At 42.7% G+C, this 115,343-nt stretch carries 90 protein-coding genes and 1 tRNA gene (2 of these 91 running past the window's edge); 35 read left to right on the top strand and 56 right to left on the bottom strand.

Annotation, left to right across the window (positions count from 1 at the left end; genetic code table 11):
• The 6 genes from J1N51_RS13205 to J1N51_RS13180 form a co-directional block, all read right to left on the bottom strand.
• Positions 1-500, bottom strand: the start of a protein-coding gene (locus tag J1N51_RS13205) for a glycoside hydrolase family 31 protein (RefSeq protein ID WP_232842815.1). The gene continues 1,987 nt to the left of window position 1, outside the view; only the first 500 of its 2,487 coding nucleotides appear in the window; it begins with the start codon at positions 498-500; its stop codon lies off the left edge, out of view.
• Positions 501-681: 181 nt separating this feature from the next.
• Entirely contained in the window at positions 682-1,392 is a 711-nt protein-coding gene (locus tag J1N51_RS13200; RefSeq protein WP_208831716.1) for a VC0807 family protein, read from the bottom strand.
• 175 nt (positions 1,393-1,567) lie between these two features.
• Positions 1,568-5,797, bottom strand: a complete 4,230-nt coding sequence (locus J1N51_RS13195) for an alpha-1,6-glucosidase domain-containing protein (protein WP_208831715.1) — start codon at positions 5,795-5,797, stop codon at positions 1,568-1,570.
• A 193-nt stretch (positions 5,798-5,990) separates the two neighbouring features.
• Positions 5,991-7,880 (bottom strand): tetratricopeptide repeat protein, encoded by a 1,890-nt coding sequence (locus tag J1N51_RS13190; RefSeq protein ID WP_208831714.1) that lies wholly within the window; start codon positions 7,878-7,880, stop codon positions 5,991-5,993.
• Between the two features lie 38 nt (positions 7,881-7,918).
• Complete coding sequence (locus J1N51_RS13185) at positions 7,919-9,778, bottom strand: SGNH/GDSL hydrolase family protein (RefSeq protein WP_208831713.1); 1,860 nt, start codon at positions 9,776-9,778, stop codon at positions 7,919-7,921.
• Positions 9,779-9,854: 76 nt separating this feature from the next.
• Entirely contained in the window at positions 9,855-10,538 is a 684-nt protein-coding gene (locus J1N51_RS13180) for a cupin domain-containing protein (protein WP_208831712.1), read from the bottom strand.
• Between the two features lie 122 nt (positions 10,539-10,660).
• Between J1N51_RS13180 and J1N51_RS13175 the strand changes: the two genes are divergently transcribed.
• From J1N51_RS13175 to J1N51_RS14745, 3 genes are read left to right on the top strand one after another with little or no spacing between them, the layout of a single operon-like run.
• On the top strand, positions 10,661-12,565 hold the full coding sequence (locus J1N51_RS13175; RefSeq protein ID WP_208831711.1) for a carbamoyltransferase family protein: 1,905 nt from the start codon (positions 10,661-10,663) through the stop codon (positions 12,563-12,565).
• Positions 12,566-12,576: 11 nt separating this feature from the next.
• On the top strand, positions 12,577-12,978 hold the full coding sequence (locus tag J1N51_RS13170) for an SxtJ family membrane protein (RefSeq protein ID WP_208831710.1): 402 nt from the start codon (positions 12,577-12,579) through the stop codon (positions 12,976-12,978).
• Positions 12,978-13,130 (top strand): DUF5989 family protein, encoded by a 153-nt coding sequence (locus tag J1N51_RS14745; RefSeq protein ID WP_332874931.1) that lies wholly within the window; start codon positions 12,978-12,980, stop codon positions 13,128-13,130. The genes J1N51_RS13170 and J1N51_RS14745 overlap by 1 nt, the downstream gene beginning before the upstream one ends.
• A 29-nt stretch (positions 13,131-13,159) precedes the next feature.
• Here the strand turns inward: J1N51_RS14745 and J1N51_RS13165 are convergent, their stop codons facing one another.
• Together J1N51_RS13165 and J1N51_RS13160 are read right to left on the bottom strand one after the other, a co-directional pair.
• A complete protein-coding gene (locus J1N51_RS13165; protein WP_208831709.1) occupies positions 13,160-13,540 on the bottom strand; it encodes a hypothetical protein in 381 nt (126 codons plus the stop codon).
• A gap of 164 nt (positions 13,541-13,704) precedes the next feature.
• On the bottom strand, positions 13,705-16,626 hold the full coding sequence (locus J1N51_RS13160; RefSeq protein WP_208831708.1) for a hypothetical protein: 2,922 nt from the start codon (positions 16,624-16,626) through the stop codon (positions 13,705-13,707).
• Between the two features lie 438 nt (positions 16,627-17,064).
• Here J1N51_RS13160 and J1N51_RS13155 point away from each other — a divergent pair, with 438 nt between their 5' ends.
• The 3 genes from J1N51_RS13155 (at position 17,065) to J1N51_RS13145 (ending at position 22,641) form a co-directional block, all read left to right on the top strand.
• Entirely contained in the window at positions 17,065-20,106 is a 3,042-nt protein-coding gene (locus J1N51_RS13155; protein ID WP_208831707.1) for a TonB-dependent receptor, read from the top strand.
• Positions 20,107-20,249: 143 nt separating this feature from the next.
• Positions 20,250-21,776, top strand: coding sequence for a tryptophan halogenase family protein (locus J1N51_RS13150; protein WP_208831706.1), 1,527 nt, complete (start codon positions 20,250-20,252; stop codon positions 21,774-21,776).
• A 127-nt stretch (positions 21,777-21,903) separates the two neighbouring features.
• Complete coding sequence (locus J1N51_RS13145; protein ID WP_208831705.1) at positions 21,904-22,641, top strand: substrate-binding periplasmic protein; 738 nt, start codon at positions 21,904-21,906, stop codon at positions 22,639-22,641.
• A 26-nt stretch (positions 22,642-22,667) separates the two neighbouring features.
• Here J1N51_RS13145 and J1N51_RS13140 read toward each other — a convergent pair whose 3' ends face one another.
• The 9 genes from J1N51_RS13140 to hisS form a co-directional block, all read right to left on the bottom strand.
• A complete protein-coding gene (locus J1N51_RS13140) occupies positions 22,668-23,342 on the bottom strand; it encodes a 2OG-Fe(II) oxygenase (RefSeq protein WP_232842814.1) in 675 nt (224 codons plus the stop codon).
• A gap of 79 nt (positions 23,343-23,421) precedes the next feature.
• Complete coding sequence (locus tag J1N51_RS13135; RefSeq protein WP_232842813.1) at positions 23,422-23,856, bottom strand: hypothetical protein; 435 nt, start codon at positions 23,854-23,856, stop codon at positions 23,422-23,424.
• A 25-nt stretch (positions 23,857-23,881) separates the two neighbouring features.
• The gene (locus J1N51_RS13130) at positions 23,882-25,102 is read right to left on the bottom strand and encodes a GGDEF domain-containing protein (RefSeq protein WP_232842812.1); all 1,221 of its coding nucleotides are present in this window, start codon (positions 25,100-25,102) and stop codon (positions 23,882-23,884) included.
• A gap of 48 nt (positions 25,103-25,150) precedes the next feature.
• The gene (locus J1N51_RS13125; protein ID WP_208831704.1) at positions 25,151-26,344 is read right to left on the bottom strand and encodes an anhydro-N-acetylmuramic acid kinase; all 1,194 of its coding nucleotides are present in this window, start codon (positions 26,342-26,344) and stop codon (positions 25,151-25,153) included.
• 26 nt (positions 26,345-26,370) lie between these two features.
• Positions 26,371-27,669 (bottom strand): peptidoglycan DD-metalloendopeptidase family protein, encoded by a 1,299-nt coding sequence (locus J1N51_RS13120; RefSeq protein WP_208831703.1) that lies wholly within the window; start codon positions 27,667-27,669, stop codon positions 26,371-26,373.
• Positions 27,670-27,836: 167 nt separating this feature from the next.
• Positions 27,837-29,378 carry a ribosome biogenesis GTPase Der gene (gene der, locus J1N51_RS13115; protein ID WP_208831702.1) on the bottom strand — a complete coding sequence of 514 codons (1,542 nt, stop codon included), beginning with the start codon at positions 29,376-29,378 and terminating at the stop codon, positions 27,837-27,839.
• 120 nt (positions 29,379-29,498) lie between these two features.
• Positions 29,499-30,779 carry an outer membrane protein assembly factor BamB gene (bamB, locus tag J1N51_RS13110; RefSeq protein ID WP_208831701.1) on the bottom strand — a complete coding sequence of 427 codons (1,281 nt, stop codon included), beginning with the start codon at positions 30,777-30,779 and terminating at the stop codon, positions 29,499-29,501.
• Between the two features lie 10 nt (positions 30,780-30,789).
• On the bottom strand, positions 30,790-31,437 hold the full coding sequence (locus J1N51_RS13105) for a YfgM family protein (RefSeq protein WP_208831700.1): 648 nt from the start codon (positions 31,435-31,437) through the stop codon (positions 30,790-30,792).
• Between the two features lie 52 nt (positions 31,438-31,489).
• Complete coding sequence (gene hisS, locus J1N51_RS13100; RefSeq protein ID WP_208831699.1) at positions 31,490-32,767, bottom strand: histidine--tRNA ligase; 1,278 nt, start codon at positions 32,765-32,767, stop codon at positions 31,490-31,492.
• Between the two features lie 170 nt (positions 32,768-32,937).
• Here hisS and J1N51_RS13095 point away from each other — a divergent pair, with 170 nt between their 5' ends.
• Positions 32,938-34,134 (top strand): HD-GYP domain-containing protein, encoded by a 1,197-nt coding sequence (locus tag J1N51_RS13095; RefSeq protein WP_232842811.1) that lies wholly within the window; start codon positions 32,938-32,940, stop codon positions 34,132-34,134.
• Positions 34,135-34,173: 39 nt separating this feature from the next.
• Positions 34,174-35,343, top strand: coding sequence for an HD-GYP domain-containing protein (locus tag J1N51_RS13090; protein WP_208831698.1), 1,170 nt, complete (start codon positions 34,174-34,176; stop codon positions 35,341-35,343).
• A gap of 6 nt (positions 35,344-35,349) precedes the next feature.
• Here J1N51_RS13090 and J1N51_RS13085 read toward each other — a convergent pair whose 3' ends face one another.
• Both J1N51_RS13085 and J1N51_RS13080 read right to left on the bottom strand, forming a co-directional pair.
• Positions 35,350-36,318 (bottom strand): general secretion pathway protein GspB, encoded by a 969-nt coding sequence (locus tag J1N51_RS13085; RefSeq protein ID WP_208831697.1) that lies wholly within the window; start codon positions 36,316-36,318, stop codon positions 35,350-35,352.
• A 14-nt stretch (positions 36,319-36,332) separates the two neighbouring features.
• Positions 36,333-37,181 (bottom strand): ExeA family protein, encoded by an 849-nt coding sequence (locus tag J1N51_RS13080; RefSeq protein ID WP_208831696.1) that lies wholly within the window; start codon positions 37,179-37,181, stop codon positions 36,333-36,335.
• A 167-nt stretch (positions 37,182-37,348) separates the two neighbouring features.
• Between J1N51_RS13080 and J1N51_RS13075 the strand changes: the two genes are divergently transcribed.
• On the top strand, positions 37,349-38,575 hold the full coding sequence (locus J1N51_RS13075) for a multifunctional CCA addition/repair protein (RefSeq protein ID WP_208831695.1): 1,227 nt from the start codon (positions 37,349-37,351) through the stop codon (positions 38,573-38,575).
• Between the two features lie 29 nt (positions 38,576-38,604).
• Here the strand turns inward: J1N51_RS13075 and J1N51_RS13070 are convergent, their stop codons facing one another.
• The 3 genes from J1N51_RS13070 to folB form a co-directional block, all read right to left on the bottom strand.
• On the bottom strand, positions 38,605-39,303 hold the full coding sequence (locus J1N51_RS13070; protein ID WP_208831694.1) for an outer membrane beta-barrel protein: 699 nt from the start codon (positions 39,301-39,303) through the stop codon (positions 38,605-38,607).
• 191 nt (positions 39,304-39,494) lie between these two features.
• The gene (locus J1N51_RS13065; RefSeq protein ID WP_208831693.1) at positions 39,495-40,289 is read right to left on the bottom strand and encodes an undecaprenyl-diphosphate phosphatase; all 795 of its coding nucleotides are present in this window, start codon (positions 40,287-40,289) and stop codon (positions 39,495-39,497) included.
• Positions 40,290-40,323: 34 nt separating this feature from the next.
• A complete protein-coding gene (folB, locus tag J1N51_RS13060; RefSeq protein WP_208831692.1) occupies positions 40,324-40,692 on the bottom strand; it encodes a dihydroneopterin aldolase in 369 nt (122 codons plus the stop codon).
• Positions 40,693-40,822: 130 nt separating this feature from the next.
• Between folB and plsY the strand changes: the two genes are divergently transcribed.
• Positions 40,823-41,416 carry a glycerol-3-phosphate 1-O-acyltransferase PlsY gene (plsY, locus tag J1N51_RS13055; protein WP_208831691.1) on the top strand — a complete coding sequence of 198 codons (594 nt, stop codon included), beginning with the start codon at positions 40,823-40,825 and terminating at the stop codon, positions 41,414-41,416.
• 39 nt (positions 41,417-41,455) lie between these two features.
• Here plsY and tsaD read toward each other — a convergent pair whose 3' ends face one another.
• Positions 41,456-42,511: a tRNA (adenosine(37)-N6)-threonylcarbamoyltransferase complex transferase subunit TsaD gene (tsaD, locus tag J1N51_RS13050; protein ID WP_208831690.1), complete on the bottom strand. Its 1,056-nt coding sequence runs from the start codon at positions 42,509-42,511 to the stop codon at positions 41,456-41,458.
• Between the two features lie 205 nt (positions 42,512-42,716).
• Here tsaD and rpsU point away from each other — a divergent pair, with 205 nt between their 5' ends.
• The 4 genes from rpsU to rpoD all read left to right on the top strand — a co-directional run bounded on the left by rpsU (position 42,717) and on the right by rpoD (position 47,424).
• Positions 42,717-42,932, top strand: coding sequence for a 30S ribosomal protein S21 (gene rpsU, locus J1N51_RS13045; protein ID WP_105053374.1), 216 nt, complete (start codon positions 42,717-42,719; stop codon positions 42,930-42,932).
• 30 nt (positions 42,933-42,962) lie between these two features.
• Entirely contained in the window at positions 42,963-43,409 is a 447-nt protein-coding gene (locus J1N51_RS13040; protein WP_208831689.1) for a GatB/YqeY domain-containing protein, read from the top strand.
• Positions 43,410-43,590: 181 nt separating this feature from the next.
• On the top strand, positions 43,591-45,345 hold the full coding sequence (dnaG, locus tag J1N51_RS13035; RefSeq protein ID WP_208831688.1) for a DNA primase: 1,755 nt from the start codon (positions 43,591-43,593) through the stop codon (positions 45,343-45,345).
• A 240-nt stretch (positions 45,346-45,585) separates the two neighbouring features.
• A complete protein-coding gene (gene rpoD, locus J1N51_RS13030) occupies positions 45,586-47,424 on the top strand; it encodes an RNA polymerase sigma factor RpoD (RefSeq protein WP_208831687.1) in 1,839 nt (612 codons plus the stop codon).
• A 108-nt stretch (positions 47,425-47,532) separates the two neighbouring features.
• Here the strand turns inward: rpoD and J1N51_RS13025 are convergent, their stop codons facing one another.
• Together J1N51_RS13025 and J1N51_RS13020 are read right to left on the bottom strand one after the other, a co-directional pair.
• Positions 47,533-47,727 carry a helix-turn-helix transcriptional regulator gene (locus J1N51_RS13025; protein WP_208831686.1) on the bottom strand — a complete coding sequence of 65 codons (195 nt, stop codon included), beginning with the start codon at positions 47,725-47,727 and terminating at the stop codon, positions 47,533-47,535.
• Entirely contained in the window at positions 47,724-48,143 is a 420-nt protein-coding gene (locus J1N51_RS13020) for a hypothetical protein (protein ID WP_208831685.1), read from the bottom strand. The genes J1N51_RS13025 and J1N51_RS13020 overlap by 4 nt, the downstream gene beginning before the upstream one ends.
• 315 nt (positions 48,144-48,458) lie before the next feature.
• On the opposite strand from J1N51_RS13020, the gene J1N51_RS13015 reads away from it, so the two are divergent.
• From J1N51_RS13015 to J1N51_RS12995, 5 genes are all read left to right on the top strand, one after another.
• Positions 48,459-48,758 (top strand): hypothetical protein, encoded by a 300-nt coding sequence (locus J1N51_RS13015; protein WP_232842810.1) that lies wholly within the window; start codon positions 48,459-48,461, stop codon positions 48,756-48,758.
• 72 nt (positions 48,759-48,830) lie between these two features.
• Positions 48,831-49,427: a hypothetical protein gene (locus J1N51_RS13010; RefSeq protein ID WP_208831683.1), complete on the top strand. Its 597-nt coding sequence runs from the start codon at positions 48,831-48,833 to the stop codon at positions 49,425-49,427.
• Positions 49,424-50,548, top strand: a complete 1,125-nt coding sequence (locus J1N51_RS13005; RefSeq protein ID WP_208831682.1) for an efflux RND transporter periplasmic adaptor subunit — start codon at positions 49,424-49,426, stop codon at positions 50,546-50,548. Before J1N51_RS13010 ends, J1N51_RS13005 begins: the two co-directional genes overlap by 4 nt.
• Before the next feature lie 9 nt (positions 50,549-50,557).
• Complete coding sequence (locus J1N51_RS13000; protein ID WP_208831681.1) at positions 50,558-53,665, top strand: efflux RND transporter permease subunit; 3,108 nt, start codon at positions 50,558-50,560, stop codon at positions 53,663-53,665.
• A gap of 81 nt (positions 53,666-53,746) precedes the next feature.
• The gene (locus tag J1N51_RS12995) at positions 53,747-54,121 is read left to right on the top strand and encodes a hypothetical protein (RefSeq protein ID WP_208831680.1); all 375 of its coding nucleotides are present in this window, start codon (positions 53,747-53,749) and stop codon (positions 54,119-54,121) included.
• A 119-nt stretch (positions 54,122-54,240) separates the two neighbouring features.
• On the opposite strand, the gene dnaJ is transcribed toward J1N51_RS12995, so the two are convergent.
• On the bottom strand, positions 54,241-55,377 hold the full coding sequence (gene dnaJ, locus J1N51_RS12990) for a molecular chaperone DnaJ (protein ID WP_208831679.1): 1,137 nt from the start codon (positions 55,375-55,377) through the stop codon (positions 54,241-54,243).
• 87 nt (positions 55,378-55,464) lie between these two features.
• Positions 55,465-57,390: a molecular chaperone DnaK gene (dnaK, locus tag J1N51_RS12985; protein WP_208831678.1), complete on the bottom strand. Its 1,926-nt coding sequence runs from the start codon at positions 57,388-57,390 to the stop codon at positions 55,465-55,467.
• Between the two features lie 289 nt (positions 57,391-57,679).
• Between dnaK and luxS the strand changes: the two genes are divergently transcribed.
• Positions 57,680-58,189 carry an S-ribosylhomocysteine lyase gene (gene luxS / locus J1N51_RS12980; protein ID WP_208831677.1) on the top strand — a complete coding sequence of 170 codons (510 nt, stop codon included), beginning with the start codon at positions 57,680-57,682 and terminating at the stop codon, positions 58,187-58,189.
• Between the two features lie 65 nt (positions 58,190-58,254).
• Here the strand turns inward: luxS and J1N51_RS12975 are convergent, their stop codons facing one another.
• The gene (locus J1N51_RS12975; protein WP_208831676.1) at positions 58,255-59,385 is read right to left on the bottom strand and encodes an esterase-like activity of phytase family protein; all 1,131 of its coding nucleotides are present in this window, start codon (positions 59,383-59,385) and stop codon (positions 58,255-58,257) included.
• A gap of 67 nt (positions 59,386-59,452) precedes the next feature.
• Positions 59,453-59,713 carry a hypothetical protein gene (locus J1N51_RS12970; protein WP_208831675.1) on the bottom strand — a complete coding sequence of 87 codons (261 nt, stop codon included), beginning with the start codon at positions 59,711-59,713 and terminating at the stop codon, positions 59,453-59,455.
• Positions 59,714-59,927: 214 nt separating this feature from the next.
• Between J1N51_RS12970 and J1N51_RS12965 the strand changes: the two genes are divergently transcribed.
• Positions 59,928-61,580, top strand: a complete 1,653-nt coding sequence (locus J1N51_RS12965; RefSeq protein WP_208831674.1) for a M10 family metallopeptidase C-terminal domain-containing protein — start codon at positions 59,928-59,930, stop codon at positions 61,578-61,580.
• 78 nt (positions 61,581-61,658) lie between these two features.
• On the opposite strand, the gene J1N51_RS12960 is transcribed toward J1N51_RS12965, so the two are convergent.
• The 6 genes from J1N51_RS12960 to J1N51_RS12935 all read right to left on the bottom strand — a co-directional run bounded on the left by J1N51_RS12960 (position 61,659) and on the right by J1N51_RS12935 (position 71,517).
• Complete coding sequence (locus J1N51_RS12960; RefSeq protein ID WP_208831673.1) at positions 61,659-63,524, bottom strand: hypothetical protein; 1,866 nt, start codon at positions 63,522-63,524, stop codon at positions 61,659-61,661.
• A gap of 219 nt (positions 63,525-63,743) precedes the next feature.
• On the bottom strand, positions 63,744-64,700 hold the full coding sequence (locus J1N51_RS12955; RefSeq protein WP_208831672.1) for a hypothetical protein: 957 nt from the start codon (positions 64,698-64,700) through the stop codon (positions 63,744-63,746).
• A gap of 121 nt (positions 64,701-64,821) precedes the next feature.
• On the bottom strand, positions 64,822-65,304 hold the full coding sequence (locus J1N51_RS12950; protein ID WP_208831671.1) for a YajQ family cyclic di-GMP-binding protein: 483 nt from the start codon (positions 65,302-65,304) through the stop codon (positions 64,822-64,824).
• Between the two features lie 114 nt (positions 65,305-65,418).
• On the bottom strand, positions 65,419-68,331 hold the full coding sequence (glnE, locus tag J1N51_RS12945) for a bifunctional [glutamate--ammonia ligase]-adenylyl-L-tyrosine phosphorylase/[glutamate--ammonia-ligase] adenylyltransferase (RefSeq protein ID WP_208831670.1): 2,913 nt from the start codon (positions 68,329-68,331) through the stop codon (positions 65,419-65,421).
• Position 68,332: 1 nt separating this feature from the next.
• Complete coding sequence (locus J1N51_RS12940) at positions 68,333-69,877, bottom strand: CYTH domain-containing protein (protein WP_208831669.1); 1,545 nt, start codon at positions 69,875-69,877, stop codon at positions 68,333-68,335.
• 1,031 nt (positions 69,878-70,908) lie between these two features.
• Positions 70,909-71,517: a DUF2726 domain-containing protein gene (locus J1N51_RS12935; protein WP_208831668.1), complete on the bottom strand. Its 609-nt coding sequence runs from the start codon at positions 71,515-71,517 to the stop codon at positions 70,909-70,911.
• Between the two features lie 336 nt (positions 71,518-71,853).
• Between J1N51_RS12935 and mtnN the strand changes: the two genes are divergently transcribed.
• Genes mtnN through J1N51_RS12920 form a run of 3 tightly spaced genes read left to right on the top strand, consistent with a single transcriptional unit; the run spans position 71,854 to position 73,988 of the window.
• Complete coding sequence (gene mtnN, locus J1N51_RS12930) at positions 71,854-72,552, top strand: 5'-methylthioadenosine/S-adenosylhomocysteine nucleosidase (RefSeq protein WP_208831667.1); 699 nt, start codon at positions 71,854-71,856, stop codon at positions 72,550-72,552.
• Positions 72,553-72,555: 3 nt separating this feature from the next.
• Positions 72,556-73,509: a cobalamin biosynthesis protein gene (locus J1N51_RS12925; protein ID WP_208831666.1), complete on the top strand. Its 954-nt coding sequence runs from the start codon at positions 72,556-72,558 to the stop codon at positions 73,507-73,509.
• Between the two features lie 32 nt (positions 73,510-73,541).
• Positions 73,542-73,988, top strand: a complete 447-nt coding sequence (locus tag J1N51_RS12920) for a rhodanese-like domain-containing protein (RefSeq protein WP_208831665.1) — start codon at positions 73,542-73,544, stop codon at positions 73,986-73,988.
• A gap of 17 nt (positions 73,989-74,005) precedes the next feature.
• Here the strand turns inward: J1N51_RS12920 and J1N51_RS12915 are convergent, their stop codons facing one another.
• Positions 74,006-75,262: a L,D-transpeptidase family protein gene (locus tag J1N51_RS12915; protein ID WP_208831664.1), complete on the bottom strand. Its 1,257-nt coding sequence runs from the start codon at positions 75,260-75,262 to the stop codon at positions 74,006-74,008.
• A 111-nt stretch (positions 75,263-75,373) separates the two neighbouring features.
• Positions 75,374-75,745 (bottom strand): rhodanese-like domain-containing protein, encoded by a 372-nt coding sequence (locus tag J1N51_RS12910; RefSeq protein WP_208831663.1) that lies wholly within the window; start codon positions 75,743-75,745, stop codon positions 75,374-75,376.
• Between J1N51_RS12910 and J1N51_RS12905 the strand changes: the two genes are divergently transcribed.
• Positions 75,744-76,304, top strand: coding sequence for a thioredoxin family protein (locus tag J1N51_RS12905; RefSeq protein WP_208831662.1), 561 nt, complete (start codon positions 75,744-75,746; stop codon positions 76,302-76,304). The genes J1N51_RS12910 and J1N51_RS12905 overlap by 2 nt on opposite strands.
• Before the next feature lies 1 nt (position 76,305).
• On the opposite strand, the gene J1N51_RS12900 is transcribed toward J1N51_RS12905, so the two are convergent.
• The 6 genes from J1N51_RS12900 to J1N51_RS12875 all read right to left on the bottom strand — a co-directional run bounded on the left by J1N51_RS12900 (position 76,306) and on the right by J1N51_RS12875 (position 84,161).
• Complete coding sequence (locus J1N51_RS12900; RefSeq protein ID WP_208831661.1) at positions 76,306-76,908, bottom strand: SOUL family heme-binding protein; 603 nt, start codon at positions 76,906-76,908, stop codon at positions 76,306-76,308.
• A gap of 169 nt (positions 76,909-77,077) precedes the next feature.
• Positions 77,078-78,655 (bottom strand): lysine--tRNA ligase, encoded by a 1,578-nt coding sequence (gene lysS, locus J1N51_RS12895; RefSeq protein WP_208831660.1) that lies wholly within the window; start codon positions 78,653-78,655, stop codon positions 77,078-77,080.
• A gap of 97 nt (positions 78,656-78,752) precedes the next feature.
• Positions 78,753-79,851, bottom strand: a protein-coding gene (gene prfB / locus J1N51_RS12890) for a peptide chain release factor 2 (RefSeq protein WP_208831659.1) whose coding sequence is annotated in 2 segments (ribosomal slippage) — positions 78,753-79,775 and positions 79,777-79,851 — 1,098 coding nt in all. Because the reading frame shifts where the segments join, the coding sequence is not laid out codon by codon here.
• Between the two features lie 95 nt (positions 79,852-79,946).
• Entirely contained in the window at positions 79,947-80,339 is a 393-nt protein-coding gene (gene mutT, locus J1N51_RS12885) for an 8-oxo-dGTP diphosphatase MutT (RefSeq protein WP_208831658.1), read from the bottom strand.
• Between the two features lie 91 nt (positions 80,340-80,430).
• Positions 80,431-83,133 carry a preprotein translocase subunit SecA gene (secA, locus tag J1N51_RS12880; protein WP_208831657.1) on the bottom strand — a complete coding sequence of 901 codons (2,703 nt, stop codon included), beginning with the start codon at positions 83,131-83,133 and terminating at the stop codon, positions 80,431-80,433.
• 104 nt (positions 83,134-83,237) lie between these two features.
• Entirely contained in the window at positions 83,238-84,161 is a 924-nt protein-coding gene (locus J1N51_RS12875; RefSeq protein WP_208831656.1) for a M23 family metallopeptidase, read from the bottom strand.
• A gap of 33 nt (positions 84,162-84,194) precedes the next feature.
• Here J1N51_RS12875 and J1N51_RS12870 point away from each other — a divergent pair, with 33 nt between their 5' ends.
• Complete coding sequence (locus J1N51_RS12870; protein WP_208831655.1) at positions 84,195-84,698, top strand: DciA family protein; 504 nt, start codon at positions 84,195-84,197, stop codon at positions 84,696-84,698.
• Here the strand turns inward: J1N51_RS12870 and barA are convergent.
• Positions 84,691-87,474 (bottom strand): two-component sensor histidine kinase BarA, encoded by a 2,784-nt coding sequence (gene barA / locus J1N51_RS12865; RefSeq protein ID WP_208831654.1) that lies wholly within the window; start codon positions 87,472-87,474, stop codon positions 84,691-84,693. The genes J1N51_RS12870 and barA overlap by 8 nt on opposite strands.
• Positions 87,475-87,580: 106 nt before the next feature.
• Here barA and rlmD point away from each other — a divergent pair, with 106 nt between their 5' ends.
• The 3 genes from rlmD to mazG are packed head-to-tail and all read left to right on the top strand — an operon-like array spanning position 87,581 to position 92,215.
• Positions 87,581-89,047 carry a 23S rRNA (uracil(1939)-C(5))-methyltransferase RlmD gene (gene rlmD / locus J1N51_RS12860; RefSeq protein ID WP_208831653.1) on the top strand — a complete coding sequence of 489 codons (1,467 nt, stop codon included), beginning with the start codon at positions 87,581-87,583 and terminating at the stop codon, positions 89,045-89,047.
• 52 nt (positions 89,048-89,099) lie between these two features.
• Positions 89,100-91,328: a GTP diphosphokinase gene (relA, locus tag J1N51_RS12855; protein WP_208831652.1), complete on the top strand. Its 2,229-nt coding sequence runs from the start codon at positions 89,100-89,102 to the stop codon at positions 91,326-91,328.
• Positions 91,329-91,336: 8 nt separating this feature from the next.
• Positions 91,337-92,215, top strand: coding sequence for a nucleoside triphosphate pyrophosphohydrolase (gene mazG / locus J1N51_RS12850; RefSeq protein WP_208831651.1), 879 nt, complete (start codon positions 91,337-91,339; stop codon positions 92,213-92,215).
• A 51-nt stretch (positions 92,216-92,266) separates the two neighbouring features.
• Here mazG and J1N51_RS12845 read toward each other — a convergent pair whose 3' ends face one another.
• The 6 genes from J1N51_RS12845 to pepA all read right to left on the bottom strand — a co-directional run bounded on the left by J1N51_RS12845 (position 92,267) and on the right by pepA (position 100,137).
• On the bottom strand, positions 92,267-93,619 hold the full coding sequence (locus tag J1N51_RS12845) for a serine hydrolase domain-containing protein (protein WP_208831650.1): 1,353 nt from the start codon (positions 93,617-93,619) through the stop codon (positions 92,267-92,269).
• Between the two features lie 180 nt (positions 93,620-93,799).
• A complete protein-coding gene (locus J1N51_RS12840) occupies positions 93,800-94,036 on the bottom strand; it encodes a hypothetical protein (protein WP_208831649.1) in 237 nt (78 codons plus the stop codon).
• A gap of 100 nt (positions 94,037-94,136) precedes the next feature.
• The gene (locus J1N51_RS12835; RefSeq protein WP_208831648.1) at positions 94,137-95,012 is read right to left on the bottom strand and encodes an SPFH domain-containing protein; all 876 of its coding nucleotides are present in this window, start codon (positions 95,010-95,012) and stop codon (positions 94,137-94,139) included.
• 188 nt (positions 95,013-95,200) lie between these two features.
• Positions 95,201-98,071: a valine--tRNA ligase gene (locus J1N51_RS12830; RefSeq protein ID WP_208831647.1), complete on the bottom strand. Its 2,871-nt coding sequence runs from the start codon at positions 98,069-98,071 to the stop codon at positions 95,201-95,203.
• Between the two features lie 33 nt (positions 98,072-98,104).
• Positions 98,105-98,578: a DNA polymerase III subunit chi gene (locus J1N51_RS12825; protein WP_208831646.1), complete on the bottom strand. Its 474-nt coding sequence runs from the start codon at positions 98,576-98,578 to the stop codon at positions 98,105-98,107.
• Positions 98,579-98,634: 56 nt separating this feature from the next.
• Positions 98,635-100,137 carry a leucyl aminopeptidase gene (gene pepA, locus J1N51_RS12820; RefSeq protein ID WP_208831645.1) on the bottom strand — a complete coding sequence of 501 codons (1,503 nt, stop codon included), beginning with the start codon at positions 100,135-100,137 and terminating at the stop codon, positions 98,635-98,637.
• A gap of 260 nt (positions 100,138-100,397) precedes the next feature.
• Between pepA and lptF the strand changes: the two genes are divergently transcribed.
• Both lptF and lptG read left to right on the top strand, forming a co-directional pair.
• Positions 100,398-101,504, top strand: a complete 1,107-nt coding sequence (gene lptF / locus J1N51_RS12815) for an LPS export ABC transporter permease LptF (RefSeq protein WP_208831644.1) — start codon at positions 100,398-100,400, stop codon at positions 101,502-101,504.
• A 2-nt stretch (positions 101,505-101,506) separates the two neighbouring features.
• The gene (lptG, locus tag J1N51_RS12810; RefSeq protein WP_232842809.1) at positions 101,507-102,598 is read left to right on the top strand and encodes an LPS export ABC transporter permease LptG; all 1,092 of its coding nucleotides are present in this window, start codon (positions 101,507-101,509) and stop codon (positions 102,596-102,598) included.
• Positions 102,599-102,679: 81 nt separating this feature from the next.
• On the opposite strand, the gene J1N51_RS12805 is transcribed toward lptG, so the two are convergent.
• Positions 102,680-103,228: an RDD family protein gene (locus J1N51_RS12805; RefSeq protein WP_208831643.1), complete on the bottom strand. Its 549-nt coding sequence runs from the start codon at positions 103,226-103,228 to the stop codon at positions 102,680-102,682.
• Between the two features lie 177 nt (positions 103,229-103,405).
• Between J1N51_RS12805 and J1N51_RS12800 the strand changes: the two genes are divergently transcribed.
• Positions 103,406-103,490, top strand: a tRNA-Leu gene (locus J1N51_RS12800).
• A 265-nt stretch (positions 103,491-103,755) separates the two neighbouring features.
• On the opposite strand, the gene J1N51_RS12795 is transcribed toward J1N51_RS12800, so the two are convergent.
• A complete protein-coding gene (locus tag J1N51_RS12795; protein ID WP_208831642.1) occupies positions 103,756-104,238 on the bottom strand; it encodes an MgtC/SapB family protein in 483 nt (160 codons plus the stop codon).
• Between the two features lie 273 nt (positions 104,239-104,511).
• Here J1N51_RS12795 and speA point away from each other — a divergent pair, with 273 nt between their 5' ends.
• From speA to J1N51_RS12780, 3 genes are all read left to right on the top strand, one after another.
• A complete protein-coding gene (gene speA, locus J1N51_RS12790) occupies positions 104,512-106,422 on the top strand; it encodes a biosynthetic arginine decarboxylase (RefSeq protein ID WP_208831641.1) in 1,911 nt (636 codons plus the stop codon).
• Entirely contained in the window at positions 106,422-107,357 is a 936-nt protein-coding gene (speB, locus tag J1N51_RS12785) for an agmatinase (protein WP_208831640.1), read from the top strand. The genes speA and speB overlap by 1 nt, the downstream gene beginning before the upstream one ends.
• 371 nt (positions 107,358-107,728) lie before the next feature.
• Complete coding sequence (locus tag J1N51_RS12780) at positions 107,729-108,427, top strand: OmpW/AlkL family protein (protein ID WP_208831639.1); 699 nt, start codon at positions 107,729-107,731, stop codon at positions 108,425-108,427.
• A gap of 123 nt (positions 108,428-108,550) precedes the next feature.
• Here J1N51_RS12780 and J1N51_RS12775 read toward each other — a convergent pair whose 3' ends face one another.
• The 4 genes from J1N51_RS12775 to J1N51_RS12760 all read right to left on the bottom strand — a co-directional run.
• Positions 108,551-111,526 carry a ligand-binding sensor domain-containing diguanylate cyclase gene (locus J1N51_RS12775; RefSeq protein WP_208831638.1) on the bottom strand — a complete coding sequence of 992 codons (2,976 nt, stop codon included), beginning with the start codon at positions 111,524-111,526 and terminating at the stop codon, positions 108,551-108,553.
• 140 nt (positions 111,527-111,666) lie between these two features.
• A complete protein-coding gene (locus tag J1N51_RS12770; protein WP_332874930.1) occupies positions 111,667-111,867 on the bottom strand; it encodes a DUF2986 domain-containing protein in 201 nt (66 codons plus the stop codon).
• A 44-nt stretch (positions 111,868-111,911) separates the two neighbouring features.
• Positions 111,912-114,023, bottom strand: coding sequence for a TonB-dependent receptor (locus J1N51_RS12765; protein ID WP_208831637.1), 2,112 nt, complete (start codon positions 114,021-114,023; stop codon positions 111,912-111,914).
• 85 nt (positions 114,024-114,108) lie between these two features.
• On the bottom strand, positions 114,109-115,343 hold the 3' portion of the coding sequence (locus J1N51_RS12760) for a putative bifunctional diguanylate cyclase/phosphodiesterase (protein WP_208831636.1). The gene runs 658 nt beyond the window's last position; 1,235 of the gene's 1,893 nt are visible here — the last part of the coding sequence; the start codon falls outside the window, past its right edge; it ends in the stop codon at positions 114,109-114,111.

The raw sequence follows: 115,343 nt of genomic DNA, 5'->3' as shown, positions 1-115,343 counted from the left end.
GGTAAGCGATGACCACGTCTGTCCATACCCAGAACTCTCTGGCCTGTACCCAACAAGCGTTCTTCCGGGCTCAACACAAAGCGAAACCCTTGTAGCGTTGCTTGCTCGAAATAACCAGCTTCTTCTCGGGTTAATGGCTCGCCGTCTTTATGATAGGAAATTTGCGTCGAAGATTTATCAAATGAAACAGATAGGCGTTTTGTTGAGAGCGTTAATGTTTGTTCCGATTCAATAAATTTAAAAGGCACATCGCGATTAAGGTCTGGCGTCAATGCAAAACTTGGAAAGTTGCGGCTGTACTGACCGTCTACCATGACTTCAACTGCCATTTCGTGAATTGGCTTTATCGTCATTTGGCCGATATCGAGTTGGATTGTGATACCAGCTTCTGTCACTTGATGAGATTGGTAACTTTTTGCGAGTGCGGTTTGGTGAAAAAACACCACCAAAATCACACAAAAATGAATAGCAAAACAGCCTGCTTGTTTGAACAGTTTCACGTGCCTAACGCTCCTTTTAACCGAGGCATTCCAGCTGAATTAAATCCAGCTACAGCGAGAGATAATAGAGTATCGAGCAATCCCTATTTGAAACAAGGAATTAGTGAAACTACATACGTATTCAAAATTAACTGATTGTCAAATTTAGACCACTGACAATGGCTTTTACTTGGCGACTTACTCACTCTTGATTTAAAACCTGCTCAAAGTTCAAACCAGTCAATTGAGTGATAGTTTTAACTACATAAACCATAATCGCAATCAGCATGATCAGTGACGGTATGGCTATTACTGGATAGCTCAACAGGGTCATTTCTCCTAACTGCTCATTAAATTCAACCGTGCCAGCTTGGCTCGTTACGATCATTTTTGCCAAGATGTAATTAGCTGCAGAAGAAAATACAAAGGTAGAGGCCAAAAGATGATTGGCGCGGTTTATTTTGCGCCTGAATAAATCTGTGTTGCCATGTGTAGCTAACGTATCGTAGATAAGATTCAAGTTAAATAATGCCGGGTTTAGCATCAACTTTGCTAGTAATGGTTTATTCATAAAACCTGACGCTAGTACTACCAACCCTATCACTGCGGGTATTGCCGCTTCCTTAATAGCAAGCCAGTTAGCATCTAGCTCAAATAAGCCAATGACACCGGTTAAAAGCGTGCTCAAGAAGCCCAATAAGGAAATAAAGTTAAACGTGCGCTGTGTTGCAAAATCATAAATGCCATAGCCAATGGGAAACGCAAGTGCAATGATCAGAGCATTAACCGTACCTAAATAAGCGTCATCCGATAGTTTCATTAAGATTAGGGAAGGTACAATGATATTAAAGATAAGCTCTAAAAACGTATTGTTTTTGGCTGGCACACTAGCTTGATTATTTTCTGATGACATAAAACACAAAAGTCTCTGATAAGTAAAACGCGGTTATCTTAACTCAATGTACGTGAGACTGCGAGTTAAGCGATCTTTTGACAAGCACTTTTAATAAGCCATTTTAATGCGTCTTTTAAGAACAAAAAAAGGCCGCTTGCGCGACCTTTTATCTTATTTAGCTGTTAAGCCAAGATTAATTACACTGTTGGATGATCAATGAACCAACAGCATCACCTTGATTTGGATTAGCTTCATTTAGAGTTAGCAAGAAGCTATATGTCCCAGCGGCCAGGGTAGTTGAGTTGTTATCCGTACCGGCATTTTTGTATGCCACAGTATACTCGGTACCTATAGCGAGAGGTGTCTGAACAATATTACCACTTGAGTCCGCGGCCCACAGTTGGGTTTGCCAGTTGGCATCACTTGAGGCCAACTTAAACTGCATTGCACCGTCAAACTGAGCAACAGCTTGGTATTGGTTGTCGCCTTTGTACGTCATCTTGTAGTCAGCTTCTGCATTCCAACCAGAGTGATCGCCTTTAACATAAAGGTAACCGTCACCCGCTACATTAAATGGTTGCGGCTCTGTCGAGTCTTGCATTTCACAGCTCACTAAAGAGTTACCAAAAACAATGGACAACTCTGGTGTTGCTGACTCTACGTTTAGGTTTACTTTATACGACGCCGCTTGGCTTACCGTTATTGCAAACGAATTGGTACTGCCCTCTGTAATCACAATTGATTCTGAACCAATTGTTACATCAGCAAAGCCAAGATCAACTTCTGTCAGTGTCGAATCACCAAGATTAAACTCATAAGTCCCTGCTTCTAACACAACAGAGCCGGTGTAATTACCCCGATTGTCATATTCGAACTTATCAAATTGACCTACTGTTAAACCCTCAAGTCCAATAACAGTGTCTCCGTATGGTGAAATCACACGGTCAACATCTGGGCCCAAGCCATTACCTTGATCACCAGCTTGCTGTTGAACAAACACAGCAATAGTATGCGCAGGTACTGTAAATGTGCCTTCAGTTGCAGACTCAGCAAAACTTGCATTTTGCACTACGGTATCGGCAGACATTGCTTGAATTGGGTGTAAGGTAAAGCCACTAGCCGTTTTGACACTGTGGCTCTTAGCCTCATTAGTGCCGTTAATGACAACAACAATAGCATCAAAGGCACTATCAATATCATTGACTGCAATACCATCATCAATACTCATGACAATCAAACCAGGTGTTTGATCCGGTCCAGTATTATGAAAACCTACGCGAGCTTTGACGTCAGCTTCTGTTTTTAAGCTAAACAGTGGTGAACTACTGCGGATCTTCAAAAACTCTTTGAATACAGCACTCGACAGTTGAATGTCTGTCATTGCCACTTGTGCGTTAACTTCGTCTGACAGTGCAGTTGTGTAACGTCCATCGCGCTCGATTGGATAGCCGACATTCCAGTTGTTGGTCTGGTTAGTGTAATCCACATGGTTAAACCAATCACCCGCGTCATAAGTGTTGCGGTCCATTGATTTAGAACGCATTTTATCAACGCCTAACTGGAAGAAAGGTAGACCTTGGCTCAACAGCGGAATCGCTGACGATAGGTTATGGATACGCGCTCGAGTCTCAGCGGTTACTGACGATGCAAAATTGTATTGTAAAAAGTCATACAAGGTTTCGTTGTCGTGCTTAGATACATAGTTGATAATATCGGCAGGATCTAGAGCGTATGAGCTTTGGGAAAACTTGCTTCCCTCTTTTTCGATGCCGTCTTTATCCATCAATACATAGTTTTGCAATGTACCAGCAAGACCAAGGCGAATATGATCAGCTCCCGTCAAATCTGGTGTAGATAAGCTCAAAGCCTGATTGCGAATGGTGTCGCGAGGTCTGTCGTTAAAAGTACCAACTTCTGAGCCCGCTAAATTATATTGCGTCGCTTGCTCAAACAAACGGTTGTCAACAACTTCACCCCAGTTCCATCCTTCGCCATAGAAGTAAGTATCAGGATCAATCTTGGCGACTTCTGTACGACCGTCCAAAATAACGTCTTTTGGCATGTGACCCATAACGTCAAAACGGAAGCCATCTAAGCCGTAATGTTTAGCCCAGAACACCAGTGAGTCGACCACAAATTTACCCATCATACGGTTTTCTGTTGCAGTATTTTCACAACACGTCGAACGTTCCATTTCACCCGTGACTTCACTGTATCTGTGATAATAGCCAGGGACTAGCTTGTCGAACACAGAGTTGTCATACAAACCTGAAGAGCTGGTGTGGTTATAAACCACGTCTAAAATCACCCGCATGCCTTTTTCGTGCAACGCCTGGACCATTTCACGAAACTCTAAAATACGAGCCGTGCCCTCTGGGTTTGACGCATAACTACCTTCAACCACATTAAAATGGTGTGGGTCATATCCCCAGTTAAAGCCATCAAGACCCTTGAAGCTATTAACTAAATCACGGGCTTGATTGCTAGCTGGGTCGTATTTTTCAAGAACTGACAATAAAGTTGCGCTATCGTCTTCAACGCCACACACTGGCGCTTGGCTGTTAACGGCACATAACTCTCCGACCGTGTTATCAATATCTATACGCGTTGCTTCATCTTCATTATTGGTAGCGATGTCATTCGCTGGCAACATGTGAAAATGAGTAACCCCCGCTTCTGCCATTTCAGATAAGTATTGAGCGGCGTTGCTGCTTGTCTCTGTAAAGGCCTTGTATTTACCGCGATTGGCTTCAAGTGTTGTCTCATCACGAATACTAAAATCACGAATATGGGCTTCTAAAAAGACACCTTGCTCAATATAGTCAACGGTCGGTACTGTATGCCCTACCCAACCAGCAGGATACAAATCTTCGTCCGTCATATTAACAAACTGCGAATAACGACCATTGGTTGAGGTGTTCACTGAGTATGGGTCTGTTGCTTCTGGAAACTCAATTCTCTCAGAAACTGGGTGATAAACTTTTGGTCTGTATCGATAGTACAAACGGTCGTAATCTTGTCCTTCCGTCGTGGTATAGGACCATACACCTGTTGTTTGGTCTTCAACCATAGGGTGATTAGCAATAAGTGCCTTGTTTGCGTCATAAATCAACAAACTGACCGACTGTGCCGTTGGCGCCCAAACTTTGGTAGTAATATTGCCTTGGCTGTCATAACTAATACCTAAATCTGTGACTTCATCAGCGTCGTTGGCTCCGCTTGTGAAGATATCGTCTAAGGCTTTTTGAGTTTGTACATAAGTCGCAGCGACAGGCTCATCCGATTCATCTAGCTCAACTAATACCAGCTGACTTTTAACTAGATTGCGCTGTAACTCTGCATTCGTCTCAAATTGAAATACTTTCCAATTGGCCAAATGCGGGACTTTTTCAGCAAGTTTCGAATCAAGCGTACCTGCAGATAGCTCGATACGATTTGTCAAAGTTAAAGACTCGGCTAGGTCGCCATCTAACGACCAAATTAAGGCAATATTGGTGGCATCGCCATTCCACAATAACGTGTTTTTGCCAACCCAGTGAGCCGAAGCCCCCTCTATACTAATAGGCTGTTCTGCAAAAACCTCTTCTGGCTCAGAAAATACGCCTTTACCCGAAACAACAAAAGACCAGCGATTGTTTTCTAAGGCAACCTTTTGGTCACTATCCGGATCTTTTTGATCACCTTTGTGAACGATAAAGTTGGCGCATGTCGCGTTAGCCTTAGTATCAAAGTGCCAAAACGCCCCATAGTTAGGGTCGATTCCTGTTGGTTCTAATCCTGCAGTCCACTCAGTTCCGGCACCGCTGGCAAAGTCTGCGTACGCGTCACACTCTTCATTATTCCAGGCGTGTAGAACGTAGCCGTCGTAAACTCCATCTTCTCGCAGATAATAAACAACACCCTCGTCATCTTCAGGAATGACTGCCGGAGCAGGAATATAAAGTTCGGCTTCATTGACTTCTACAGAAAGTGTAATAGAGTCAGACTTACTCGGTGTCCCGTCGTCCGTCACCGTCAAAGTCATATCTGAGCTGCCTAGAGCAACTGCAACTTTAGATGTGTCTTTAATAGTAATCACACCACTTGCAGCGTCGATTTCAAATCGGCCTGCTGGATCTGATAAGCTCCATGTTAGACTATCATTCTCAGGGTCTGACGCTTGTGCAAAGTATACTTGCGTGCCATTGGCCTTACCTTCTTCAACGTCAAATGATGAGGCCGAGCTAATCTCTGGCGCTTGGTTTTCTTGTTGAACGGGAGGCGTAACACAGGCTGTTCCTGCGTCATTAGGTACCTGAGGAGCTGTACAATTCAATCCTTGAGTCGGTGGAGTGTCATCACCGCCGCCACCGCCACACGCTGTCAATGCAAGTGCAACAGAAGACGCAAGCAATGACTTTGATAGCCATGATTTGTCTAACATAGTTTGTCCTATTGATGATTATTTTTATAAATGTGAACCTGACTTAAGCGAGACTAAGAGCTCTCAACTAAGCGTTACAACCCGTTCACACTTTGGCTTTATTATGTTCAAAGTTCACTATAAAAAGATCGCGCCCAACCGTCCCTTGAATACGTATGTAGTTTTATGTTTTTGCGGTGAGCATCTCTTTTTGTTACAGCTTCTGCTCTGCTTGAGCTTGTATGGCTTTTTGAAGAGGAATCAGATTCTGTTTAACGACCTTATTATTTGGCTGTAATTTTTGAACTTCTAATAAATACTGTTCGGCTCTTTTTAATTGCTCTGTAAGAGCGCTTGCATGAGCAAGTGCCAACTTTGCATTTATGTCAGACGGATTCTGACGCAACACCCTTTCTAAATAACGAAACGCCTGCTTAGGTAGCCCCTCTTTTATTAACAATTGCCCCGCCTGAAACGCCAAATCTTCATCAAATGGCATCGCATCCGATAACAATTTTGCAGACTTTAAGGTTAGTTTTTTATCTTTGCTTTTTAAGCCAAATTGATGCATCTGTTGAGCGACGTCTAACCAGGTTGCTTTTTTGCGATAAAAGTTAAGGCCGAGTTTATCCTGCCAATTCATTGCTGGCGGTAATGATGCAACTTGGGGACTGTCAGTAAATGGGTAATCAGCCATCAAGTTGGCAATGACCGCTCGCCCTTTGTATTCTTCCGCTTGAAATAATGGGATATCTCTTATCGCATCGGCTTTGGTAATTGGATTTTCAAATGGCCCAAATTCGTTAGATTGCTTGAGCGTGTCATAAAAAGCATTCGAAAGCTCAAAGTAGCCACGAACAGTTGGGTGTAGGTGCTCTATCATCATTTTTCGGCCAATAATTCCACCTTTACTCGCCTTACTCAATGCCGCTTCTGCATCCACTAATTGCACACCATCCATGTTTGCGAGGCGACGGATAATTTGGTTCATTTCGATAGGCGCTCTAAAGCGCAATAAGTCATGTTGCCTAGCTAGTTCAAAGTTGGCCTTAGCTTGTTCATAGGCGGCTTGTGACCAATACGCTTTACCGACATGATAAAAGGCATCAGCACTTAAGGTTTCGTGTGCGTGTCGCTCTAAGCTCACCAATTCTGTTGTTGTAAGCTTTGTCGCTGGCTTGGCCAACAATGAAGCAAAGTCATCACTGACAGGAACCGATTCAAAAGGCGCTTGATCCACAAGGTTGCTGGCGATGGTACTGATATAAACAGGAATACCGGCTCGGCGATACTTGTTTAATAACAACGTCATATTACCTTCGAACTGCTCAAGGCCAGCATTGAACAGTGGGTGGTTAACATCCACATTTTTGTGCTTGGCGACTTTGGCCATCACAGTGCGAGACTGTCTTGCTCCGTCTTTTGCCAATGCGTCAGCTCCAGCCCACGCTTGAATTGCATCGTACCCTCGCTGAAACAATTGAAATAAGCGAAGGTTTTTGAGTTTTAAAAACAGTAAATTAGCAGGGCGTGAGCTGAAGCTAGAATAGGTAGACGCTACCCCCATCACTCCCAAAAACTCATTGTGTCCGGCATAAATCAGAACTGCATCTGGTTTTTGGTCGATAATTTCATCGGCAAAATCCAGCAAGGTATAACTATTAACTGCCGATAGTGCAGTATTGACGACTTCTACCTCTTTAGACGGAATCGACTGCTTGAGGCGATAATCCAACATTCCAGCCAATGAAGCGCCAAGCCCAAAGGGAAAACCAGCGGCGGTTGAGCCACCTTGAACAACAATCCGAACGCTGTTGTCAGGCTTTTCGGATAAGAAAAAATTGGGTTCTATGGTCACATTGGGACTGCGACTTGGATCAGAAAAATAGCGGTTAACCACGTCTGGTTTGGGTAATCGATAACTCGGAGCTTGGGGATTATCGATAAACAGAGGGACAGACTGACCAAACCCCACAACCCGTAATGTCAACTCAGCGGCCAATAACAATCCAAATGGTAACAGTATCGCTATGATATAAAACGCCATTTTGCGCCCAGAACCGCTATTACCTGTAGAGTCTAAGTTATTCGTTACGTCGGTCATTACTGCGTTCACCATAAATATTAATTAATATGCCAGCACTAAGGTTGGCTATCTCGAGCTTGTTTTACTTTGTTAATGAAAAACGTCACTCTTTGTTTGTCTTTCGCCAGGGGCAAGGTGTTTTCTAAAACCGTCAAACTTTGTTCAAACTGCTGATTTAAAAACAAGTCAAATGCATAGTTCAGGCGGTATTTTTCGTTGTTTGGGTCGATTGCCAGGCTCCGCAGCTGATGATATCTAGCCATATTGGTTTGATTAACTTGGCGTAACAAGTTAGCTGCGGTGTTTTGAATTTCCGCGTTCATCGGGCTAGCATCAGCCATTACACTGGCAACGATTGCTGCCGATTTAGGTTGTTGGTTTACCAAGTAGGTTTTTAATAGTTGCTGTTGTATCTTCCACCAATCAGCCCCTCTCACTCGATCTGACAAAAACTCCTTCAAATAATCAGGTAGATTAAGGCGAGTCGGGTCAGTTGTGTATAAACGAGTGTCTAGCAGTGGATCATCTAATATAGACTGAAGGCCCGTTATGGGCTCATCTTCAGCTTCTTGGGTGAATGGAAAACCCGACAATAGACCGGCAATTTTTAACGTGGCGTAGGCCTCGTCCAGTTCTGTAATCGGAACCCACGCATAGGCCTCTTCAGCATCTACTGGACTAGATATTGTTTCAAAAGCCTGGTCCAGCTTTGTTTTGAGCGACAAGAAAAACGTGTCAGCTAATACAAAATAACCACGTTTGGTTGGATGAACATGCTCTAAAAACAACTCAGCACCTAATACACCGTTATTTTTATTACTTAGTTCTCGGCTCGATGCTCTAAACGCACTCTCCACATCAACTAATGTAATGCGGTCCTGTGTGTCTTTTTCTAATGACAGAGAATCAGTTAAATGACGGAGTATGTCGTTAAATACGCTTGGTGCTCTAAATCGAAATTGATCCAAATCTTTTGCTTGTTTAAACCATTGAATCCCTTGTTCGATGTCACCCGATGCTAAGCTTTTTTGTGCTTCCAAATAGTGCTGATAAGCCGAGTCTTGCTTATTTTCTAAAGCAGAAAACGGGGCCAAACCATTTTCAATACTGACTAGGTTTCCAATTAAAACCGGAACTTGATGACGTTGATATCCTTTCAACAACAAACTGATATTACTCTCAAACTGCGTTACTCCTTGCTGATAGAGCTCAGAGTGTAATGGCACCTTTTGCCCTTTTGCGGCCTTCGCCATAGTCGAACGCTCAGATTGTTTATTTTGTTGTGATAATTTTGGTAAAACAAACTGCTCGGCATACCAATGCTCTATTGCATTAAACAAATTAAATTGCTTTAACTTAGTATAAAGAAGTGTTGAAGCATAACTGCCACCACCAAAGACTGAACCGCTTCCCAATACACCAACATACTCGTTGTGACCGGTATAAATCAGAACGTAATCTGGCTCTAAGGCTAAAATATCATCCTGAATGTCGAGTAACGTAAACGTATTTACCGCCGCCATTGCGGTATTGATGAGTTCGAATTTGTGATCAGGATACGTATTCTTTAATCGCTGCTCCAACATCCCTTGTAAAGAGCCAAAGCGACCAAAAGGAAACCCTGCGGCAGTGGACCCACCTTGAATCACTATGCGTATCGTATCTGGGTCTCTTTGTTTTTTAAAATATACGGTATCGGGGCTGACATTAGGCGCAAGAGCTGGATGAGAAAAATAGCGCTCGATGAGTTTAGGGTTTGGCATCAGGTAATCATCTGACACCGGAGAAGCCACAAACACAGGTGGGCGGTCACCAATATTAGTGAGGCGCAACGTCCACTCAAACAACGCTAAAATGACAAATGGCAGGAGAACTGCGATCAGATAAAAAACCGGTTTATTGTTATTATTTTCCACTAGTAAATGGGCCAGATTTCTTTTTCTCGATAATACCAGTTGCGGTTAATTAATCAATTTTGAAAACGGGTTTATCTCACCGATAAAGCTGATGTGGGTCAAACGGTAAATGACCGGTTTTAACCCAAATGATAGTAGGTTCATCGACAAAAGGATGATGCTGACTCATATGTGGACTTCGCATCCAAGAACCAACAGGATATCGACCGTATTCATCACAAAATTCGCCATCCAAAACCAAAATTTCTTCTCCGCCAAAATGGCGATGTGGCTTAAAAACCTCTCCTTTCGGCCATTTTACCAGTGCGACGTTTTCCCCCTCGTGTTGGTGTAACGGCATCACTTCAAGACCGCCTTGTCCCGGTAACCACTCAGCTTGCTTTGTATTAATCCTTACTTGCGCAGTATCTGATGATTGAAACTGGTGTAATTTTACAAACAGTACACAACCTTCTTTTGAAAACGGCGCATGAACAAAACCTTTGGGGTTTCGAATGTAGGTTCCGGCAGGGTAATCTCCGGTGTGATCAGAAAACACGCCTTCGAGCACAAATATCTCCTCGCCCAATGGATGGTTGTGCTCTGAAAACGAGGCGCCGGGTTCGTATTTTACGATACTTGTTGCATGCCCTTGCTCCGCCTCTTCTCGAGCTAATGGCTTGCGCCATACTCCTGCTTTAGGACTAGCAAGCCAAGGTGCTGAAGCAGTGTCGATGACAACTCGCTGTTCGAAATCCATGTTAAAATTTGCAATCGTCATTTCTAGTCTCAACCTGTCATTTTTTTTCAGTATTTTAGCACAAGGTCATGACTCCAAGCCCAATGCTAGATAGAATAAAATTTACATGTAGTGACAGGAACAACCTTGAAGTGACTCGTTTAATGGACAATAAAAATAAAAAGATTCTCGGCATTTCGGCTTATTATCACGACAGTGCTGCTGCCATTATTGATAACAACCAAATTATCGCCGCTGCCCAGGAAGAGCGTTTCACGCGTAAAAAACACGACCCTAGCTTCCCTCGTCACGCCATTGAGTATTGTTTATCGACTGCTAACGTCAAATTAGAAGACTTAGATGCGATTATTTTTTACGACAAGCCGTTGCTCAAGTTTGAACGCTTGCTCGAAACCTACATGGCTAATGCACCGCGAGGTATTCGCTCATTTATCAGTGCGATGCCTATTTGGCTTAAAGAAAAGCTTTACCTAAAAACGGTTTTGCGTCGAGAATTTAAAGCTCTAGCTGGTATCGAAAATTCAGATCAATTACCCAAACTGCTATTTAGCCAACACCACTTGTCACATGCCGCCAGCGCGTTTTTTCCTAGCCCTTTTGAAGAGGCTGCCGTGTTGTGTCTGGACGGCGTAGGAGAATGGGCTACTTCAACCGCATGGCTTGGTAAAGGCAATAAACTTGAAGCGAAATGGGAAATTCAGTTTCCTCACTCACTTGGTCTATTGTATTCCGCATTTACTTACTATTGTGGTTTTAAAGTCAATTCTGGCGAGTACAAATTAATGGGGCTTGCGCCATATGGACAACCTAAGTACGTAAATACCATCTTTGAACATCTGGTCACGTTACACGAAGATGGCAGTTTTGATTTAAATATGGCGTATTTTGATTTTGCGGTTGGCCACACTATGACAAATGAAAAGTTTGCCAACTTATTTGGTGGGCCTCGCCATCAAGAAGACGCACCTATGTCACAAAAACAAATGGACCTGGCCCGTTCAATTCAAGTGGTTACCGAAGAGATAGTGTTAAAAATTGTTAAACATCTCCACAGCCAAGTCCCTAGTGACAATTTGTGTTTGGCTGGCGGTGTCGCACTTAATTGTGTTGCCAATGGCAGGTTATTAAGAGAGGGTCCGTACAAAAACATTTGGATTCAGCCTGCTGCAGGTGACGCAGGAGGTTCTTTAGGGGCTGCTTTGGTGGCTTATCATCACTACTTCGATGGCGAGAGGCGACTAGATACAACGCCAAGCTCAAGTACAGCAGCGCCCGATGACGCTATGCAAGGTGGATATCTAGGCCCTGAATATGACGACCAACACATTCTTGCAGCGGTCGATCAGCAAAATTTAGTGGCCAAATCATTAAATGAAGCGGATAAATACTCCCACGTAGCCGAGCTAATTGATCAAGGAAACGTGATTGGATGGTTTCAGGGTCGAATGGAGTTTGGTCCCCGAGCACTAGGTAACCGAAGTATTATCGGCGACCCGAGAAATACCGAAATGCAAACTACCATGAACTTAAAGATTAAGTATCGCGAATCATTTCGACCATTCGCACCTGCGGTACTAGCTGAAGATGTTGAGCAATACTTTGAACATTCATCTGCAAGCCCATACATGCTGATGGTCGCAGATGTTCAACCTGCCATTCGACTGACACCTTCATCAGAAGATCAAAAGACAGACAAAGGAGGTTCAGAAGCCTTTGGTCTAGACAAACTAAATCAAATTCGCTCATCTATTCCAGCCATTACTCATGTTGATTATTCAGCGCGAATCCAAACGGTTCATGAAAACACGAACCCAGAATTCTATAAATTGATCACTGCATTCAAAGAGCGCACCGGTTGTTCGGTTGTAGTTAACACCTCATTTAATGTCCGCGGAGAGCCACCGGTTTGTTCGCCGGAAGATGCATTACGATGTTTTTTAGCAACAGAGATGGATTACCTTGTAATGAACAATGTCATATTGGCTAAAACAGATCAGCCAGAGTCTGCTATTTCCGCCGCTAAAGCGGTTGAGTTTGAGAAAGATTAGGATCATTCATCATGGACAATTTACAAAAACACAACACCTCAGAGCTAAAACGCTTTGCACTAACTATGGCATGGGCGTTCCCATTGTTTTTTAGCTTACTGTTACCTTGGCTATTTAATTATAACTATCAAGTATGGCCTATGGTCGTGACCGGCGGACTTTTAACGCTCTATTTGGTCTGGCCTAAAGGACTATTTTACCCCTATAAGGTTTGGATGAGCCTGGCCGGTATCATTGGTTGGGTTAATACTAGACTTGTTCTTGGCGTCTGTTTTTATGTGATGTTGTTACCGCTTGGTTTAGTGTTAAAACTGTTCGGAAAATTACAGTACAAAAACAAAGTCAAAGGTACTTCTAATTACCGTGCACCTGAGGCAAAATCGGATAAACAAAGTTTGGAGTACCCATTTTAATGTTAGAGTTCATGTCGGATTTATGGGCATTTTTACGCGTCCGAAAAAAAATTTGGTTATTGCCCGTTATTGTTATTTTAGCCTTGTTAGGTGGACTCGTTGTCGCCACACAACAAAGCGCACTTGCCACTTTCATTTACACGCTGTTTTAAACAGCGTGTAACGCTTATTGTCATTCCAATTAATCATTCGGGCAGGTTGTTTTTTTCCAACCATTTTCATAAGAACTGACCGCGACAAATCCCAAGTTTTCTGCTTCTGCCAATTCGTCTCTATTAATTTCAAATACATGAATATCACTGGTTCCTGCTCCACAAACCGCGGGATAGTTTGTGAGGGTATAACCGCAGAATGCAGCTTCAACACTTATACCTTGTCCAGTTAAGTACGCTTTCGACACGGCAATATTATTTCCTTCGTATTGGCATTGTATTGCGCCAGTCGAGATACCGACTCTTACAAATGGGTCGTTATGCGCATCAAAGATAAATTCTTCTGAACATGCCACCATCCCAAAAGTGAGAGACACTAAAACAAGCTCTTTGAGTTTATTCTTAGTCATAATACGTCCTTTAGTCTTGCGACTTTACCCACCTTCACTATAGAGCTAAAAGTAGCAAATAAGCTGTCACTAAAGCAGTAACAAAGTGTGATCATTTGTAATCACCAATAAAAAACCCAGCCGAAGCTGGGTTTTTACCAAAGATATCTAAACTATCAGCGATATTATTCTGTGATAGTTAATGTCTTAGTCTTTTCGTTAAAGATAAACTTGAATGTCGCTGCTGCTGCAGGGTCAAAGCTCAAGTTGTTGTCATTTGCACCACCTAATACTAGTGGAGTATTCAATGACATTGCTTCTGGGCCGTCTGTTGCAGAACCTAGGTTCACAGTCGACCAGTCGCTTGTTGCAACTTTAAAGAATACATTGTCTGCGCCAAGCGCGATAGACGATACGTACTCGTGACCTGCTTCTCTAGCTTCACCTGCATCAACCGCGTTGAATGCCAGCTTGTCTACTTCACCCCAGCCGTTCATACCGCCACGGATGTAAATAGGAAGCTTAGACACTTTAAGCGTTGGTTTGGCTGCATTGTAAATAAGCTCAAACTTGTACGACATGGTTTCATCAACGACAACACCAATGTTACCGCCCTTGTCTACTAAAGGTAATGCATCAGCATCAGTAGAAGGTGTTACTTCGTTGTAACCCATGTTAACTGCAGACCAGTCTGCTGTAGCAAACTTAAACTCATGAGCTTGCTCTGCAGCTTCAAGACCGAAGATGATGCTGTATGTATTAGTTGCTTCATCAAACATGATCTCGTCAGTCTCAGGCGTACCCCAACCATTGATCGAACCACGGATAAAGGTTTGGTTTGAACCTAAAGGCTTAGAAGGTTGTGCTTTGAATGTTGGCGCTTCTAAATCAGAGAAGTCTAAAACAAAGTCATACTTCTGTGCGTCAGTAACAGTTAGTGTTACCGCACCGCCATCTGCTGCAAGAGTAACAACTTCGTTTACGTCAGCTGCACTGTCTGTGCCTGCACCATAAGCAAAAGCATTTGCTTCGTCAGCAAAGCTGATTGCATAAGTACCTGCTGCTAGCTCTTGCTGAACCAATACGTATTGGTTGTCACCTTTGTAAGACATCGCTGTAGCTGTACCATCGATAACGATGTTAGGGAACGCCATCACAGGTACTTGATCCACTTCGATAGAAGCGTTGTTAGCTTGCTCTGCAGTGAATACAAATTGGTAAACGCTAGTGTCTTGCATCTTAATACCGATGTCTTGACCCACGTTTTCGCCCGCTGTTAATGCTTTAGCATCGCCGCCTACAACTAATGCGTCGCCCCCTTTAATGCCACCGTAAGTCGCAGCTTCAGACCAGTCTGCATCTGCAATCTTGAAGTTGTAAGAAGTCAAACAATCTTCAGTACATGCGAAATCAGCGTGGTTTGCGCCGGCCGCTAGTGTCAGCATAGATCCTGCAGGAATAGTGATTGAAAGCTCTTCAACGGCTGGGGCTTCTTCGCCCTCTGGTAACGTTAATACGTTGCCATCCGCAGCTAGAGTCACTTCAGTACCGTCAGCCATCATGAACACAGTGTCAGCAGGAATGTTGTTTAGATCTAATACGAAATCAACATTGTTACCTTCATCGTCTGTTGGTTGTACAAACGTCAATGTCGCACCCGCAGCTGTCTCAACTTCAACAGAAGCATCTGGAGCAAACTCTAGAGGTACATCAGCAGGGTGTGCGCCGTATTCGAAAAGTTTGCGGTATTGACCGTCAGCTACTTTTTCAAATTCAGTGCCATCAGTCGGGTTACCCCAACCATTAAAGCCACCGCGTAGTAAGAAAGTCGTTGTTTCTGGATCAAATTCAGCAACACACTTAGATGCAACGTCAACTTGACCAACACCTACCGCGTATGTGCCTTCTGGACAGTTAGGAATTTCTTGACCAACACAAGCTTCACCAGCTTCGTCTAACGTCGTTCCCCAACCACAAGACTTGCTACCAGTAGATGCCCCTAATAGTGGATGTTGGTTTGCTAAATACGCACCGTCCATCAAGTTAGCTGCAATACCTTCTTGGAAGAAAGAAATCTTATCTGGGTTTTGGAAAACGATATCACCTGAGTTACCAAGTGGGATCATCATATCGTTTTGCGAGATAAACTTATCACCCGTCGACTTGTTATAAACGATCATGTTGCCGCAAGCTGAAGGCTCATCAACGAGATCTAGGATCCAATATAAGCCGTAGTTTGCGTCTGGCTTGTCAACTGCAGCTGCTTTACCAGAGCCCCAGTTTGTTACACTCGTGTCTTCATTGTATGCGGTACAGTTAGCGTTGTTCCAAGTATGAATTGTAATGTTTTCATAGTTGGCTGCTGTTTGAGGACCGTTCTTACGGAAGAAAATAACCGCTTTACCTTCGCCAGATGCCGCTAAAGCGTCTGCAGGAATAGCAGGTTGTTCAGCTGCTAGTGGGTTTTCTTCAGGAACGATACAGTCATATGTGCCTGATTCGTCTAATACTTTGTAGTTTGGACACTCAGTTGGTGGCGTGTAACAAGCTTCTTCGCCATTGTTTGCCGCAGATAGTGACAACTCCATACCAAGTTTAGCTTTTGCCAAACGTTGAGACTTACCTAAGTAGTCAGTTTCTGGAACAGTAGCAAACCATGCATCAAACCACTCATCAAAACCATCACCAAAGATGACATCTTGCTTTTGGCTTACTTTGAATTCACGCGCTTCTGCTTTCGCAATAACTTGACGCGCTTTTTCTTCCATTGTTAAACCTAAAACTGGGTATAGGTCTACTTCTGAAAAATCAAATTCGTATGGGTTGAACGACGCAGTAAAATCGGTTTCTTGGTCCTCAGTTGCACCGTCTGGGTAGGTCATTTCTAGTGCTTTTGCTTGTAAACTTTCAATTTCAGTTTCAGATAACGGATGAAAGTCTGCATCAACAGTTTGAACGATATCCGGAAGCTTACACCAAAGACCGGTTTTTGTAGCCTCGTCAAAGACCACTGTCTTTTCAATGTTTTCTTCCTCTGTACCACAGCCACTAAGAACTGTAGCCGTCGCTATCGCAGCAAGCGACAAAGGCTTTAACTTGAAATTCATAGGAAATAACTCCAATTAACTTGTATTTAGTTATTAGGTGCTATTTAAATAATTTGTCCACTTGCCACGGCTCAAAAACAAGTGTCGGTAATATAAAACCCTGTTAATATTTGTACATTAGCTGTAATTGGTGTTGCCTAGTTACAGCTTGGTCTATTACCTGTCCGAAAAAACGTTGATTGCAATACACTCAACATGTCAAATTTAAACACTACTGCGAACTTTGTATACACCTATATATAGTGTGCCTTTATGAATACGTATGCGTGCAATATGCACCTTGTAGTCTGCGTTGCAAGTCTTTATCTTTGCATACGTTGCCAAAAAAAATAAACTTTATATAAATGTATATAAACGCTATTTAATGTGAATTGTTTAGTCCGAACGAACAACCACACTCTTCAAAAACATAACAACAACTTGTTTTGAGGAACACACATGAAAAAGTTCAAGCCAAGTGCTCTGTCATTAGCATTGATGCTAGGCGGAGTTACTATTGCTTCAATGCCAACTTTTGCAAACGAAGAAGTAGAAGAAAAAGCAAAAGCCAAAGCTGAAGCAAACAAATCAGAAGCCAATTCTGACGTCGAAGTTATTGAAGTCCGCGGCTTCCGACGCAGTCTTATCGAATCACTGAACACCAAGCGTTATTCAGACACAGTTGTTGAAGCTGTTTCTGCCGATGACATGGGCGCCTTACCAGATGTATCAATTGCTGATGCGATTTCTCGACTTCCTGGTGTTACGGCAGTACGTTCTGGTGGTCAGTCTAGTGAGTTAAACATCCGTGGTATGTCGGGCGGCTTTGTATTCGCTACGTTAAACGGTCGTGAAGTTGTGACAGACCAAGGTGGTCGCTCTGTACAGTTCGACCAATACCCTTCAGAATTGATCAACCAGGTTCAAGTTTATAAATCTCAAAAAGCTTCTCTCGTTGAAGGTGGTGTTGCAGGTTCAATTGAACTTCAAACGGCTAATGCCTTAGAGAACGAAAAAGAACACACTTTTGGTATTCAAACCAAATTGAGCTACAACGACTCTGCCGATGAGCACCCGGATGCGGATCCTCTAGGTAATCGTTTTAGCCTTTCTTACCAAGGTAAGTACTTAGACGATACGTTAGGTGTATCTCTTGGTTATGCTCGTTTACAACAACCTCGCATTTCAACTCAATTTGTTAACTATCAACCTCGTCTAGGTCAATTGCCATTCGACGGTGCACAAGAAGGTGGTATCACTCAACCTACTTTAGATAGTGACGGTAACGTTACAGGCAGCGAACCGGGTTATTACATTGTTCCTCAGGGCTTCGAGCTGATGGCTCGTGGTGGTGAAGAGCTACGTCAAGGTTTAATGGGTTCTTTAACTTATTTACCAAGCGATAACTTCAAAGTAACCGTTGACGGTTTTTACTCTAAGTTTGACTCTCAAGGTATCGACCGTGGTTACCGTGTAAACGGCATCGGTAGTATTCTTGATGGTTCGAGCATCGATTTTGAAGCGCCAATCCTTGCAGGCCCTAACAACGAATACCTTGTTGGTGGTCGTTATTACCGTGACCGTGGTGACCAAAATCCAAACCCACCATACCCGCGTTTTTCAAACACGCTAACGTTACAAACCCAAGCGGATGACAACACGACTGAAAGTGAAGTTATGTCATTTGGCGCAAACGCAGAGTGGATTGTTAACGATGACTTAGTTATTGAGTTTGATATTGCTCACTCTCAAGGTGAATCAGACTACCGCGACGAAGTTATGCGTCTAGCTATTTTTGAAGACGCGTCAGCAACTAACCCAGTTGTTACCGATGACATCGTTGTTGATATCGAAACAAACGGTTTGGACCTACCTAACTTAACGTTTAACCAAGATATCGTTAATGCGTTAACAGATCCTAATCGCGCGATGGTCACGTCTCTTGAAAAGTACCCACACTTAGAAGAGAACGAATCAAACTCGTTTAGCATTGATGCAAACTACGCGTTAAACAACGACTATTTCTCATCTTTAGAGACGGGTGTTCGTATCGCTGACCGTTCGTACAAGAACAAACGTAAAGCATACAACTACGGTGAAGTAGCAGGTTACGGTGTAAACCTTCGTAACGGTAACTACATCTTAGGTTATGACGCTGATGGCAACCCAATTGAATCACTAACGTTCCGCCCTTATCAGTTACAAGAAGGCGAATACGAGATTGTTCAACTTGAAGGTGACTTCGCTAATTTCCCTGCCTTTATCTCTGTGGATAACAGCTACATTGAACGTGTATGGTTAGGTGACGAAGATACTAATGCATACCAAGACTGGCGTTATGACTGGACGATTTGGCAAGAAAGCGAAATCAAAGAAGAAACATTAGCGGCTTATGTTCAAGGTAACATCGATACAGAATTCATGGGCTTACCTGTAACGGGTAACGTGGGTGTACGTGTTATTCGCACAGAACAAAAAGCACTGGGTGTTGAAGATCCAATCGTTGCTGGTGAAGGTGACCCGATCACTGATGATCGCGGCGTAACTCGTCGTACTTATAACTACACAACACTGTCAAATGAGTTCACTGATGTACTTCCATCATTAAACTTAAACTTCCAGTTAAGTGACAATGACCAGTTGCGTTTTGCTGCTGCTAAAGTAATGTCTCGTCCAAACATGGCAGATATGGCAGTAAGTGGTGCATGGTCATACAACCCAGACGAGTTTGATACTTCTGTAATCGAAGCCGATTTAAATCGTGATACAACGCCAGAAGTTCGTCCGTTCTATGCAACTCAGTTCGACTTGTCATATGAGCACTACTTCACAGAAACTGAAGGTGCGTTTGTCTTTGCTCTTTACTACAAAGATATCGAAAACTTCCCTGAAAAAGTAACAATCCAAGATTACGACTTTGCAGCGGATGGTATCGAAGTACCTACTGTTAACCCTAACTCTGGTGTTCCAGTTGTGTCGGGTGACTACTCTGTTCTATTGAACAACGGTAAAGGTGGTTTCTTCCGTGGTTTCGAAGTTGCTTATACTCAAACGTTTAACTTCTTACCAGATTTATGGAAAGGCTTAGGTGTAAGTGCTTCTTACTCTTATACTGATTCAGAAGTAAGCTCTGAGTTCGAAGCGGTTTCTGGTCTTGGAAACGAGAGCACACCTTACCCATTCTTGTCACCACGAGTTTGGTCAGCAACTGTGTTCTACGACTATGACGAAGTATTCTCGACTCGCGTAAACGCGCGTTATCGTGAAGAGTACATTGGTAACCAAATCGCAATTGGTGACGAACAAAAAGCATTCTTCGCTGAAGAGCTTGTTGTTGACTTCCAAGCGTCTTACCAGTTCTCTGAAGAGCTACAAGGTGTATTCTCTGTTAATAACGTAACAGACGAACCAAACCGCTCTTACTTTGGCTCACAAGCAGCGACAGGTACGCTTCAGTACTTCGGTCGCCAGTTCTACCTTGGTCTTAACGCTAAGTTCTAATCGAGACTTCTCGACTAACTTGAGTTAAGAGTGAAATAGCACTCACTAATAAAACTGCCGCATTAGCGGCAGTTTTTGTTTATCCGATCTAAAAATATCAGTAGGATTTACTGGCAATAAAAAAGAATAATAAAGATACAGCCATGACAGACCATCAGCACATCAAAAACTTAATCATTGTCGGCGGCGGCTCAGCCGGGTGGATGACGGCAGCCATGCTAGCCAAACAGTTAGGTAATTCGGTCAGTATTACCCTGATTGAGTCCGAGCAAATAGGAACCATTGGGGTGGGCGAAGCAACCATCCCACCCATTCAAAACTTTAATCGTTTGTTGGGCATCAACGAGAACGACTTTTTGTCTTACTGTAATGGCAGCATCAAGTTAGCCATTGAATTTGAGAACTGGCGTAAGCTAGGTCACAGTTACATGCACCCTTTTGGTAAATTTGGTGCTGACTTTGATTACATGTCATTTCCGTATTACTGGCTCAAAGATGTACTTACCAAACAAGCCGCTGGCAAACCTTACCGAGAACTAGAATCATACTCTCTGGCTTGGCACCTAGCTGCAAATAACAAGTTTAAACAACCTGACACTAACCCACAGTCGATAGGCTCGAGCTACGACTACGCCTTTCACTTTGATGCAGGTCGTTATGCGATGTTTTTGCGAGAGTTTAGTGAGCGATTAGGCGTCAAACGTCAGGAAGGAAAAATCACTCAGGTCAACACGGAACCTTCATCAGGCTATATCACCTCTGTTGATTTAGAGGGCGGCCAAACGCTTAGCGCGGATTTTTTCATTGATTGCAGTGGTCAACGAGCCTTATTGCTTGGAGAGAGCCTCGGGATTGAATTTGAGTCTTGGTCAGAATGGCTACTGAATGACAGAGCAGTCGCAATACAAACGGCTCATATGCGTCCTGTATCGCCTTATACACGCTCTATTGCCCACCATGCTGGTTGGCAGTGGCGAATTCCTTTACAAACTCGTATGGGCAATGGCAACGTCTATTCTAGCCAGTTAATGAGCGACGAAGAGGCGCTAAACTTATTACTCGACACGGTCGAAGGGCCAACGTTGACAGAACCGAATTTTATTAAGTTTAAAACTGGTAAACGCCAAAAAGTTTGGCACAACAACTGTTTAGCCATTGGCCTCTCTGCTGGCTTCTTAGAACCATTAGAGTCGACAAGTCTGCATTTAATCCAAACAGCGATCATGAGGCTAGTGAGATTATTCCCGACAAAACAAGTCAGTAAGAACCTCATCGACACCTACAACAAAGAAGCTCAAAACGAGTACGAAAAGATTCGAGACTTCATCATTTTGCACTACAAAGTAACAGAGCGAGATGACAGTGAATACTGGCGTTATTGCCAATCAATGGAGGTGCCAGAGAGCTTGCAATCCCGTTTGGACCTCTATCAAGAACACGGTCACTTAGTAGTTCACGATAAAGAGTTGTTTAAACAAGAGAATTGGATGGCAGTGTTGGCTGGCCAAAATTGTTTACCTCAAGGCGTGGGTCCAGTGATGGCTAGTCGCAATGACATAGATATCGATAAGACCTTGGATTCTCTACATCAGTCAATGACAAAGTACACAAGTACAGCTCAATCGCACGAAATGTATTTAATGCAACATTGCCCACACAAACCCGCATAATTAACAGAGGCCTCTTTTGAGGCCTTTTTTATGATTAGTCGAAACAATTAACATATTGAAAGGTTTTAATTTTACCAACTTGACCTATGCTTTAATTAATAATTCTTAAAACAAAAGGTTAATAACTTTGAAAGGTGGGAAGTTTGTCGTCCTATTTGTGCTAATTGTATTTGGTTACTTTGGAAAAAGCTCAGCCTTTGAGCTAGCAACACCGTCACAAATTCGCATAGTGACAGAACACTTACCACCATACCAAATTGGTAAAACTGGTGTTCTGACCGGCGGTAAAATTGGCAACAAAGTCTTGCCCATCGCTAAACAACTTTTCCCCAATGTCCAAATAGAGGTATTGCCTTGGGCTAGAGCCTATAAACTGGCTTTGAGTCGTCCAAATACGATTATTTTTTCTATTGTAAAAACCCCAGAGCGCACTGACAAATTTCATTGGATAGCCGTAGTTGAAACAGTCACGACCCAGTTGGTTGCCAAATCAGATCATCCGATATCAGAGACACAGGATCTCAATGAATTGTTAGGTCTTCAGGTTGGGGTAAAACGAGATGACGCGGTAAGCTCTATTTTGCTTCAACACGGATTCGAATATGGCCGCAATATGACAGATATTATAAGCACAGTCTCGACCCTACAAATGTTAGAAAAAGGACGAGTTGATGCCGTTCCCTCTAACGAACATGTCATAAAGTATTATTGTCAGATGTCTGGGTGTGAGCCAAAAGATTTTAAACGCGTGTATACCTTCAAAACGCTCTCTGAAGATTTTTATATTGCGGCTAGTTTGGGCACTGATCCCAATGTACTAACCGCTCTATCGGACGCTTTTGCTAATCTAGAAGCAAAAGATTAATCCGCCCCTTTGAACCTGCAATTAAATTAACGCGGTGGGTCAATTCGGTTATCTATGGAGCCATTAACTCTAAACCAACCTGCCACAGAGTATCTATCGCGAGTCGCAGGAAGTACTTCATGAGGAAACTCCTCACTTAAAAATACAACTACGGTACCGTGTAAAGGTGCAACCTTGATTCCGGTCATGTCCTGCTCATCTTGATACAATACTAACTCCCCGCCATCGGCATTTTGCCAACCGGGGTTTAAATAAGTAACTACTGATAACACTCGGTTTGCTTCGCCGCGAAATGCGTCCAAGTGGCGTTTGTAATATGCGCCAGGTGCGTAATGAGCAAAGTGACTCTCAAAAGAAAATAAACCCAAAAACAGTCTTCGATTTAAAAATGTCTTTAAGTTAGAGGTCCAGTCTAACCAAGCCGCGCCCGCCTCGGAGTCACCATTGATCCAGCAGATTTCGTCTTTGCGAACAAATTCTGTCTTAACAAAATCGTCGCCACGACCGATGCCCGCTTCTTCAAATTGCTTTTGACTAATAGAGTGTTGGTAATCAAGCAATGCATTGGATAAAGACAGAGGTAAGGCACCGTGTCTTATGCTGTAGCCTTTTTGTTCGAGGTCGTTGGCTATAAGGCCAAAGATAGTGTCATCCGTAGGTGTATCACCAGAATGACCAAAGGGAATACGTAACGCTTCCAATGGGGTAAGTTCTCTAAAAAATTATCGCAGTTAAAAGTGCGCGTACTTTAACTGCGAATAATTTTTAGGCAATCTTTTTTTAACTTTTTTTGCAAGTAGACATGTCTTTTGCAAGCTCAGCAATGTAGTTGCCTTCTTTTCCGTGATAACGATAAACCATAACAACACCACGTTGAATAAATTCAGCTAGAGCCGCATTACCACACAAGTTATCGATAACGATTGTTTGAATCTGGCGTTCAAACTCAGCTACTTCAAAGTCAGATGCACTGTAATTGACCATCGTATTGTTATAAATAATATAATTACTAAATGTCGCCACCGAGTCCAAACGCGTTTCTTCGTCTAACATTTGTGGTGCTGTACTGTTAACCAGCTTTGCCGCTGCGGTAAGGTCTACTGAAAGACTGCGCTGTTCGTCAGTTTGCCCGGCTTGAGCCGTTGAGGTACCCACTAATACACTTAACGCCAAGGCAGTGAAAGTGCTTACTGTGTTAAATTTATTATTTTTCATTGATTAGTCCTTTGTTCAGTCCTTTTTATTCAGCTAGACAGTTTCGTCCTGCTTGTTTGGCTCTATATAACGCCTCATCGGCTTGTTTTAATACCTGGTCAAACTCTTTTAAATTACCTTCTCGTTCGGCAACACCAATACTTATGGTTACGTTTACAAACTTACTTGCTGCTTTGGATTTTTTGCGGTCCGATTTACCCTGTTTTTTATCTTCAGGTCTATCATCACTTCGAATCGCCATTTGGTAGTTGGCGATTTCTTCTCTGACTTGTTCTAAAAATGGAATGGCATACGCAACAGATTTATTAGGAAAGACAATAGTAAATTCTTCACCACCGTATCGATATGCTTTACCACCACCTTTGACGCCATTTATTTTACTGGCAACTAAACGCAATACTTGGTCACCTACATCATGACCATAGGTGTCATTAAACTTTTTAAAATGGTCAACATCCATCATTGCCACTGTGTATTTTTTGCCTAGGCTAATGGAGGACTGCAGCAGTGCTCGACGAGCAGAAAGTCCAGTTAGCTCGTCAGAGAACGCCATTTGATAGCTATCGGTAAGTACCGCATGAATAATCAATACCCCAAACAAACAGTAGCTCAAAATTATCGTGTGATAGGTAAAGTCACCAAAATTCATCACAATGACACCAAATGCCAATGCCCAGATGCTCGCATTAAGTTGGCTCGGTTTAAGTACCTGACGAATTGCTAAGGTAAACAAACACAAGGCCGAAACAATAAATTCAATCTGAAAATAAGGTGAAAGCTTTGACTCACTGCCCGTCGGTAAGACTTGAGCCGACAGCCACTCATTGACAGTAATTGATTGATTAAAGCGGTAATTTATAGCTAACAACGCAAACAAAATAAGAATCCGCAATAACCCGTGACGACCCCAAACCACCTTGTTTTGATCAAAACTAAAGGCCATCAATACCAATAATTGAGAAATAAAAAACAAACTTGGATGAAATGAAAAGTAATCAATGTTTTCAACCTTTCCTGTACTCGCCCATGCCAAAGCAAGAAACAGGACTATATAAATCACTCGAGTTTGATTAAAACGCAAGGCTAAAATCACAGTAGCCGTAAACAGTAAAAACGGCGTTTGTAGAATAATATCCTGCCAAGGTGTCAAATCAGCCACGCCCATCTCTACTGCAGAGATGACGGCAACAAATAACAACACTGGAAAGGCGATCGCCTTAAAAAAGGATTGCAGAGAATACGACAATGTTAGACCCACTTATTATTATTTTAGATTTATTATTTTGATTTAAAGTTATTGGGCTGTTACCCAAGCACCCAAAACGCTGTCCGTGTGTGCGTTAGTTACTGTTGCTTTGCCAGCCGGTATTCCATGTACCCTACAATACCCCAACCATGCAAACGCCATCGCTTCGATGTCGTCACTGCTTACCCCCAATTCAGTACTCGTTTTAACTTCATAATTAGGTAGATAATCAGCAACAACGCTCATCAACTGACTGTTTCTAACACCTCCACCACAACAAACAAGAACTCCTTTGTCGGAAAGCTTTTCAACTGCCATTGCTATACTTTTTGCAGTTAAGTGCAGCAATGTAGCTTGTACGTCGACCGCCTTAATATTGCCACAAGTTTGTTTTGATGTGTCTGAAAAATTTGCTATTTTTTGTTTCAACCAAGAAAGGTTGAAATACTCCTTTCCGGTACTCTTAGGAAAAGGTAGGGAAAAGTATTCATCTTTGAGTAAATGCGCCAGCAATGCTCCACAAACTTGACCTTGAGCCGCCCATTGACCATCTGCATCATAAGGTTGCTGCTGATAGAGTTGAATCCAACTATCCATCAAGGTGTTTGCAGGGCCGGTGTCAAAGCCATAACACAGCTGATCACGCCAAAACGAAATATTAGCGATACCTCCCAAATTTAGACAAATTGTCTGTCCCTGATGCTGCTCATCCAAATATTGAAACAGAGTTTGATGAAATGGAGGCACTAAAGGTGCGCCTTCGCCACCTAATGCTACGTCTTTACTTCGAAAGTCATAAACGACATCTAATTGAGTTTTGGCGGCTAACAAAGAACCGTCCAAAATTTGCCAAGAAAATCCCTGCTCTAGGTCGCTTTCAGGTTCTGGTTTAGGGTGATGACAAACCGTCAAACCGTGACAACCAATCGCCTTGATCGGTTGCGACCATCGTATCTGTCTTACGAACGCATTAACGCAGTCAGCGATTGCAAGGGTATATGCCTGTTCTAAAGCTTTGATTTGAAACAGTGAAGTAGGCTCAAAGTCTACTTGACTCAACTCTGCAAGTTGTTCAGTTAATGATTCTGGAAGGTGAAAAGCTCGACTGTGATGCAACTCAATGACTGGTTTACTGTCTTGGTCAACGCCTATTTCGACAAGAGCAATATCGACGCCATCAAGACTGGTGCCTGTCATTATGCCAAGGTAGAACTCGGTATTATTAACCTGCGTCGAACTCATTCAAGTCCTCCCTTGGCAACGTTCTATTAGCGCATCGCTAACAACAAACGTTTGTTGTGATTCAATTTGTCCATGCGCTGTTCTGCCATTGCGACAAAAGCCGGCTTTTGTTGTTTTGAAATTGGGTTAGCTTTAGGCAATACAACCGTTCTTGGGTTACGATGCACGCCATTAACCAAAAACTCATAGTGTAAGTGAGGTCCCGCAGCTAAACCGGTTGCGCCAACTAAACCAATAACTTGACCTTGTTTCACGCGTTGGCCTTTTTTGACTTTTCGTTTAGAAAAGTGAATGTATTTAGTTGTAATGCCACCACCGTGCTCAAGAAACACATGATGACCATTAAAACGGTCATAACCAGATTTGATCACCTTGCCATCGCCCGCAGCCACAACAGGAGTTCCCGTGCTTGCTGCGTAATCAACGCCTCGGTGCGCTTTATAGCGTTTTTGAACTGGGTGAAAACGGCGTTTGGTAAAGTTAGAACTGATGTATTTAAAGCTTACAGGTGCTCTTAAAAACGCTTTTTGCATACTATCACCGTCAGGTGTGTAATAACGGCCATCTTCAAAACGTACCGCGCTGAAACCGTCACCTTGGTTAGTAAATTCTGCCGCTAAAATATCACCGTAACCAACAAATTCACCATCGATAAAGATCTGCTCCACTAACGCCGAAAACTGATCGCCTTTGCGAATATCTAATGCAAAGTCGACGTCCCACTGGAATATATTAGCCAAGTTCATGATTAATTTATCATTTAGCCCTGCTAACACACCCGCGTTCCAGAAGTTAGACTCAATTGTTCCTTCAAAATAACGTTCAGTAACGACCGTTTCACGCTCTTCGATAGACGTTTCAAACTTATCGTTTTCACCGCGTTTAGCAACGACCGTTGCTGCAGCTTGGTGTGCATATTCAAGTTCGACTAGGGTATTGTTCTCGTCGAATTTAAAGGTCAAATATTTACCTGGAACCAAACGAGTAAATTGTTGTGCAAGCTTACTTGAGCGGGTGACAGCCAACATATCTTTTTGTGGCACCCCTTCTCTTTTGAATAACGAGGCGAGTGAATCACCAGATTTCACTCTAACTTGCTTAGTCGAAATAGACGACGCAGGGTTATACTCCACTGACTCAATACTCAATGGAAGTGGGTATTCTTGGCCAACAGCTAATTCCTGATAGTCAGCCGCAACAAAGGTAACATCTTTCGATGCTTCAGCTTCATCTGATGGGAGCAACAGCAATAAAAAAAGTACGCCACACACTGCAGCCAGTGCGTGTTTGTGCTGTTTTGGAAAGTTGTCAATAAGGTCTCTCATTACCTACATCTCGCAATAAAAGGCGCCACTCAGACACAATATAGTTATATTAGTTGACGCAGAATAGCACCTAGAAACGACAAAGCCAACCTTTGAGGCTGGCTTTGTTGGTCATTACTTGCGCAAATATTTTTGCTTTAAGAGCAAAATATTATGCTGCTTTAGCCCTATTTATTTTTGCGGTGACGCTTAATAAATCCACCAGCACGACGTTGCTGAGACAAGGTCAAGTTTTTGTGCTTCTTGTCTTCAAACGGGTTGTCACCTTCTCGGAATTCGATCTTGATTGGTGTTCCCATAACATCAAGAGCTTTGCGGTAATAATTCATCAGATATCGCTTGTATGAATCCGGTAAGTCATCAACTTGGTTACCGTGAATAACGATACGCGGCGGGTTATAACCACCGGCATGAGCGTATTTTAACTTAATACGACGCCCACGGATCATAGGTGGCTGGTGATCTTCTTGAGCCATCTTCATGATACGAGTCACCATAGAAGTCGAAATACGCTTGGTTGCGCTTTGATACGCTTCAACAATCGACTCGTACAAGTGACCAACACCAGTACCGTGTAAAGCAGAAATAAAGTGGACTCGAGCAAAATCAATAAACCCTAAGCGTCGATCTAACTCACGCTTAACATCGTCTTTCACAATTTGGTCCAAACCATCCCATTTGTTTACTGCAATAACAATTGAACGACCCGCATTAAGTGCAAAACCTAACAAGCTTAAATCTTGATCAGAGATACCCTCACGAGCGTCCAAGATAAGTAATACAACGTTAGCGTCTTCAATTGCTTGTAGCGTCTTGACCACAGAAAACTTTTCAATGGCTTGTTTAATACGGCCTCTACGACGTACACCCGCCGTGTCTATGATAATGTAATCTTGATCATTGCGAGACATCGGAATGTATACTGAGTCACGTGTGGTTCCAGGCATGTCGTAAACAACAACTCGCTCTTCACCCAACATACGGTTAGTTAGTGTTGACTTACCAACGTTAGGTCGACCGATGAGAGCAAACTTAATAGGTACATCTTCAAATGGCACTGCTTCAGCGTCTTCGCTTTCGTCACCGTCACTTTCTACCTCTGGCAATGTTTTAACGTGCTCCACCGAGCCTTCTTCATCACCAGCATGCATAGACTCAACGAGCTTTTCAGCTTGTTCGAGTTCAGACATTTCATTTTCAAATTGTTCTGTCAGTTGCTCTACAACAGGAACCAAAGCGCGGTCTAATAATGCAGCTACACCGCGACCATGAGCCGCAGCGATTTGATGTACTTCACCAAGTGCAAGCGAATAAAACTCGGCACTAAATGAGTCGCCATCGATACCATCAACTTTGTTTGCAACCAAAAAGGTTGGTTTGTCCTTTTTGCGTAGGTGGTCAGCAATTGCTTCATCAGCGACCGTTAAACCCGCACGAGCGTCAACCAAAAACAAAACAACGTCAGCTTCATCAATCGCTAACAGCGATTGCTCAGCCATTTCAATCTCGATTCCTTCTTCTGTGCCATCAATACCTCCTGTATCCACCACAATAAAATTGTTTTCATTGTAACTTGCTTGACCATATCGACGGTCACGTGTCAAACCAGGAAAGTCCGCAACCAACGCATCGCGCGTTTTGGTTAAGCGATTAAACAACGTTGACTTACCAACATTTGGACGACCAACAAGAGCCACTACAGGTAGCATGAATTCACCTCAAATCATTGATTTTTCTATACTTACATTTTAGAAAAATCGGGTATTTATAAAAACAAAAGGCTCTGCCACCAGCGAGTGGGGCAAAGCCTATTTAATTAGGACTGTATATTACGGTAGACGTAAAGCGGTTAATTCGCCATCTCGCGTCTGAACGTAAAGTAGCTCACCATCTACAACCGGTGCTGCATAAGCACGACGGTCTTCACTAGTGAACCAACTAACAAACCAGTGATATGCAGAATAATCAATGTCGTCTAGTTTATAACGCGAAACGACTTCACCTGTTTGTTTGTCTAAAAAGTGGAAATAACCTTCAAAGTCACCAACCACGATTGTGTCTTTATACACAACAGGTTGAGTTAGACGACGGTTATAAAAGTCCGTATTCGACCATAACTCACTACCAGCAGATGCGTTGATTGCCGATACGTATCCTTTATCGTTTGTCAGGTATAACGTGCCTGACTCATAAGATAAGTTGCGGTATGAAGAATATTCACGCTTCCACTTAATACGGCCAGTGCGATAATCAATCGCGGCTAAGTTACCATTGTAAGCAATTGCATATACATCAGGGCCAACAATGATTGGTTGAGAGTCTGCATCTACAAGTCTTTCCAACTCAGTAGCACCATCAACCGTAGCAACTTCAGCATCCCAAGCCGCAATGCCCTGCTCAGCGATAATAACGGTTACTTTACCTGTCGCAGTACCAACCAAAACACCACCGTTTGCTACTGACGGAGATGAAGTACCACGCAACGACAAGGCAGGAACATCAGTTTCAACTTCCCACCGAACTTCACCCGTATCTGGGTGTAACATGGTTACGACACCCGCTGTCGTTGTTACTGCAATCCAACCTTCACCATAGGCAGGTGCTGCAACAACTTCACCGCGAACGTTTTGACGCCATAATACGTCACCCGTTTCTTGTGATAGTGCAATGACAAAGCCATTTTCCGAGCCGATATAAAGGTTGTTATAGGCGGCAGTGATACCACCACTCAACTTATTACCAGGAACGTTTTCTAGCGTAATGGTCGTCCATAAACTAGGAGGATTATCACGTGTGTCCGTTGACCAAATCTCGTCACCTGTAAGCTTGTTGTATGCAAACACTTCACCATCACGGCTTGCCGCATAAATAACGTCACCGGCGATAACTGGCGTTAGGTTCGAGAAGTAGTTGTCTACACCGTCACCAGCCTGCTCGCGCCACTCTACTTCGACGTGGCGCTTGATATTAATTGGTTCTAACTCAGCAATTCGAGTTGCTTCGTTCTCGTCGTTCGACTCACAACCAGCTAGTACAGCCACAGACAGGGCCGAAACAAGGGCTAATTTGGCCAGCTTACGAGTCTGCTGGCTTAACTCTGAAAAACGCATAGTTTATGCCTTAGCTTGCAGTACTCACAGGTTGAGCAAGATCTTGAAGTTTCATCTTTAGTACGTTGTTACCCTCTAAACCACCTTTGTCGGCAGCTAGTTGGTATGCTTGGCGAGCTTTATCGGCTAAGCCTTGTGCCACGTATACGTCACCTTTTAGCTCAGCTACGTTCGCTTCGAAACCAGATTCGGTGATGGCGTTCAATGTTGCCAAGGCTTCGTCATAGTTGCCTAAACCAGTTTGAACACGGGCAAGACGAGTATTGATAAGCGCATTTAAGCTTGGCTCAGTAGTTGCTTTTTCTGCCGCAACTAAACGTGACTCAGCCGCTTTCAAATCACCTGCTTCGGCCGCTTTTTTTGCTGCGATTAGATTAGCAAAAATACCGTAACCCGTTTCACCATGAGCCGTTACAAACGCGTTTAACTCAGTGTTTATTGACTCAAGTTGCGCTGTTTCTGCAGTTGCTGATTCAACAAACTTGTCGTACTCAACAGAGGCTGCTTCTTGAGCCTCAAGCTGGCTAGCTACGTAAGATTTCCAGCCCATAAAGCCACCTAGACCCAAAGCTGCACCTAAAAAGATTTGTAGGCCGTTTTCTTTAAAAAACTTTTTGATTGCTTCTTCTTGTTGTTCTTCTGTTGAGTAAATTTCCATTACAACCTCATGTATTTGTACTGCGTGGCATTGTCCAACGCCATTCTAATTCTTAATCAATGATTGCTGTCACTGCACTTGCAACGTCAGCCCAAGCCACGGTTTGTTGTTCACCATGTACTTTCAAATTCTTAACGGTCACTTGTTGGTTGTTGACTTCGTCTTCACCTAAAATCAACGCAACTTGAGCGCCTAACTTGTCAGCGCGCTTCATTTGTTTTTTGAAGTTGCCACCACCGCAGTGGTTTACAACTCTGAGTGAAGGCGCAGAATGTCGCAATTGCTCGGCAATTTCAACTGCTTTTAGTTCAGCAGCCTTACCAGCGGCTACAAGGTAGACATCCGCATCAGACGTTGGTTCCTTTAAAATATCTAAAGTTTGTAACAAGAGTACAAAACGTTCGATACCCATAGCAAAACCCACTGCAGGCGTCGCTTTGCCACCGAGTTGTTCTACTAATCCGTCATATCGTCCACCCGCTAAAACAGTACCTTGGGAGCCTAAGCTTTCTGTGACCCACTCAAATACCGTACGGTTGTAATAGTCAAGACCACGAACAAGGCGCTCGTTTACAACGTATTTAATTCCGGCAGCGTCTAATCGAGCTTTTAGCTCCTCGAACATTTGCACTGACTCTTCATCTAAATGTTCAGATAACTTAGGAGCGCTCTCTAACAACGCTTGAACGTCTGGATTTTTGCTATCTAAAATTCGTAATGGATTTGTGCCTAAACGACGTTGCGAGTCTTCATCTAACTTGTCTTTGTGCTGCTCCAAAAACGCCACAAGTGCAACCGTGTATTCTGCGCGTGCTTCATTTGTGCCTAGCGAGTTGATTTCAAGACGCAAGTGTTCAGTGATACCAAACGCTTCCCAAAGTCGCGCCGACAACATGATAACTTCGGCATCCATATCTGGGCCAGCAAAGCCATAAGACTCAACTCCAAACTGATGGAATTGACGATAACGACCTTTTTGAGGACGCTCGTGACGGAACATTGGTCCCATATACCACAGGCGTTGTTGCTGGTTGTATAATAACGCGCCTTGGTTAGCTGCTCGCACACATACCGCTGTACCTTCGGGACGTAAACTTAGTGAGTCACCGTTGCGGTCTTCAAAGGTGTACATTTCTTTTTCAACGATATCAGTTACTTCACCAACCGAGCGTTTAAACAGATCCGTGAACTCAACAATGGGAAAACGAATTTCAGAATAGCCATAACTCGCTACAGTTTGACGCAATACAGCTTCTACTTGCTGCCATTGAGCAGTTTCACTTGGCAGAATATCATTCATTCCACGAATAGCTTGGATCGGTTTTGACACGACGTAAGTTCACCTTTAGTTGAAAATTTTGGGGTTGCATTATAGGGGCTTTAGCCAAGAAGGACAATTGTTAGACGTTTAAAACGCAAGACAAAAGCTGAAGCAGGCTTTTTTTATAGGTTTGCATCGATAAATCTGCTAACTTTAAGTTAATTACACAACGATCGATAATGCTCATGTTAAAAGAATACTCAGTAAGCGACCTGAAACCGGGAATGTTTATCGCTGATGTTACTGTTCAAAAAGGAAGTTTTTCTGTTAAAAACGGTGGATTTGTGCGTTCACAAAGCGCCATAAACAACCTAACAACCAAAGGGGTTCAGAAAGTCCTAGTTGACTTAGCCAAGAGTGAACTCGAGCAAGAGCCTGAAGCTCCTGTCGAAACCCAAGTTACCGAAAACGAAAATCAGCGCGCAGCAAAATTCAGTCAAGAGATCGGCAAAGCCAAAAAGCTTTATAACCAAGCAAAAAGTCTTCAGCGTCAGGCCTTAAAAAACATGCAAGCAGGTCGCCCAGTCGACACTGATGGAATGAAAGACATTGCCGACGGTTTCATTGATTCTATATTCAGAAACCAAGATGCATTAGCCTGTATGACCAGAATGCGTCAAAAAGATGATTACTTGATGGAGCACTCCATCAATGTTTCGATCATTATGACTATTTTCGCAAAGCACCTACAAATTGAACAAGACATCATTCATCAATTAGCGACAGGTGCCCTGTTACACGATTTAGGCAAAATTAACATCCCCGATGAAATCCTTCACAAGCCAGGGCGTTTAACCGATGAAGAAATGGTGATCATGCGCCAACACGTGACCTTGGGTTATGACATTATCAAGGAATCAGAAGGCCTAACTCCAATCATGTTAGAGGTAGTGGGTGATCACCACGAACGCTTAGATGGCTCAGGATACCCTAATAATAAGTCAGCCGAAGACTTGAGCATGTATGCTCGGATGATCAGCATTTGTGATACATATGATGCCATCACTGCATCTCGAGTTTATCAAAATGCACGAACTCCTATCATGGCATTCAAGATCTTGCGAAAAGAGAGTGGTACCGCTTTTGATGCCAACTTAGTTGCAGAGTTTATCAACTGTATGGGTGTTCACCCTGTTGGAACACTAATCCAAACGAAGAGTAACAAGCTAGGCATTGTCAAAAAGTCCAACTTCGTCAATCCACTATGTCCAGTTGTGCAAGTATTTTACAGTATCAATAGTAAGTCCTATATTCCTTCTAAGATGATCGATTTAGGGGCTCCTGGTATCGATGACGAAATAGCCCAAAGTGTAAAACCAGAGGACTTTGGCATCGATTTTAACAAGATCATGCAAGAGTTATTAATAGATAGCTAAGCAATAAACGCAAAGTAATATCAACCAGATGGAAATGAGATGAGCGAAGGTCTTCAACGCATACCTATTACCAAACTAAAACCCGGTCAGTACGTAGTCGACATATCTCAGCAACTAGGACACATTAAGGTGGCAAGCTCAGGGCGGGTCAAAAGCCAGCATGACATCAACGAAATGATCGCCAAAGGCATCGTTGCTGTCACTGTCGATTTGGGCGAAGAAAACCAACACGTCGAAGAAGATAACTTTGCGTTTCAAGATACCTTTGGCCAAGTAAAATTTGCAATCGAAATAGAAAGCGCCAAAGAGGCGACGACGAAGCTAACGGAAGTTTTAACGGATAGTTTTAATAAAATCCGTACCAATGACCTTTTTGATGTGAATGCACTTCACTTTGCTGCGATGGAATTTATTGCCTCTATTTATCGTAATATGGCACCGGCTTTGGCCATTGTGCGCACGACCTATTATCCTGATTTTCAAGTCGGCCACGCGCTGCGATGTGCCGCTTATTTTGCGGCGATGCTCAGAAAAATGAAATGGTCACCGCAAGAAGCACAAAACTGGGTAATGGGCGCCCTGCTCCATGACATCGGTAAGTTGAGCATGGATGCAGGCATTCAAAACCCCAACAACAAAGAGATAACACCTAAACAAAGAGCTGAAAATGAATTTGTAGTTTCCGAACACGTAAAACGTGGTGTTGAGATTGCAACTACCGTCGGCAGCCTTACTAAAGATACTCTGCAAGTCATCGAAATGCATCACGAGCGTCTAGACGGAAGTGGTTATCCTTCTGGCGCTAAACTCACAGACTTAAATGACGCTATGCGTATATTTTGTATCGTTAATGAGTTTGATGTTCTGACCCGAGTCGCAGCCGGAGGAAAGCCTTTGGGTGTGTTGCAAGCATATCGCAAACTCATGAAGCTAGATAAAGAGTTTGATAACGACATGCTACAACGTTTTATCCACAATATCGGCGTTTACCCTCCGGGCACTTTGGTATTGTTGAAAAGTGGTAAAGTAGGATTAGTTTTGGATAACTCTGGCAACCATCTAAGGCCAAATATCAAACTCATTTACAACGCTAATATGGCTCACCATATAAAACCGAAGATTTATGACTTGAGTGTCCAACTCAATGAAGAAATTGAGGGCGTTTATTACGGTAATAAACGCGGTATTTTTGCTGAAAACTACTTATAAACCAACTTACTTATAATCTTGCAGGGCAACTTGGCTAAAGCGACGATATGTGGTTTCCCAAACCACCACGTCTTGACGTATTTCGACTAACTTTAGATTTTTAGTCAGGTACTCACCCTCGTGAAGGGTTTTGTCGTTTACTTTAATCCAACGCTGTGAAGGTTCTGACGCAAAAATATGCATCTGATAAAAAATCTGCGGTAATACCGCGCGTTCTTGATTAGATAAGTCGTTAATGTCGGTCAACGTTGAGTCAGTTTCAACCTGAATACCACGGTCAAAATCTGCGAGAGGATCTTGTTGTGCCGCATCAAGATCTGCGACAGCTTGTTCAAATGCGGCTTTCAACTCATCCGGCACTTCATCAATGGATGTGGAAGGGATCATTTCTTCTATGCGAATTGGTTCAATGTTTTCTGCAATGTTTTTTGCAATCGGCTCTTCGCTTTTAACAACCGACGTATCAGTCGGTAGACTCTCTGCCGTTGGTTGATTTGTATTTACTTCGGTTAATTTGCCCTGCTTAAACTCATAATCAGCCTCAACTTCTTTTTTTGGGGCTGGCTGCTGAATCTCTGAGTTGTCGTTAGCTTGTGCTTGATTTGAAAGTAATTCTGATTGAGTCGGTACAGGCTGAATTGTTTGAGGTACCTGCGTGTTATTAACCGAATTGTTACTGCTAAGGCCAAATACGTTCCCAGCAATATAGCCTGAGAGTCCACCGACGACCAATAACAGCAAGGCAATAACGACCCAAGCTCCTACGGACCAGCCACTATTTGAGTGTTGATGGCTACCTTGGGCTTGATAAGCGTCAAAAGAGGCAGTGTTTCCATTAACAAAACCTGACGGGGTAGTCTCATTTTCCCATTGAGAATGAGGCGCAGCTGTACTGATTTTTTGCGGTTCTTTTTGTTGTTCATTTTGCTGATCTTTTTGTTGCTCTTTCAGCAATGCTTTATATAAAAAACTCAATTTATTTAACCTGGTTAATTAACAAACGGGAGCCAAGACCAACGAGACTGTGCTTGTTCAACACCTATTATCTCTTTAGCAGCTTGTTTTACGACTTTTGCCGAAACCAATGGCGCGCCCTGTGCAAAGGCGCCCATTAACGAACGATCTGCCAACAAATTTATAAGTCTCGGTGTTCCAGAGGCGTGTTTATAAATCGCCTTTATCGCTTTTTTCTCAAACAATGGACGTGGTGCGCCAACTGCTCTGATCCTGTGGTTGATATACTCAGTCGTTTCTTGCTCATTCAACGGCAACAAATGATATCGAGCAGTAATGCGCTGTGCCAGCTGCCTCAACTCTCTTTGCGCCAGTTTTTCTTGTAGTTCAGGCTGACCAATCAAGATAATTTGTAACAGCTTTTTGTCATTGGTTTCGATATTAGTAAACAACCTCAACTGTTCGAGCGCGTCGGCATCTAACAACTGAGCTTCATCAACGACTAACAAACAACTCTCACCTCTTTGATGGCTCTCGACCAAAAAAGTTTGCAATGCATCTGATAATTTTTTGTGATCTTGCTCATCGGCTACAGAAATTTGAAATGCATCACATACAGTCTGGAGCAGTTGAATTCGATTCAATGTTGGGTTTAATACATAAGCAACATGCATATCGTCAGGTAAATCGGTCAATACAGCACGACTTACCATGGTTTTCCCTGTCCCCACTTCACCAGTCAACATCACAAAACCACCATTACCACGCAGTCCATAACGCAAATAAGCAATTGCTTCTTGGTGGCGTTGACTTGGGTACATTAGATTGGGGTTCGGTGCTATATTAAACGGCTCCGCCTTGAGCTGAAAGTAATCTAGATACATATCCTGCTTCTTGATTGGTGACATAGGTCTTGTTTGTCATTAGTTGGCGTCAAACATACCGAGCAGGGCTAAAAAATCAACCGTTTTATCAGACGACTTTCAAGACAGATGAGAATATAATCAAAAGCAGTAACGACTGAGCAAGCAAAACAGAAGTAGAGTAAGTCATGCAAATTTATCTGGTGGGCGGTGCCGTCCGTGACAAATTGTTAAATTATCCAATTAAAGATAAGGATTATTTAGTGACGGGCGCGACTATCGAAGACATGTTAGCGGCTGGCTATCAGCAAGTCGGTAAATCTTTTCCAGTGTTTTTGCATCCCAAGTCACAACAAGAATACGCCCTAGCCAGAACCGAAAAAAAACAAGGCACTGGGTACACCGGATTTAGCTGCGACTTTTCTCCATCTATTACCGTCGAACAAGATTTATTGCGCCGGGATTTAACGATTAATGCCATGGCCGAAGATCAAAATGGCAATATTATCGACCCGTTTAATGGCCGACGCGATATCGAACAAAAACTTCTGCGCCATGTCTCAAACGCTTTTATTGAAGATCCTTTACGAGTACTTAGAGTAGCCAAGTTTGCTGCGCGTTATTACCACCTAGGATTTTCTGTTGCCAAAGAAACGATGGAGCTCATGAGTCAAATAGTAGCCTCAGGCGAAATCGATGCCTTGATCCCTGAGCGAATTTGGCAAGAGACACAAGCTGCGCTCTTAGGGCGCGACCCGAATATTTATTTTGAAGTATTAAGAGAATGCGGTGCATTAAAAGTGCTAATGCCTGAACTAGATTGCCTTTGGGGAGTACCTAATCCCGCCAAATGGCACCCAGAGATCGACACTGGTGTCCACACCATGATGGTTTTAAAACAAGCATGTTTATTATCTGACAAACTGACCGTTCGTTTTGCTAGTTTATGCCATGATCTGGGTAAAGGGCTAACTCCACAAGATCAATGGCCACACCACTATGGGCATGAAAAACTCGGATTAAAACCCATCAAACAATTATGTGAAAGACTTCGTGTCCCCAATGATTGTAAAGAGCTCGCCCTATTAAATAGTGAGTTTCACACTCATGTCCATAAGGCTTTCGAACTTAGGGCAGATACAACTATTAAGCTGTTTGACCGGTTAGATGCTTGGCGAAAAGAAGATAGGTTCTATGATTTTTTAACTTGTTGTATCGCTGATATGCGAGGCAGAACAGGTTTTGAGGAGGCTGAATACCCACAGGCTGAATTGTTAAAAACCCTGTACCAGCACGCAGCTTCAATTAATACCAAAGATATCGTAGCGCAAGGTTATAAAGGCCAAGAGATCAGAACTCGTCTAACCGAGTTGCGAATTGCTGCCGTTAAAGAAAAAAAGGCCTCCCAAAACTGAGAGGCCCCCAAGGATAAAACCAAAGACGATTAGAAGTAATAACTCATTCCTAGGGTATAGCCGTTCCCTTCATCCAAAGCTGTATACGAAGCATTTAGTGAAAGCTGGTCAGTCAAGAAATAACGAGCACCTACAGTGACGGTTGTTTCATTGTCATCTACTTGCTCGCCCGCCTCAACGTCATCTTCAACACTCTCTTCTAACTCATCAACATCATAAGTTGAGTAGGTAAAATAGCCATAAACTTCCAATGAGGGACTAAACTTACCTCTCAAACCACCACGTAAAAAGAGTCCGTCTAAATCATCTTCCATTGATGAGAATTCTGACGATACATCGTAGCTAATATTTGTGTAACCAACAGCGCCAAACAAATCACTCGAGGCCGAGACTGGAACATTCATACCAGCACCCAAACGAAACTGTTGCTCTTCTACGTCGATGGTAAATGCACTACCAAAACCAGGAAAGGACAAAGAGTCCGTTACAGATTGATACTCTGCCATTACAAACACATTATCGTGCACAGCAAATGAGCCATCTAAAAAATATCCTGCCGGACTGAGATTTAACGCTAAGCCATCTTCTTCATCATCGTATGAATAACTCGCATAAGAGGCACTAACATAGTTCCAATTAATACCTTCGCTTGATTTAGCAAAAGATTGAGTCGATGTTACTGCAAGTAAGCCAAGGGCAATCATTGATGCTAATGCTGACTTTTTCATAATGTTTCCTTAGTAATAAAAAACAAGTCCTTCTAAAACAAAAAAAGAAGCCTTGTGTGAACAGACTTCTTTAATCTAATTGATTGTTTTTTAAAAGCAATAGAGTATTACGAATGGTGACAAGTGATTACATTTAGTTACGTGTTTTCACTCTTTATTCACCTTGCAAATGCCCTATAAAATACTAAAAGTTAGATGAAAAAACCAATCAAGATGGCACCTAAAATCAAGCGGTATATCACAAAAGGCAACATGCCAATCTTTTCAACCAAGATCAAAAAGTAGTGAATACACGCATATGCACTAACAAACGAAAGTAATGTACCCAGGCCAATTGCAGTCCAATCAACAGGCAATGTTTGTTGTGCTAATTTTAGAGTTTGATAACCACCAGCCGCTAAGATAAGAGGGATAGATAACAAAAATGAGAATCTCGCAGCTGCCTTTGCAGTTAAACCTACCATCAAGCCAGCCGTAATTGTAATTCCGCTTCGTGACGTACCTGGAATCAACGCCAATACCTGTGCAAAACCGATAACCAACACTTTTTTTACGGTAATTTGATACTCATCAATTGACTCTTTGGCATTGCGATCAGCCCACCACAATAACAGACCAAATCCGATAGTCGTCGTCGCAATCACGGCTGCGCTGCGCAGATTGGCCTCAATAAAGTCATCAAGAATAAAGCCGATTAAACCAGCAGGGATAACGCCCAATACAATCAACCAGGCCAAATGACTGTCTTGGTCTTTATGTCCACCAAACGACTTACCCCAGCTCAACGCCATCTGCGTTACTTCTTTTCTGAAATAAAGTACAACGGCAAATAAGCTTCCGGCGTGAACAGCGACATCAAAGGCTAAGCCTTGGTCGTTCCAACCAAACATTTGAGATGGTAAAATCAAGTGCGCCGAACTAGAAATCGGCAAAAATTCCGTAAGGCCTTGGAGGATCGCCAATACGATAATTTCAATTAGTCCCATTATTACTGCTTCCCTTTATATTCTGAGATGTTTTTTATAAAAATTCGTTTTTGTCGCGTTCAATGATGACACCAACACTTTGAGTGCTGGCAACTGCACCTAACTTGCGCAAGGTTATTTTTACACTCGCTACGGCGTAAGTTGTTAAGATTCGCTCTGCAACCTTTTCGGCAACCGTCTCTATCAGTTCTGCTTGGTTTTCTTTTGCCAAGGTCACGATATCTTCTGATACGACTGCGTAATCGACGGTTTTTGACAAATCATCAATTGCAGCCGCAGCCCTAACATCGGTACGCATTTCGACATCGAATTGCAAAGTTTGCTGAATGCTCTTTTCCCATTCATAAACACCTATTACTGTGTCTACTTTGAGTGCTTCGATAAATACGATGTCTTGAGTCATGTTAAGCCCTGATTTTTTCATTAAATACGCAATCATGGTTTGAAACCGTACACGTGGTCGGATACCATGCAATTTGTTCGAAAATAAATCGAGCGCGAATTCTAGCTTATATTCATCTGTTGAGGAACTGATGTCGTTTGACTTTTTGCTGACTGTTGTCGCTGCCTATTTGATAGGGTCAATCAACTTTGCCATTTTGGTTAGCAAAACCAAACACTTACCCGACCCTCGCACTCAAGGCTCCAACAATCCGGGCGCGACAAATATGTATCGCATCGCCGGAAAAAAAACCGCCATTAAAGTACTCCTATTAGATATTGTTAAAGGCATTGTACCGACTTGGGGAAGCTATTATCTCGGATTAGAGCCAAGTGAAATTGGCATGACTGCAATTGCCTGCTGTCTTGGTCATATGTTCCCAATCTATTTCAGGTTCAAAGGTGGTAAAGCCGTTGCGACTGCGTTTGGGTGTTTATTACCTGTTGGTATCAGTCTAGGAGCTGTGTTGTTATTAGCTTGGATAGTCACCTTTAAGGTAACCGGCTACTCTTCTTTAGCGGCCATTGTTGCAGTTGGCATATCCCCTCTAGCAACTTACTTCATCGCACCTAAATACGTACTTCCCGTGACCATGTTGGCAGTATTTATTGTGCTACGTCATATCCCTAACATCATTCGCTTAGTTCAAGGTGAAGAGCCCAAATCTCGCCAACGCTTAGATTAAAGGCTACAGCACCTCGTTCGAATAGTTATAGATATAAAGTTACAGCGCTGGTAACTCTTCAATCGACCAACGTGGCTTGGCTTTGACTTTCAACTCAGTTGTACCTTGATGCAATCGTTGTGCACCAGCAACTGCAATCATGGCACCATTGTCCGTACAAAACTCAGGTCTTGGATAAAAAACCTGCCCGCCTTGCTTTTTCATAAGTACTTCGAGCTTCTCACGAAGTTCAGTATTGGCACTCACGCCACCGGCAATGACCAACGTCTTTATTCCCGTTTGCTGTACTGCGCGACGACATTTAATAACGATCGTATCCACAACAGCCTGCTGGAAAGCATGAGCGATATCGGCTTTTATTTGTTCAGCGTTTTCTGGTAAATCATCTTGGCTAGATTGACCGCCTGCGAGGTGGATACCCTCTGCGCGAATCGCATTTGCCGCTGCGGTTTTTAAGCCACTAAAGCTAAAGTCTAATCCCGGGCGGTCGGTCATTGGTCGAGGGAATACATATTTGCCTGGTTCACCTTTGGTTGCTAGCTTCGCTAACATTGGCCCGCCTGGGTAGTCTAAGCCCAATAGTTTGGCAGTCTTATCAAACGCCTCACCTGCGGCATCATCAATAGACTCGCCTAGGATTTGATACTCGCCTATACCCTGGACTTCAACTAACTGAGTGTGACCACCTGAGACTAATAAAGCCACAAACGGAAACTCAGGTTGCTGTTCTTCTAACATTGGAGCCAATAAATGACCTTCCATGTGGTGCACTTCGATAGCTGGGATGCCCCATGCGAACGCCAATGACTTAGCGATACAGGCGCCCACCATCAACGCCCCGACCAAACCTGGTCCTGCCGTATAGGCGATAGCAGCGATGTCTTTTGACTCTACTTGATGGCTTTGCATTAACGACCGGATCAACGGAATGGTTTTGCGAACGTGATCGCGAGACGCTAACTCTGGTACAACACCACCGTAATCTGCGTGAATCTTGATTTGACTGAAGACTTCGTGCCCCAACAAGCCACGCTCAGTGTCATACAAAGCGACGCCCGTTTCATCACAAGAAGACTCTATTGCCAGTACCAACATGCAAAAACCTCGTTCATAATCAATTGGCCAATAAAAAGAGGGCGCATTCTAACCAACCTACTACAATTCCTCCAGTGAATTAATCATTCTGATTTCAAATAAAGGCTTTACATTCGGGCTTATTTGGCTTTAGAATACGGCACCATTTTTATTAGTCTTGGTTAAAGTTTAACCATTATATCCAAATACTGAGGTGAATTTTTAAATGCCAGTAATTAAAGTAAAAGAGAACGAACCGTTTGACGTAGCACTTCGTCGTTTTAAGCGTTCATGTGAAAAAGCAGGTATCCTTTCTGAAGTACGTCGTCGTGAACACTTCGAAAAGCCAACTTGGGCACGTAAGCGTAAGAAAGCTGCTGCAGTTAAGCGTCACCTTAAAAAGGTGTCTCGCGAAAACGCTCGTCGCATCAAACTTTACTAATATTGGTTTGGTCTCTCTTAAGGAAATTTGATGAGCCTTATTACCCAGCTTAAAGACGCGCAAAAAGATGCGATGCGCAACAAGGAAAAAGAACGCCTTGGTACAATTCGCATGGTTATGGCAGCGATTAAGCAACGAGAGATTGACGAAAAGATAGAACTGGACGACGAGCAAGTCATCGCTATCTTAACCAAAATGGTTAAACAGCGTCGTGATTCCCAATCACAATTTGAACAAGCTGACCGTCCAGAATTAGCCGCTAAAGAAGCCGCTGAAATCGAAGTAATTGAAGCTTTTCTTCCACAGCCTTTAAGCGAAGAAGAAGTTGCCTCACTTATCGCGAATGCTATTGAATCTACCTCAGCTGAAGGTATGCAGGATATGGGCAAAGTGATGGCAGTGCTCAAGCCGACATTAACGGGCCGAGCTGACATGGGAAAAGTCAGTGGACAAGTAAGAGCTGCTTTAAACAAGTAATTCTTAGTTAGCGCTAATAGAAGACCACAAACTTTTGTTTGTGGTTTTTTTATGCCTGTCTGTTGGATAAGGCCGACCGTTCATGGTGAATTCTGTTCCGTTTTTGCTGAGTCTTTTGTTTTATTAAAAACAGAATTCTGTAATAATTCTTCTCCCTTAGATTAAACATTGTGAGATTGTTTTGGCCGGACGCATCCCTAAAGGTTTTATTGACGACGTAGTCGCTCGTACCGACATTGTTGAGCTGATTGACCAAAGGATTCCGTTGAAAAAAGCCGGTAAAAACTATCAGGCTTGCTGCCCGTTTCACAATGAAAAATCACCGTCTTTTTCTGTATCTCCTGACAAACAGTTTTATCATTGTTTTGGCTGTGGTGCCCATGGCAACAGCATTTCCTTTTTGATGGAATACGACCAACTCGAGTTTGTTGAAGCAATCGAAGAGCTCGCGCGTTTACATTCAATGGATGTACCACGTGAGCAAACCAACGGTCGAACCGAAAAATATCAATCGGTCACACGTGAACAAAAGCAATCTGATTATGAGTTGATGGAAACCGCCTCTAAGTTTTTTCAGCATCAGCTAAAACACGCCGAAGGCAGTAAAGAAGCAATCGAATATCTTAAGTCACGTGGTTTATCAGGTGACGTGGCTCAACGTTATGGAATTGGCTTTGCTCCTGATTCTTGGGATGCAGCACTTAAAACCATTGGCCGAAATCACAAAGAGACGACTCAGCAACTTGCCGATTTAAAAATCTTAACGAGTAATGACAAAGGCCGCACCTACGACTTTTTCCGAAATCGAATTATGTTTCCGATTCGGGATAAACGCGGTCGCGTAGTTGGCTTTGGTGGTCGCGTAATGGATGACGGCACTCCTAAGTATCTCAATTCACCCGAAACTCGAATTTTTCACAAAGGCCGTGAGCTCTATGGCTTTTATCAAGCCAAACAAGCCAATAAGAATCTAGAACAAGTCGTTGTGGTTGAGGGTTATATGGACGTGGTATCGCTTGCTCAGCAAGGGATCAATTATGCCGTTGCAGCGCTTGGTACAGCAACTACCCAAGACCACATGCAAATGCTGTTTAGAGCAACTCGCAAGGTCGTGTGTTGTTACGACGGTGACCGAGCGGGTCGAGATGCAGCTTGGCGAGCTCTAGAAAATGCGTTACCGCAATTAAAAGACGGCGTTGATCTGCGTTTTAGTTTTTTACCGGACGGCGAAGACCCTGATACTATGGTCCAAAAAGAAGGCAAAGAGGCCTTTGAAGCACGACTTAATAATGCCACGCCACTAATTGATTACTTCTTCGAACACTTTGTTGGTGAATTAGATTTGACCTCGGACGCGGGTAAGTCCGCCCTCCTCGCGCAAGCCAAACCTCTTATTGCACTTGTACCGAGTGACTACTACAAAGAAGCATTAACCGCAAAATTAGCTCGCTTAGTCGGTAAACAGGTTGAGCAATTAAACATTGCCGCGCGTTCACCTGTAGCTGAAGTACGAGCACAACAAACAGATTTTCAAATTACTCCAATGCGACGTGCGATTGGTTTAATGTTACAACACCCTGAACTTGCAACCCAGATTGAATATATTCCGGCGCTAGCCAACGCCGAGCTCCCAGGTTTTGGTTTGTTTATTCAATTACAGCAAGTCATCTTAGAGCAACCAGAGATCTCCTCGCCAGTACTACTCGAGCGCTTTAGAGGTACTCGTGAATACCCCTATTTAACTCAGCTGATTGCTTGGGATCATCAGATTCACCAAGAAAACCTATTGGCCGAGTTTCAACAGACCTTTAAGTCGCTACAAGACAGTTACTTAGAAAAGCGTTTAGAGGCTTTGTTAATCAAAGACAAAACCTCCGAGCTCAACGCTCAAGAAAAAGCTGAGTATGTCGCTTTGATATCTGCATTAAAACGTTAATCTACAAGTCCAGACATCAAACAAATTTTTATTGTTTTGTTGTACAAAAATGGCGCAGCTCCACTAGACTTAAGCGTGCAGTTAATTTAAGTCAGAACGACATATTTCATAGCCAGATGACCATTGTGGTGTTATAATATGCAGTTCGATTTTTCCGTCACCTTGGTGAATTTGTCCCAAGTAACGGTAATTTCACGTCCAAATATTTGATGTTCAACTAGTAGGTGGAAGATAATCTGTATGGAGCAAACTCCTCAGTCGCAATTAAAACTTCTTATAATTAAAGGTCGAGAGCAAGGGTACTTAACCTTTGCAGAAGTCAACGATCACCTTCCACAGGATATGATCGACGCCGATCAGGTCGAAGACATCATCCAGATGATCAACGACATGGGTATCAAAGTGTGTGAAACACCACCTGATGCCGATGAATTGTTAATGCAAGAGCAAACCAGCGATGATGAAGTTGTTGAGGCTGCTGCGGCTGCATTAGCTACGGTTGAAAAAGAAATTGGCCGAACGACTGACCCTGTTCGCATGTACATGCGTGAAATGGGTACGGTTGAACTTCTGACTCGTGAAGGCGAAATTGAAATCGCTAAGCGTATTGAAGAAGGTATCTACACGGTTCAATCTTCTGTTGCCGAATACCCTCAGGCTATTAGCTACCTATTGGATCAATGGGACCAATACGAAGCAGAAGAAATTCGTCTTAGCGACATTATCAATGGTTTCTTAGATCCAAACGAAGAAGACGTTGCACCTGCTGCGACGCACGTTGGTTCAGAGCTTAACGAAGAACAGCTTGCCGACGAAGACGGTGAAAATGACGAAGACGACGACACTGAAGAAGATGAAGTAGATACAGGTCCAGATCCAGAAGAAGCGCGCGAGCACTTCATGGAGCTTCGCCGTTTATACGATGAATCTACTGTTTCAATCAATGAATTAGGCCGTGCTCACCCAGATACGCAAGAAAAAATCAAAGCGTTAGGTGAACACTTCCGTCTATTCAAGCTTATTCCAAAGCAGTTTGACCGTCTTGTTAAAAACATGCGTGACATGATGGACCGCGTTCGTGTTCAAGAGCGTTTGGTTATGAAGCACGTGTGTGGCTATGCCAAATTACCTAAAAAAGACTTCATCAAGATCTTCCCTGGTAACGAAACAAAAACATCTTGGTTAGACCTTTTACAAAAAGGTGATGACCCTGTAGCACGTCGATTAAATGACGTTGACGTAGAAGTACGTCGCAGCATTCAAAAGCTAAACGAGATCGAAGAAGAAACGCGTTTAAGCATTGAAGCTATTAAAGACATCAACCGTCGCATGTCAATCGGTGAAGCAAAAGCTCGCCGTGCGAAAAAAGAAATGGTTGAAGCAAACTTACGTCTTGTTATTTCGATTGCTAAAAAGTACACCAACCGCGGTCTTCAATTCTTAGACCTTATCCAAGAGGGTAACATTGGTCTAATGAAGGCGGTTGATAAGTTTGAATACCGTCGTGGTTATAAGTTCTCAACTTATGCAACTTGGTGGATTCGTCAGGCTATTACGCGTTCTATCGCAGACCAAGCTCGTACAATCCGTATTCCAGTTCACATGATTGAGACAATCAACAAGCTAAACCGTATCTCACGTCAAATGCTTCAAGAAATGGGTCGCGAACCGACTCCAGAAGAATTGGCAGAGCGTATGGTGATGCCAGAAGACAAGATCCGTAAAGTACTTAAAATCGCAAAAGAGCCAATCTCAATGGAAACACCAATTGGTGATGACGAAGATTCGCACTTAGGTGACTTTATTGAAGATACGACGATTTCTTCACCTGTTGATACAACGACATCTGAAGGTCTACAAAACGCAACTCGTGACGTTTTAGCCGGCCTAACAGCTCGTGAAGCTAAAGTACTTCGCATGCGTTTTGGTATCGATATGAACACTGACCATACTCTTGAAGAAGTAGGTAAGCAGTTCGATGTAACACGTGAGCGTATTCGTCAAATCGAAGCAAAAGCATTACGTAAACTTCGTCACCCATCTCGTTCAGAGCCTCTTAAGACGTTCCTAGACGAATAGAGCGCCGAATAAAGAGACGAGTAAGACGAGAAAGTCAGACATGACGAGAAAGTCTAAATAATAAAAAACCAGTTCACCCGAACTGGTTTTTTTATATCCAACGACAGCCTACACCTCATCAGAAAACACATCTTCAATTCGACAACCAAACAACCGAGCAATTTTAAATGCCAAAGGCAAACTGGGATCGAATTTACCCTTCTCTATCGAATTTACCGTTTGTCGTGATACATCGAGTGCAAGTGCTAAGTCAGCTTGGGTCATATCACGCTCTGCTCTTAGGACTTTTAAACGGTTTTTCACAGGTACTTCCTTCTACTCATCACTGTGCCTAAACCATAGGTAATACCCATCACAAAAAGCAGGCTCGAGGCGTTAGGTTGATGCTCGATGAGTTTAACTGCATGGCAAACTCCATACGCTGCACCAGCAATCATAGTAACACCAAGTGACAGCGCCATGGCCTCTAACATGATGCGTTGTTGCAGTTCGTCTAAGCTCTCTAAATGCGCTTTATTGGCTAAAATCATTTTTAAACCAACTAGCACATTAACCACTAACATTATTAATGTTAATACAGTATTAAAGTCCCAAATAAACATGGGCCCAAAAGTAAATAGTGCCAACGACAACAGCCATAAACCTGTCCATAACATCAAAGGCTTAACAGTTCGTTGGGCAGCTTGGTTCATGTCGCTACATAAGCTTGAGTCTTTCATTGGTATAACTCCTTTGTCAAAAAGTAAAACAAACTTTACTCAAGCAAAATAGATCACAAAACACACAAAGTCAAACAAACTTTACTTTATGTTAATAAAACTTGTTTTTATTTTAATCTATTTTCGAACGTCAAAACCTATTCTTACAATTTTTTTACCGATTTTTATCTACAAGGTTTTTAAACTAATAACTCAATTGTGCCATTGCACAGTTAAATATTGAGTGTTAACCTTTGGTCGTTTTCAATTTTACACTTGTTATAAATGCGCAAATTAATTCTTATTACTTTTATACTCAGCTTTTTAAGCACTCAAGTGCTTGGAAGTGTTTCGTATGAAAGTGAGCACAAGACTCAAGGCGCGTTGCATGGTTTAATTCATGAGTTAGGGCAACCGCATAGCCACGACCATGATAATGAAGAAAAATTTGAAATTTCATACTCAACTGAAGCGATTGAGCACGTTCAGCAAGATTTAGATTGCTGTGTTGTCGCATTAGTGATGACTACGGTAGTTGAGCTCCCAGATAAAAAGCCTTCTGGGGCTGTTATTTGGTATGCCAACAACTGGTCACCCCCATTTATTCAACACATAAACCCACCCCCTCGGTTTTAATTCAAAATAACTATTCGAGCCTCGTGATATAGACACGCGAGGTATTGTTGTATTTGTTTTTTTGGATTAATTATGTTTTTCAAATTACTATCGTTGCATTCTTGGCAACGCTTAACAGCGCAGAGTATGTGCGTTGTGTTATTTTCACTTGCTTTATCAAAAGTGGTAAATGCATCACCTGGGGCTCATGGCCCGAATGGAGAACACCTTGATACTTCGAAGGGAGTTTTGACCTCCTCAAAGCCTAAATTTGAATCCTTTACTGAATCGTTTGAGGTCTTAGGTGAATTATATGACTCCAAACTAGTTATATACCTTCATGACTTTAAGACAAATAAACCTATAGAGAATGCTTCTATTGAGCTTGAGACTGATGATTTGTCAGCTGAAGCTGTATACTCTGACATCGAACAAGCTTATCTATTAACTGAAGAGAAAGTCATTGAACGGTTGAATGCAGAGGGTGGGCATGAAATTGTTCTAACTATAATGACCGAAAACTATGGTGATTTGCTCGTCGCAAATCTCAATATTTCAAATACTTCCTATGAAAGTGATCACCATAATGACGATCATCACCACATTCCTTGGCTAGAAATTTTTGTAGCACTGATAGTGTTTATTACCGGTTTCCTTTTAGGTCGTGTCAAAAAGGAGAAAAAGTCATGAAAAGCTTTCAAACTCTAGCGTTGAGTCTTTTAACGACAACTTTGTTCTCTTCAGCTCTAATCGCTTCGCCAGGGGCTCATGGTCCAAATGGTGAGCACTTAGATCAAAAAGCAAGTAAAACCAATGGGCAACTTGGCAGGCAAGACGATGGTTCTGTATTGATGCCAATGAAGCATCAAGCACTTTTAAAGATAAGAACACAGTTTGCCGAAGTAACAAAAACCAGAAAGCATGTGCAATTACACGGTACTATTAAGCCACATCCAGATGGCTTTGCTATCGTTCAACCAAGTAGTGATGGACGATTAGATGCGCCGAAGAAAGGCATGCATATCAGTGGCACGTTGGTAAAAGCGGGTGAAATTCTTGGCTTCATAAGGTACCAGTACACGGCTTTTGATTTTGCCAATCAAACCAGTGATCTAGTTGCAGTTAGAAACCAGATTGCTCAAGTAAAACGTGATGTTGACAGGCTTAAAAACTTAGGTGACCTAGCTTCGAAACAAGAGCTTGAGCGACTCGAAACACAATTGACAATATTCAAACAGCAAGAGGGAGTATTAGAACAAGGCCTAGAAAAATCAGAAGCTCTAGTCGCGCCTATCGATGGTGTATTAGTCAATAATTCTGTTTCTAAAGGTCAGTGGGTTGAGGCAGGTCGCACATTATTCGAAATTGTTTCTCTAGATAAGTTTTTAGTAGAAGCGACGACTAGTGGTGAAAACCTATCGGCAGAACTCACAACTGCAAAAATTACGCAACTCCCCAATGTCACCGTGAGCTACATTGGCTCTTCTCCACAATTAGTCAACGGACTTGTACTTGCAAACTTTGAATCATCAAGTGAAATCAAGCCGTCTCATATCCAATTAAATAAACCCGTTACCCTACAAGCACCAATTAACCGGGTGATTGAAGGAATTGTGTTACCAGCTAAAGCTGTAGTACTGAGCCCTAACAACTTACCACAGGTATGGATAAAGCTTTCAGCAGAACGCTTTTTACCGCAGATTGTTGAATATGAAGAATTAGAGCCCGGTTTGGTGGTTATTACAAATGGTTTAGGGGCAGACAACCGTGTTGTGGTTGAGGGTTCTTCGTTACTCAATCAGGTAAGGTAGGCTAAAGACATGTTTAATTATTTAGTAAAGTCGAGCCTCAACAATAGATTAATAGTTTTACTCATAGCTTTAGTCATGATGGCCTATGGCTTATTGCAAGGAGAAAAACTACCTGTTGATGTATTTCCTAACTTGAACAAGCCAGTAGTGACCGTACTTACTGAGGCTGGGGGGATGGCCCCTGAAGAAGTAGAACAACTCGTCACTTTTCCATTAGAAAACTTGCTTAATGGTGTGACTGGTGTCACCAGAATTCGCTCGACATCGGGGATTGGGCTATCAATTGTCTATGTTGAATTTGAGTGGGATACCGATATTTATCGCAATAGGCAATTAGTTTCAGAACGTCTGGATTTGGCGTCCGAACAATTACCATCCGGTATTACTTCTGTTATGGGCCCTGTATCTTCAATTATGGGTGAGGTCATGCTCATTGCATTGCCCATCATTGACGAACAAAGAGCCAACCCTATGCAAGCAAGAGAATACGCAGACTTTGTTTTACGGCCGCGTTTACTCTCTATTCCGGGGGTTTCCCAAGTCATTCCAATTGGCGGAGAAGTGAGGCAATTAAGGGTCGCACCTGATACCGTCCGGATGCGCCAGTTAGGTGTTAATTTAGAGCAGCTTCAATCGTCACTTGAAGATTTCGCTGCAAATTTTGGTGGTGGATTTATAGATCTTAACAATCAAGAGTACTTAATCCGTCATAAAGGACGCACACTCGACATCTCCAACTTACAAAACTTAGCAGTGGGCTGGCATAAAAACCAAGCAATTTTACTCTCTCAAGTAGCCAGTGTTAGCTATTCAGCTGCGGTTAAACGCGGTGACGGCGGATTTAATGGAACTCCAGCAGTAGTTATCAATGTCCAAAAACAACCAAATGCTGACACTGTGCAATTAACGGAGCAAATCGAGTCAGCCCTAGAGGAATTACAAACAGGCCTGCCAGAAGGAATGACCGCGCCTAAAGTGTTATTTAGACAAGCAGATTTCATTACATCATCAATCGATAATGTTACGGAAGCATTAAGAGATGGTGCAATCATGGTGACAATTATTTTGTTTTTGTTTTTGCTATCAGCAAAAACCACGATAATTTCACTGTTTGCTATTCCTTTATCGTTAGCGGTTACAGTCCTTATTTTTCAATGGCTCGGCCAAAGTATCAATGTCATGACATTAGGTGGCTTAGCGATCGCAATTGGTGAACTTGTAGATGACTCTGTAGTTGATGTCGAAAATATCCTACGGCGATTAAAACAAAATGCCCTTTCAAACAAACCCAAATCTATATATGAAGTTGTTTGGCGAGCAAGTGTAGAAGTTCGTTCGGGTATTGTTTATGCCACTGCAATTGTCATATTAGTGTTCCTACCATTATTCGCATTACCAGGTATTGAAGGCCGTCTTTTTTCACCTCTTGGTGTCGCATATATCGTTGCTATTTTAGGTTCATTGTTAGTGTCTATGACCGTAACACCTGTACTTTGTTACTATTTACTGCCAGGTGCAAAAGTAATCCACCAAGGTGACAGCACTATTGTCGCCAAATTAAAGTATTGGCAAGGCCTGTGGATAGAGTGGGCGTTACCCAAGTCAAAACATTTGATTGCAGCAGTTGGTTTGTTAGCAATCGTAACAGCATCAAGTGTCACACAGTTTCCTAGAGCGTTTTTACCTGCCTTTAACGAAGGTTCTCTCGTTCTAGGCATGATTTTTGAGCCGGGGACGTCTCTCGAAGAGTCTAATAAAATGGGCCACCTTGCTGAATCACTTTTGCTATCTGTACCAGAGGTGACGCAAGTAGGTAGAAGAACAGGGAGAGCCGAATTAGACGAGCATGCCGAAGGGGTTCATTCTTCTGAAATTGATGTCGATTTAATCGCATCTGAACGCAGTCGAGACGAAGTTCTTGAAGATATCCGTGACAAGCTATCAGTCATTCCTGGACAAGTCGCAATTGGACAACCCATCTCTCACCGCCTAGATCACTTACTTTCGGGTGTCAGAGCACAATTAGCAATTAAGCTTTTTGGTGAAGACCTAGAGAGCCTGCGCATCAGTGCAGAATCAATTCGAAGTAAATTAGAAGACATTCCTGGATTAGTTGACATCAATATCGAAAAGCAAGTACTGATACCGCAATTGAGTGTGAGGTTAAATTACCAAGAGTTACCAAAGTACGGTTTAACTCCTGGTTCTGCTCTTCGCCAATTGAATATGCTGACTGAGGGAATAAGTGTCACAGATGTTATTGATGGCGTCCAAAGGTTTGAGTTGGTCGTTCGATTAGATGATAAAAACAGAAATCCAGACCAACTGTCACAAACACTTATTGATTCCCCTGCAGGGCAAATTCCAATCTCTTATATTGCTGATATCGAATTACTCGATGGGCCTAATCAAATATTACGTGAGAATGGTCGAAGAAGGCTGGTCCTTTACGCTAACAGCGAAAATGTAGATGTAAAACAACTACTAAAACAAGTACGTGAAGTTATTGCTCAAGAAGTACTTCCCGAGGATAGTTTTGTGAGTATTGAAGGGCAATTTTTAGCGCAAGAACAAGCCATGAGGTTATTGATTGTGCTATCTGGTTTATCATTTATTTTGATTTTCCTGGTTTTATATTTGCGCTATCAATCCATGGTCTTCGCTTCGATCATCATGTGTAGCTTACCAATGGCCTTGATCGGTGCTGTCTTTGCGATGTGGTTTACCCATACACCGCTTTCGGTTGCTTCCGTAGTAGGATTTATAACCCTAACCGGAATTGCAGCGAGAAACGGAATTCTGAAAGTCAGTCATTACCTAAATCTCATCCGCTTCGAAGGTGAGTCATTTAATAAAGCCCTTATTATTAGGGGAGCCAAAGAGCGTTTATCACCAGTCTTAATGACATCGATGGTGACGGCATTTGCTCTGATTCCATTACTTTGGGCGGCTGACGAACCCGGTAAAGAAATCCTGCATCCTGTCGCCATTGTCATTTTTTCAGGGCTTATGAGTTCGACACTTTTAGATACATTGCTTACACCACTTCTTTATTGGAAGTTTGGTAAAAAGCCGACTGAGAAATGGCTCAACTCTAATTCAAAAGAATTGATTTAACAGGTTAAATGTGGCGCCTGTGCTTTTTAGAAAAGTTCACAACATTACTAAAATTGATATTAAAAATAAAAGAGATATAAAATGAAAACACAATTATTAAGCGTTGTATTAATTACATTAGTTTCACTATTTTTTACTAATACTTCATTAGCTCATGGCGACCCAACACCTAAACACGGTGGTGTAGTTAAAGTTGAACATGAAATGATGTTTGAATTAGTGCGCGATGATGCTGGTACTAGCCTTTACTTAAGAGATCACGGAAAGCCTTACCCGACTGAAAAACTTACTGGTAGTGTTACCGTTCTTGCTTCAGGCAAAAAAGTGGAGGCTGATTTACAACCTGCAGGTGAAAATAAAATGACCGCCAACGTAAAAATTGAAGATGGCGCTAAAGTTTTAGTAAAAGTTAAAGAAGATGGCCATCATTCAGTTACGGTAAGATTCAGTTTTTAATATAACTTCTGAGTTAGAATGTCCTCACGCCTCTCTGTAGTTGAAGGACAAAAAAGCCAGCACTATGTGCTGGCTTTTGTATATTAGATTGTCGACTCAATCTTATGCTGTAACTTAAATTAACCGGTTAGGTCATCAAAAAACTTTTTCACTCCGTCAAAGAAGCCTTGCTCCTTTGGACGATACTTTGACGTTTTACCAGACATGCTTTCTTCAAGCTGTCGCAGTAACTCTTTTTGGTCATCATTTAAGTTAACAGGTGTCTCAATGATCACTTTACACAACAGATCACCAATGGCACCGCTGCGCACTGATTTAACACCTTTGCCACGTAAGCGGAACATTTTGCCTGTTTGCGTCTCTTTAGGTACCTTGAGCTTGGCACGTCCATCCAAGGTTGGCACTTCAATCTCACCGCCCAATGCAGCAGTAGTGAAACCAATCGGTACTTCACAGTACAGATTATTGCCATCTCGGACAAAGATTGGGTGATCTTTTACGTGAACTTGTACAAATAGGTCACCTGATGGTGCGCCATTCATACCAGCTTCACCTTCACCCGCTAGGCGAATTCGGTCACCGGTGTCGACACCTGCTGGGATCTTAACCGAGAGTGTCTTGGTCTTTTCGACTCGACCTTGACCGTGACAGCTATCACACGGATCAGAAATGATCTGGCCTTGACCTTTACACGTTGGACACGTTTGTTGAACCGCAAAGAAACCCTGGCGCATCTGAACCTGACCTGAGCCACCACATGTCGTACATGTTTTTGGTTTAGAACCAGCTTTTGCACCTGAGCCATCACACGGCGAACACGAAACCCAAGTCGGTACTTTAATTTCTAATTCTTTACCGCGAACAGCGTCCTCAAGGCTCATTTCTAAGTTATAACGCAAGTCAGAGCCACGTTGTTGACGTTGACCGCCACCACCGCGACGACCGCCACCAAAAATGTCACCAAATACATCGCCAAACACGTCAGAAAAGTCTGCATGACCGCCGCCAAAGCCACCGCCACCATGACCTTGCTCAAACGCCGCGTGTCCGTACTGGTCATACTGCTGACGCTTTTGCGCGTTCGACAGGATCTCGTAAGCTTCTTTTACTTCTTTAAACTTAGCTTCTAGCTCTTTATCCCCTGCGGTACGGTCAGGGTGATACTTCATCGCTAGGCGCTTGTACGCTTTTTTGATTTCACGTTCTGTTGCGCCTTTGTCTAGGCCAAGAACCTCGTAATAATCGCGTTTAGACATATCCTAAAAGTACCTTCTTTTTTACAAAAACAAGGGCGTATAAAACGCCCATGTTATTACAACTCCTGCTTTAAATGGCAGTGATGATTATTTTTTGTCGTCGTTAACTTCTTCGAACTCAGCGTCAACTACATCATCGTCTGCAGCATTGGTTGCTTGTTCAGCACCTGCATCACCTGCACCTTGCTGGCTTGCCGCTTTAGCTTGAGCAATTTCTACTAGCTTTTGAGAAGCTTCCATAAGCGCTTGTTGTTTCGCTTCGATTTCTTCTTTTGTACCAGACTTAGATGCGTCTTTTAACTCAGAAATCGCTTTTTCGATTGCTTCTTTGTCTTCAGCAGGAACTTCGTCACCTGCTTCAGCTAGCTGCTTCTCAGTAGCGTGCGCAAGACCGTCAGCTTGGTTACGAGCTTGTGCTAGCTCTTCAAACTTCTTATCTTCTTCTGCGTTCGCTTCTGCATCGCGTACCATTGCTTCGATTTCGTCATCAGACAGACCAGAAGAAGCTTGGATAGTGATCTTCTGCTCTTTACCAGTATCTTTGTCTTTCGCTGATACGTGTAAGATACCGTTTGCGTCAACGTCGAAGATAACTTCGATTTGTGGAACACCACGTTGCGCTGGACGGATACCTTCTAAGTTGAACTGACCAAGAGACTTGTTGCTCGCCGCTTGCTTACGCTCACCTTGTAGTACGTGAATCGTTACCGCAGACTGGTTGTCTTCTGCTGTAGAGAAGGTTTGAGACTGCTTAGTTGGGATAGTTGTGTTCTTCTCGATAACCGGAGTCATCACACCACCCATAGTTTCGATACCCAGTGATAAAGGCGTTACGTCTAGAAGAAGTACGTCTTTAACGTCACCTGATAAAACACCAGCCTGTGTCGCCGCACCTAGTGCAACTGCTTCGTCTGGGTTTACGTCTTTACGAGCTTCTTTACCGAAGAAGTCAGAAACCGCTTTTTGAACCATAGGCATACGTGTTTGACCACCAACTAGGATGATGTCGTTCACATCGCTTACTGATAAGTCAGCGTCTTGTAATGCTTTCTTAACTGGCTCTAATGTCGCTTGAACCATGTCTTCAACTAAAGACTCTAACTTAGCACGTGTAAGTTTGATGTTCATGTGCTTAGGACCAGAAGCGTCTGCAGTAACATACGGAAGGTTTACTTCAGTTTGTTGTGCTGAAGATAGTTCGATCTTCGCTTTTTCAGCTGCTTCTTTAACACGCTGCATTGCTAGCGGGTCGTTCTTAAGGTTAACACCTTGGTCTTTGTTGAACTCTTCAACTAAGTAGTTGATAACACGGTTGTCAAAGTCTTCACCACCTAAGTGAGTGTCACCGTTTGTCGCTAATACTTCAAACGTTTGCTCGCCATCAACTTCATCGATTTCGATGATAGAGATATCGAATGTACCACCACCTAAGTCGTATACTGCAACAACATTGTCGCCGCCTTTTTTACCTACACCGTATGCAAGAGCAGCCGCTGTTGGTTCGTTGATAATACGCTTAACTTCTAAACCTGCGATACGACCAGCATCTTTAGTTGCTTGACGTTGTGAGTCATTAAAGTATGCAGGAACAGTAATTACTGCTTCTGTAACTGGCTCACCTAAGAAGTCTTCCGCTGTTTTCTTCATTTTCTTAAGAACTTCAGCAGAAACCTGAGGCGCCGCCATTTTTTGGCCTTTCGCTTCTACCCATGCATCGCCATTGTCAGCTTTAACAATTTTGAATGGCATGATGTCGATATCACGTTGAACTTCTTTGTCTTCAAAACGACGACCGATCAAACGCTTAATCGCGAATAATGTGTTAGTTGGGTTAGTAACCGCCTGACGTTTTGCCGGCTGACCTACTAGCGTCTCACCTTCATCGGTATAAGCGATGATTGAAGGGGTAGTACGATCGCCTTCTGCATTCTCGATTACGCGAGGCTTGTCACCGTCTAATACTGCAACACAAGAGTTTGTTGTACCTAAGTCGATACCAATGATTTTACCCATGAGATTCACTCCGAAAACATCTGTATAAAAGGGTTTAAATATTTGTTGCACTATTAGTGGGGTTACTCGATGGCTTTTCAACTCAAAAAGTTAAATTTTTTTACATTTTTCTGAAATTTTTTTGAGTTTTTGTTTTCTTGAATAAGTAATAACCAATTCTTCGTTATTTTGCAGGGATTCTGAGCCGCTGTTATTGGATTTAATTGTTAGGCGTCTCTATAATGCCCTCATTATTGACCACGCATGGAATGACCCAAGCGTACAATCAACCAACATTTAGGACACAGTTATGCCTTTATTAGATAGCTTTACCGTAGACCATACAAAAATGAACGCACCGGCTGTACGCGTTGCTAAAAAGATGCAAACGCCAAAGGGTGACAACATCACGGTTTATGACCTTCGCTTTTGTGTGCCTAACGACGAAATTTTGTCTGAGCGCGGCATTCACACGCTAGAGCATTTATTCGCTGGCTTCATGCGCGAGCATTTAAATGGCGAATCAGTAGAAATCATCGACATTTCACCTATGGGTTGTCGTACTGGTTTTTACATGAGCTTAATTGGTGAGCCGACCGAGCAGCAAGTTGCTGATGCATGGTTAGCTTCTATGAACGACGTCCAACAAGTTCAAGCGCAAAACGAAATCCCTGAGTTAAACGAGTACCAGTGTGGTACATACGAAATGCACAGCCTTGAAGAGGCGAAAGAAATCGCCAAGAATGTTGCAGACCGCGGCGTTAAAGTAAACTTAAACGATGAACTTAAGTTAAGCGAAGAGTTTCTTAAAACTCTATAACTGAAAGATTAAATCTAAACCTAACAAAAGGTGCCCATTGAGTTGGCACCTTTTTTATTGGCTTTTTATAGGCTTAGCTCAAACAATAACAACTGAGTGATCTGTTCCCCGTAAGCGTTAAAGTTGTTATCTGAGACGAGTATCAAGCTGCGCTTACCCGAGTCTAATACAGGACCAAATGTTATCCCTTCGATATTGTCTATGTGCTTTGAAGGTAGCAACTCTCGTATGTCTGCCATATCTAACAACAACTGCTTCTTTGCAAGAGCGATAGGCTGGTTCTTAAGAGTACTCAAGTATTTTACATCCGACGCATGTGTTACATCTAACATAAATAACTTAACTCTATTTCCACCGTCTGCTAAACCAGAGGTAAAAGCGCGCTCAATAATCATAAAGCGGTTTTGATCGTATTGCATGACCTCAACGACACCTGTCGTTCTAAAGGCATTTTCTGAAGCTAGAGGCTCTGGAGAAATTGCCTCCACTTTATAGGCAAACTGCTTTTGTAATCGGCCTGATGCTAAATCAAAATAAGACAAACGCACCAAAGCGCCATGTTGGGTTGTGGGTTCGTGACCATCTTGTTTTAGCGGCCCTTCCATCGCCACCCATATCCCCTTGTTATCAAGAGAAATACTCAGTCCCTCAAACGCTGCATTGTGATAAGGCCCAGAGTCCGCTTTAACTTGAAACATATCAGGTAATAAAAACCTTGATTCAAGAGCGTTTGAATTAGTATTTTTATTGTTTAGCTTAGCTTCATAAATAGCTGGGCTGATGCCTTTTTTAATATCGCCTTCGCTCGCCCAAATCACTTTATCGTGATTAGGTAATACTCTAAGACTCTCTGGATCAATGCCTAACGCAGACATAGAGCCAGGTAATAAATTAATAACACGGTCAAACTCAATTGATTCAAAACGATCGTTTTTGAGCTTTAACTTTGCAGTATAAAATCTTGGCTTACCTAAAACACTAGAGGCATCGTTGTTACCGTGATCGCTGATCATATACAACATACCTTGATGGTAATCGATACTAGAAAGTCCACCAACACTGGTGTTTTTGTAGGTAAAAGTTTTATCAATAATATATTCGTCCAAAAACGTCAAAGTCGGCAACGCCTCTGCCGCCCTTGCATGAACTTGAAACAAGATTAATGAACTGACCACCAGCACTAGCATGGATTTCATATTTGACCTTTTAAAACGATTAAAAAAGAGAATGAGCAACGCCACGAGTTTGGGTATTTTGATAGATTTAGTTGCTCTGAACAACATTAATGTAAACGCTCCAGCCTCCGTTTGCGATTGCACTCACTCGCCAAAGTTGCTTAATTTCATTAAACAAGACTCGGCCCTTTAACAATCGCGTTTGGCCATCGTCATAAAGTACGTACACCTGACATTGCGCTTCTTGTTCGAATTTAAAATCCGGAATTTCTGCACTTAAGGGCTGTGGTGGCTTTACCTTTTCTGTTCGGCGCTTTTGCCAATCCATTGGTTCGATCTGAAACTGCATAACACTCCTTCCACCATCTTCAATGACCACTTATGTCGACCCACTAAAACATTGGTAAATTTATTTACTCTTGGACCAAAAGGTAGAAATGAAATCTACTTTTGAACCACAAGACTTGACTTTCATTTAATTTGACGCTTTTTTATACACTAGGTACAGCAAGTACCCAAAACAAAAAAAGAAATAAAAACTATAAAAAGACGGAAACATAAACATGAATATACATAAAACAGCTCTCGCTGTCGCGGCCGCTATAATCAGCGCCTCGGCTACGGCAAGTGTTAAAGATGCATCGGAAGTAACTCCAGCAAACCTAGAACAATTGGTCTCTCCTCAAGAACTCAGTATTGATAGATTTGCCGGTGGTATTTTTAGAGACAAAGAGATTGCTGACTTATCACGTGTAGTCCAACAAATTTGGACTGGCTATCTAAGTGCTGCCAATGGCGGTTACATAACGTACAACTTTCCAAAAGGTAACAAGCTGACTGGCTTATACAACAACCCTCGTTATGGTTTTTCTGCGGGTTACGGTCTAAGCGGCTTTTCTGATGCGCAAAAAGACGCAGCTCGCGAAGCTATCGATCTTTGGGATGACTTAATTGCACCTGGCTTTATTGAACGTGGTTCGAATGGTGCAGACATCCAATTTTCAAACAGCTATGATCCAGGCCAAGCGTACGCATATTACCCGGAATATAGCTTTACCAATGCCAAAGGCTGGAAGTTCTTCAGTGACATTTTTGTCGCGACGCCAGAGATTAACTGGAGTAATGCGTGGTTGAGTTTTGGTGGTTATGGCAATACTACTTTGATTCATGAAATTGGTCATGCAATAGGCTTAAGCCACCCTGGAGCTTACAATGGTTCAGGTGCGACAACCTATGTTGACCAAGCTGAATACGCGCAAGATAGTAACCAGTACACATTAATGTCTTATTGGGGTGATGAAGAAACGTCTAACCAGCCTTTCCTTCGCGGTATTGTTGACTGGAGTACAGGTTTTTATAACTACCCTCAAACACCTATGGTGCACGACATATTAGCGGTTCAAACTGCGTATGGTGCAGACTTAACGACACGTGCTGATGATACTGTTTACGGTTGGAATTCTACCGCTGGTAAGGCTGTCTATGACTTTAGCCAAAACCTATACCCTATCGTGACAATCTACGATGCAGGTGGTAACGATACAATTGATATGTCAGGTGCCAACGCCAGTGTTTTCATAAACTTGAACGATGGTGAGTACAGCTCTGGTGCGTCTGCAGTTCCAAGTGAAGATGTAATCAATGCGCGTCGCCAATTAATGCGTGATGCCGGCCTTACAACACTAGCCGATGTAGCTCCGGGTACGAGCGCATTTTGGCAAGGCCTAACAACCGGTGCACATGAGGGCTTTTTGGCATTTGAAACTGGTGTATCAGGACTTGGTGTGACCAGTCATGACAACATTGCGATTGCGTACGGTACCATTATCGAAAATGCGATTGGTTCTAATCAACGTGATTACCTAAAAGGCAATGAGTTTGCTAATACACTAATAGGTAATGACGGTGACGATGTACTTGAAGGACAAGCAGGTGCAGACACTTACACAGGTGGAGATGGCTTTGACACCTTTGTACTTAATGTAATCGAACAAGGTGATGTTATTACTGATTTCACAACAGGTGAAGACACCATAAACCTGGCAAGTTCTGGTTTTGCGTTTAGTTTTGCAGGCAATGCCTCACTAAGCGGCAATGCAGGAGAGCTAGTTTATGTGAACGGCAAATTACTTGGCGATGTCGATGGTGACGGTAATGCGGACTTAGTAGTTGACTTAAATGGCGCAGCTTTAGACGCATCAGATTTACAACTGTAACCTAAAAACAAGCTCCACTTTCATCTACAAGGTTAACGCCTTGCGATGAGTGGAGCTTTTTTTATGCGCGAATAATAATTAATTCGCGCCTTCTTCGGACAAACGCTTGTAAGCCGCTTGTTCATCTTGTGATTTAACTTCTTCCGTCAATTGTTTATTGACTGCTAATTCAGGGGCTCTCGCAGCGACGTTTACTTGATTAAAGTCAGTCGCTGTTTTGATATCGGCATCGTTATTAATGGTCGCCAAAGATTCTCTGCCTCTTAAGAACTGATACAACTCGTCCTTGATACCGTCGAGCTCTTGATCATTTTTGTTCATATCCAAAATAATTCGAGACAACTCTAAGTTATTATTACCGCTCGTTGCATAAATTGAAGAGGTGATCCGAGACGTGATGATCCAAGGGGTAATCGAGCTTTTTACCACTGTGTTTTCGCTACGAGTACTATCGTGAATACCCATGCCTGTAGAGATCTTTGATTCAGTGTAAGTGCCTTCTGTTTTCATCCACATGAGTAGGCTATCAAATTGAATTTCGGCCCAAAACAAATGAACGCTAGAAGACAACATGCGCGACCCTGCTGACAATGTCTGCCAAGCAAAAAATGCGAACAACAAACTTGCTATACCTTCACTCCAAACAATCATGTCTGGTGTTTGGCGAGTGTTAATCGTCGAACTAACAAAGCTCCAAACATCCAAACCAGTGCCTACCAGGTAAACAAACAAGGCGGCCGTAGTCACAACTAATGCCTGACCTAAATATGTCGCGATTAATCGCACCAAGTTAAAGCTTGATGGCCATTTCATTTCTTTTAACGCGGGCTGTGTTTCTATCAGCAATTGACCCTTAAAGTTACCTTTACCCTCAGATTGTTCTTCTAAAGATGGCTCAAGCTCTTGATAGATACGATTTGGGATTTCTTTATAGCGGCGGTTCGCTAGGATAATATTTTCAATGTTGATGAAAATCTCTCGAGGATGTACCGACTCTTGCAGGTTGTCACGGTATTCACTTACTTCTGTGGTCGTCGCTGCTAATTTCAGGCGGTTAACTAACAGCACCAAAAACAACCCCAATACAACTAAGGCAACGACAAACAGCAAGAGTAGATTGGCAAACGCATTAAACTCATTGAGATAAGCGGCAACACCTTGAATTGATGACTGTGCTCGACTATCCAATTGTGCATAACCGTAACCAATTAACACTGGCACCACAAAGGCAAGGCTAAACAAAAACGCCAAGTTACCCGCTGACTTGCTTCGAACACCACGCTGACTAACCTGATTGGCGCGTTTTGCCGCGCCACGCCAACTCATAACCAGACTCAATAACAAAACAATTGATAAAATCGGCGTAATTAACTCCCCTGCATCACCCGCTAATCCAGATGATGCGACGAAGTAAGCAATACCAAATGCAACCAGTGTCGTAACAACTGACGCAACCATACCAAACATTTCTTGGGTTACGTTACGCAATCGATGAGGCATAAATAACAATCGAGGAATAAGCGTATGAACAAGACGAGCTAGCCAACCTTTAGGCTCAGCAAATGTACTGTTTTTGCGACCCATTAGCATACTTTCTAGATCTGATGCTTTGTAATTAACGATGGATTGCTCTTGAGCGGCGTTTTCGCGCTCACTTGGATTTAAGTTTGGAGCTAATGACGTAGGTACGCTTCGTCCAACAAAATATTTAAATAACTGAAACAGACCTAAACCTGAATGACGTAACCCCATCGCCATCAAAATAAAGCCGGTAATTGCCGCAGCCCAGGCACGTACTGCGTCCTGTTCTAATAAATCTTTAACGCTCAAAAACTCAGGCACGGCCATCAAACAAATAGCCAAACCTGCGATGGAAATTGCTAACCCCTCCGCTTTAAAGGGGTTCTTAATTCCCAATGTTTTAGAACCAAAATCAAATGCCATTTCTATACCCTCACAACATGTATAACGTAAAAATTAATCCTTTACCCTTAAGTATTGAGTCTAAAACATTGAAACGACTTGGGATATATCTTTGTACAAAATTTAATAAATAAATCAGATACAAAAAAGCCTCACAGTGTGTGAGGCTTGATTCATTTTTGGGTCTAAACCGTCTTTAAATTTTTTGAAAAGTAAGCTATTGAGGTTTTAGGCGTCTAACTATCTACAACTAAAAGCGACCGTCGGGCTATTTGTTGTTCCAACTTTTCTGCACTCTATTTTTAACCCTGAAGGTGTAACCTTACTGCGACACTCCAGAACTTCCATTTGCACAAACTTATAGCTGGGTAATAAATCACAGAACATTCCTGCGTGTCCTGACCAAAGATCCACATGGTCAGCTAGTTCGTGTCCTCTAATCCCACGTTGAGCAAATTTTTCTGCATCTAAGTCTGCAATTATTCTTTTTAATGTTTCACCTGTCGCGCTCTTTGACAACTCAGTATCAAGCTCTATTATTTCTCCATCTTTGACTTTGTATACTGAGATACTGCCATCAGACCACATATATGCGACACGTAAAATACCATCATTACCTTGTCCACTTAAAGTTATTGAGCCATTTATAACCTTGCTGTCTGCACCAATTGTAACTGAGTAATTTTGTCGATTAAAATTAAATAAATTACGAATTCTTGCTTCATTTTTTAGGTCATCCATAATAGCCTTGCCACAACTCTTGTTTGAATATGTATCAAGTGACGAGTCACAAAGCTCTGAGTTGGCTATCGAGTCAGCATTTGTCTGGGCTATCTTCTGTTTCAAATCCACAACACTACGTGCATAAGACATCAGAGGTTCGAAAAGTCTTTGTTCATGACTAGTCATTGGTTCTACATCGATAATACCTTTGCTGTTACGAACCGCTTCAATTTCGTAGCGTATCTTCGTATCGCGAATAGGGTCGACAACGTATATAAAATGTTTGCTATCAGTGACGGCATAGCTTGGTACCAAAGATAAAACAAAGGCTTCTGCCTTGGCCTCACTGCAGTCGATGCACATATCAGCTCGCGAATAAATATTAACCTGCTGATTAACTCCACCCGGTGGACGAGCAGAAAAAACGTTGGTACTAATGGTGAGTAAAAACAACACTACTAAAAACTTGTTCATTCCTTCTCCTTTTCCTTATGTTAGAAGTTCTAAAAAAAGTAGTGGCCAAACTCACAATTGTCCAATGTTACGTATAAAAGTTAAACGCGGCCTTTAGTAAAGTAGCTAAGGTACCTTGAACTTAATCCTTGAAGTTTTTGAATTGGAATGGCTGGCCTAACTCGCTTTGACGTACTAATTGCATAACAGCTTGTAAGTCATCACGCTTTTTACCCGTAACGCGAAGTTCTTCACCTTGAATGGCCACTTGAACTTTTAACTTACTGTCTTTGATGATCTTAACCAGCTTTTTAGCAACGTCTTTTTCAATGCCTTCTTTGATTTTAACTTCTTGAGTGCAAACCTTACCCGAAAAATCAGGTGCTGAAATTTCCATCGCTTGAGGGTCGATATTTCGCTTAACCAATTGTTTGCGCAAAATATCTATAAGCTGGCTAGTTTGATAATCCCCTTCTGCTTTTACTTTAACAACTGGAGACTTCCACTCAAAGCTGGCATCGACACCACGAAAGTCGTATCGCGTGCTTAACTCACGTGTTGAGTTTTCAGTGGCGTTGCGCATTTCTTCTAAATTTACTTCTGAAACAATGTCGAAAGAAGGCATAGTTTTATCTCTTTTGTTCTTTAATCTGCTGATAATTATACTGGAATCTGTGCAGCTGTGTCATGGGTTGTTGGTATAAAGTTTACCTGATTAAGTTATAAAGAGTTGTCATTATTAAGTAAGTCCTAATCGTGACCAAATTTGCATTACCTTTGAGGCATGAGCGTCAACTAAGTCTCGTTCAACTTGGGTTGGTTGCAAGTTTAAAGATGCATCATGAACAAGGTCTCGATAAGTCTCATATGCAGCCCAAAGTGTGTCAGCTTCTGACTCTGCCAATAATTGATGGTGTTCTGCCACTTTTAACAACCGTTTGTTATCAGAAAACTCGCTCAAATCAGGATAGTCACAGCTATACCTTAAAACCAAGTATTGAGTAATAAACTCAATATCTGCAATGCCGCCTCGTGATTGTTTGAGGTCAAACAAAGTGGCAGATTCTTTTGCTAAGTTATCGAACATTTTGTGACGCATATCACTAATGTCTTTCATCAAGCTCTCAGGCTCTCGTTTAGTTGTCACTATGTGCTCTCGAATTTGATCGAATTTAGATACCAAAGAGTCTTGCCCTAACACTACTCGAGCCCGAACCAAAGCTTGATGTTCCCATGTCCAAGCTTCGTTTTGTTGATAGTCTGCAAAAGTATCTAGATTGATGGCCATCAAACCCGATGCCCCTGACGGCCTTAGTCGAGTATCGATTTCGTACAACACTCCCGTTGGGGTACGCGTTGTAAAGATATGCAAAATTCTTTGTGCGAGTTTTAGATAAAACTGTCTTGAATCAATGGCTTTATTGCCATCTGTCGGTTGAGTACTGGCACAACCATGAACAAAGACAATATCAAGATCTGAACCATAACCTAACTCATACCCGCCCATTTTTCCGTAGCCAATCACCGCAAAGTTTTTGTCATCATCGGTTGCACCTTCAGGGTATCCATATCGTTCAACCATTTGTCGCCATGCTATATTCACGACTTGGTCGAGAATCGCCTCGGCCAAAGCTGTTAACAAGTTACTTTCGGTCGCTAAATCAATCACTCCTTCTGTATCGCATGCGGCAACGATGAGCTGAGAAGACAACTTAAACTGGCGCAACATTTCCATTTGTAACTCTAAATCATCCGGAGCTACACGTAAGAGGTTACGGCGTAAATCCGTTCTATAATCTGCTTCTTTTGGTTTTGCGTACAATAATTTGGGGTCAATTAACTGATCCAACAGCATCGGAAACGCGGTCAACTGCTGACCGATAAAATGACAGCGAGATACTAATTTAACCAGCTGTGTCAGTGCGCCTGGGTTTTCAATTAACAGCGACAGATAAGTTGTGCGACTGGCTAGACGCTTAACGATCATCAACAGACTCGATAAATTAGTAGAATCACAGTTTTGTCGCTCAGCTTCAGCCATCAACAGAGGTACGATTAAATCCAATTTATCTCGACCCTTACTGCTGATCACTGATTTTAATAAATCCGTTTTGTGATCAAATAACAAGCTGAGATGAGCGTCTGCAACCTCTTGCTCAAGCACGGCCATTGCTTGTTCGATGGATTTACTCAACCAAATGCGTTGCCATTTTGAAAACGTCGCGTCTTCGCGTTTTTGCTCGGCGTCGGGATCATCTCCAATCACATCTCTAAAGATCTGATGGATACACTGACACTCTTGGTCGACTTTTGCTAAAAGCTCGGTCCAAGTTTGGCAATGATAAAACGCCAATAGTCGTTCTCTATTTAAGCCCGGCTCCGCACCTTGATATTCGTCGGGAAGAGTTTGGGTTTGCTGATCGTCAAAGGCTTGTAATAGCTGCTCAACATCCCTTAAAAAACGATACGCCTGCGCTATCTTTTTGCCTTCATTCTCACTAAACACACTCAAATGAACCAACTCAGGTAACACTTTTAAGAAACTCGACATTTGCAACTGAGGCTCTTTGCCACCTCGAAGCATTTGCATCGCTTGAATTATAAATTCGGCTTCTCGAATGCCCCCTTCACCTAACTTAATATTATGTGTTAACTGCCGACGGGTCACCTCTTGACGAATTTGTTGCTTCATCTTTCGCAGTGATTCAATGACACTAAAATCAATATAACGGCGAAACACAAAAGGCCTCAGTAATTCGGTCAGAGCAACTTGATGTCCAAGTTCATTGGCACTTGCACGATGAGCATCATAAAGCGGCCTAGCCTTCAGCAACGCGTAGCGCTCCCAATCACGACCTTGTTCTTGATAGTAATCTTCTAAAGCGCTAAAACTACTTACTAATGGGCCACTATCACCAAACGGTCGTAACCGCATATCCACTCGAAAGACTTGACCATCGGCGGTTTTGTTGTCGAGTAAAAAGATGATCTTTTGGGCAAGCTTGGTGAAATACGCTTGAAAGTCCTCATCGCGGCGTCCACCTTGGGTAGTCCCCTTACTTGGATAACAAAAAATGAGGTCTATATCAGAAGAAAAATTAAGTTCGTGGCCACCGAGTTTACCCATACCCAGAGCTATCAGAGGCACCGGTTGACCTTCTTTGTCCAAAGCCCTACCAAACCGAGGAGCAAGCTGTGCTTCCGACCACTGCCTAGCCAAATAATAAAAACCGTCGGCTAATTCGGATAACTCAGCCATCACTTCGTCAATGGTCCAGATTTTTAGAAAATGCACAGAAGCCAATACCGTCATCACGTGATGTCGATGCTCTCTTAACGACTTTAACGCTTCGACTTCTGTCATTGCCAACCAATCCGACTCTGGTAAAGACCATTGAGGGAGCTCAATTTGTCCACCAGCCTCGCTCTTTTCTTCCGCACAAGAAAAACACTCAAAACGCGTAACCAAGTCAGAAAATATCTTTGGGTAACGCTCACACGTACGGTACACAAAGTCGCTCATCGCTAACACATGCTCAACCGCTATTGAAGAACTAACCGTAGCGCCAAATTCAGGCGCATGCTTTTCTAAACAAGCTTTAAAACGAGCCTGCCCAAGTGGTTTTAATCGTTCGACGCTACTGTGGTTCATTTTACCAATACGGCTTTAATTGTGAGACATTACCAACGGTCGCAACGATGGCCATATTGAGGCTACTCTGTTTGGCATTTAACCAGCCGAGGTAGTCATTTTCAGGCGTGACTTGGTGGTTTTCCTGGTGTTCGACTAACAATGACTCCAGCCTTGAAAGTAAAATGTATTCTTCACAACCCATTAATAAGTCCATCTGAGCGTTTGTCACCGATTCAGCTTCATCGCCAAATACATTACTTGCAACAATCCCCGTCAACAGGCTTTCGACCAATGGCCAATAGATTGCTTCTAAGTTTTCTTGGTCTGGCTCTAATTTGTAAGCAGCAAGAACCGCTTTTAAATTGTGCCACGACGCATCTAACCAAGACTGAGTATGAACATAAATAGGCTGAGACAACACAGTAAGTTGCTCTAAGCTCAACTCATTGCGCCACGCTTTGCCACTTAGCCATTGAATAAAATTAAGAATAAGTTGGTTGTATTCACGGCTACTAAAAAAGCCCACAGCACGCATAAGCTTATGCTCTGGCCACTGCTCTTGCGCCACTAGTGACGTCAAAAACTCACTGTTGTCGATGTCTTTTTTGAATGGACTCTTTCTGCTGGTCAATTGATTGATTTGATAATAAGAGTCAGCCCACTTGTGTTGCTTTCTGACCATTTTAAAGCCTTTGGCTAAGGCTTTCGCTTGAGCAGTTGGGATCAAATCTGCAAACAATTGCATGACATGAATGATCAACGACCAACCATCTAGTACTTTTCGCAAGCTCTTTGGACTCATGGAAGCACAAAATACTTGTTCGTTGTGTTGGACAAATTTGAGTGCTGCCGTAAGAGACTTCACGAATGCGGTTTCGACCGCGTCATCGGCTTTGACGTTAACCTTGTTTAAATCAACGCAACTCAGAGACTTTCCTGCGAGCAAATGATAACCGCGCGCCGCTTTGCTCAAAAAGCCCAAACGAACATCCACTTTAGAAGCTATGTATTGAGCAAATGCAAACAGCTCTTTGACCTCACCCGAAACTAACTCAAGCTCTACTTCACTGATAATGGTTTCTTGCCCGTTTGCTTTTACTGCGCCCTGATCCAAAACACATTCGATCACGGTTCCAGAAGGCATAGAAACATGCCAAGTGGTGCGTTGAAAATCGGTTTCAAACAGTAACATCAGCTGTTGTTGGATTTCGTCTACATCAAAACCCGCTGGCCAAATTTCTGGTTCATACAAAGACAAATCAGCAACCATATTGGTAGGCACTGGCAAGTCGACATTAAATTCTGGGCGTTGGTGCAAACCACCGACGTCTTGACCAGCAAGCTTAACGGTTTGCTCGGCAGACTTTTCGCCTGTGGCCAGTTCGCAACTGCGAATTCGCAAACCAATATCAAATTGGCGAAGTGCTTTTTGGTCGGTATCAAAGTAACCATTGCGAAGGTGACGAACGTTTGGCGCTGAGATATCAAACGGTGCGTTGTCGATTAGGGATGTGAATTTAGTGACTAAATCCGGTTGGAGAAGAAATTTGAGCTCGATTTCCATTCATTTTTTAGGTGTTAGGATTATGAGATTTTAGGTTACCGCACTCGGCTCAGAAATCAATGTTAATTGGGTATTTTTGGGGGTTGTCGTTTGCCTAATCCTCTTAACTTGAGCTCAGAGAATGGGCTAAGCAAGAGTGGCCCTTCTCCTAACTCCTGCATAGAGAATGGGCTAAGCATGAGTAGTTGGCTTTCCTCGGCCGCGCAAGTACATCCCTGTAATGCTTACGGCCACGCATCCATGCGTGGACTTCCTCGAAAAGCAACCACTCATACTCATCCCTAATATTCAGCGTTGTCGGCGCGAAACACGCTGTAAGTTCAGAGAATGGGCTAAGCATGAGTAGTTGGCTTTCCTCGGCCGCGCAAGTACATCCCTGTAATGCTTACGGCCACGCATCCATGCGTGGACTACCTCGAAAAGCAACTACTCATACTCATCCCTTAAACTCAGAATCGTCGATATGGCCAGTGCTTATTTCAAATAGGAACTTCTGCAGTGCCAGCTACAGGCGGTTAACACCAAAGTGTGAATTGCAGATCCTGAGTTGGGTACCTTAACCCTTGATAGCCCAAACAGGATGTTTGGCCGTAAGCGTCACAGGGATGTGCTTGAAGAGGTCAAGGGTTAAGGTACCCAGGTTAGGAGCTCGCAACTGCACATAAGCCACCCAATGGTCAGCCCATTCTCTGAACTTACAGCGTGTTTCGCGCCGACGACGCTGAATGTTAGGGATGAGTATTGGGTGAGCGTTTACGAGGCGTTGCCGCACAGGGATGTGCGGCTGGGAGCATTACACGGACGTACTTGCGCGGCCGAGATAAAGGCCACCCAATGGTCAGCCCATTCTCTGAACTTACAGCGTGTTTCGCGCCGACGACGCTGAATGTAAAGGATGAGTATTGGGTGAGCGTTTACGAGGCGTTGCCGCACAGGGATGTGCGGCTGGGAGCATTACACGGACGTACTTGCGCGGCCGAGATAAAGGCCACCCAATGGTCAGCCCATTCTCAGACTCTGTAAATGTAGAGCTAAGACGCTTTCGCGATACCTAAACCACCAAGCTGCGCTTTAACCTGGCCAGCTGAAAGTGCGCCAACTGGACGACGAGGAATATTGCCCTTAATGATCGGCTCAGGCGGATAAGCACGTTCTTTCTTGCCGATTTTATACAAAATGCCATTGCGAATTTCTTCAACCTTGTAACCCGCTTTTACTTTAATACGAATATGTGGAATACCTGCGGCTTCTAAGGCACCAGTAACAAACCAATCTTGTTTTGATTTGTGCCCGCCCTCAGCTTGATTAACTAGATCTACTGCGGCAATGATTCGGTATGTTGCAGGGTCACACAAAACATAATCGATTACCTTGTTAGAAGCTTTGATCATCGCTGAGCGTTTAGCACGGCCTTTGATACTGTCTTTGGTTTCTATAATGTCTTGCAAACGCACTCGGTTAACAATGCGATAGTCGTTGCCGACGGCTCTATCGAGCAGTGCTAAAAAGCCGCGTTCGACGTTGGTGAACAGCTGACTTTTCTTTTTGAAAGGATAAGGGTTGCTCGTGTCAATAAAATGACTCGCAACCAAGGCAATGGTAACAACTAGACCTACCAACAATACTAATACCCATTCCATATTTGTCTCCAAGACTGTGTTATCTAATGTTTCTAACTTGTGCACCGGTTTACGGTTTTGAATTAAAAACCAAAGTCGCTGTCAAAAACTTATCTTTGGTCTTTTATTACAGGAAGTGTGTAGCAGGGAGTGTGCCAATCTATTTTTTAAAGAGGTAAAAAGTTCAATAGCCCGGGAATATTTATTGATTTTGTCGTAGCGCTTTATCGCCTAGCGTTGGAACGACCAATTTAAGATTAGCCATTGTTTAGGTCGTCCATTATAATTTCAATCAATTTCAATTTGATACCAAACATCACACGCTAACGTTTGGTTGTATTAATACAGAGACTCATTATGACGATTGCTATCATCGGTGCGATGGAACAAGAAGTTGCCATTTTAAAAGACAACATTGAAAACTTAGAGACGACAAAAATTGCCAACTACGAATACTATTCTGGCAAATTGAAAGGAACCGATGTTGTTTTGGTTCAATCGGGTATTGGTAAAGTAGCTTCGACGGTGGCGACCACTTTATTAATCAACAATTTTAACCCTGACTATGTCATTAATACTGGTTCAGCCGGTGGTTTTGATCCGGACCTTAAAGTGGGTGATATTGCGGTAGGTGATGAATTGGTTCACCACGATGTTGATGTTACGGCGTTTAATTATGAATTTGGCCAAGTGCCAAATATGCCAGCCCGTTTTAAAGCAGACGAAAAACTAGTTGAAGCTGTCACAGATTTAATCAGTGATATGACGGACATCACCTGTAAAGTGGGTCTTATTGCAACGGGCGATAGTTTTATGTGTGACCCTCAGCGTATTGAAGCAACTCGTCAGCAATTCCCAGACATGTTAGCAGTAGAGATGGAAGGTGCTGCTATTGCTCAAGCTTGTTACCAAATGAATACGCCATTTTTAGTTATTCGCTCTTTGTCTGACATTGCGGGTCAAGAGTCACCAATGAGCTTTGATCAATATCTTGAAGTTGCTTCGAAGAACTCATCGGCATTGCTGATGAAGCTTCTTGAGAAGCTCGCGGCATAAGTCGTGGATTTGTCGCAAGCGCCGCTGTTAGCCGCTGCGGCTGTTGTCATTTTGATCGAGTGGGTAATGCCCTTACCTACTCGATATTCCCCTCTCGCTTTGTGTCGCGTCATCGCCGATGCACTCGCTACTAAGGTTAATAAAAGCGACTCTACTGATCACCAGCGGACTATTGCCGGCTTTCTAGCTCTGTTGACCTATATTGTTCTGATAGGCACCTTGGTTTGGGCGTTACTCTTTGTTATGCCTTATGATCTCGTCACCGAATCTGTATTACTTTATTTAAGTATGGGCTTTCATGCTGTTTCTAATCAAAGTAAGGACATTGAAGACGCCTTATCCGGCCAGCAAAAAAGTATGGCCAGATCACTGCTCGCAGAGCTTTCGAGTATTGACGTTTCAAAGCTATCACCACTGGGCATTATAAAAAACACATTAGAAGTCAATATCATGGCCTGGCTGAGTTACTGGTTAATGCCGGTTGTATTGTTTTTGTTAGTCGGTGGACTAGCTAGCTTTGTTTATGCCATTGTCATCACTGCGGTTAATGCTTGGCCTGTGTTAAACCCTAAATATAATGCGTTCGGGGCGTTACCTCACAAGTTCAAAACCTGGTTTGAACTGCCATTTACCCTTATCTTATTGCCTTTGTTTTCAGTGTTTAAATCAAGCCCAGGCTGGTTAAAGGTCAGTCTTGCTAACAGAGCACATTGGCCGCATCAGCAGTCCTTTACCGAGTTGTTGTGGCTCAGTTTAGTAGCGGCAGGGTGTAAGATTGAAATGGCAGGCCCGGTTATGTTCGATGGTGAAAAAGTCGCTAGAATTCGACTAAAAGCAGGTGCAGCACCCGATCAAACAGCGATAAGCGCACTGCGACATTGGCAGCACCGATTTGTGATTTTTAGCGTATGCTTATTAAGTCTATTTTGGTTGTTAGCAAACGTGATACCTAAATAAAACAGTTAATTATAAAAACCGGAGAGTACAAAATGACTAAATCAACACATCATTTAGGCGGGGTTTTGGTGGTGTTTTTTGCTTTGCTACTAAGTGTGTTTAGTAGTACGAGTGTAGCGGGCAACTCAGTTAAAAAAACAGAAGCTGAAGTCGCCAAGATCAGTCCAGAAGAGTTACTTGCTAATCGTGGAGACTACTTCGTATTAGATGTCAGAACATTGGGTGAGTTTGCCATAGGTCACATCGAAGGCGCTGCTAACATTTCTCATCGTGACATTGCAGACCAAATCGACAAGTTAAAAGGTATCAGTAAGCCAATCGTTGTACACTGTAGAAGTGGTAAACGCGCCGCTGAAGCAGAAGCCACTTTATTACAAAATGGCATCACTAATTTGCGTCACCTTGAGGGTGACATGATCGGCTGGAAGGAAAAAGAGTTGCCTTTAGTAAGAGGTACGAGCCAGCCAGAAGGCTTCTAAATTGTTAATAAACCAGACTATGGCAACTCCACAGTCTGGTTTTTTATATGAGACGACGTCTTTATTAACGAAATACTCTGGGTAATGACGGGTTGCTCGTCGGCACCGAGTAGTTCCTGTTCTGTTCCACTCTCTGGAAAAGTCTGCAAAGGAGTATCTGCGTCAAGTCGCCCATCGTACTCCGCGTAAAGCCTAGCGAGCACGTCATTAAACTGTGACGTAACTATGACTTTGTCACCCTCAGCTAATAATCGATATACCATTTCTATATCTTCATTACGCATCCTGACACAACCGTGAGTTGTTTTACTGCCAATGGAATTTGGATTTGAAGTCCCGTGTAAAAACAATGAATTTCCAAAGTGCAATGCATGATTACCCATAATGCCGCGCCAGCAACGCTGACCTTTGGCAATTTTATCGGCGAACTCCCCTTCCATTTTTTTAGGGATACACCAACGAATCCCATCGGTATCAAACAGCTTAAATTCGATATCGAATTCACCCTCTGGGGTGTAATAACATTTACCGCCTTGTGATGCAGGTAAACAGCGGTCATAGCCCAGAGCCACAGGTGAGGTCATAAGTGCCTGGATTCCGGTTTCAGATTGCTCAAACAGGGTCATACTAAATACATTTTTATCTATGACCACAAACCGTCTTGTGTCTTCTGTTCGACTTATTAATTTAGGCTGACTTCGATCTTGCATCCGTACAGGTTTATTTAACCAAACCGGTGAGTCTAATTTTTGCCACGAGCCGTCGGGGAATGTCCCTGTTACTTTAACTCGTTGGTCATTTTCATAAGCACTGGTGAAGGTAACACCTACAGACCAAGTGGTGATTAAATTACCAGCCTCATCAAATACATCAGCCGACTCTAATAGTTTATAAGCTCTAGCGGTAGGGGTATTTTCGGGAAGAGACTTGTAATACACAGTGGCGGGGGCTTTTACGGACTCTGTCGTCCTAACCTGAATATCACTGTCAGCTTTGACGTACCACATAGGAAAAATAGATTGCCATTCACCTTCTGGAAAATGACCTGACACTCTGATCCAGGCTGTGTCTTCTTTGTTGGATGTAAATAGCGTATGGCTTGGCCACGTCGCTATTATTTCACCATTGGGTGCATCGTAAACATCGACATCGCCTGTAGTGACATAAGTTTTTGCGGCCTGAGCAGAGGCTGAGAATATTGTGGCTAGTAACAGTATCAAGCAATTAATCGATATTACACGCTTGATAAAATCTGAGTCTGTTTTGTTTATCATCCCTAATCTTCTTTTTACCTTGTTACAACTATTTTGCGACAACTCAAACGCCATGACATGTTTACCTTTTACTGCCTGATGGTTCACCTGTGTCGTTGCAAATTCAACATACTACTTTTGGCTAAACTCACGTCCCGTGGTCAGCCAATTTTTAGAACCACCGGTCAAAGACCATACTGCACTGTAGCCCATTTTTTGAATATTGTCTGCCGCTAATACCGACCTAAAACCACCACTGCAATACAGCACTAACGGCACTGATTTATCAAAAATAGTCTTTTCGATGTCCCGCTCAATAACCCCTTTACTTATATGAATCGCTTTGGCTATTGCACCATCTGCAAACTCACTCTGCTCTCTGACATCTATCAATACAAACGATTTGTTTTGAGTAATCCAAGATTCCAAAGTATCGGCATCAATTTCAGACACACGTGTCTTTGCTTCGTTAACTATGTCCAAAAAACCAGGTGCATGTTGCATGTCTTGCCCTTACACTAATATCAAACAATTAAATTATGAGTTAATGATGTTTAAACACAAAAAAACGACTTTTTTATTATTGCTGACAATAACCCTTAGTGGCTGTTTTGCCAATGCATTTTCTGACTCTAGCAGTCGTGAGTTTCACGTAGGTGCTATCACTGGACCTGAGATTTTGGCCCAATTTGAATCCTTTAGTCACCATAAAGACGATTATAACTATACCGAAACAGAAATTACTCAACTGCGAACGATTGCCGAGCCAATCGAAGTAAAAGTATTTTTTGGGGAGTGGTGTCACGACAGTGTTCGAGAGGTTCCACGTCTGATAGAGTTGTTTAAACGCGCAAATAATAACAATATCAGTGCGTCATTTTATGCGCTTGATACGGCCAAATCTGACCCTGAAGGTCAAGCATTGAAATATAATATCAAGCGCACACCGACGGTCATTATTTATAAAAATAATGAGGAGCTTGGTCGTTTTTTAGAGTTCCCTAAAACAAACTGGGCCAATGACATCAGTCAGCTCGCCTCTTCTCAAGAGGCGGCTAATTAAGCTATTCAACCCTAATCAATAGCTCATTTTTACGAAACATAGGTAACGTCAAAGGTCCGTTGTATGCTGCCATAATAGGCTGACCTTTGGCGATGAGCTGATTTGCCGTTATCCACTGCTGTAGCAGTGCTTGCTGTTCTTGTACGTTACTATCGCTTAAGGTGCCACTGAAGGTAATTGCTGCGACCTTGTAATCTTCTACCTTTTCTAACCAAACATTAGGATCAGTTGGTTTTGGTGTATTTTCAAAATCAAAGCTCGCGGGCATAACAAACGACATGGCAGGTTTTGGCTTGGTCGTGTTTTTTTGATCCATGAAAACTGGCGCTGTCATCGCGATTTCTTTCTGGCCGTCGTTATTGCCAGCAATATAATTAAACAAACGACGGAATGCTCGATTGCGCTCACCGGGAGGCATCGAGGTCGACACTAAGATCATCGAATCGTAGTTTCTTAGCTCAATGTTTAGAGTACTGTCACTTTTAATTAAGGTGTAAGGCGCGCTCTCAACACCATTATCACCAAACACAGAGCATGCTGTAAGGGTAAAAGTGACGAACGATATAAGGGTGAGTTGTTTTAATAGGTGTTTGAATTTCCACATGGTTTAAAATTCCGTTTGTTAGGCTGCCATGTAATACGGACCAAAGTCCAAGATGTATCACTCAAACTTCCTTAACATAATTAGCCCAAAAGCAGAAACAAAAACGGAGCCTAAGGCCCCGTTTCGATATTAACTTCTATTCTGCTTTTTGAGCAGCAAGAACATAGGATTATTCTTGCTCTTCTGCTTGTTCAGCCGTTGCGATAGGCTTCATGTGTGGGAACAAAATAACGTCTTTAATTGTTGGTGAGTCCGTGAATAACATCACTAGACGATCGATACCTATACCTTCACCTGCCGTTGGTGGTAAACCAAACTCAAGTGCTTGGATGTAATCTTCGTCGAAGTGCATTGCTTCGTCATCCCCCGCGTCTTTTTCTTCTACTTGCTTGCGGAAGCGCTCAGCTTGGTCGTCAGCATCATTAAGCTCAGAGAAACCATTTGCTAGCTCACGGCCACCTACGAAGAACTCGAAGCGATCCGTAATGAATGGGTTTTCGTCATTACGACGCGCAAGAGGTGAAACTTCCCATGGGTATGCCGTGATGAACGTAGGCTGATCTAATTGTTCTTCTGCTGTCGCTTCGAAGATTTCACATAAGTACTTACCTGCACCCCAAATGCCTTCAACTTCAGGCTCTTTGATGTGAAGCGCTTTAGCGATCACTTTAAGTGTCTCTAAGTTGTTTTCTGGATCTTGGATTGCCGCTTTCCATTCAGGGTTTTCAGACGCTGCTGGATAGTATTTAAGTACTGCATCAGACATGCTCAAGCGCGTGAACGGCTGACCAAAGTCATACTCTTTTGTCTCTACTACGTTGCCGTCTGAGTCTTTAACCGTGTTAATTACAATTGGTGAACCTAAAACGTCATTTGCCAATGTACGTAACATTTCTTCAGTTAAGTCCATTAGATCTTTGTAGTCAGCGTATGCTTGGTAGAATTCGATCATAGTGAATTCTGGGTTGTGACGCGTAGATAAACCCTCGTTGCGGAAGTTGCGGTTGATTTCGAATACACGCTCAAAGCCGCCAACAACTAGGCGCTTAAGGTAAAGCTCAGGAGCAATACGCAAGTACATATCACGGCTCATCGCATTGTGATGAGTGATAAATGGACGCGCTGATGCACCACCTGGGATAACCTGTAGCATTGGAGTTTCAACTTCCATGAAGTCACGTTCCGCTAAGAAACGACGGATGCCCTCAACGATTTTTGAACGTACCATAAAGGTTTTTCGCGTCTCTTGGTTTGTGATCAAGTCCACATAACGCTGACGGTACTTAGCTTCTTGGTCTGTTAAACCGTGGAACTTCTCTGGTAATGGACGAAGTGACTTAGTCAACAACTCGTAGTTTTGCATGTCTACGTAAAGGTCGCCTTTACCAGATTTGTGCAGTGGGCCAGATACACCGATGATGTCACCAATGTCTAGTACACCATATTTTTCTTTAATTTGTTTTTGAACATCTTTTGACGCATAAGCTTGAATGCGACCTTTCATGTCTTGTAACAACATGAATGGACCACGTTTTGCCATAATACGACCAGCGATAGATACTTGGGTATCCATCTCGATCAACTTTTCTTTATCAAATTCACCAAACTCTTGTTGCAGGTCATCGCTGTAATGTTCGCGACGAAACGTGTTTGGGTGCGCATTTGCAGAGCAGTTTTCGCGGATCTTTTCCAATTTGCTACGACGTTCTGCAATCAGCTTATTCGCATCTTGATGTTGTTCAGTCATTGATGTTCTCAGTTACTTTTCGTTAAGGTTGTTTGTTGTTCGGCAAACGCTACCTAGAGCCTTTGCCGGAATTAGTTAAAGCGTATTATAGTTCCGATCAAAGTCCCGCTTTTAGACTCGCTTCGATGAACTTATCCAAGTCACCGTCCAGTACGGCTTGAGTGTTGCGATTCTCAATACCCGTGCGCAAATCTTTAATACGCGAATCGTCCAATACATATGAACGAATTTGACTGCCCCAGCCAATATCTGACTTGGCGTCTTCTGCCGCCTGTTTTTGCTCATTTTGTTTGAGCATTTCAAGTTCATAAAGCTTAGCTTTTAGCTGCTTCATCGCTTGGTCTTTGTTTTTGTGCTGTGAACGTTCGTTCTGGCACTGTACTACTGTATTGGTTGGTACGTGAGTAATACGAACCGCAGAGTCAGTCGTGTTGACGTGCTGACCACCGGCACCCGATGCTCGATAGGTGTCGATTTTTAAATCCGAAGGATTAATATCAATATCGATATTGTCGTCAACTTCTGGATAAACAAACACAGACGCAAAAGAAGTGTGTCGACGTGAGTTCGAGTCAAATGGTGATTTACGAACTAAGCGGTGTACGCCAGTTTCAGTGCGAGACCAACCAAACGCGTATTCACCACTAATGCGAATCGTTGCCCCTTTGATACCTGCAACATCACCATCTGTGACTTCAATAAGTTCGGTCTTAAAGCCTTTGCTTTCGCACCAACGCAAATACATGCGCAGTAACATGTTACACCAGTCTTGTGCCTCAGTACCGCCAGAGCCCGCTTGTAAGTCAATATAAGCATCGTTTGCATCAAGCTCACCAGCAAACATACGGCGAAACTCTAACGTGTCTAATTTGGCTTCTAACTCGCTCAATTCAGATTGAGCTTCATCAAAGGTTTCTTGATCTTCGGCTTCTTGAGCAAGTTCGATTAATCCTTCAACGTCGTCACAACCTTGATCTAGTTCATCGATTGTTTTAACAATACCTTCAAGAGTTGAACGTTCTTTACCTAATGCTTGCGCACGAGCTGGATCGTTCCAAACTTCGGGATCTTCCAGTTCTCCGGTGACTTCTTCTAAGTGCTCTTTTTTGGCAGCGTAGTCAAAGATACCCCCTAAGCACGTCGGTGCGCTCGCGGATATCGGCTAATTGATTCAAAACCGGATTTACTTCAAACATGGATTTGTTAAGACCCTTTAATTAAATATGTGTTAGCAAAATCAACAATTAAAATTGCCAGAAAATTGCGCCGGAGTGTAACAATTTTAGTGTGTTTACTCAATTGACTTTAGCTTTTCTAGCACAGGAACATTGGCATCAGGAAAAGGTAGTTGTAAAAGCTCTGTTTTGCTAAACCATTTTACTTCTTGCCCTTCGACACCTTCAGCTTCGCCTTTAAATTCACTAACCCATTGAAAGTGTAATTCAACGGTTTTTTCTGGGTAATCAAAGGTTAATTGTTCAAACTGACTTTGTGACGTCGCCGTAATGTTAAGCTCTTCTTGGAGCTCTCGTGTCAATGCTTGTTCTACCGTTTCTCCTGCTTCGATTTTACCGCCAGGAAATTCCCACTTACCACCTTGGTGTAAATGGTCTAAGCGCTTGCTCAATAAAAACTGACCGTCGCGCTCAATAATTGCGGCTGCGACTCGAATGGTTTTGTTCATGACTGATGTCCGTTTGTTCTTATACCTAAATCAAAAAAGGTGAGCCTTTGCTCACCTTTTTGTTTTATTCACTGTTAAGCCTGCTGAGCGACTAGCTTAACTTACCGTGACATTGTTTGTATTTTTTACCAGAACCACAAGGACAAGGGTCGTTACGGCCTACTTTAGGCTCGTTGCGAATTTGTGATTGTGGTTTTTCTTCGTTAGCTAATTGATTTGCTGACTCGTGTTGGTATTCACGTGGGGCATTTTCAGCTTTGCGATGTTGCTCTTCAACCGCTTCCACATCTTCTTCCGCACGGACTTGAACACGACAAAGAATCTTAGTCACTTCTACTTTTAACTGCTCAAGCATATTGCTGAACAATTCGAAAGATTCGCGCTTGTACTCTTGTTTCGGGTTCTTCTGAGCATAACCACGTAAGTGGATACCTTGACGTAAGTGGTCCATTGCCGCTAAATGCTCTTTCCAATGCTGATCTAAGCTTTGCAGCATCACAGCTTTTTCGAAGTGACGTAATACGTCTTTGCCCACTTGCTCTTCTTTTGCTGTGTACATAGCATCAATTTCTTCACTGATGCGTTGTTTTAAGGTTTCTTCGTGTAGCTTAGAGTCTTCCTCTAACCACTTACGCACTGGCATATCTACACCAAAGTCAGCAGCTAATTGCTCTTCTAAAGCTTCTAAGCTCCACATTTCTTCAAGTGAATGAGGTGGAATGTGTGTATCGAGTACCGTTGCAACCACATCGCGGCGGATGCTTTCAATCACTTCAGCGATATCACCCTCTTCCAACAACTCGTCGCGTTGAGAGTAAATAACTTTACGTTGATCGTTTGCGACGTCATCGTATTCAAGTAATTGCTTACGAATATCAAAGTTACGAGCTTCTACTTTGCGCTGAGCGTTTTCAATCGCTTTGTTCACCCATGGATGCTCAATCGCTTCACCTTCTTCCATGCCTAGCTTACGCATCATGTTGGTAACACGCTCAGATGCAAATAAACGCATCAATGTGTCTTCCATCGATAGGTAGAAACGCGAAGAACCTGCATCACCTTGACGACCAGAACGACCACGTAGCTGATTATCAATACGACGAGACTCGTGACGCTCAGTACCTATGATGTGTAGACCACCTGACTTAAGTACTGCGTCATGACGCTTTTTCCACTCTGACTTAATATGTTCAATTTGTTGCTCAGTAGGATCTTTAAGGCGCGAAACCTCAGCTTGCCAGTTACCACCTAACATGATGTCGGTACCACGACCGGCCATGTTTGTAGCAATCGTAACAGCACCTGGATAACCCGCATCTTCAATGATCTGTGCTTCTTTTTCGTGTTGCTTGGCGTTAAGTACGTTGTGCTTAATCTTCTCTTTTTTAAGTAACTTAGAAAGCAACTCAGAAGATTCAATTGAAACCGTACCCACTAGCGTCGGTTGACCGCGCTTTTGACAGTCACGAATGTCAGCAATGATAGCTTTGTACTTTTCTAACTGGGTCAAATACACCAAGTCAGTCATGTCGTTGCGAACCATAGGTCGGTTCGTCGGAATAACCACTGTATCTAGACCGTAGATTTGTTGGAATTCAAATGCTTCAGTATCAGCCGTACCTGTCATACCAGATAGCTTGTCATACATACGGAAGAAGTTCTGGAAGGTAATAGACGCGAGGGTTTGGTTTTCGTTTTGAATACGAACGCCTTCTTTTGCTTCTACTGCTTGGTGCAGGCCTTCAGACCAACGACGACCTTCCATTGTACGGCCAGTGTGTTCGTCGATGATTACAACTTCATCATTTGAAACAATGTAATCAACGTCTTTTTGATACATTACATGAGCACGCAAGGCTGCATATACGTTGTGTAAAAGCGGGATATTAGCGGCTGAGAACAATGAATCGTCTTCACCAATGACGCCAGCTTCACGCAGGATCTCTTCAACTCGAATTTGACCGCGCTCGGTTAAGTATACTTGCTTAGATTTTTCATCTGCAGTGTAGTCGCCATCTCCTTCAACACCTTCTTCGTCTTCTTTTTCTTGACGCTCAAGCTGAGGGATGATCTCATTAATTTTGATATAAATTTCTGAATTGTCTTCTGCTGGTCCAGAGATAATGAGTGGCGTACGCGCTTCATCAATTAAAATTGAGTCAACTTCATCGACAATTGCAAAAGCCAGTTCTTTTTGAACACGCTCTTCTGCACTAAATGCCATGTTGTCACGAAGATAGTCAAAGCCAAATTCGTTGTTTGTGCCGTAGGTAATATCGGCTTCGTACGCTTCTTTTTTCTCTAAGTGTCCCATTCCAGGAATGTTACAACCGACCGTCATACCTAAAAACTCAAACAGTTTGCGGTTGGTTTCCGCGTCACGGCTAGCTAGGTAGTCGTTCACTGTAATTACGTGTACGCCTCTGCCTGTAAGCGCATTTAAGTAAGCTGGTAATGTCGCTGTTAACGTTTTACCTTCACCCGTGCGCATCTCTGCGATGCTGCCTTCGTTGAGGACCATACCACCAATCATCTGAACGTCGAAGTGACGCATACCATATACGCGCTTTGACGCTTCACGAACGGTTGCAAAGGCTTCTGGAAGAATATTATCAAGGGTCTCGTTATTAGCTAAACGATCGCGAAACTCAGCGGTTTTAGCTTTTAACTCTTGGTCGGATAGGCTTTCGAATTGAGGTTCTAAGGCATTAATTGCGGCAACGATTTTATTGAGTTGCTTTAATTTTCGTTGGTTTTTACTACCAAATAATTTTGTTAACAATGAAGAGATCATATTATTTTCAGCTTTACTTCTGACTGTTCTTATAATGAAAACAATCGGCCCACAGCCGATTGTTTAGTTTTTATTCAAATTGCGTTTTAAACAGGCTAAAACGACTAATTCACTTTCCTGTAAACGTAAGGTAACGGATCAATCTGTTTACCACGTTTGAGTACTTCATAATGAACATGAGGCCCAGTTGAACGACCAGTACTGCCCATTTTCCCTATGGTTTGACCTTTTGCGACTAAGTCACCGACGTCAACTTCAATAGATTTGTTATGACCATAACGGGTAATAATACCGTCACCATGGTCAATTTCGACTAAGTTACCGTAGCCAAAACGAGAATCTGCCCACGTTACCACGCCTGCCCCTGTCGCGACAACATCTGCACCTTCATCACCAGCAAAATCTAATCCTTTGTGCATAGCAGGCATACTTGTGAAAGGATCTTTGCGAACACCGTAATAAGAAGATAACCATCCAGACTTAATTGGACGGCCCGAAACAAATATCTCTTCTTCTATATGGGTATTCATTAAAATGGATTCAAGTACTGCCATCCGTCTTTCTTGTCCATCCAACTTACGCAGCATTTGCTCCATATCTTCGAGCAAGGTATTCACGTCAGTAATAACATCGCCGGCCTGTTCAGCATTTGGCCCACCCATACTACTATCCATTTCCAAATTGAATTCTTCGGCAGGAATATTTGCTTGCGCTGCTACGCGAGATGCGACCGCATCAAGGCGGTTTACTTGGCCTTTAATCTCACCTAGTTTTAAAGTTAAGGCGCTTAATTGATGTTCTGCTTGTCGCTTTAGGGCAATTAACTGCTGTTTTTCGTCACTGTACTCTTGTTGAGCCGTTAACAGTTGTTCCCTAACTTGCTCTGTATCGCCGTAATCAACGACGACAGTGCGAATTAACCAGACAGTAGCGATCAGAAAAACAGCCGCCAATGGCAACCATTGCGCTTTTGGCATTTGTGCCGAAAAACGAACGTGTTTTCCCTTATAAATAAGTGTTAAACTCATTAAATACTACCTAATTTAGTAAGGCGTTTTGTTTTGAAATCACCAAAGTCATTGACCGACCTGTTTGAAAAAAACAGACATCAGTCTCATTTGGTTCAGTATCAACAAAAGACCAAAGATTTTAGAGCGATTAAATCGTTACTTTCCGAATATTTAGACGACAATATCGCCCAAAACATAATCGTGTGCAACTTTAAAAACTCGATATTATACCTTGAAACTACATCGGCTGCGATTGCCACTGCGTTTAAAATGTACCAATCACGCATTCTCTCTCAGGTACGACGCGAAATCAATCCGGCGACTGTCACCATTGAAATGAAAGTCAGCCCCAAGTCCACCCTGGTAGTTACACCTAAGGCTAACGACAACAAAACAAATACAGCCGATAATGAAGGACTTAACCAGCCATTGAGATCGTCAAAATCCATTCCCTCTGACGTTGCAGACTCAATCACCAGTATTGCAGAAAATAGCGATGACAAACTCAAACAAGCGCTATTAAGATTAGCAAGGCACAAGCCAACTTCTAGTTAAATGTCCAAGTTTTGGCTTGTTCTTTAAATTTACTCAGCTCATCAATCAATTCAAATAGCTCAGGCTCAACCATTTCTAGGTCGTGCTCGGCTTTTAATCCAATTTCAATTTGCTCCGCTAAAGCCCTTATTTTTGGAACGCCTGTGTAACAACAAGCACCGTGAAATTTATGAATAACTTTTGTCAGTTCGTCGACGTTTTGCTCTTCGACGTACATTTCTAACTGTTCAAGCGTCGACGGAATACTCTTTACTAACATAGATAACATTTGAACCGCGAGGTCATGCTTACCGGCAGCCCGCTCCAGGGCCATCGCCCAATCGACATGATGATATTTTGCGTATTCCGGCTCTTGCTCTGAACGTTGAGTTGAGCTTGAGGCACTTTTATTATTGGCTAAATCACAATGAATACCAGTAAATTCCACGAGAACTTGGTTGAGCATTTCTTCATCAATAGGTTTAGATAAATAGTCGGCAAACCCTGCTTCTTGAAAGCGCTTTTGTTCATCAGGACCAGCGTGGGCCGTTACCGAAATGATCGGAGTAGACTCATTCAACGAGTCTTCTTTAATCACTTTACACGCAGTGATGCCGTCCATTACTGGCATTTGAATATCCATGAAAATCAAATCATAGGTATGCTTCTTGGCCATTTCTACCGCTTCTCTGCCATTTTGTGCGGTATCCGCAGTAATCGCCATGTCATCTAACAATGTAGAGAGCAGTTTCACATTTGCGTCGTTATCGTCTACTGCCAGTACTTTAACGCCTTTAAAACTAACGGTATTGACCGCTTCGTTTTGGTCAAGGACTCGATAAGGTTCAGCAATCGTTTTAATCAGTTTAGCATGGTTTACCGGTAAGCTAAGGGCGGCTTTTGCCCCTGAGCCTAAAAGGGCTTCTTTGAGGTTTGGAGAGATACTGTTAATCAATACATAAACTAGCTGACACTGGGCTTTAGCTTCAGAAATGAGTTGTTTGGCTCGACCTAGAGTATTTGGCGAAACATCACAGTTCATCAGGATAAAATCATACCCTTTACTGATTTCTGTCAAAAACGCGTCTTCGGTAAAAACTGACTTGACCTCTAAACTGGTGTAATCCTTCAATACAGTCAAAATGTCTTCATTGGACTGCTCGTTTTGATCAAACAATAACGCCTGACGACCAACCAAATCATCAACTGGCAGAGACTGGGCAACCGGCAAATTATTTTCTTTAACTTGAATACTGAAGTGGAACGTACTGCCGTGCCCTTCTTTACTACTAAAGCCAATATCGCCACCCATTACTTCAACTAGCTTTTTACAGATACTCAAGCCTAAACCTGTACCGCCGTATTTACGGGTGACGCTGCTATCTGCCTGACCAAACGCTGCAAATAAGCGTTTTTTACCAATCTCATCGATACCTATGCCGGTGTCAGCGACAATAAATTTAATCTTGTGGCCTTGTGGATCACTGCCTAGATATTTGACATCAATACGAATAAAACCTTCGTTGGTAAATTTAAGTGCGTTACCCATAAGGTTAATCAAAACTTGTTTTATCCTATCTGGGTCCCCTCGCAGCGCATCCGGAACACGAGAATCTATGCGTAAGTGAATATCGAGGTTTTTATCGAATACGTTAGGCGCCATCAAAGTCATCACCTCGTTGACTGTGTCTCTGAGGGAGAAAGGCAGGGTCTCTAACTCCATTTTTCCGGCATCAAGCTTAGAAAAATCTAAAATATCATTGATGATTCTGAGTAGGTTTTTGGCGGATGAGTCTATCGTTTCGAGGAAGTCTGTTTGGTTGCTATTGAGACGTGTCTTTTTAAGTTGACGCGTAAAGCCTAACACCCCATTTAACGGCGTTCTTAATTCGTGCGACATGTTCGCCAAAAATTGAGACTTAACATCATTGGCCGTTTGCGCGTCTTTTCGAGCGATACTTAGCTCAATATTTTGCTCTTCTAACTGTTCAACCGTTTGTTGAAGCTCTTGAGTATGCTCACTGATGTTGTGTTCAGCCAGTTCGTTAGCAACATGGAGCTTTTTGCACAGTGAATTAATGCCTTCTCGAAGCATTTCATATTCGCCACTCATCTCTTCAACAATTTTTGTTTTGGTTTCACCTTTATCGATTTTCTGAATGGCTTTGTTAATGATGTAGAGCGGAGTGATCATTTTGTTAGAAAACCAAAACGCCACACCTACACATACTAACAGACAAACGATAAACATAAAAAATAGAGTAACTTGCGCGTTTTGTTGCTCGAGAAGAACTTTTGTTCGAGAGAGCTCTATGACTATATAACCATATAAAACTCGCTCTTCGCCTTTAATCATCAACACCGAGTCATTGGCTATGTCTGTGCCCCAAATCGGCGAACGAACATACACAGTATCTTCTTCCACCTCAAACTGTGTATGAGTTGGGATCACTCGCCCAGGTGGTAACCTAGCTTCAGATGCTGCGCGTGTTTGGTTGGTAGACAAAAGTGACTTGTGATCAGGGGTAAATACAGAAATATTATTAACGACTGGGCTTGCTGAACGATGCGCAAGATCTAATGCTTTGATTAAAAATGCATTGTCCTTCTGCTCAATAGAGTGAGCACTTAATAACGCCAAAGGCTCAGAAATAAAACGACCTCTTTCCATTAACGAATCATCAAGCTCAACATGGCGCTTGTACACAACGTAGCTGCCGAGTACGACACTAAAGATAATAATTGGCATCAAAATAACGGCAAATGCCCACTGACGCATAGAAAGCTGAGTTTTCATTAACGAATTTCTAGTATAATGAGTCCATTGAATAGTATCGCTAAGTTAACTCAAAGCGCAGATAACCACAATAGAACAGCGATTTAGCCTGTTAGGAAATGTCCCCATGGCACGAATTTTTAAGCCAAGTAAACAACTTAAGTCCCGCAAACACGCATCGAGCTCGAAACAACTCGGTCATTTTATTGGCCATGTAGACAAATATGACCTTCAGCTCAAAGGTATTGTCTCTAATCCCCATAACAAAGTGGCTTTTGTGCCAGGCGTAATGGTAGGTGAAAAAGTAAAAGTCAATGCCGTCAGTTACACCGACAAAGTTATCCAAGGTGAGATTGTTGACATTTTAAAGGCGAGTGAAAAACGCATTAAGCCCCAATGTGGCCATTTTGAAAAATGTGGTGGCTGCCAATTACAATACATGAGTAATGAGCAACAAACATTAGAAAAGAGCTTTGCGCTCCAACAACTATTAGCAAAAGCTTGTAACCTCAATCAATCACAGAGTGAAGATATTTGGCAGGCACCAGTAGAAAGCGATGCTTTTGGTTATCGCCGCGCCGCACGTCTAGTAACTTGGTGGTCCGATAAACCCACAGGAGACGAGCGCTTGCAATTGGGCTTTCGAGAAGAAAAGTCCAAACAGGTTGTCGATATCAAAGAGTGCCCCGTACTGGCGCCAGACCTTGTAGACGTGGCATTAAAACTCAAAGCAACATTATTGAAAGTTGAAACTGCGACATCAGTTACCCATATTCAATTGTTCTCATTGCCAAATTACACCGCCGTTGTTGTGCGTATTACTGACCCACAATCCAGTCGTGCTAAGCATAAAGGCAAAGTCGTCAAGACTCCTCTTGAGGGCATTACACCCGTTACTACTCACAGTATTCCTACCAGTCTTAAAGAAGCGCTTGTTGACTTTGCCGAACAACAAGACATTCATCTTATCGCTGAATTAGATGACCAACAATTTGACGTACTCAGAGCTCACTTGTCAGCTAACCAACTACAATTGCAATATCAAGCAGACCAACTCAAATTTGATTTCACCGCCAAAGACTTCATTCAAGTCAATGCTGAGGTCAATGACAAAATGATTGCTCAAGCAATGGACTGGTTAAACCCTTCTTCAGAAGATACGATTTTGGACTTGTTTAGTGGGGTCGGAAACTTTACTCTTCCCTTGGCTAAGCGAGCCAAACACGTGATTGGCGTTGAAGGTGTGTTTAACATGGTTAAACAGCTTAAACACAATGCCGAACTAAATGGTTTAACAAGTGTCGAAGCTTACCAAGCGGATTTGTCTCAGTTTGACGAAAAGCGTCCACCAAAGTGGCTAAAGCCTATCGACAAGCTATTATTAGACCCTGCCCGCGACGGTGCGTTTGCAGTTATGCAAACCATTCCAAAATTAAAACCCAAACAAATTTTGTATATTTCGTGTAATCCAACCACCATGGTTCGGGATATAAAATTATTGATATCGGCAGGATATCAATTGAAAAAAGCGGGAATTCTTAATATGTTTCCCAATACTTCCCACGTTGAGGCAATGGTATTACTCGAAAAGTAAGAGATAAGTCGCAAATAAAAGTTAAATTAACGAAAAACGAAAAGGATTAAGTGTGGTTTCCGTAACTCGAGTTCATAATTTAGAGCAAGTATTAGCGAGTAATGATGTTCGTCAGTGGCTGACGGACACCGGCCTGGAAACCCACACGGTTGATGCTTTATACGAAGGGGTCGAGTGGTTACTCGATCAACAAAAGCGACTAGATGCCCATCCTGTTCATGATATCGATTTCACTCGCCAAGGCCTACAAATAGTAGAAATCATGCTTGAGTTGAGCATGGACGATGAGAGTTTATTAGCCGCTCTACTCTATCCTTACTTTGGTCCCCAAGCGACCGACAAAAAACTCAAAGAAGCGATTTCGGCAAAATTTGGCAAACATATTTTGGACCTGCTAAACGGTGTCCGCAAAATGGCTAATCTCGGCTTGTTATCGTCACGAGTCAAACACTCTGCCGCGCAAGCCGAAAATATCCGCCGCATGCTTACTGCCATGGTCGAAGATGTTCGCTCAGTCGTTATCAAACTCAGTCAACAAGTAGTTTATTTACGCAACATAAAAAATGGCGATGAAGAAACCCGCGTACTTGCCGCCAAAGAAACTCAAACTATATTTGCACCTTTAGCGAACCGCCTTGGTATCGGTCAGTTAAAATGGGAACTCGAAGACTACGCGTTTCGTTATTTACAGCCAGATGTTTATAAAAACATTGCCAAAAGCCTTGAAGAAACCCGCGAGACAAGACAACAGTACCTAGAAAACTTTGTTGAGAACCTTGCCGGTAAAATGAAAGACATTGGCATTCAAGCAGAGGTTTATGGCCGTCCTAAGCACATTTACAGCATCTACAAAAAGATGCAGAAAAAAGACTACGACTTTTCACAGCTTTTTGACATCCGAGCGGTACGAGTTATAACCGAACGATTGCAAGACTGTTATAGCGCCCTAGGTGTAATACATACTAATTGGCGCCATATTCCAAGCGAGTTTGACGACTATGTAGCCACACCTAAACCCAATGGCTACCAGTCAATTCACACTGTAGTGATAGGCCCTGAAGGCAAACCTATTGAGATCCAAATTCGCACTTTAGAAATGCACGAAGAAGCTGAACTCGGTGTTGCTGCTCATTGGCAATATAAAGAAGCCGACAGCAAAAACAAAAACGTTAAAATGTCTAGCTACGAAGAAAAAATCGCTTGGCTTCGCAAACTCTTGTTATGGCAAGAAGAAATGGCTGACACTAACGAGTTTGCCGAAGAGCTACATAACCAAGTGGTTGAAGACCGGGTGTACGTCTTTACCCCAGAGGGCGATGTTGTGGACCTACCAAGTGGTTCTACTCCACTTGATTTTGCTTATTACATCCATACCAATGTTGGTCATCGCTGTATTGGTGCCAAGGTGTTTAATCGGATAGTACCTTTTACTTACCAGTTAAAAACAGGCGATCAAATAGAAATCATTACAGGTAAAGAGGCAAACCCTAAACGAGATTGGCTCAACCCCAACCTGGATTACGTACACAGCTCTCGCGCTAGGGCCAAAATTCAAACTTGGTTTAAACAGCAGGACAAAGACAAAAATATTGTCGAAGGCAAACACCTAGTCGAAAACGAACTCGGCCGCCTTAACCTTCCGTGGAGCGAGATGGATAAAGCGGTAGAGCGCTTTAACATGAACTCAATCGATGATCTCCTAGCTGGTATTGGCGGTGGTGATGTCCGGTTGAATCAAGTGATCAACTACATCCAATCTTTGGTCGAGCAGCCAAACAGGCCAGAAATTGATCCTAGACTGATCCAAAAGCCCCGTAAAAAAGGCAAAAAGTATCAAAATGGCGTCGTCCTACAAGGCGTGGGCAATTTAATGAACCAGTTAGCTGGGTGTTGTAACCCAATCGCAGGCGACGATATTGTCGGTTACATCACTCAAGGCCGTGGTGTTGTTATTCATCGCTCCGACTGCGAGCAGTTTAAAGTCGTGATGGAAGAACACCCAGAGCGCTTTATTGAGGCGAGCTGGGCAGAGCAATATTCAGGTGGGTACGTGTCTAATGTACAAGTGTTTGCCAACGACAGAAGTGGCTTAATCCGAGATGTCACAACCATTCTTGCCAATGAAAAAATCAATGTCATCGGTATGACAACAGATTCTGACGTTCAAAACCAAGTGGTAAAAATGGGCTTAAAATTAGAGGTTTACAATTTGAGTGCCTTTAACCGTGTACTTGACAAAATAAGCCAAGTAGAAGAAGTCATTAAAGTAAAACGAGTGTAAAAAGAGTAATGAATTGGCAACAAAAACTGCACCTTCTAGAGCGTCAATCGGGTGTCGATAAACTATTGACCATAATGTCGATGTTGCGAGATCCGGAAAATGGATGCCCTTGGGACCTAAAGCAAACCTTCAAAACCATAGTTCCGCATACCCTTGAAGAAGCATACGAAGTAGCCGAAGCAATTGAGCAAGAAGACTTTGCAGAGTTGCCCAAAGAGCTCGGAGACTTGTTATTCCAAGTTGTGTTTTATGCCCAACTTGGTAAAGAACAAGAAAGATTTGATTTTGAACAAATCGCCCAGTCGATGGCAGATAAGCTCATTCGTCGACATCCCCATGTTTTTGGCTCACTCAGTGACGAGTGTTTGAATGAGAGTGAAATTAAATACAACTGGGAGGCGATCAAGGCACAAGAGCGTGCGGAGCGTAAGGCAACTTCAGTATTGGACGACATCCCCAATGCTTTACCAGCGTTAAATCGCGCCTACAAAATTCAAAAACGCGCTGCCCATGTTGGTTTTGATTGGCCTGATGTTATTGGTGCATTGGATAAGGTTGAAGAGGAAATTGCCGAGTTAAAAGAGGAGCTACGTTCTCGCTCTGAAAGCAATGATTACAAAAGTAATAACTCCAACATAACGTCAGCACCTCAAAACCAAGACGCCATTGCCGAGGAGCTCGGTGATTTGTTTTTTGCATTGACCAATGTCAGTCGTCACCTTGGGTTGAACCCAGAACAAGTGGTCCGCAACGCAAATGACAAGTTTAGCCATCGTTTTCGTCAAGTCGAAACACTTGCAGAACAACAGGGTGGTTTAGAAAAACTGACTCTTGATGAAATGGAAACCCTCTGGCAACAAGTTAAAAAAGCTCAAAGTAAAGCCTAACAACAATGTTAGGCTTTTAGCTTTACTGTCGATACATCAGTCTCTTACTTGTCACTCAGACTGTTTCTGAAACGTAAATTGACCACCACCTTGGTTCAATATCATGGTATTTTGTTTTACATCAAATATCATCTCGATACCGGCAGGCTCAAACACAAACTTAGTATTTGATTTAGGTGTCAAAGGAAACGCTCCCTGACCTGTCGCTTGCGCCATTATGATCCCTTGTTGGACAAATACATTGATGTCGAGAGGAAGCTGTTCAGTTTTATACAGGCCTGCATATTGTTCTAAATCGAGTTGACTGAGAGCCACCGTCGTGTCTGCTTCAAACTTAGGTATCGAAACGCGTTCGCCAAAGGCAGCATCAAGTACACTCATTTGAAAGGCCTCAAGGCTGTAATTAATCCCACTTACTGTCATAGCGACGGTTAACTGCTCTTTTGGAAAATGGATAGCACTTGATAAAAATCCATCTATGCCACCGTTGTGACCGTACCCAAGTGTGCCTTTAATGGGATAAGGCATAACACCTAATCCATAAGCACTATCATTAAGCATTAATTCAACCGATGCAGAGCTGATTAATTCGTCGTTAAACAAAGCGTACAAAAACGCCGTAACGTCAGCGGGCGTAGACGCAATAGCACCTGCAGCATGAGGTATACTCATATCGGATCTTGTTGCTTCGATCCATTTTCCTTGGTAGCGATATGACATCGCTTCATTTTGACTTGGGTCGATGGCATCACCATAATAAGTGTTACTCAGTTTGAGTGGTTTAACGATTTGGTTTTGTAATACCTTGGCATATGAAGTTTGATAAATATCTTCGATAATATATCCGAGCAACAAGTAGTTGGTGTTGGAATACTCAAACTTTTCATCAGGCTCAAACACCACATCAAAACTGTTAATAATTTTAAGCATTTGCTCCCTGCTTTGTGGCTCCTCCATATACAACACATATCGTTTTTCATTGGTAAAATTAAACAGTCCTGAGCGGTGTTGAAGTAACTGCTTTATCGTAATTTTTTTGGCGTTTTTGATTTGAGGTAAAAAATCAGAAAGTGGCTGCTCTAAGCTAATTTTGCCCGCTTCGACTAGTTGCATGATCATTACCGCAGTATAAACCTTAGTAATAGACCCAACTTGAAACTTAGTGTCCTTGTTAAGCGCAATCTTATCGTTAACCGAAGCAAATCCGCCTTGGTGGTGGTAAACCAACTTACCCTGCTGTCGAATCGCAACAGAAGCTATGATTTTGTCGTTTTGAGCTAAGGCATCCAGATACTGACTCAGTGTTTGTAAACTATCCGGTTGTGCCGCCGCCACTTTGAATGTCAGTAGCACTGTAGTCATACAAGCAAAGACAATCGATTTAAACAATGAGTACGATCTCATTATTGTTTTTTTTGTCTGTGTCTTCTTTGTCTGTGTCTTTTGGGGTTCTGATTTGGGGGTGATTAACGTCATGCGTTTGTCCTCACTTTATCCTTTTTGTTTGGACTGGAACTTTGCGTACCGACTACACCATTATAATTCTTATCTGACTGCTCTTGTCCAGCCTGTGTTTTATCTTATTTACTGTTCAGATTTATCGCTTTTAGCTTCTTCACTAGGTTCATTACTTGAATCAGCGTCTGTTAATTCAGTGATCACTTTTTGGGTTAATTTGACCCGACCAGCATCAACAAGTGCTTGTCGCAATACAAACTCGATTTGTGCATTCACACTGCGAAGTTCATCGTCAGCCCAACGTTGCATAGCGGCAAGTACGTCTGGGTTTATGCGTAATGGAAAGCTTTTCTTTTTAGTCACAGGATTCCTACTGATATTTGGCGCGTCACTTACTTCTTAATGTATAACTTATTACGCGACTAAAACGCTATTATGATACCACTTCAGTCGCGCGGTTAAACTAGTATAACGAGCCAGCGTTCACGATTGGCTGAGTGTTTTGGTCTCCACATAACACAACTAGTAAATTACTGACCATCGCCGCTTTGCGCTCTTCATCAAGCTCGACAATGCCTTTGCTAGATAGTTGGTCTAATGCCATGTCGACCATACCGACTGCGCCCTCTACAATTTTTTCACGGGCGGCGATAATTGCTGTTGCTTGCTGGCGCTGTAACATCGCATTCGCAATTTCTTGGGCATATGCAAGATGACTAATACGTGCCTCGTGAACAACGACTCCCGCTTCTTCAAGCCTGCTCTGTACTTCTTTAGTTAAAGCATCCGAAATTAACTGCGGGTGAGAACGCAAGGCAACTTCACCTTCTTCATAAATGTCATATGGATACGACGTGGCCATGTTTCTGAGTGCAGCCTCTGACTGAATACTTACGTAACTCTCGTAATCGTCAACTTCAAATACAGCTTTAGCCGTATCAGACACAGACCAAACAACTACAGTCGCAATTTCAATAGGATTACCTTGGTTGTCATTGACTTTTAGTCGACCGCTTTCAAAGTTACGAATACGTAGTGAAATGTTTTTTCTAAAGAAAAACGGAATTGTCCAACGCAGACCCATTTCTCTAACAGTACCTACATATGCGCCAAACAAAGTTAAAACCCGGCCTTGTTTTGGCTGGACCATGAAAAAACCAGCCCAACACAAGTTAATCAAAACCAAGCTGAAAAACATGAGTACTTTTACACTCTTAGCTTGACCTTGTAAGTTAAATAAAATCAATAGCGAAGCAATCAAGATCACGCTAGCGACCAAGTACCCTGACAAAGAAAACCCCTTTGTCTCAGTTGTATTGTTTTGTTTTATTTCTGTCATGTTTCACTCCTAAGCCATGTGAATATTTCCTTGTCATCTTTTGAACCACCCAAAACAAAAATGACATCAAAGTGATATCATTTATAATTCACAACAATAGATAAGGCAAGATCTTTTGGAGCAATTTTTAAACAGAAACAAAAAAGCCCGCTAAAAGCGGGCTTTCTAATCAGACTGTGAACAACGAGTTAGATTGCTTCAATCTCTGCGTATTGTTGCTCTAATTTCTCGAGTGTTTGTTGGTAATCAGCCAATTTAGCTTGTTCTTTTTCAAGAACTTGCTGTGGTGCATTATCAACAAACTTTTGATTAGACAACTTGCCAGTAACGCGCTTTAACTCACCTTGAGTCTTTTCAATCGCTTTACTTAAACGGGCAAGCTCTGCGTCTTTATCAATAAGACCTGCCATAGGGATCAACACGTCCATTGCTCCAACCTGGCCGCTTGCAGATGCAGGCGCTTTGGTGCCCTCAGCTAAAACTTCGATGCTTTCTAACTTAGCAAGTGAAATCAAAAACGCTTTGTTTTCATCGAGACGCTGTTGGTCGTCACTAGAAACGTTACGCAAGATCACATCGATTGGCTTGTTAGGAGACAAGTCCATTTCGCCGCGAATGTTACGAACAACAACGATGAATTGTTTTAACCACTCAACGTCCGCCATCGCTTTTTCGTCGATTTGGCTTTGATCAACCGTCGGGAACGCACTCAGCATGATGCTGTCTGCTTTGTTGTCCGCGGTTGCTGTCAGAGGAACAACACGTTGCCAAATTGTCTCAGTGATAAATGGCATGATTGGGTGCATCAAGCGAAGTAGAGTCTCAAGCACGTCAACCAAGGTTTTACGCGTTGCACGTTGCTGTGCTTCTGTACCTTTGAAAATTACCGGCTTGGTTAATTCTAAGTACCAGTCACAGAATTGGTTCCAAGTGAACTCGTACATCGCACTCGAAGCTAAGTCAAAGCGATAAGCGTCTAAGTGACCACGTACCGTTTCGACCGTTTGTTGAAGTTGGCTGCGAATCCAACGATCGGCTAATGAGAATTCTAACTCAGGGCTATCTATCGCTAGCTCACGACCACAATCGTGCTCTTCCGTATTCATTAATACATAACGACTCGCATTCCATAACTTGTTACAGAAGTTGCGGTAACCCTCAAGACGTTTCATGTCCCAGCTGATGTCACGACCTGTCGACGCTAATGCTGCAAGTGTGAAACGCAATGCGTCAGTACCGCTTTGTGCCATGCCCTCAGGGAACTGCTTGCGAGTACTCTTTTCAATCTTAGCGGCGATCTTATCTTGCATCATGTTGCTCGTGCGCTTCGTCACTAACTCTTCAAGACCGATACCATCAATAATGTCTAGAGGGTCGATAACGTTACCCTTTGATTTAGACATTTTGTCGCCGTTTTCGTCACGAATAAGACCAGTTACATAAACCGTCTTAAATGGTACTTGAGGCTTGCCGTCTTCGTCTTTGATGAAGTGCATGGTCATCATGATCATACGCGCAACCCAGAAAAAGATAATGTCAAAACCCGTCACCAACACATCCGTTGGGTGGAAGGTCTTAAGATCTTCTAAGTTGTCTGGCCAACCCATTGTAGAGAAGGTCCAAAGCGCAGAAGAGAACCAAGTATCTAAAACATCATCGTCTTGACGTAATACAACATCATCGCCTAAACCGTGTTCTTGACGAACAGCAGCTTCACTTGCGCCAACGTATACTTTGCCAGATTCGTCATACCATGCCGGAATACGGTGACCCCACCACAATTGACGAGAGATACACCAGTCTTGTAAGTCACGCATCCACGCGAAGTACATGTTTTCGTATTGTTTAGGAACAAACTCGATGTCGCCGTTTTGAACTGCTTCGGTCGCTACTTTAGCCATCGGCTCAACACGAACATACCATTGGTCCGTTAGCATAGGTTCGATTACTACGCCGCCTCGGTCACCATAAGGAACAGTTAAGTCATGTTCTTTGATTTCGTCTAGAAGACCTAAGTCTTCCATTGCCGCTACCGTCGCCTTACGTGCAGCAAAACGCTCTAAACCTTGGAATTCAGTTGGTAACTCTGCACCATACACATCGCTCACTTCACCGTTGGTGTTAAACACTTCCGCTTCATTGCGAATGTGGCCAGTGAAGTCTAGTACATTGATCATTGGCAACTGATTGCGCTTACCTACTTCGTAGTCATTGAAATCATGCGCAGGAGTGATCTTTACACAGCCAGTGCCTTTTTCCATGTCAGCGTGTTCGTCGCCAACAATTGGAATACGACGATTAACCAACGGCAACATGACGTATTTGCCGATAAGGTCTTTGTAACGCTCGTCTTCAGGGTTAACTGCAACCGCAGTATCACCTAATAAAGTCTCTGGGCGAGTGGTTGCTACCACTAAGTAGTCTTTGCCGTCAGCCGTCTTTTGACCATCCGCTAATGGATAACGGAAGTGCCACATGTGGCCTTTTTTGTCTTTGTTTTCTACTTCTAAATCTGAGATAGCTGTCTGTAACTTAGGATCCCAGTTAACCAAACGCTTACCGCGATAAATTAAGTCGTCGTTGTATAAATCAACAAACACTTTCTCAACCGCTTTTGACAGGCCAGGGTCCATGGTAAAACGCTCACGGTCCCAGTCTACCGAGTTCCCTAAACGACGCATTTGCGACGTAATAGTACCGCCAGATTCGTTTTTCCATTCCCATACTTTGTCGATAAACGCTTCACGACCCATTTCGGTGCGTGATGGTTGGTTTTCAGCTGCTAGCTTACGCTCTACAACCATTTGTGTTGCAATACCAGCGTGGTCAGTACCCACTTGCCATAAAGAGTTAAAACCATCCATGCGCTTGTAGCGCGTCAATGCATCCATGATGGTGTGTTGGAACGCGTGCCCCATGTGTAGACTACCCGTTACGTTTGGCGGTGGAATTACGATGCTGTAGCTATCGCCTTTTCCACTTGGCTTAAAATAGCCTTTGTTTTCCCAGTCTTGGTATAAAGATTGTTCTATGTCGCTAGGATTATAGGTTTTATCCATGATGATAATAGCCTTGAAAAATGTTGAATTCGTTTAAACGATTGAGTCTGGAATTGGCTGGGTTGTGATTTCATAACCCGCTTGTTTAAGGGCTTTGTATCGCTCTCGTGCTGCGGCCTTACCGGCCTCATCATGTGGCACAAAGTCGTGCCATTCGGTTATTCCTTTTAACTGCTTTAAGTACTCAGGTACTCGCTCGCACGTGTTTACAAAACACTGGCGTCGTTGTGGACTCGGCTGCCAATTGATCTCTACCGGTGTGCCATAATGTGGCCCCTCGCCCGGTAAATTATGTGGAATAAAGCGGTTTGCTTGAAATTGCCACAACCACTCATCAATTTGATGAGCGTGGTCTTGGTCTTCGACGCCTAACAGCACTTTTTTGTGCTGTCGATATAAGTCGGCCGTTAGAACACAGGCATAATGCCAATGAGATTTTACCTCGTGCTCGGTCGCTGTCTTAGGCAAAGTGTGTTGCTCTGACAATAACCAAAAAATAACGTTCATAACGGACCAACTAATTTAATTGTTTTAACAATACTTAATAGGCAAGGTGCCGAGCATTAATGCTCAACACCTACACCAGCTCGGTTCATTAAGAACTGAGTCAGCATTGGCACAGGACGACCTGTTGCCCCTTTGTTTGCACCGCTTTGCCAAGCAGTACCGGCTACGTCTAGGTGAGCCCAGTTGTATTTCTTAGTGAATCGAGACAAGAAACACGCTGCGGTAATTGTACCAGCATCTCGACCGCCAAGGTTAGAAAAGTCTGCAAAAGGACTATCTAACTGATCTTGATACTCATCCCACAATGGCAAACGCCATGCGCGGTCGCCTGATTGCTCAGAGGCATTTAAAAGCTCGTGAGCAAGTGGGTTGTGGCTACTCATCAAGCCAGACGCATGCTTACCTAATGCAATTACACACGCTCCGGTTAGAGTTGCTACGTCTACGACCAACTCTGGATCAAAACGCTCAACGTACGTCAATGCATCACACAGTACTAAACGACCTTCAGCGTCAGTGTTTAGAACTTCGACTGTTTTACCTGACATAGTCGTCAACACATCACCTGGGCGGTAAGCTTTACTACCTGGCATGTTTTCACAGCCTGCTAACACACCGATAACGTTTACAGGTAAGCCCAACTCAACAACGGCACGCATAGTACCTAGTACGCCAGCCGCACCACCCATGTCGTACTTCATTTCGTCCATTTGTGCAGACGGCTTGATAGAAATACCACCAGAGTCGAACGTAAGGCCTTTACCCACTAGTACGATAGGCGCTTCACCTTCTTTGCCGCCCTTGTAGTCAATGATGGTCATCATTGATTCATTGTCGCTGCCACGACCAACTGCTAGGTAAGAGTTCATACCTAACTCAGCCATTTGTGCTTCATCTACAACACTGACTGATACGTTATCAAACTCTTCTAACAACTTACCCTGGTCAGCTAAGTAAGCTGGATTACAAATGTTCGGTGGCATATTAGCCACGTCGCGACACATTTTTGAACCATTTGAAATAGCTAAACTGTGCTCAATTGCGCTTTCGCCAAGTGGTAATTCACGACGCGTTGGCACGTTAAATACCATTTTGCGAAGTGGGCGACGTGCTTCGTCTTTTTTACTTTTAAGCTGGTTAAAGCTGTACAAGCTGTCCATTGTTGCTTCAACGGCTTGACGCACCTTCCAGTACGTATCACGACCTTTAACGTGCATTTCAGTTAAGAAACATACCGATTCCATCGAGCCCGTTTCGTTAAGGGTATCAATGGTTTTTTTGATGATTTGACGATACTGACGCTCGTTTAGTTCGCGTTCTTTACCGCAACCTACCAACAATACGCGCTCGCTCAATACGTTTGGTACGTGATGAAGTAATAAAGTTTGGCCCGGCTTCCCCTCTAGGTCGCCGCGACGAAGAAGGTTACTGATATAACCTTCACTGATTTGATCTAATTGTTCTGCGATCGGAGAAAGACGACGAGGTTCGTAAACACCTACTACAATACAAGCACTTCGCTGCTTTTCTGGACTGCCGCTTTTTACACTAAATTCCATGATCTCTCCAAAATTTCGGCGGAAATGTAAAATTCACCTAAATATTAATTTTCAATCGGTGTTTCACTGGTTTACCATTATAATCATTGTTATTCGACGATTGAGCCGTATGGACTCTCAACCAGGTCGTTTATGACTGTTTGACCGATTGTTATAGCATGAGTTTAGTCTGCTATAAAAAAGTTTTCTTACAAAAATAAGAAGTTTACTCAAAAATCGTCATTATTCCAGTAAAAGTACAAGTTTTATAAGGTTTGTGAGTGATAATTTTACGTTATTTAACCGCAGAAGTTTTTAAGTCTCAGTTTGCGGTATTTATTGTGCTGATGAGCATTTTCATGAGCCAAACCTTCGTCCGTGTTTTGGCCGATGCGTCAGAGGGTAAAATACCAGGTTATCTGGTTGCATCCATCATTGGCCTGCGCTTTCCTCAATTAGCCGCAATCATTCTACCTCTCAGTGTTTTCTTGGGCGTTATGCTCGCTTATGGTCGTTTGTACACAGATCAAGAAATGAGTGTTTTAAAAGCCTGCGGTATCTCTGAGTGGTACGTCACCCGTGTAACCCTCATTTTTGCTACTACGGTGGCTATTTTAGGCGGTACAGTAAGTTTATATCTTGCCCCAATGGCTGCTGAATACGAATATCAAGTGCGTGAAAACGCCGCAGCCGATGGTGTTTTATCTACTTTAACCGCTGGCCGATTCCAAAAAGCAGGTACTGGTGACTCAGTCGTGTTTGTTCACGATATCGAGCGCAACAGCTCAGAAATGAAAAAAGTATTTGTTGCACAAGCATCAGAGACTGGGGTTGAGAGCGTTGTTTACGCGCAAACAGGTTTACTAAAAGACTTGCCTAGTGGGCGACAGGATCTAGAGCTTTCTGCTGGTCATCGTTATTATTTTGCAGAAGGCGATGACCCACAACGTCTTAACTTTTCTAAATACCAAATATTGATGGAAGACCAGGCCGTTGAGCAAAAAAGCCGAAATTATGCTGCCCAATCAACGCTGCAGCTTCTCGAGTCTGACAGTTTAGAAGCAAACGCTGAGTTTCAATGGCGCCTGGCAATTCCATTGACGATTCCAATTTTGGCGATGATTGCAGTGCCTCTAAGTTCAGTCAATCCGCGTCAAGGTCGCTTTGGTAAAATAATGCCTGGCCTGGCTATTTTCTTTGCTTATTACATCTTGTTGTTATTGGCTAAATCAGCCCTTGAAGACGGTAAAATTCCACAAAGTGTTGGCCTGTGGTGGATTCACTTAATAGGCTTGAGTACCGCAGTGTTGCTCCTGATGAAAGACCGAACCGCCGGTGGTAAAATCCGTAAAATGTGGCTCACTAACGTTTCGAAAAAGGGAGCCTAATCATGACTAATATTGGCTTGTTTAATATGTCGATCATCGAGCGTTATGTCGGTCGTACAGTAATAAGTTCGATTGCTGTCACGTTGGGTATTTTAGTTGGTATCAGCACCCTATTTCGCTTTATCGAGCAACTCAAGTACATTGGCCGAGCTGACTTTACAGCGGTCACAGCTGGCTTGTATGCGCTGTTTTTGATCCCTCAAGACTTAGAAGCATTTTTTCCAATGGCGGCAATGATAGGTGGTCTCGTTGGTTTGGGTGCATTAGCGACAAATTCAGAATTGGTCGTCATGCAGGCGGTCGGCTTATCCAAAGCAAACGTTGTAAACGCAGTTCTCAAAGCAAGTACTGTTTTGATTTTAATTATGATGGTGTTTTCAGAATGGGGTGTCCCAGCCTCGGTTGAAAAAGCCAAAGAAATCAAAACCCAGGCAATATCCGGTGGTCAAGTTTATTCCGCAGAACAAGGTATTTGGGCTAAAGATACCGACGCTTTCGTCAACATCAAAGAAGTGACCGAAAGTGGTCAGTTGGTTCAAGTCACTGTGTTTGATTTTGATGAAGACTTGAAATTAAGCACTCATATGACCGCAGACTTTGGCGCATTTGAAAATGGTCAGTGGTTGCTTACCAACGTGGTTATCCGCGAGTGGCAAGACAGAAAGATCACTTCACGTTATCTAGAGACCTATCCGTGGCCGACCGATTTGGCCCCAGATAAATTGGGCATTGTCAGTGTTAAACCAGAGCGTATGGCGTTGAGTGAACTGATTGATTATCTCAATTACTTAGAGCGTAATGAGCAAAACGCCAGTCGTTATGAACTCGCCTTATGGCGAAAAGTGTTTCAGCCATTTAACGTCGCAGTGATGCTATTATTAGCCTTGTCGTTCATCTTTGGGCCGTTGCGCTCTGTGACCATGGGCGCGCGAATTATCCTGGGCATCTTAACGGGTTTCTCATTCTTCCTTGTGGACCGTGTGTTTGGCTCCCTTGCCCTGGTTTATGAATTACCTGCAGTGTTTGGCGCTTTTGCCCCAACACTCACTTTCTGCCTGATAGCCATTCATTTACTCACTAAGAAGCAAAAATAACGAATCGTTTAAGAGAATAAAAAACGCCTAAACTTTACACAGAGTCTAGGCGTTTCTTTTGTGGCTGTGGCACTTTCCAATTTATCGATTTGGGTCTTCAATTCCACGTAAATAAATCTGCTTATTTTGCTCTTTGCTAAGTACAATCATTTCAGTCTTGGTTAATTTATCTTGAAGCGCCAACTTAGTTTTAGGAGTGAATAACACCAATAAATTACCTAGCCCTAATAGGGAGTACAAAGCGCGCAATAAACCACGTTTTAATTCAACTGGCTTGCCATCTATACGCTGTAATTTTAAGCGCCAAGCACGCATTCCGATTGTTTGACCACCATCATGCCAAAACCAGGCGTAAAACAACCAGACCCAAAGGGCAAGTTCGACCTGAAACCACCATTGATTGTTCAAAAAATCCGACTGATCTGCATAACCAGAAATGTCTAATCCAGCGTACAAACTCAGCAAATGCACTGCAGCAAGGTTCAAAATCGTCACCAACATCATCAATGCAATCACGGCTAACCAATCATAAATCATCGCAGCTAATCGCTTAAAAAAACCAGCACGCTTTACCGCTTCTGACATTGCGGCGGTAGATGGGGAAGTATCGTTTGAAGTCTCTGAGCTCATTGTAGGCCTGTCATTACATGTAATTAGTGGGCGATCTTATCAACATTCCACGAGTCGCCAAGTAATATTTATCATATTGAATAATATATCGACAATTGAAACATTTAGTTCACAAATCGCTTGCAGTTATAAAGTGCGTCGTTATAATTCAATTCGCTTTAGAGCAAACCAATTTGTGCCAGTGTGATGGAATTGGTAGACATGACGGATTCAAAATCCGTTGCCTTCGGGCGTGGCGGTTCAAGTCCGCCCACTGGTACCACTTCTCTTGATAAAAAAAAGAGAAAATAACCGACAAATCTTATAAAGAATGTCGGTTTTTTTATGCCTGAAAATCGCGATGACTGTGTTTATGCAACAAGGCCTTTTAGCCATTCCTCTTCCACATATGCCTTAAAATGTAGCCACGACTTTAACATTTCCAAAAACACTCCCTGCGATTGCGCCATCTTGAAAAGTTACTCTTCCCCTAACAATCACGCTTATGTTGGCTTGATTCTGCTCAGAATTTAATTGCGCTTGTCAGGCTATTGGCGTTTACCTCGCCATTTGGTGTATTTTGCGTGAACCCCTTTCGTAAAATGGGAAGAATAATCTTCTAAAAGATCTACGCCATAGAGTATCAATACAACCAAAATAGATAGTTTAATTGAAACGCCCGAGTCAACAACGGCTATACAAACTCCAATAGCGGCCAACGCCCAAATGGTTGCTGCCGATGTTACGCCAACGACGGCTCCATCTTTCGCAAGCATGACTCCTGCGCCAAGAAATCCAATACCAGTGACCACCTGACCAATGATTCGAGATGTGTCCGTTACATCGTTTTCTATTAACATGGACGTTGCTACAAACAAATAAGTCCCTAGAACAATTAACGACGAGGTTCTAATCCCGACTGGCTTTCCGCGTAATTGTCTTTCCAAGCCCACTAGTCCTCCACAGAGGATTGAAGTTGCAATGGATATCCAACTGTAAGGTTGAATCGAGAATAGGCTTTCTATCATCATTTGAAGGTATATCTCTATATCAGGGTTAATAACCTTGGAGTGCACAAGTAGCGATTTTCACATGGCACGATAAAGCAGCCATTTTATCAGAAGTTGGGGATATTATGTTCGCTTTATTTTTATTCCTAAGTAAAAAAACAAAGTGAAAAGCGGCTCTCGTTTTATCGTGGTGTACGATAAATAGAATTGGTCGGTATAACTAAATTATTTTGTTGTACTTAGATTTGTAATTGAGTTGTACTCTCGGTTTTTAGCCTCGGTGAAGGAAAGTTAATGAACAAATCAACCGTTGATAAGGTCCGTGCTACTTACAATGTTAAGCATTGGAGTCAAGGTTACTTCGGTATCAATGATCAAGGTAATGTTTACGTCTCGCCAAATCAAATTATGAAAGAGCACACGGCAAATATTTCGGACATTGCAAAACTGATCAAAGCGAAGGGGTTGTCATTACCTGCATTAGTTCGATTTCCACAAATTATTCATAATCGCGTTGAGAACTTATGCGGCGCGTTTAATCAAGCCATTTCAGATTATAGTTATGAAAACAAGTATCTGCTTGTTTATCCAATAAAAGTCAATCAACAAAGAGAAGTGGTAGACAGTATTCTTGCCAGCCAAACTGACAAACAGGTGAGTCAACTGGGCCTCGAAGCTGGGAGCAAAGCTGAGCTATTGGCCGTATTGGCGCTAGCGCAAAAAGTCTCTTCAGTAATCGTGTGTAATGGATACAAAGACAAAGAGTATATTCGTTTAGCCTTAATTGGTGAAAAGCTAGGACATAAAGTTCACATTGTGTTGGAAAAGATGTCTGAGCTAGAAATGATCTTAGCTGAAGCAAAAAGCCTTGGGGTGACACCAAGACTAGGAATAAGAATCAGATTAGCGTCGCAAGGCAAAGGCAAATGGCAGGCAAGCGGCGGAGAAAAGTCGAAGTTTGGTTTGTCTGCGTCTCAGGTATTAAAGGTTATTAATACGCTGCGTAGCGAAGAAATGCTCGACGCGTTGAAACTTGTCCATTTTCATCTAGGCTCACAAATGGCGAATATTCGCGATGTGCGCTTAGGCGTTAGTGAAGCGGCTCGCTTTTATTGTGAATTAAGAAAACTAGGCGCAGCGATCGACTGCATGGACGTAGGTGGTGGTTTAGCAGTCGACTACGACGGAACCCGCAGTCAGTCTCATAATTCAATGAATTATAGCCTCGCGGAGTATGCTAATAACATAGTTCACACGATCGGAGATACGTGTCGTAGCTACGAAGAGCCAATGCCGTTAATTATCTCTGAGTCTGGGCGCGCGCTCACGGCTCATCATGCGGTACTAATTTCTAATGTTATTGGAGCTGAATCATACGTAGCTGAAGAAATTGAGCCACCTCTAGAAGATGCACCTCTTATTCTAAATAATATGTGGATGTCCTGGCAGCAGCTTAATAAGCGCATCGATGACAGAGCGCTCATTGAAATTTACCACGATAGCCAAGCCGATATTCAGGAGGTTCACCATCAATTTGCGTTAGGTTTATTGACGCTTGAGCAAAGAGCATGGGCCGAGCAGGTTAATTTAAGAGTTTGTTACGAACTGAACAAGTTAATGGATACGAAAAACCGCTTCCACCGTCCGATTATTGATGATTTAACGGAAAAGTTAGCAGACAAATTCTTCGTTAACTTTTCGTTATTTCAATCATTACCGGATGCGTGGGGAATCGATCAAGTATTTCCAGTATTGCCATTGTCCAATTTAGACCGCTGTGATGAAACAAGAGCTGTTCTGCTTGATATTACCTGTGATTCTGACGGTGCTGTTGATCATTACGTAGATGGCCAAGGTATAGAAAAAACGTTACCCGTTCCTAGTTGGAAAGAAGGGAATGAGTATTTACTCGGTTTTTTCTTGGTAGGAGCCTATCAAGAAATATTAGGGGACATGCATAATTTATTTGGTGACACACACAGTGTTGTTGTTCTGCTTGATAACGAAGGACAGATTGAAATCACAGAAATTAATGAAGGTGATACTGTCGAAGATATGCTGACCTATGTGCATTTAGAAGCAAGTAAATTCAAACAAACATACAGTGAATTGGTAAACAATAAATTACCAAATACTGAACGTGAAGATATTTTTAATGAATTAGTAGCCGGGTTAAACGGCTACACATATTTGGAGGACTTTTAATGTCGATTTTAACCAGCAGTGTATTTAATCAGATTGATAATTCCATATACTCAAACGCGATGACTTTTTTGCGGTCTCCTCTGACATTAGATCCAACTAAAAGCAATGCCGATGTAGTGATATTAGGACTGCCCTTTGATATGGCTACTTCTGGTCGCTCCGGCGCAAGAATGGGGCCAGACGCCATTCGTCAAGCATCAATTAACCTAGCATGGGAAGGTCGACGTTTTCCTTGGGACTTTAAATTGGCGGAGGTGTGCAGTTTGGCGGATGCGGGCGATTTGGTCTTTTCGGCTGGAGACAGTGAAGAGTTTTGTGCGCGGGTGGAAATGGCATCTGATGAAATACTATCATCAGGTAAGAGCCTATTGAGTCTTGGCGGAGATCATTTTGTGACCTTGCCATTGTTGCGTTCTCACGCCAAAAAATTTGGAAAAATGGCGTTAGTTCATTTTGATGCACATACCGATACATATGACAATGGCAGTCGATACGACCATGGCACAATGTTCTACCATGCGCCAAACGAAGGCTTGATAGAAAAAGAAAATTCTGTGCAAATAGGCATTCGTACAAATTACAAACAAAAAGGTCATGGTTTTAATGTAATTAACGCTATGCAAGCAAATGACATGTCAGTAAGTGACATAGTTGAGCAAATTAAAACAACTATTGGTGACCTGCCGGTTTACTTAACCTTTGATATAGACTGTTTAGATCCTGCATTTGCTCCAGGTACTGGAACTCCTGTATGTGGTGGTCTAACAACAGATAAGGTACTTAAAATCCTTAACGCTTTACAGGGAATAAACTTGGTAGGCATGGATGTTGTTGAAGTAGCACCAGCTTATGATCAGAGTGAAACAACTGCACTAGCCGCGGCCACTATAGGGTTAGATTTATTACACTTATGGGCTACAAGAAACATTAAATAACAATTAAAAACCATGGCTACCTTTCTGCGTTTATTTGTACTAGAGCTTATTGAATAAATTTAAGGTGATTGAGACGGCTTATCGGCCGTCTCGCACTTATTTTAAGATGTTAATTTTTAGGCACCGTCTATTCAAAATCCGTTGCCTTCGGGCGTGGCGGTTCAAGTCCACCCACTGGTACCACTTCTCTTGATAAAAAAGAGAAAAAATAACCGACAAATCTTATAAAGAATGTCGTTTTTTTTATGCCTGAAGTCCTTCAACAATCCAACAAATATTCCTTACCACCATAACGACTTAATTTGTTTTAGATCAAATGTTCTAACTCCCATTCTCTATATCCTGCACTCAGTTTTTAAAGGAGATTGGAAATGACAAAAAATCGTATTTATGCCGCTCTATTTACTGCCTTAACTGGACTATCAGTTACGACTCTTCCTGCTCTAGCTCATCAAACTGATGACATGCTAGTTCGCATTGGTGCAACAACCGTTGCTCCTCAAGACAATAGCTCGAATATATTCTTAGCTGGCGGTGATTTAGGTTTTGGTGTATCAGTAGACAGCAATACCCAACTAGGCCTCAACTTTGCTTACTTTATTACTGACAGATGGAACATCGAAGTACTTGCTGCAACGCCTTTTAGTCATGAAGTCAGTGTAAATACTAATCCACTTGGACTTGGGAAACTTGCAGACGTCAAACATTTACCACCTACGGTTACAGCAAACTACTATTTTGCTGATACCTCAAGCAAACTTCAGCCATACGCTGGTGTAGGCTTAAACTATACTGTATTTTTTGATGAAAACTTAACGGCTGAAAATCAAGAAATTGGCTTTTCTGACTTGAAGTTAGATAACTCATTTGGGTTTGCGGGCCAAATAGGCGCTGACTACCAGCTAGATAATGGTTGGTTTATTAATGGCTCAGTTCGTTATATCGCTATTGATACCAAAGCAACCTTCACACTCAACAATCCGACTCTTGGTGCAAATAATGCTCCCGGTTCTGTTAGTGTTGATATTGATCCTATTGTTTACACACTATCAATTGGCATGAAGCTATAACTGTTTTGCTAATAAAATTATTGAACAAGCCAGCGCATGGATTAGCATCGCTGGCTTTTTAATTAACAGTTGTAAGTAACAAAGCATTGAGTTCTGAATATTACATCAAACATTTACGGTAGGTTAGCTCGATAACTTTGTACTGTCTCCGGGCTCTGGAGCGTCTGGATAAAACACGTTTATCTTGTTTCGGCCAAACTGTTTGGACTCGAACAGGGCCATATCCGCTCGGTGAATAACTTGCTCATAATTGTGGGCATTTTCAGAACTTGCGACACCACCACTTATGGTAATCGTGAGTCCTTCTGCAATCTCTTCGTTATCCTTGATGTAAACTGCTTTTCTTAGTTTTTCGGCCATCTCAAAGGCCGTGTCGAGAGAAGTTTCTGGGAACAATACAATAAATTCCTCACCGCCCCACCTTGCGATTATGTCTTGCTCTCTAAGGGTGTTTTTAAGTGTATCTGCCACCGACTTTAACGCGGCGTCGCCTGCACTATGCGACCAGTTATCGTTAATACTCTTAAAGTAATCAATATCAAAAAAGCCAATGCAGTATTTCGCCCCATGGCGATCGGCTAACGTTTGCCACTCTTCACATTTTTCACTGAAGGCACGTCGATTCAATAATTCAGTTAATGCATCTTCATTAGACAATCGTTTCAATACCTTGGAGCTTTCAACTAATTGTTTGAGTAACTCACTTTTTTCTTGATTGGCCTTTAACAATTTACTTGACTGAATTTGTAATGCCTTTGTCTTTTCATCGACTTGTTGTTGCAGTATTTTCTGACGTAGCCTTGCTCGATACGAGCGCCAATATAACGACAACCACAAACAAAAGATTAGCCCAAAAATACTGACTACCTTGAAAACATTTGTTTGCCACCAATAAGGTAATTTGACGATTGTCATCTGTTTGGGAACACTCCATTCATATGGAGCAATAGAAGAAGAAACTTCTAGTAAATAACGTCCTGGGGGTAAGTTTGTGTACTCAATGGTGTTTGTTTGACCGCGTTCGTCCCATTCATCTTGGAATCCAGTCAACCTCACTCGGTACACGGTTCTTTTTGGTGAGACTAAATTAATACTCGAAAATTTAACTTTGAGGTGCTTGGCATCGGGCTGTAGCACTATGTCGGAAGATAGATCTTGTAATGCTAAATCGACACTAACCGCCTCAAACTTTATCGCTGCATCGACAGGCTTATAGGTGGCTAAATCGCCAGTATTAGCTCTGGCGGCCCCTTTAGATGTTGCAAACCAAACTTGGCCACGAGTATCTAACCACCCGGCCGGAGTTGAACGACCATTTGCCTGTTTGCTGAGCAGTCCTTCCGATTCTTCAAATACATCATATTTTAGTTCCACTAATTTACCGTCTAAATGGGCATTTAAAATATCCCTTTCGACACGATAAATACCAACGTTAGAACTTAACCAAAGATAGTTGTATTCATCTTTAAGTATGGTAAAAAACTTGGCGACGTTTTGGTAATTAAACTCTGGCAATCGAGCCAGTGAATCATCTCGATATCGATAACGGTAAAGCCCCGAATCAGAAGCAATAAATACTACGTCCGCTTGTTCATCGTAATAAAAGTCAAAAATATGTCCGGGTTGAATTCCAGCTAAATTGTATTTTTCGACCACTTGACCTTTTTTAATTAAATTAACGCCTCGGCTAGTTCCGACCCAGACCGTATCTTTAATTATCTTTACTACCGCAACAGCGTTGTTTTTTAGGCCCTGATTCTGATCAATTACCTGTGTAACTTTGTTGGATGAAGTCTCTACTACCGCTATGCCCTCTGAAGTTCCAACCCAAATCTGATTGGGGATCCTTGTTTCTATACTTCGTATTTGATTGGACGGTAACCCGTTTGCAACAGTTAAATATGGCTCGAACCTTCCTTTCTTCCGAACAAAAACCCCATCGGTATAACTCCCTGCTAATATGTCTCCCGACTGACTCAGAGCTAGGGACAGTATTGATTGATTTAACAGTGCTTGAGATTCGATAGCATCTGTATTTGGGTCAAACTGGGCAAGACCGTTAGAAGTCCCTAACCACATGGTACCGTTATGATCTTCCAATACTGCTCGAGTAAAGTTAGCAGGAAGTCCATCGGCCTTAGAAATAGCATTAAAATCGGTTTCGAAAAAACGGGTTAAACCGCCGACTGTACCAACCCATACACTGCCATCAACATCTTCAAAGATAGTGGTGACGCGGTTATCTAGTAAGTGATTAGAGTTATTAAAGTGGTCAACTTGACCGTCTGGGTGATAGACAATTAACCCGTCCTTTGCCGTTCCGCACCAAAATCGGCCTTGGCGGTCAACACTGAAGGTCAAAACATTCTTATCTTCGATGATCCATTTAGAGTCTGACAGATCGGAATTTTGAACGTGTAAAACGCCTTTTTCGGTCGCCAAAAAGACACTTTCTTCTTTTACATATATGTGATTAATAGTGGTATTTTGTAATGAGTTAACTGAGTCAATAGTTTGGTCTTGGACAAAAAACAGCCCTGCAGTGGTACTAATTAATACCTGGTCTTCATAGACTGAGAGCCCCGTGATGACACCAGAAAGTGGTTGCTGCTCTGTTAAATTGAGCAACTGCCCTGACCTCGACAAACCATAAACCTGTTGGTCTTCTGTCGCTACAACTAAGTAATGTAGAGGGCTTGGTGTGATGAAGTTAACTTGTGACTTAAACCGATATAACTCACGCCACTTTCCATCTGAATTGCGAACCAATAACTGTCCTTTTGCTCCGCCGACAAACAAGTCACCTTGCTGGTTGATGGTTAAACTTCTCGCCGCATTATCTTCTACCGGAACGTTATAAATGTTTTCAATGTTAACAAACTCATGACCATTAAATCGGTCGACTCCTTCCCACGAAGAAAACCACACATACTTGTCGTCCGTTTGAGAAATTGCAGAAATAGTATTATGAGAAAGGCCGGATTCGGTCGACCATTTTTCTGTTACAAAACGAGTGCTGTTGCTCGCCACAGAAGAATGACTGAATATACCAACCCCAAGGGTCAGAATTAGTGTGATGTGAAATAATACTCTGTCCATGTAACACCAAATTTTCCTATTTAATAACCACAATGGGAGCTTGGTTAAAAATAACTTTTAAAAAGTATAAAACGGCGAAAAAATCCCCTAACTGTACCAATATTAAAATCGAATTACAGCCCCATTTTTTTCTTATTGAATTAGTCTTCCTCATTGTGTTGCTGAGAATCCAGTTGCGCTAACTTTTCACGTTCCGCTTTGGAGATGTATTTTTCTTTCTTTTTAGGATTGCGCTTTGCATTCATTTTTTTCGCTTTTTTCTTAAGCGTCTCATTGATTTTTTTACGTCTATTCATAGCCACATGAGGAGTTAAAAGAGGTGGGTGAAGAGTATAAATCAAATCCCCTTCTTCGCCCACCTAGGGCTAGATTTTATAAGTAACGATCACCAAGCTTTGTAGTTGATAGTCAATGTAACTCGACGAGGCAACCCAGGAAAATAACGATCGCCAGTAAAACTAGTATAGTCAGCTCGCTCAGCGTAGCGCGCATCAAAGGCATTGCGGATAATTAACCTGACATCAAGGTTAGGGTTGAATTGCCAATGCGCATATGCATCTACTACATTATGACCTTCATAGCTGTGTTGGTTTTCTGGATCAGTAAAATAGCGACTGACGGTTCTTAAGCTGGTGCCAAAACTAACCGAATTAGTTGTTTGCCAATCCAACCCAAGTGTAGCGACATTGCGCGGGGCAGTATCGATTTCATTGCCATTAATATTTTGCCCACCACTATACTGATCCGCATCATAGGTGTGTTTGCTATGCGCACCAGCAAAACGCATGGTCAATGAGTCGGTTAGTTGCCAATCCAATTCCAATTCGACACCCGAGTGCTTGGTTTTACCATTACTAACGGTAAAAAAGTCACTATCGCGATAAATAGTATTAGCTTTGTTCATCTTATAAAAAGACAGTAAATAACTACCCTTGGATAAGTACCCCTTAGCTCCTATTTCAATACTTCGAACGGTTTCCTCCTCTAACTCAGCAACGGTTTGCTGGCGTTGCAGTTGATATAACTCTGCAGTTTGAGGAACCCGATATCCCTTACTAACGTTGGTATACACCTGGTGGCTCTGATCGATTTGATATGCCAGAGAGAAACTTGGAGAAAAACCACTAAAATCGTTTTTTCTCGATTCTGGCCGACTATACCGGCATCCGCCAAAGCCACACGCCTCACCATTGTCTTTTGTCCGTCCAACAAGCATATTGTTATTGTAGTCGTAGGTAACATTCTCAAGTCGTCCACCTAGCTCTAAGCGCCAACCCCGATATTGCCATTTCGACATCAAAAACGAGGCAAAAGAGTACTGAGTTACGTCGTAATCATAATGTTTACCTGTTGGAACCGTAGCCTTAAGAAACGCAGAGCCCTCTGTTTCATTTGACTGATATTGCAAAAATTCGCCTTGAGTCACATCCGTATCGACACCAAACTCCAACTGCCAGTTATCGTTAACTTCAGCGTGCATTAATGACAATATACCAACACCAGTTTGATTATTTTCTTCTAATGGCGTCCCCGGTAAAAAGTGTTTGAAGAACGTCATATCCTGATTGCGAACATATGGTGTAATCGAAAAGGTAGTTTCACCCCGTGTCCAATTGATTTGGCTCCAAGCACGCAGTGCAGATGCTTGACGGAACGCATCAGGGTCAAAGTTTTGCTGTGACGTTCCTTCGTCTTTATACGCTTCAAATCCCTCTATAAAGCCCGCTGTTTGTTGATCTAGGTTGGTATAAGTTAGACCTGATTTAACGCTATAAACTTGGCCATCATAGCGATGGCGCAAAGACACCTTGTGTTGTTCAACACTTTCATCATCCCTAAAGCCAGTATCATCGGTCAAAGTAACTGCTAGACCCAGACCTTGGTTATCAAACTCAGTCCCGGTTGAAAGTTTAGTGCGCTTATATCCATATGAACCAAGGTCCAAACCCGCTTTGAAGTGTGAGTAAGTGGTATCAGGAGTGACGACATTGATCACACCGTGGATGGCATTAGAGCCGTATAATGGCGAACCAGGTCCCTTTAGCACCTCTATTCGAGTGGCTTGTTCAGTATGTGATTCGAACAGCTCGTTGATATTACAAAATCCAGAAGAGCGAAGAGGAATACCATCCTCCAGAGTAAGTAGCCCGCCGCATGCGCCTGCACCTGACAGCACCGGCGAACGCAATGAGGGTAAGTACTCTTGTCCATTGCCACGATGAATATTGGCACCTGCAACTAACTGAAGTGCTTGTTCAACATGAACCGCATTTTTTCGTGCTAAAGCGTCTGCGCCTACAACAGACAATGCTAATGGAATTGATCCTGTGCTCGCTTCAATACGAGATGCTGTCGTGGTAATAACTTCAATCGATTTTTGCTTTGCACTGAGTATTGGTGCTATTTGCTCTGCAGTCTGGTTAGTATCATCGCTTGCCAGTGCTATTGAGTGCACAAGCCCAATCGCAACTACTAACACCGAAGGGGTCCTTTTCATGGGAGCCTTATAATTTTAATCAATAAAAACGTAATGTTACTTACTTTACAACGATTAAAAAAGTGCACCGACAGTTCTAATTATTTCAATGATTAATCAACAAAGCGGTCACATCGGATGCTTGCATAGGCTTATAAAAAAAGTACCCTTGAGCCAGTTCACAACCTCTTTCGCTAAGAAAGTCGATTGAAGCTTGAGTCTCTACGCCTTCTGCAACAACCGTTAACTTTAGATTACGAGCCAGAGTAAGAATCGTATCAGCAATAGCTTCATTGTGAGAATTCCCCTCTAAATCAATTATAAACGAGCGGTCAATTTTGAGAACATCGATAGGTAATTGGTGTAAATACTGCAACGAACTAAAGCCGGTGCCAAAGTCATCGACGGCCACCGTGATCCCCAGTTCGCGTAACTTTTGCAATATCTCCGACATCTTATTCATGTCTTCAAAGAATACCGATTCGGTTATTTCGATTTCCAACATTTCTCCCGGAATACCATACTTCTCAAGTGCTTGTCTGAATCGGTCAACCAAACCTTGGCAATTAAACTCAACAGGTGAAACGTTTATAGCGACAGGTAATAAAGGTAAACCCAAGTCTTTCCAAGATTTAATTTGCTGACAGGTAGCTTCAAGTACCCAGCTGCCAACTTTCTCTATCAAGCCTGTTTGCTCAGCCAGCGGAATAAAATCAGCAGGTGATACAAAATTACCACCTTCATCAAACCAGCGAATGAGGGCTTCAAATGCGGTGACTTTTTGTGTTTTTAAACACACTTTAGGCTGAAAGACTAAGCTGAACTGAGCCTTTTCAATTGCGCTTCTAAGTTGGTTTTCAAGATAAAGGTGGAACTGTGAAGAAGCTTCAAGGGAGTCATCAAAAAACTGAAAGTTACTCTTTCCGAGAGACTTTGCCCGATACATCGCCATATCAGCTTTGCGCATTAGTTCTTGCTGGGTTTGACCATCTTGCGGATAAACGCTGACGCCAATACTTGAAGAAATAAAATAATCGTTATCAAAGATATTAAATGATTGAGAAAGAGCAATAATGATCCGTTCACAAATTGTCGAGACAATATCAGTGTCTTGGATACTTTCTAATACCAAAACAAACTCGTCACCACCAAGTCGAGCCAGAGTATCGACCTCTCGTATGCAAGATTGAATACGAGTGGTAACCTCTTTTAGCAAGATATCTCCTGCATGATGACCCGCATTGTCATTGACCTTTTTAAAATCATCCAAGTCAATAAACAACACCGCAACTTTGTTATCAAATCGCTCACCATACTGAATCGCATGCTTTAACCTGTCGT

The organism is Psychrosphaera ytuae (assembly GCF_017638545.1).
GTDB classification, from domain to species: domain Bacteria; phylum Pseudomonadota; class Gammaproteobacteria; order Enterobacterales; family Alteromonadaceae; genus Psychrosphaera; species Psychrosphaera ytuae.
The sequence above is the reverse complement of the archived record's forward strand: the minus strand, read 5'-3'. Positions and strand labels throughout refer to the sequence as shown.

Bases quoted from the DNA above. Each gene is read 5' to 3' on its own strand.
- J1N51_RS13200 (WP_208831716.1), bottom strand. From the start codon at position 1,392: ATGTCATCAGAAAATAATCAAGCTAGTGTGCCAGCCAAAAACAATACG.
- J1N51_RS13195 (WP_208831715.1), bottom strand. From the start codon at position 5,797: ATGTTAGACAAATCATGGCTATCAAAGTCATTGCTTGCGTCTTCTGTT.
- J1N51_RS13190 (WP_208831714.1), bottom strand. From the start codon at position 7,880: ATGACCGACGTAACGAATAACTTAGACTCTACAGGTAATAGCGGTTCT.
- J1N51_RS13180 (WP_208831712.1), bottom strand. From the start codon at position 10,538: ATGACGATTGCAAATTTTAACATGGATTTCGAACAGCGAGTTGTCATC.
- J1N51_RS13175 (WP_208831711.1), top strand. From the start codon at position 10,661: ATGGACAATAAAAATAAAAAGATTCTCGGCATTTCGGCTTATTATCAC.
- J1N51_RS13170 (WP_208831710.1), top strand. From the start codon at position 12,577: ATGGACAATTTACAAAAACACAACACCTCAGAGCTAAAACGCTTTGCA.
- J1N51_RS14745 (WP_332874931.1), top strand. From the start codon at position 12,978: ATGTTAGAGTTCATGTCGGATTTATGGGCATTTTTACGCGTCCGAAAA.
- J1N51_RS13165 (WP_208831709.1), bottom strand. From the start codon at position 13,540: ATGACTAAGAATAAACTCAAAGAGCTTGTTTTAGTGTCTCTCACTTTT.
- J1N51_RS13160 (WP_208831708.1), bottom strand. From the start codon at position 16,626: ATGAATTTCAAGTTAAAGCCTTTGTCGCTTGCTGCGATAGCGACGGCT.
- J1N51_RS13155 (WP_208831707.1), top strand. From the start codon at position 17,065: ATGAAAAAGTTCAAGCCAAGTGCTCTGTCATTAGCATTGATGCTAGGC.
- J1N51_RS13150 (WP_208831706.1), top strand. From the start codon at position 20,250: ATGACAGACCATCAGCACATCAAAAACTTAATCATTGTCGGCGGCGGC.
- J1N51_RS13135 (WP_232842813.1), bottom strand. From the start codon at position 23,856: ATGAAAAATAATAAATTTAACACAGTAAGCACTTTCACTGCCTTGGCG.
- J1N51_RS13125 (WP_208831704.1), bottom strand. From the start codon at position 26,344: ATGAGTTCGACGCAGGTTAATAATACCGAGTTCTACCTTGGCATAATG.
- J1N51_RS13120 (WP_208831703.1), bottom strand. From the start codon at position 27,669: ATGAGAGACCTTATTGACAACTTTCCAAAACAGCACAAACACGCACTG.
- der (WP_208831702.1), bottom strand. From the start codon at position 29,378: ATGCTACCTGTAGTGGCTCTTGTTGGTCGTCCAAATGTTGGTAAGTCA.
- bamB (WP_208831701.1), bottom strand. From the start codon at position 30,779: ATGCGTTTTTCAGAGTTAAGCCAGCAGACTCGTAAGCTGGCCAAATTA.
- J1N51_RS13105 (WP_208831700.1), bottom strand. From the start codon at position 31,437: ATGGAAATTTACTCAACAGAAGAACAACAAGAAGAAGCAATCAAAAAG.
- J1N51_RS13095 (WP_232842811.1), top strand. From the start codon at position 32,938: ATGCTCATGTTAAAAGAATACTCAGTAAGCGACCTGAAACCGGGAATG.
- J1N51_RS13090 (WP_208831698.1), top strand. From the start codon at position 34,174: ATGAGCGAAGGTCTTCAACGCATACCTATTACCAAACTAAAACCCGGT.
- J1N51_RS13080 (WP_208831696.1), bottom strand. From the start codon at position 37,181: ATGTATCTAGATTACTTTCAGCTCAAGGCGGAGCCGTTTAATATAGCA.
- J1N51_RS13075 (WP_208831695.1), top strand. From the start codon at position 37,349: ATGCAAATTTATCTGGTGGGCGGTGCCGTCCGTGACAAATTGTTAAAT.
- J1N51_RS13070 (WP_208831694.1), bottom strand. From the start codon at position 39,303: ATGAAAAAGTCAGCATTAGCATCAATGATTGCCCTTGGCTTACTTGCA.
- J1N51_RS13065 (WP_208831693.1), bottom strand. From the start codon at position 40,289: ATGGGACTAATTGAAATTATCGTATTGGCGATCCTCCAAGGCCTTACG.
- folB (WP_208831692.1), bottom strand. From the start codon at position 40,692: ATGACTCAAGACATCGTATTTATCGAAGCACTCAAAGTAGACACAGTA.
- plsY (WP_208831691.1), top strand. From the start codon at position 40,823: ATGTCGTTTGACTTTTTGCTGACTGTTGTCGCTGCCTATTTGATAGGG.
- tsaD (WP_208831690.1), bottom strand. From the start codon at position 42,511: ATGTTGGTACTGGCAATAGAGTCTTCTTGTGATGAAACGGGCGTCGCT.
- rpsU (WP_105053374.1), top strand. From the start codon at position 42,717: ATGCCAGTAATTAAAGTAAAAGAGAACGAACCGTTTGACGTAGCACTT.
- J1N51_RS13040 (WP_208831689.1), top strand. From the start codon at position 42,963: ATGAGCCTTATTACCCAGCTTAAAGACGCGCAAAAAGATGCGATGCGC.
- rpoD (WP_208831687.1), top strand. From the start codon at position 45,586: ATGGAGCAAACTCCTCAGTCGCAATTAAAACTTCTTATAATTAAAGGT.
- J1N51_RS13020 (WP_208831685.1), bottom strand. From the start codon at position 48,143: ATGAAAGACTCAAGCTTATGTAGCGACATGAACCAAGCTGCCCAACGA.
- J1N51_RS13010 (WP_208831683.1), top strand. From the start codon at position 48,831: ATGTTTTTCAAATTACTATCGTTGCATTCTTGGCAACGCTTAACAGCG.
- J1N51_RS13005 (WP_208831682.1), top strand. From the start codon at position 49,424: ATGAAAAGCTTTCAAACTCTAGCGTTGAGTCTTTTAACGACAACTTTG.
- J1N51_RS13000 (WP_208831681.1), top strand. From the start codon at position 50,558: ATGTTTAATTATTTAGTAAAGTCGAGCCTCAACAATAGATTAATAGTT.
- J1N51_RS12995 (WP_208831680.1), top strand. From the start codon at position 53,747: ATGAAAACACAATTATTAAGCGTTGTATTAATTACATTAGTTTCACTA.
- dnaJ (WP_208831679.1), bottom strand. From the start codon at position 55,377: ATGTCTAAACGCGATTATTACGAGGTTCTTGGCCTAGACAAAGGCGCA.
- dnaK (WP_208831678.1), bottom strand. From the start codon at position 57,390: ATGGGTAAAATCATTGGTATCGACTTAGGTACAACAAACTCTTGTGTT.
- luxS (WP_208831677.1), top strand. From the start codon at position 57,680: ATGCCTTTATTAGATAGCTTTACCGTAGACCATACAAAAATGAACGCA.
- J1N51_RS12975 (WP_208831676.1), bottom strand. From the start codon at position 59,385: ATGAAATCCATGCTAGTGCTGGTGGTCAGTTCATTAATCTTGTTTCAA.
- J1N51_RS12970 (WP_208831675.1), bottom strand. From the start codon at position 59,713: ATGCAGTTTCAGATCGAACCAATGGATTGGCAAAAGCGCCGAACAGAA.
- J1N51_RS12965 (WP_208831674.1), top strand. From the start codon at position 59,928: ATGAATATACATAAAACAGCTCTCGCTGTCGCGGCCGCTATAATCAGC.
- J1N51_RS12960 (WP_208831673.1), bottom strand. From the start codon at position 63,524: ATGGCATTTGATTTTGGTTCTAAAACATTGGGAATTAAGAACCCCTTT.
- J1N51_RS12955 (WP_208831672.1), bottom strand. From the start codon at position 64,700: ATGAACAAGTTTTTAGTAGTGTTGTTTTTACTCACCATTAGTACCAAC.
- J1N51_RS12950 (WP_208831671.1), bottom strand. From the start codon at position 65,304: ATGCCTTCTTTCGACATTGTTTCAGAAGTAAATTTAGAAGAAATGCGC.
- glnE (WP_208831670.1), bottom strand. From the start codon at position 68,331: ATGAACCACAGTAGCGTCGAACGATTAAAACCACTTGGGCAGGCTCGT.
- J1N51_RS12940 (WP_208831669.1), bottom strand. From the start codon at position 69,877: ATGGAAATCGAGCTCAAATTTCTTCTCCAACCGGATTTAGTCACTAAA.
- J1N51_RS12935 (WP_208831668.1), bottom strand. From the start codon at position 71,517: ATGGAATGGGTATTAGTATTGTTGGTAGGTCTAGTTGTTACCATTGCC.
- mtnN (WP_208831667.1), top strand. From the start codon at position 71,854: ATGACGATTGCTATCATCGGTGCGATGGAACAAGAAGTTGCCATTTTA.
- J1N51_RS12920 (WP_208831665.1), top strand. From the start codon at position 73,542: ATGACTAAATCAACACATCATTTAGGCGGGGTTTTGGTGGTGTTTTTT.
- J1N51_RS12915 (WP_208831664.1), bottom strand. From the start codon at position 75,262: ATGATAAACAAAACAGACTCAGATTTTATCAAGCGTGTAATATCGATT.
- J1N51_RS12905 (WP_208831662.1), top strand. From the start codon at position 75,744: ATGTCTTGCCCTTACACTAATATCAAACAATTAAATTATGAGTTAATG.
- J1N51_RS12910 (WP_208831663.1), bottom strand. From the start codon at position 75,745: ATGCAACATGCACCTGGTTTTTTGGACATAGTTAACGAAGCAAAGACA.
- J1N51_RS12900 (WP_208831661.1), bottom strand. From the start codon at position 76,908: ATGTGGAAATTCAAACACCTATTAAAACAACTCACCCTTATATCGTTC.
- lysS (WP_208831660.1), bottom strand. From the start codon at position 78,655: ATGACTGAACAACATCAAGATGCGAATAAGCTGATTGCAGAACGTCGT.
- mutT (WP_208831658.1), bottom strand. From the start codon at position 80,339: ATGAACAAAACCATTCGAGTCGCAGCCGCAATTATTGAGCGCGACGGT.
- secA (WP_208831657.1), bottom strand. From the start codon at position 83,133: ATGATCTCTTCATTGTTAACAAAATTATTTGGTAGTAAAAACCAACGA.
- J1N51_RS12875 (WP_208831656.1), bottom strand. From the start codon at position 84,161: ATGAGTTTAACACTTATTTATAAGGGAAAACACGTTCGTTTTTCGGCA.
- barA (WP_208831654.1), bottom strand. From the start codon at position 87,474: ATGAAAACTCAGCTTTCTATGCGTCAGTGGGCATTTGCCGTTATTTTG.
- rlmD (WP_208831653.1), top strand. From the start codon at position 87,581: ATGGCACGAATTTTTAAGCCAAGTAAACAACTTAAGTCCCGCAAACAC.
- mazG (WP_208831651.1), top strand. From the start codon at position 91,337: ATGAATTGGCAACAAAAACTGCACCTTCTAGAGCGTCAATCGGGTGTC.
- J1N51_RS12845 (WP_208831650.1), bottom strand. From the start codon at position 93,619: ATGAGATCGTACTCATTGTTTAAATCGATTGTCTTTGCTTGTATGACT.
- J1N51_RS12835 (WP_208831648.1), bottom strand. From the start codon at position 95,012: ATGACAGAAATAAAACAAAACAATACAACTGAGACAAAGGGGTTTTCT.
- J1N51_RS12830 (WP_208831647.1), bottom strand. From the start codon at position 98,071: ATGGATAAAACCTATAATCCTAGCGACATAGAACAATCTTTATACCAA.
- J1N51_RS12825 (WP_208831646.1), bottom strand. From the start codon at position 98,578: ATGAACGTTATTTTTTGGTTATTGTCAGAGCAACACACTTTGCCTAAG.
- pepA (WP_208831645.1), bottom strand. From the start codon at position 100,137: ATGGAATTTAGTGTAAAAAGCGGCAGTCCAGAAAAGCAGCGAAGTGCT.
- lptG (WP_232842809.1), top strand. From the start codon at position 101,507: ATGACTAATATTGGCTTGTTTAATATGTCGATCATCGAGCGTTATGTC.
- J1N51_RS12805 (WP_208831643.1), bottom strand. From the start codon at position 103,228: ATGAGCTCAGAGACTTCAAACGATACTTCCCCATCTACCGCCGCAATG.
- J1N51_RS12795 (WP_208831642.1), bottom strand. From the start codon at position 104,238: ATGATGATAGAAAGCCTATTCTCGATTCAACCTTACAGTTGGATATCC.
- speA (WP_208831641.1), top strand. From the start codon at position 104,512: ATGAACAAATCAACCGTTGATAAGGTCCGTGCTACTTACAATGTTAAG.
- speB (WP_208831640.1), top strand. From the start codon at position 106,422: ATGTCGATTTTAACCAGCAGTGTATTTAATCAGATTGATAATTCCATA.
- J1N51_RS12780 (WP_208831639.1), top strand. From the start codon at position 107,729: ATGACAAAAAATCGTATTTATGCCGCTCTATTTACTGCCTTAACTGGA.
- J1N51_RS12775 (WP_208831638.1), bottom strand. From the start codon at position 111,526: ATGGACAGAGTATTATTTCACATCACACTAATTCTGACCCTTGGGGTT.
- J1N51_RS12765 (WP_208831637.1), bottom strand. From the start codon at position 114,023: ATGAAAAGGACCCCTTCGGTGTTAGTAGTTGCGATTGGGCTTGTGCAC.